The following is a 115343-nucleotide window of genomic DNA, read 5'->3' as shown; positions in this document are numbered from 1 at the left end:
ACGGAATAATGAATTTTTTTAATGATCACTAGAGGAATCGCTGAAATGATTTAATGGATATTGAACCACTGATAATGTGCATTAAATTTGCTGAAGCGATTTTCTTGTATCCTGAGAAAAAGGTGAGGGATAGAATTATGCAAATAACGATTCGTGGGCACCATTTAACCATTACACCAGCCATTGAAGAAAATATAAAAGAAAAGTTTAGTCAAATGACCAAACATCTAGATCAGGTCAATAGTATGCAAATCAAGTTGGCTAAAGATCATCAAATTGACAAACGTTCACACAAAGGTAGTGCAAATCATATCGCTGAAGCGATTATACGTTTGCCAGGGGTAGAACTGTTTGCACAGGCGACAGCCGATGATATGTATACTTCAATTCGAAAACTGACAGACAAATTAAAACGCCAGCTAGCAAAACATCGAAAAATTCAATGTTCGTACCAACATGAACTGGCACTTTTGAGTTAATTTTTTATTTTGTATAAGAGGCTTTTTGTGAAGCCTCTTTTTTTATTGATAAAAAAAGAAACTGCTTACTGAATTATGTGAAAAAGTTATAGTAAAATAACTGGTTTTACACCAATGGTTGTATAAGAGGCCTTGTAATGAATAGTGAGCAGCTCACGCAAATTTTAAAAGAAGCTTTCCCTGAAGCAGAAGTAGCAGTGAGCGGTCAAGCTGGGAAATTTGACCTCCGTATTGTTGATGATCAGTTTGAAGGTAAGCGTACCGTTGCTCGTCAACAAGCCGTTTATGCACCTCTAAATTCTTATATTGCGAGTGGTGCAGTTCACGCTGTTACGATTCGCGCAATGACAAAAGACGAATGGCGCAAAGCAAGCCTTTTCGGAGCTTAAATATTAATGGATAAATTTTTAATTACGGGCGGTGTTAAGCTCGAAGGTGAAGTACGCATTTCTGGTGCTAAAAATGCAGCTTTACCTTTACTTGCAGCAATGATCCTTGCTGACTCTCCGATTAAGCTAACCAATGTACCTAATCTAAAAGATGTAAACACATTGGTTAAGTTGATTGCCGGTCTTGGTGTGACCATGAGCTATGAAGGTGAAACGGTTTGTGCTGATGCTTCAACATTAGATAACCAGTTTGCACCATATGAACTTGTACGAACCATGCGTGCATCTATTTTGGTGCTTGGTCCTTTGTTAGCGCGTTATGGTAATGCAAAAGTATCATTACCAGGCGGCTGTGCGATTGGCTCACGTCCAGTCGATCAACACTTAAAAGCTTTAGAAGCTTTAGGTGCGCAGATTGAAGTTGAAAATGGCTATGTGCATGCTTCAGTTGATGGTCGTCTGAAAGGCGGTGAAGTTGTCTTTGATATGGTGACCGTTGGTGGTACCGAGAATATCTTGATGGCTGCTGCACTCGCTGAAGGTGTGACCACGATTCGTAATGCTGCTCGTGAACCAGAAATCACCGATCTTGCGCAAATGTTGATTAAGATGGGTGCTAAAATTGAAGGTTTAGATACAGATACTTTAGTCGTTACTGGTGTTGAAAGTTTGCATGGTTGTGAATATGCCGTTGTTGCAGACCGTATTGAAACAGGTTCATATTTAGCTGCTGCTGCCATTACTGGTGGACGAGTAAAGACTACTCATACTGATCCTTCATTATTAGAAGCTGTGTTGGATAAGTTTGAAGAAATGGGTGCCGAAGTCACGCGTGGTGATGATTGGATTGAGTTGGATATGCAGGGCAAACGTCCTAAAGCTGTGAGCTTTAGAACTCTGCCGCATCCAGAATTTCCAACAGACATGCAAGCGCAAATTATGGCAGTCAATGTGATTGGTCGTGGTTTTGCAACGATTTCTGAAACCATTTTCGAAAACCGTTTTATGCATGTACCAGAACTTTCACGTATGGGTGCTAACATCCAAGTGGAAGGACATGATGCGGTCGTAACAGGTGTAGAAACACTTCAGGCTGCACCTGTAATGGCAACTGATTTACGTGCTTCATTCTCACTTGTTTTAGCTGCTTTGGTTGCTGAAGGTGAAACACTGGTTGATCGTATCTACCATATCGATCGTGGCTACGAACATGTGGAAGAAAAATTGCAAAGTTTAGGTGCTCAGATTAAGCGAGTAAAAGGATGAATGACTTAAGAAACGATGATCCAAATTTTGACGTAATGGGCAATTTTGATCATGGTTTAACTTTAGCACTCAGTAAAGGTCGTATCTTAAAGGAAACATTACCGTTGCTTGAAAAGGCGGGTATTAATTTACTTGAAGATCCAGATAAATCACGCAAATTGATTTTTCCAACCACGCACAAAAAAGTTCGTATTTTGATTTTACGTGCGTCTGATGTTCCGACTTATGTTGAGAATGGTGCAGCAGACTTTGGCGTAGCAGGTAAAGATGTATTGATGGAACATGGTGCACAACATGTTTATGAGTTGCTTGACCTAAAAATTGCCAATTGTAAGTTGATGACGGCGGGTAAAGTCGGCATGGAACGACCAAAAGGCCGTTTAAAGATCGCAACCAAATACGTCAACTTGACCCGTCAATATTATGCAAGCCTCGGTGAGCAGGTTGATGTCATTAAGCTATACGGATCAATGGAACTTGCACCTTTGGTTGGATTGGGCGATTACATTGTCGACGTGGTTGATACAGGTAATACTTTACGTGCCAATGGCTTAGAGCCATTAGAAGAAATTTGCAAAGTTTCTTCACGCTTAATCGTCAATAAGGCGAGCTTTAAGCGTAAGCAAGCGGTGTTAAATCCGATTTTGACGCAACTTGAACAAGCCATTAAAGCACGTCAAAACTAAGTTTTAGATTGAATTGAATAAAAAGGTCAGCTTCGGTTGGCCTTTTTATTTGAGTTTATCTGGATTACGTAAAGAATAAATGCTTTGCAGTTGTTGCTGATCATTGAAAGCAAAAGTAAGTACCATGACACAACAATGGTCTGAGTCATAGAGTTTAAAACCGACACTGCCATTGATATGGCACATTTCCCAAGAGAGCTCTGCCCACGCTTGAAAAAGCAAGCGTTCAAAGAAACGTAATATAGGTGGTTGGCCAATGAAAGGCTGTCGAATAGCTGAGACTTTACCACCGCCATCCGCTGCAAATTGGATATCGTCACTAAGTAACTGTGTGAGTTGATTCAGGTCATGTGAATGAATGGCGACCTTGAAGGCATTGAGTAAGTTGATTTGCTGCTGAGTCGGATGATTCGAGAGAACGTTCGGTTCATCCGCAATACGTTTTCTGCTGCGGGCTACCAATTGTCGACAATTACTTTGTTGTTCCCGAAGGATTTCTGAAATTTCAACATAATCAAGATTAAAGATGTCATGTAGTAAATATGCTGCACGTTCTTTAACTGAAAGTTTTTCAAGAATCAAAAGGAAAGCGGTGGAGAGGGTATAGTCGGATTCGACTGAGAATGTTTCTGTATGATGATAGGGTTCAGGTAACCATGTTCCCGTATATTCAGTTCTAGATCTGTGGTGAGCGCGAAGCAGGTCAATACAATGGCGTGTGCATACAGAGGTCAGCCAAGCTTGAGGATTGAGAATATCTTGCTTAGGTTGCTGCTGCCATTTTATAAAAATATCTTGTAAGACATCTTCAGCATCACTTGTTGTTCCGAGCAGTCGATAAGCAAGACCGAACAGAAATGTTCGGCTTGTCTCAAAAATTGTTAAATCGTGTTGGCTAATCATGCCTGATGCTTTCATAGATGTTAATGCTGTGAAATTGCAATTCGATTCCACAAATTAATCATGCCAATCAGTAAAGTTAAAGCTGAAATTTGTGGCTCACTGAAATATTTTAATAGGGTTATACGTAACGGCTCATAATCAGTGAGCGGATTTAAAGTCGTGAGTGCTTCAACCCAAGCAAAGGCGGCTTTTTCCTGATCCGTATAATCATTGCAATGTCGCCATACCACCAAACGGTCCAAACGTGATTGTATTTCACCATCTGCCAAAGCTTCAGCAATATGCATCTTCACACAAAAAGCACAGCCATTGATTTGTGAGGCGCGTAATAGAACAAGATGATAAAGTGAGCGATCTATCAGAGCTGAATCAAGAATGTTTTGATGAACTTGATAGAGGTGGTGAATTGACTCTGGTAAGTGTTTTTTCGGATGAATATTGAGGGTCGTCATTATAGTGTTCCTGATTAAAATCAAACTAGGTATTCATTTGACGACTCAGCCTTTTGTTTTGTGACAAATGGAATAAAAAAATTTAACTTTTGTTTTTGATAGCTAAATGTTTTGATTAAAAAGATAAAAGTAGAAATTATGGATTGATCGAAGAACCCTCTCTTTCTGATTGATTTTTTTAGCCTATATTGTGCCCACAAGCACACTGAAAAAGAGTAAACTTAGCGCTCTCTTATTCGCCTTGTGGGTAAATTGATGCGACGTTTATCGACTCAGGATCAAAATTTTAAACAGACATTTGCTGAACTTTTAGCATTTGAAACGGTTAATGATCCTCAATTAATTCAAACTGTAGATCAAATTATTGCTGATGTACGTCAGCATGGTGATGATCATGTGCTTAAATTAACGCAACAGTTCGATCGACATCCAGCGCATCAATTCTCTGACTTAGAACTGACTCAAGCACAGCTCAAAACCGCATTTGATGGTTTAAGTGTTGAAATCCGTGAAGCATTAGAACTTGCTGCAAAACGCATTCGTTCTTTTCATCAGGCACAAAAGCAGGAAGGTTGGAGCTATATCGATGAGCTGGGTAATACTCTAGGCCAGAAAGTCACACCGCTGGATCGTGTTGGAATTTATGTACCAGGTGGATTAGCCTCTTATCCATCATCGGTACTCATGAATGCTTTGCCAGCTCATGTCGCAGGTGTCCCTGAAATTATTATGGTGGTTCCTGCGCCAAATGGTGAGTTGAATCCATTGGTATTGGCAGCTGCTTATCTGGCAGGCGTAAGCCGAGTGTTTACTATTGGTGGTGCACAAGCCGTTGCAGCATTGGCTTATGGAACACAAACCATCCCTGCGGTAGATAAAATTACAGGGCCGGGCAATCGATTTGTCGCAGCCGCAAAACGTGCTGTCTTTGGTCAAGTTGGTATCGACATGATTGCAGGACCTTCGGAAATTTTGGTTTATGCCGAAGGGGAAAATAATGCTGAATGGCTAGCCATGGATGTATTGTCTCAAGCAGAGCATGACACCGTTGCACAAGCGATTTTCATTACCTCTGACGAAGCGTTGTTAAATGCAGTTGAAGTCGCGATTGAAAAGCACTTAACTGAATTACCAAAAGCCGAAATTGCCAAAACGTCGATTCAAAATCGTGGTGCATTGGTGTTGGTAAAAGATCGTGCAGAAGCAATTGAACTGATTAATCAGGTGGCGCCAGAGCATTTAGAACTCTGTCTTGATGATGCTGAATTGATGAGTCAGGAGATTCGTCATGCAGGTGCAATCTTTATGGGACGTTATACCCCAGAAGCCATTGGAGATTATTGTGCTGGTCCAAACCATGTCTTACCGACATCGGGTACTGCACGTTTTTCTTCACCGCTCGGTGTTTATGATTTTCAGAAACGCTCTAGCTTAATTATGTGCTCTGAAGAGGGTGTGAAGAGCTTGGCAAAAGCAGCCGATGTTCTGGCAGTGCAAGAAAATCTTGATGCCCATGCGCGCTCAGCCCGTTATCGTTACCAATAACCGATTCAAAGATTGATAGGGGCTGGTTAGCCCCTTTTTTAGGATACATGAGAGTAGAACAATGACGTTTACAGCAGAACAAATGCGTTTTTGGAGCCCCGAGGTTCGTGAGTTAGAACCTTATGTACCCGGTGAGCAGCCTAAAATTCAGAACTTACTCAAACTCAATACCAATGAAAACCCATATCCGCCATCACCAAAAGTGGTAGAAGCAGTGCAAGCTGTTTTAGCAGATCATGCTGATGCGTTACGTCTATACCCTGACCCAGACGCGACAGCGTTAAAGCAGGCGATTGCCAAACAGCAGCATGTTGATGTGGCTCAAGTCTTTGTCGGTAATGGGTCGGATGAAGTATTGGCACATATCTTCAAAGCTTTTTTTATCCAAAAACAACCGATTCTTTACCCAGATATTACCTATAGTTTTTATCCTGTTTATAGCCAGTTTTTTGCAACGCAGACCAAGCAGATTCCTTTGAATGAAAAATTCGAAATAGATGTATCGGATTATGAACAGGAAAATGGCGGTATTATCATTACCAATCCAAATGCGCCAACCAGTATCGCGCTCGGTTTAGATGAGATTGAGCAGGTACTCAAGGCAAATCCAGATCGCGTGGTTGTGATTGATGAAGCCTATGTTGATTTTGGTGCTGAGTCAGCAGTGCAACTGGTTAATCGCTATGAAAATTTAGTGGTTTGCCAAACGACATCTAAGTCTCGTTCACTGGCGGGCTTACGCGTTGGTTTTGCCATTGCACAAGCACATTTGATTGCGGCACTTGAAGCAGTCAAAAATAGTTTTAACTCCTATCCAATTGATCGTTTTGCAATAGCCGCCGCCGTAGCTTCATTCGAAGATCAAGCTTATTTTGAAGCGCAATGTGCCAAAGTAATTGAGAGCCGAGAAAAATTAGTGACTGATCTCACTATCTTGGGCTTTGAGGTATTACCTTCGAAAGCCAATTTTATCTTTGCTACACATCCGCAACATGATGCTGCTCAACTGGCTCAACAATTGCGTGAACAGGGGATTATTGTGCGTTATTTCAATAAGCCGCGCATTAATCAATTCTTGCGTATCACGATTGGTACAGATGAACAAAACCAGCGTTTAGTCGATACGCTTAAAACACAAATTTTATAAATTTGTATTGACGCTTATTGTTCAGAAGTCTGCCATGTATTGAGTAAATCAAGCATGGCAGAAATTTTATCAAAGCATTCCTTATATTCTGCTTCTGCATCTGAAGCAATAGTGATGCCGCCACCCGCCCACATGGATAATTGATCCTGATATTTTTGAATACTGCGAATCAAGATATTCCAACTACCTGTACCATCGAAATTAAAATAACCTAAGCTGCCACAATAGGCACCTCGTGGTGCACCTTCTAATTCTTCAATGATTTGCATGGCACGAATCTTCGGTGCGCCTGTGATTGAACCGCCTGGTAGTGCAGACAATAACATTTGCATTGGATTGATTTCTGCTTTTAAGGTCGCCGTAATCTCGCTGACCATATGATGGACTTGATTAAAGCTTTCAATTTCAAATAGTTTGGTTGTTTCAACAGAGCCCGTTTCAGCATAGACACTCAAGTCATTGCGGAGCAAATCTACAATCATGACGTTTTCAGCCTGATCCTTCTCTGATTGAATCAGTTTCTGTTTGGAAATTTGATCTTGTTGTGGATCATCAAAGCGTGGCATCGTGCCTTTAATTGGGCGTGTTTTTATTTTTTGATCAGCTTGAAATTCGATGAATAGTTCAGGCGAACAGCTTAATAGTTCAAAATTATCTAATTTTAGATAACCCGCATAAGGCGCATGAGTCAGTTTCCATAATTCATCGGCGCGGCTCAAAAGTGAACCTTGTGCTTGTGCTGTAAATTCTTGGGTTAAGTTAATTTGATAACAATCACCTGCTTTGATGTATTCCTGTACTTGCTGAAAAGCATTTAAATATTCAGATTTATACCAACGAGGACGGCATTTTCCCTCTAAAGAAAGTGCTGGAATTTGTGTGGGATTATCGAGCCGATTCAAAATTTCTTGATAAATATACTCAGCTTGATCTTCGTCGCTATAAAAGTACCAAGCATCTTCTTGAAATTTTAAAAAACTTGAGTATTGACCTAAGAAAAAATTCGGCTGTGGATGCGCGTCAATTTCAATAAATTGATCGGCACTATAGTCATAGCTAAAAAAGCCAATATATCCTCCAGTAAAGCCCTTAATATTATTGCTCTTAGAGGATTGGTTGAATTTGCAGAATTCTAGAAGTGAAGATGGTTCTGATTTTATTTGATATTGATTGAAGTGTATTTGTTGAAAGTGCAGCAGCGTAGACTTTTGAGAAACTAAAAGTTCTTGAGGTAAAAAGGCGAGTGTTGGCGTATTTTGGTCATATAAATAGACCAATCCTGTTAAATCATAAAGGCGAGAAAGAAGATCAAATGCAGAAGTGAGTGGCGTGTTAAGTTTTTGCTCAAAATAGGACATATAAACGGAAAGACTTGTATCTACATTTGGAGAAAGGAATTGTACTACATCCAAAAAGTTCGGGCTGTTTTTTATCGAACCTTGGGTTGAAAGAGGGCAAACTTTAGACTGGATTGCTTAGATGAAATAAATGATGTATTTATCAAAATAGAAATAGAAAAGCGTTTTTGTTAACACTTCTTATCAGGATTTTGACAATGATGAATGGTAAATAAAAGCCATTCTTGATTTAGTGGCTTATGGTATTTAATGAAAATAATTAATGATTACATGTTGTTATGCATGTTGTTTTTGAGGAATTAAGGTTGAGTGTTTTATATGCCGTTTGTCGGTTTGTAGCTAAAAAGCAGTTAACAGGAGTTGAACATAAAATAACAAACAGGTAATTTAGTAATTGCTAAGCGAACTACTCAAGGATTGGAAGTTCAAGTTGTCATTTAAGAATAAAACGACCGTGGACAGTTTAGAGTAGTGTAAGTCAAAAAATAAATGCTCTTGGGAGAGTGCTCAATGAAAATGTTTGCTAAACTAGCTTTAGTTTCTTCAATGGCGATTAGCGCAAATGCAATGGCTATGCAGTCAATGGATGATGCTGCACTAAGCGCTGCAACAGGTCAAGATGGTATCAATATTGGTCTTGGTGTTACATCTGTTACGATCGATAAATTATTAATTCATGATAATGATGGTTATGCTGACAATGGTGGTGCGGCAGGTACAATTGGTTCAGGTGGTACAGGCGTTGCAGGTGCAATTGTTGTAAATAACGTTGCAATTACACCAAATCTAGCAGCACTATTACCTTCTCATAACTTGGCTGATTTAACGATTGATACTGATGCAGGTGATGCATCAAATGGTGGTGCATTTCTTAATGTAGCAGCAAAAGTATCTGGTTTAAATATTAGTATTGGTAAAATTGAAGTCGCTGCTTCAGGTACGGCAGGTACGACGAGTATCCAACGTGGTACTACTGGTACATCTAATGAAATCTTATCTGGTTTAACTTTAAAAACAGGTACGATGGATGCGAATATTCAATTAGGTGCTGCTCCTCAAGGTGCAATGATCATGTTGAATACTACTATGACAGGTGGTCTTGAAATTACAAACCTAGGCATTAAAGATAAATCAACAATTGGTCAAACAACTTTAACTGGTGCTGCAAGTACACTGGCTGGTGAAATCCGTCTTGATAGCATCAAAGTTGCTGATAGTGGTGGTACTGATTTGACTGTGAAGGCAAAAGTAAGTGTTGTAGGTGAAAGTGCAGCAGCAGCGAATAATGGCTACTTAAAAATTGTTAGCGAATCTCCAGTAAATGGTACTGACATCTATATTAAAGGTGTACATTTAGGTAGTGCTACTGCAGGTTCAATTGGTGATGTAGAGATTCAAGGTTTGAAAACTACATATGCTGGTGGTAACGGTGCAGCGATTACGATTTCTGGTCACTAATCAGTTATCAAACAAAAGAAGCGCATTTTGCGCTTTTTTTGTTTTTAAAACACGAGGAGTACTCTAACTCTAGCCAATGAAAAATAAAGATAATAGTTAATTGGTTGATATAACTGATTCGGCTATCGTGTTGTTATTTTATGCCTATTTGTTATGGGTTTTAAAGCAACTTATTGAGTTCTATTTCTACAAATAAAAAGTTAAAGATATAAATTATTGTTATAAAAATGTTTGCTTAAATGCAATATTTGTCAAATTGTAGGTGTATTAATAAAAAAAATAACATTCTGTCAAAAAAAACCAAAAAAAAGATGTATTTTCTTATAAAAAAAGGTATCTTCATCTTGCAGGGATGTAGTGTCATTGACACTAAAAATAAAATGAATAAGGCAAGTGCTGCCATTGTTAGAAAAAGAGACTTATGTTAGAGATCGCTTTAGGCTCGGCATTGATGTATTACTTTACAACGCAAGCCTTTGAAATAGAAAAAAAACCTGAGGGATCTGTTTATTATACAGAGACCTTGGATTCTCGTTATCCTTCCTTTACTCGTAATCATCGCGAAGCAGTTGTGATTAAGCCAGCTGTAGAAGAGCAATTTCGGGGCATTGTTCGCCAAGCTTATGATTACAGTTGCGGTTCTGCTGCCTTAACGACCTTACTTAATGGTTATGGTGGTTTACGCCTTACAGAACAGCAAACCATGAGCGGCTTGCTTCAGTATGGTGAGTATCAACGTATTATCGAGCGACGAAGTTTTTCTTTGCTAGATATGAAACGATTTGTCTCCGCTTTGGGGATTAATAGCGGTGGTTACCGTGGGGAGTTTTCCGATCTAATTTCGTTAAAACAACCTGCAATTGTTCCTATTACTTATGCTGGTTTTAAACATTTTGTCGTATATAAAGCATATAAAGATGGGAGAGTTTATGTTGCTGATCCTGCGTTAGGAAACATTAGCTTTGACGAAACTCGCTTTAAAGACATATGGGATAACAATACACTATTCATTGTTGATATTCCTCAGCAGTATCAGAAGAGTTTATTAGCTCTACAAGATGCAGATATGCGTCATGTTGAGGATGCAACAGTTAATCGGTATGCCTTAGCAGAAATTCAGTTCCCAACGCAGAAATTAGAACGCCTTGCAGATAAAGCGTCAACAATGCGTCGAGTGTTGGATGCAGATACCAACTCAGCGACTTATAACCAACCAATAACGACCTATATGCGCTTATATTACAAGCGGAAGTAAGTTTAGAAAAACAGTAAAATTAATGTAATAGGATGCAAAGTAAAATGAATCGTACATGGATGAATATGAGTGTGTTGGCATTGAGTTTAAGTGCTATCACATCGACACTTTACGCAGCAGAACCACAACCATCTGTCGAAGTAGCAACTTCGGAAGCAGATAAGGCCGCAGTTGAAACTCAGGGGAATACGGTAACTGAAAGTCCAGCAATACCAAGCGCAGAGGTCAATACTGCTACAGGAAGTAATCAAGCAGATCAAGCAGCAACGGCTTTGCAAAAAAAAGAAACGGATGCTACGCAAGAAACAAATTTACAAGAAGTATTTACTTCAAATGAACGCCAGTATTCATTAATTAAGAAAGGTGTTTTTTCGTCTTATTATGATTTGGATTACACCTATTACAGAGATAGTCGCCTTGATTTAGCGATGAGTGACAGTAACAGCTCTTTATCAAGATTACGTGTTGAAGAAGATGCAAACCATACTTTAACCAATACATTTACAGTTCAGTATGGTCTATTGGACAATGTGACATTATCTGCTTCATTGCCTTTTGTAGCGAAAAAGGAACTATTAAAAGATCAAACGACAGCTGGTTTAGGTGATATCAACTTTGGTGCACGCTGGGAACCATTCCCATTAAAACAGGGGCGTTTACCTTTAGTTCTATTTGGTAGTTTATCGACTAAAACAGGAGATAGCCCTTATGAGGTTGGGGTGGATGAGCTTTCGACTGGTAAAGGTTATTATTCAGTAGGCGCTGGAGCAAGTACACGTAAATATATTGACCCTGTCGTCTTATTTGCGTCTGTTTCAACCAGTTATGGTTTAAAAGAGTCTGGGCTTAATCAATTGCGAGGAAGCCGTATTTTAGAAAGCTTTGATCCAGGTCTAAGCGGTGGATTCTCTTTTGGTTTTGCTTATTCCTTTAACTATGATGTGTCTTTGACCATGTCATATCAACAAAGTTTTAATACGGGCGCAAAATTCTATTTTGAGAATGATGAAAGCTATAAATCTGCTGATCAGAGTAGTGCCATGTTGTCATTTGCTTTAGGTGTACGCGTATCTCCTGAAACAATTGTAAATGGTACTGTTGGAATCGGTTTAACGGAAGATGCGCCAGATGTCTCACTGGGCTTGTCTTTCCCCCTTGATATCATAGGTTTTGGTAAAAAAGTTCGTTAAGGAGATGTAATAATGGTGAAAAACCTTAAATTATGTCCATTAACGATAGCAATTTTTTTTGCTGGGCTATCGAGTGCTACTCATGCACAACTCGGACAAGACTTATCGGTAGATTTACGTTCTTTAGCATTAGGGAATGCGGTTACAGCTGACCCCCCTGGTATTAGTGCGGTTCATTTTAACCCAGCAGCATTGGCCAAACTAGATGGCCTTCAAACAGATGTACAAGGGATTTTAGCTAATTTTGCGATTAAAAGAGATTACTCAGCGCCAGCTGGTTATAACGTTTTTGGCTATTCAGATGATCCTTTAGTCTGTAATGATGGTCCAGAAATTGATGCGAATATCTGTACTGATTTTAAAGGGACTGTGAGTGGTGATGTAGAGTACGCTAGTATTTACGTTCCATTTTTAAAGAAAATCGTAGATTTAGGACCTAACTCACCATTGGTTGCACCAACGGCAGGTATCTCTTACAAACCACCAGGCTCGAAGGTAACTTATGCAACAGCGATTTATGCACCACTGGTCGCTGGATTTGGGGCGGAAGATGGTAACCCAAGTAACTATATGGGGCAGCAGGTTGCGTTAGAACGTATTACATATTTATCGCCGTCATTGGGTTTCCAAGTCAATGATCACTTATATCTTGGTGCATCATTTGGGATGTCTTATCAAGCCATTGCGATGAAAACCGATTTACGTTTCCCTAATGAGCTCATTGGGGTATTGCGTATGGTTGATGAAGTGGTTTGTGGGCCATTTAAACAAAATGGCGACATTATTACAGACCTTTTACTTTTTGGTATTTGTAATGCTCAACAAGGAATGGACCCATTTAGTAAAGTTGGTTCTTTGGACGTTTCACTTGAGCAATCACTGAGTCCTAGTTATAACTTAGGCTTACTTTGGGAACCAACTGATGATTTTAGTTTCGGGATGGTATACCAGAGTGAAGCTAAAATGCGTCTACATGGTAAATATTTAATTAATGTTGCTGAAGCGCCACAACAATTAATTGCTGGTTTGAACTCATCAGCAACCGGTCAAGTTCTTGCTGCAATTCTGGGGCTTCCAAGTTATGCGCCAGCTGTAGACTCTGGTTTGTTGGCAATGGATTTTAAGTATCCACAGCATTTTAAAGCAGGGATCAAGTATAAAATACTACCTGATCTACAAATGAACTTTGACGTAGGCTGGACTGATTTCTCGGCATGGGATAAGTTTAAATTTGAATTCGATCGACAAATTTCTCTGCTAAAAGTTGCTAAGATTTTATCAAATGATGTCACAGATCGATCACTTGCCTTACCGCTGAAGTTTCAGTCTTCTTGGCGTTGGGGAATTGGTTTTGAATATTCTGCAACAGATCGTTTGAAATTGCGTATGGGCTATGAGCCTCGTACCAGCTCAATTCCAGATGACAAACGGAATACGATGGTGCCGATTAACAATGCGCAGTTGTTTGGCCTAGGGATAGGGTATCGTTTTGATCAAGATACGGATTTAGATTTATCGCTTGGTTTTTTACGTAGCCGTGATGATATCCCTGCAAATACTAGTAGCTTATCCAATAAAACAGGAGTGGATAATCTATTATTAAACCCTTATGCGGGTTTGAACGTGAAAACAAATACCAAAGTAACTTTACTCGGGATTAACTACAGAACAAGATGGTAATGCAAAAGAAAAAGACTCAACAATCGACACTTGCTATTTCATTATTATTTTTAATGGTATCAAGTGTTTCTGTTGTTTACGCAGATGGATTTTATACGATTATTGGACCAGATGGTCGTCCAATGGTTGTGCCTATGAAAGTTGTAAAAAAAGAGCCGGAGCTCAATAAACAGAAACAACAAATAAATACTGAAAAAGTATCACAGCAAGTGATTAAGCATGCAGATACAACAGAGAGTATTACAACGCCTTTAGAGCAGCAAAAAGTAGATCATCTTCAGCCATTAGTGCCTAAACCTAATCCAGAAAATACAGTAAAGAAAACTCAAATTATTGAATCCGTAATACCACAGCATAAAATAGAATCGGAGGTTGTTGGATCATTAATTGTACCGTCTAAAGCTGTAAAAGTAGTCAATAACGACTTAAAAAACACACCTCGTATTGATCTTGAAAAAACAAATGTACCCCTAGTATCTTCATCCCCTGTAGACATAGGGAAACCAACTACCGAAAAAAAATCAACAGTTACAGAAACTCAAAAAGCTTCAAATGATGTTGTTCACTCAACAGGATTTAGTCAAGTTGACGGAATTGATTATGTCAATAATGAATATTTGGAAAATCAAGAGTTTAACTTAGATGGGAAAAAGCGTTTTTATAGTATGCCTGATGGTACAGGACGCATGGAAACGATTGAACGTAAAAAGGGAGTGAGTCGATCAGTTCTTGATAAACTTCTAAATCGTTCACAGCAGACAACGGCACCTATCGTTTTATCGAGTAGTTATGTGCGTTTATCAAGCGAAGATTTAAAGGCAGCATTCGAAAATGATCGTTGTTTCTTAGATGGTTATAAAAAAACGATAAAAACTTTATCTCTTAAAAAGGATATTGGACTGTGGCCTAGAAAACCACTTAAGGAAAAATTTGAATATGATTTAGTCAAATTAGACCCTTCAATTCAATATATGCAAATTGATTCATATGCTTCAAGTAATGAAAAACCTGTCTACTATTGGCCTCTTGTTGTATTCTTAGATGAAAAAGGATGTATAGAAGAAGGTGTCAGTGGATTCAAAAATACTAAAACCGTTGGAACTGTGTTGCAACATTCTGCACTTCAAGGTGTGATAAAAATACCTAAAGATGTTCGTTATATAATGATGACGCCATTAGCATCGGCAGTCGATGTTTCTGAACAAGAACTCTCGAATCAAGGACAGATAAAAATTTCTGTTTTACAGTAAGCATGGATAGGATTAACCAATGATGAACAAAAAAATATTATTGCCATTTGCTCTTTCAACATTGGCTATTTTTTTACATGGTTGTGGTGGTGAAAGTAGTAAAATAAATGAAGACCCGACCAAAGGTGTAACAGGAGTTACCTCAAGTACAAGTTGTGATATTACAGCAACGGATTGTGTCCTGTTTGCTTTGGATTATCCTATAGCAGGTTTAAATTTTGATTGTAGCACGGATAAAGTCAATCACTTTGCCACAAAGGATGATGGGAATGCGGTTACAGGCGCATGTAAATTAGGTGACACAGTAACTTTTTACATTCAAGGTAAAGAATCTCGTAGAATCAATCTAGGGGCAGTGAAACTAGATGAGATCTATAAAGTCAAAGATAATAGGTTTCCAGTACCTAAAATACGTGTTATTGATTTAGCAAGAGGATTAACAGGCCAAGCTTTACCTCAAACTGTTGATCCTAATAATGATACTATTCGTACTGCATTAGCATTGATTAAAATATTCCATAGCCTAGGTTTAGAGCAGAATGATAATGTTAAGGGTGATATTCAACCTATTGAATTAACAGAAGAAAAGAAAGATTTATTGTCTCTCATAACTCAAGATATTGGCGTTACTGAATTTAAAGATGGTTCTTATGTCAATATTCTAAAACCTTGGGTGGATGTAAGCCAAATTTCAGATAATGATGCAGTAGTTATACTGAATCAATTACTTAATCTAGTTAATTCAGGTGTTTGGCAGGTAGAACGGCCAGTATTTAAAACGGGGAGCAGTGTTTCAAGTAATTTACCTGACGGTTTTTTTGGTTGTAACCAAGAAGACTATGCAAAATGTATGGATGGTAAGTTAGGGGAAGGTCTTATCCATTCAATGGGAAGTATGTTTTTGCTAACTGATCGTCAAGGATATGTGGTCGGATCTGGTAGTCAGTGGAAAGGTCCTGCTACGATCGTAAATGGTACGGTCTCACCACCATATGCTACGTTATCAACAAAGGTTAAACCTGAAAGACTTCAAGTGAATGCTCAAAATTCATGGTTTAACCCAATTACACAGCAAATTAATTCCGATTTTCCTCTACATGTAAGTGTATCTGAAAATGTGGCTGATGATTTGGAAGTCTTTAGAGGGAAACTTTTTAATGGCCATACAATTCCTGGTATTGGAACTATTTATAGAAAATTACTGAATTTAAAAGATACAGATCCAGTTGATACCAATAGTTTAGGTGCGTGGAAACAAAGTGTAGGTGGCCGAAGCTATTCGGGAAGTCTAGAGTTCTATAAAGTAAATCCAGTATCTTATCTATCAAAAGATATTTTTAGAGTGAAAGATAATGTTAAGGTTGGAGAAAAGTATTTTTTCCCGCTGTATGCAACTTTAACTTTCAAGTTCCAGGATACTAATCTCCCATCAATCGATTTAGGTATTGTGATCGATGAGCAGGGCGATATTCGTTCTGATATTAAACCTAATTCAACTGCTACTGATATGAGTGGTGTATGCGGAACGGTTAAATCATTAAACCCTAATGGAACGATTTTGGATAGTAATGATCAAGTACAATATCGTCTTGGAACAGCTACAGCAACCTCATTTACCGCTGGCGATAAATCATTTCCAGTCCGCATGATATTTGCAAATTCTAAATTTGGTATTATTAATGGTGCTGCTGTGGGTCTGAATTTATCTGAGGATTCTAGTGCCAAAATCAATGTCAATAATTTGATATCAGGACAGTCTGCAAATATTAATTTAACTCGTTTCTTTGGTGGAGCGGCTGCTTGGGATAATGGTTATGCTCGTTCGGTACGTACTTATGTACAATTATATGATGCGCTAGAAAGCAAAAATAATTATGTACCACCTACTATAGAAGAGCGTGAATTAGCTAAGGCCTATGCAGGATCAATAACTTTACAAATTGCAGACCAAAAGATCCCTGCGTGTAATGCAATTAAAGTAAAGTCTTAATACATATAAATAAAAAAGACCGCAGAAGCGGTCTTTTTTATTTAGCCAGTATGATCTAGTCGTGTTCCTAAGGTTTCTAAATGTGTTGGAAACTCACCACTTTTACGATCAGCAAAATAATGTCTAAGTGTTTGTTCTACACTCGGAAAAGCCAGTTCGGTCCAAGGAACTTCATGTTCTTCAAACAAACGACATTCGATACTCTCTTCGCCAGCACCAAATAAGCCTTGTTTTAATTGTGCTTTGAATAAAACATAAATTTGCCCAATACGTGGAATATTGTACATACAATATAGTTGTTCAATCTCAACTTCTGCTTCGGCTTCTTCACGGGTTTCTCTTGCAGCGCCTTGCTCCATGGTTTCAAAGAGTTCCATGTAACCTGCGGGTAAAGTCCATAGACCATAACGTGGTTCAATTGCTCGACGGCATAGTAGAACTTTATCATCCCAAAGTGCCAAAGCACCACAAATTACTTTAGGATTTTCATAGTGTATGTTGCCACAGTGAGTGCAGACAAGACGTGATTTATGATCACCTACTGGAATTTTTGCTTCAGTTTGATGTCCACACGCAACGCAAAAGCTCATAATTATCATCGGCCGTAGAGATAGCTCAGCATAACTGAATTTTGATGACTTCGCATCATGATCTATGATTGCACTGAAAAATTCGGCTATGATGTTGATTAAGGAAAAAAGAGAAAAAGAGATGAGTCATATGGAAGAACCATCGTTAATACAGCTTTTACAACAACGGTTGCGTTTTTCCAAACGAATCCAGCAGGCAGATGCTGCGGTTTTGATTGCAATTACCCAAGAAATTCAACCGAAAGTCTTACTGACCCGCCGTTCTATGCAGTTGTCTCAACATGCGGGAGAGGTGTCTTTTCCCGGTGGAAAACGTGATCCAAGTGATACCAGTAATATTGTGGTTGCTTTGCGTGAGGCTCAGGAAGAAACTGCGCTGAATCCATTTGATGTCAAACTTTTGGGTGATTTACCCATACAGCGCGCGCGAAGTGGTTTGTCTGTCAAACCCATTGTGGGCTTAATACCTGCTCAAGTCGATTTAATTGCTCAACCTACAGAAATTGATCGAATTTTCTTTGCACCTTTACAAGAGTTAATGGATGCGCCTCCTTTGCCCTATGAAGTTCGCTTGGCACGACAGTCGCTGTATTTCCCAAGTATGCAGGTAGAAAGTGAAATTGTGTGGGGACTTACGGCTCGTATGCTAATTTCTTTATTTCAATATGGATTGGGCTATCAAAAAAATTGGCCATTCTTGGTGAATCCACCACATTTTGGTTTATCTAAATTCTAATTTTTTAAGAGTTATTGATCATGATGTATACCTATCAGGGATTGAGTCCAAAAGCGTTACATGAACCTTGGGATGGCTGGGTTGCTCCAACAGCAACAGTAATTGGTCAAGCAGAATTGGGTCGTCAAGTGAGTATTTGGTTTGGCGCTGTGGTTCGTGCCGATAATTGTGTGATAAGAATTGGCAACTTTTCCAATATTCAGGAAAATGCGGTGCTGCATACCGATGCGGGTATTGAATTGAATATTGGCGAATATGTCACGATTGGACATAAGGTGATGCTGCATGGTTGTACGATTGGAGATAACTCTTTAATTGGAATGAATGCAGTGATTTTGAATAATGCTGTGATTGGCAAGAACTGTATTATTGGCGCCAATGCTTTGATTCCTGAAGGGAAAGTGATTCCTGACAATTCAGTCGTGATGGGATCACCGGGGAAAGTAGTGAAAACGCTGGATGAGCAGGGGGCTGCCCGATTACGTTTAAGTGCATTGCATTATGCAGAGCATTATAAAAATTTCTTAGATTTAGAGCCGTTCCAGTTTTAATCATTTCACTTTAATTAGCCAAGTTTATGCTTGGCTTTTTTATGGCGATAAAAAGACAATAACTCGCCTATCGCGTTTGAGTGGAGTATGATACTCGACGTTTTTTATCTCTTTTTCGCTAAGGTTTTTGCATGAAGTTGCTTGCATTGGAAACTGCAAATGAGCAGTGTTCGGTTTCATTAATTGATGATACTCAAGAGCTGTATTTCCAGTTGGATGAGCGGACTAAAGCACAAACCCAAACGATTCTGCCTTTAACCGAACAAGCTTTACTACAAACGGAAACTCAATTGGCGGATTTAACGGCAATTGCATTTAGTCGTGGACCGGGTTCGTTTAGTGGTGTTCGTATCAATGCGGCTGTGGCGCAGGCACTCGCGTGGTCGCAGGACTTACCCGTGATTCCTGTATCGAGTCTACAGGCTTTGGCACAGGCGGCCTATCGTCTTAACGGCTTAAAACAGGTAACTGCTGTTCTCGATGCACGTATGCAAGAAGTCTATATTGCCAATTTCAGTTTGGATGAGCAGGGCATGATGCAGGCGATTGATGATGAAAAGTTATTAGGTTATGAGCAAGCAGCAGCTTATTGTAAATTTACCGTAATTGGTTCTGGTTCAGAATTAATTAAGCCAACTGAAATAGACTCAGAAGCGGCTTCCAATGCGCACACGTTAAATGTAGACATCAAGGCAACAGCACAGGATATTGCAGCGATTGCACGCGTTTACGCTGCACAACAAAAATGGGTAGATGCAGAACATGCACTGCCTGTGTACTTGCGTGATGATGCTTGGAAAAAAATTCCAGAACAAGGTAAGGCGAATTAAGGTTAATTATGGATCTTTTATTGCTATTTAAAGCAGCGATCATGGGTTTGGTGGAAGGGATTACAGAGTTTCTACCGATTTCAAGTACAGGACATTTGATTTTAACAGGCCAATTACTAGATTTTTGGACTGTTGAAAAAAGAGATATGTTTGCCGTGGCTGTTCAGATTGGTGCGATTGCAGCAGTCATTTATGAATATTGGGGTAAATTGTGGGGCGCACTGATTGGTGCACTCACGGGACAAGAGCAAGGCCGCCGTTTAAGCCTGAACCTGATTATTGCCTCAATTCCAATTGTGATTATTGGTTTGACCTTCGGTGATGTGGTCAAAGCTTATTTATTTAATGCGATTACTGTTGCGATCGCCTTGATTATCGGTGGCTTTATTATCTTGTGGGCAGAGCGTCGCCCACATCAGATTGTCACTCAAGAAGTGGATGATCTCAGCTTTAAACAAGCAACCTTAATCGGTTTGATCCAATGTCTGGCTTTAATTCCTGGAACCTCTCGTTCAGGTTCGACCATTATTGGTTCATTATTCTTAGGCGTATCGCGCAAAGCGGCAGCTGAGTTTTCCTTCTTTTTAGGGATTCCAGTGCTGATGGGTGCAGGCTTACTGGATATGTACAAGATGCGTCATGAGTTGCACAGTAATGATATGGCAGTGTTAGCTGTCGGTATCATTGTTGCCTTTGTTTCAGCTTTGGTGGTGATTCGCGCTTTGATTCGTTATGTTTCTAAGCATGACTTCACCGCATTTGCATACTACCGCATTGTGTTTGGCCTATTTATCTTGGCAACATGGTGGACAGGTTGGGTGCATTGGTAATGCAAATGCGATGTTGGTATCCAGCGGAATGTGAGCAGCAATTTCTGCAATTGCAAACACGTTTGGCTGAGCTGAATGTACAGCTCAATGGGCAAGTTGTAGAAAAGATTAATTCACGTTTTTTACGTTTGAATCCTGACATGGCATTGGTTTTGGATGAGGATGGGCTTAGTCTCGCTGCCAATGGCATGAAAATGCAACCAGATTGGCGTGCTGAAATTCCTCGTCTGAAAAGAGCCAGTTTAAAATCTGAAATGATTGCTAGAGCCTGCCAACTGGGTGAAAAGCCAACATTAATTGATGCCACTGCTGGTTTAGGTCATGATAGTTTACTCATGGCCTATCTTGGCGCGGATGTACGTTTGGTTGAACGTCATCCAATTCTGTTTGTGTTACTGGAATATAGTAAAGCTCAAGCTGAGCAAGATCCTTTCCTGCAAACATCTATGCAGCGAATTGAGCTGATTTTTGCAGATTCAAATGCTTATTTACAGCAGTTGGGTCAGCAAGGCGAGCAAGTGGATGTGGTGTATTTAGATCCAATGTTCCCGCAGCGTGATCAGAATCAACAGGCAGTAAAAAAACAGGCACAAGTCAAAAAGCAGATGCAATTATTGCATATGTTATTGCCTGAAGATGGCGAGATGGATTTAGGTGATCAGCTACTGCATTTGGCTCAACAGATTGCCAAGCGCGTGATTGTGAAACGCCCAAGACATGCTGTTTATCTGGCAGATCAAACGCCTGATCATCAATGGCTTGGTGATGCATGTCGTTTTGATGCATATTTTCCAAAAGGTAAAATTTAACTCAGAATGAGATGATTGTTTGGCTTGCGTCAATGCTCAGTAAAGATTTGTGATATAGTGCAAAAGCATGATTGCTAAAAAATTCTTGTCGAGCTTACACTACAGTCGCGCATCGCGTTTTTTAGGAAAAGTACTGTCCATTCAATTATTAGAATGGCATATTTTCAGTTTAGGCTTGAAAAGAGAAACTCCCGAAGAATTTTATGATAGACCTTAAACCCTCCATCAATATCTGGCATGATTTTAAAAGTAACCAAATTGCTGGAATGTGGTTGTTCCTGGGGTCTCGTCGTTCCTTACAGATTGTGCACCCTTCAATTACCCAACTGATTATTTGGGGTATTCTCGGAGGCTGTACCAACTCTTTATATAGCTGGTTAGTGGCAGGTCAAGTTGGAGAGTTTAACTCGCAAGGTTTGATTGGTTACGCGCTTTGGCCCTTTATTGCCCTCATTGTGGGTATTTTCCTTTCACAACGTATGAACCAACCGCGTTTGATGTTGGTGCCTGCATTGTTGTGGTTAGTACTCGATACCAATATTTTGCTTTTACAATGCATCATTCAATATCTTGGCTCAAACGGTTATCTCAACTTTATTCCTGATAGTATTTATAACGGTTTCTTACCGCCATTATTTGTTGGGTTGTTTGTTTGGCAAAGTCTGGCTGTCATTTGGGTTTTTTCACGTGCCTTAAACTGGCCGTGGTGGGAACGTGCTCTAGTTTTTGTGGCAACCATTGCGACCATGGTGGTTTGGCAACTTTCAGTAAAAGATCAGCCGATTTGGAAAGTCGAAGAAACACCGCCTAGTTTTGCAGAAGATGCTTTCTATGCACAAAGTCATTTACTGGATAAAGCACTTGATCAAATTCAATATGGTGATATCGCCAAAAGCCATTGGTATTTTATGGGGGTGGCGGGTGATAGCTATGTGGATGTGTTTAAATCTGAAATTGAGCGCATAAGAGAACAGTTTGATACGCGTTTTGGAACATTTGGTCGTTCTATTATGCTGATTAATAATCCTGCGACGCGTTTAGAGGTACCAATTGCATCTAAAACCAGTATGGAGTTGGCTTTACGCCGTATTGGTCAGCAAATGAATCGTGATAGTGATGTGTTGTTTCTGTATATGACTTCACATGGCGAACGCAATCATTTTGAAATTGAAAATGCGCCCTTGGATTTAGGTCAAGTTGATCCAAAATGGTTAAGAGAAACACTAGATAAATCTGGAATTCGTTGGCGTGTGATCGTGATTTCAGCTTGTTATTCAGGTAGCTTTATTCCAGCATTACAATCACCAGATACTTTAATTATTACGGCTTCTGCTGCGGATAAAACCTCGTTTGGCTGTAATAATGAAGCAGACTATACTTATTTTGGTCGAGCATTCTTTGATTTGGCAATGCGTGAACAATATTCAATGAAAAAAGCGTTTGAGCAAGCCAAACAAACGGTGACTAAGTGGGAGGTGGCACAAGGTGTAGAGCCTTCTGAACCACAATGGTCAATGGGACGTAATATGGAACTCATGCTACCGCAGCTGGAGCCGTATTTGTTCCCATCACAGAATATAGCAACCACAGATATTACAAAAACACAGGATGATGAACATGCAGCTACTGCAAAAAAATCGTTGTTTTGAAGGCGAGCAACGGATTTATCAGCTTGAATCTCAACATCTGAAAGGGACGAGCAAGGTTGGGGTATATTTGCCACCTGCTGCCTTAGAAGGAAAAGCATGTTCAGCCTTGTTTTATCTTGCGGGTTTAACCTGTACTGAAGATACCTTCGCCATCAAAGCACATGCCCAACGGATGGCTGCTCGATTAAGTTTGATTTTGATTACGCCTGATACTTCTCCACGCGGTGAGGGTGTTGCACAAGGGGATCATTGGGATATTGGACAGGGAGCAGGTTTTTATATCAATGCGACGCAACAGCCTTGGGCAGAGCATTACCAAATGGAATCTTATTTGGTAGATGAACTGTATGCCCATGTACTACAAGCGTTTCCAATCATCGAAAGTCAAATTGGTATCTTTGGACATTCGATGGGGGGGCATGGTGCTTTGACCTTGGCATTTAAATATCCTGACCAATTTAAATCAGTTTCTGCTTTTGCGCCGATTTGTGCACCAAGTATTTGTCCTTGGGGTGAAAAGGCATTTAGCCAATATCTAGGAGCAGATCAACAACAATGGTTAGCGCATGATGCGACGGCATTGGTTCAACAAAATGGCCGAATTTTCGATGAGATTTTGATTGATCAAGGTATAGATGATCAGTTTTATGATCAATTAAACCCTGAAAAGTTTAAACAGGCCTGTTTGGATGTTGGGCAACATCTGACTTTACGTTTACATAAGGGGTATGACCACGGTTATTACTTTATTCAAAGTTTTATTGATGACCACTTACAGTTCCATGCCATACAACTGGAAAAAGTTGCAGGTTAAAAAAAAGAAGCTCATATGAGCTTCTTTTTTAATGATGCTGCCATTCCACAATAAACTCTTGTTGTGCCATACGATTTAAATGATCAATAACCACCTGTTCTAGACGAACAACATCTTCTTGCTGATTTTCAATCAGCACATCTAAGTGCTGTTCATGTGGCGTAAGCGTCACGGTTGCTGTCGGCATGAAAATTTTTGAATGCAGCTCAGTTTCTGATACTTCAAATTTATGCTTCCAGTGATTCACTAAACGTTTACTGATCCGTTTTCCTTCATTTGTGGTGATTTTAGTGCTGCTATTGGTCATTCAAAGTCGTCCTCTTGTTCTAACGATTAACATAGCAAAGCTTGCAAGAGATAAAAATAGTCTAGATGCAACGTGGTGTTGCAAGTTTGCAATGCCGTAATAATGACTTTGTAACAGACTTAGGCGGTCTAAGTTTGTTATAATCAAGGCATTATTTTCTCAGAGTTTGCCAGGTCGTCCATGTCCAAGCCTTATTTAATTGCGCCTTCGATTTTATCTGCTGATTTTGCACGTTTAGGTGAAGATGTAGAAAAAGTTCTAGCTGCAGGTGCAGACGTTGTACATTTTGATGTGATGGACAACCACTATGTACCTAACCTGACTTTTGGTGCAGGGGTATGTAAGGCACTGAAAAACTATGGCATCAAAGCGCCGATTGATGTGCATCTAATGGTTTCACCTGTTGATCGTATGATCGGTGATTTCTTAGAAGCCGGTGCAGATATTATTACCTTCCACCCAGAAGCAACGGATCATATTGATCGCTCGTTACAGTTGATTAAGGCCGGTGGCGCCAAAGCAGGTTTGGTGTTCAATCCTGCAACGCCGTTGCACTATCTTGATTATGTATTGGATAAAGTAGACCAAATTCTATTGATGAGTGTAAACCCAGGCTTTGGTGGGCAGAAATTCATTCCAATGACTTTGGAAAAGCTTCGTCAAGCACGCAAAATTATTGATGCGAGTGGTCGTGATATTCGTTTAGAGGTTGATGGTGGCGTAGGTCCAGCAAATATCCGTGAAATTGCCGAAGCAGGTGCCGATATGTTCGTTGCAGGTTCAGCGATTTTTGGTCAACCCGATTATAAAACTGTGATTGATCAAATGCGTGCAGAGTTGGCACAAGTTGGTGCAAAAGAAGTTTAGTATTTTCATTCTATTTTTCACATACTCTTGTGGATAACTTTGTTTATAACTCGGTGGATAACCGTGTTGATAACCAGGTGGATAAGATGTTGTTAAAATAAACAAAATGATTTCAGTTGTTTATATTCACAACAAAATGATGAAAAAAGGACAAGTTTTTGTCCTTTTTTTGTGCATTAACTTCTTCATTTTGCTTTATTTTTGCCCACTGATGTCGAAGTGGCGATTTGTTTGATAAAACAGCAGTTTGTGGCAGCTTGGCGATGAATTTATCGAAATTCAAACACACAGATCATTGTGTATAACCACAAAAGAAATTATGCTAAGCAGACTAAATTAATTTTTAATGATTGAAACAAGGAACATTAAGTGCAACTGCGCAAGCAATACAAACATCTGTGGTTTGTATTCCTGATGATATTTTTCATCGGGGGAAGCAGTGTGGCTGTTGCAGCAGTTCAAACCCTTCAATCTGATCAAACGACATCTACAACACTTCAAACCATGTCTTGTCATGACCAGCAAATGATGGATCAACATCATCAAATGCCATATGCCCATTCGGGTAATTCTGTGAAATGTCATGAGGGAATGGTGCAAGATAGTGTGCATTGTCAGGACTGCAATAGTTCCTCACATTGCCAAACGGTTAATCTTGCTGTGGATCAACATACACCAAGTCTGTCCTCTTCACCCTTTCTAGAGCTCAGTACGCATATTAATACGGCCTATCAGGCTCGACATCTTGCTGGCTATTGGCAAGAGATTTTACGCCCTCCTAGAACCTGATCTGTCTTTACAGGCTGTTTCTCTATATCCCAGAGAAATGAGCAATTTGAAAAGTTAACAGATTAGGAAAAATATCATGTCCTCAAAAATATATGCTGGTGTCATTGCTAGCTTAAGCCTATTGTTTGCACCTTATAGTTTGGCTGCAATTAAAGAATATCACCTGAATATCAATCAAGGCACGGTGAATGTGACTGGCAAGCCCGTCAAACGCATCACTGTAAACGGTAAATTTATTGCACCGCTTTTAGAGTTTGAAGAAGGTGATGAAGCGGTCATTCATGTGCATAACCAGTTGAAAGATCAAGACACTTCACTGCATTGGCACGGATTGTTGTTACCAGGTTTGATGGATGGTGTGCCCGGTTTTAACGGTTTCAAAGGCATTAAACCGAATGGTAGTTTTGAATATCGTTTCAAAGTTCGCCAAAACGGAACTTATTGGTATCACGCGCATAGTAAAGGACAAGAGCAGGATGGCCTGTATGGTGCTTTGGTCATTTATCCGAAAGGCAAGCAACCTGTTGCTGCACATGAAAAAGCACAGCGTGATTATGTGGTGATGTTGTCGGATTTCCATGAAACGGAAAGTGACAAGATCATGGCCAATCTGAAAAAGTCTGCTGAACATTATCAGGACCAACGTGAAACAGTGGGCGATGTGTGGAGACAGGTGAAGCAGCAAGGCCTAAAAGCAACTTGGCAAGACCGCTCGATGTGGAATCAGATGCGAATGCTGAAAACAGACTTGTCTGATGTCACGGGCTATACCTATTTAGTCAATGGTCAGACACCACAGCAGAATTGGACGGGCGCTTTTAATGCAGGTGAAAAGGTTCGTTTGCGTTTTATCAATGCTTCAGCAATGTCTTTTTTTGATGTACGTATTCCAAACTTAAAAATGACTGTGGTCAGTGCCGATGGTCAGCCTGTGAAGCCTGTTCCAGTGGATGAGTTCCGAATTGGTACAGCGGAAACCTATGATGTGTTGGTAGAACCTACACAGGCTCATTACCAAATTGAAGCTGAGTCAATTGACCGTTCTGGATTTGCAATTGCTTCATTGCACAATAGCATGACTCCGAATACGCAAAAGGTTCAGATCCCTAAAGCACGTCCACGTGCACTATTGACGATGGAAGATATGGGCATGGATCATGTTTCGCATGGTCAGATGGATATGAGCAAAATGGATCATGGCTCAGATCAGCAAATGAAGATGACCAATATGGACCATAGTCAGCATCAGATGCCACAAGACAAAGCTCAGCTTGCACCGATGCAACAAGTAGCGATGGACCATAGTTCACATGGAAAAATGGACATGTCGAAAATGGATCATAGCTCGCATGAGCAAATGAACATGGCAGATATGGACCACAGTGCACATGCTCAGATGGACGTGTCTGCTCCAGTAAGCTCAGATCATAGCCAACACCAGATGGCGGCTTCTCCTGAAAAAGGAAATTCAGATACCGTGCAAGGCTGGGCCAATGCGGCAACGCCAGCAGGTCAGAAAGCCTTAACGTATGCCGACCTGCAATCATTGCAACCCCAACCAGAAAAGTATAGTCGTCCAGCAGAGCGTGAACTGGTGATTCGTCTGGGGGGAACGATGGAGCGTTATATCTGGACCATTGATGGCAAGAAATTTAGCGATCCTGACTTTAAGCCGTTAACCGTCCGTTATGGTGAGCGAATTCGTCTCAAGTTTGTCAATGACAGCATGATGGCTCATCCAATGCATTTACACGGCATGTTTATGCAGTTGGAAAATGGTCAGGCTCCACAAGATATGCCAAATAAGCATACCGTTATTGTACCGCCAGGCAAGACCGTTACAGCTCTATTGACTGCGGATGAACTAGGCGAATGGGCAATTCATTGTCATCTGCTGTATCACATGAGTGCAGGAATGATGAGTAAGTTGATTGTTGCCAATGTTGATGAAAATAAAGCAGTACCAGCAGCACCTGTTCAATCTTCACAAGGAGTGAGCCATGCAAATCACTAAGCTATCTTCGAAAATGAAGCGTTATACGCAATTACTGGCGATGGGTGGTGTGGTTAGTTCTTTGAGTGCATTTGCGTATGCACATGAAGGACATGATCAGATGATGCAAATGGATATGCCAGCCCAATCTAGTATACCAATGAATACTTCTATGGATCATTCGCAACATCAGAATTCAACTGTTTCTATGCAGACACAAAATAAAGATGAACATGCTGACCATTATAAGGAGCATGGTGGGCAAATCTATCAAGCGACGCAGCTCGATACACAATGGTTGCTTGATGAAGACGGGCAGGGCACGCTCAAGTCCAAATTAAAAACTTGGGTGGGAACCGATGAAAATAAATTATTCATCACTGCGGACTATGCCAAGGCTGAATCAGAAAAATCGGAGCAAAGTCTTGCTGCACTCTATAGTCGTAATGTTGCTGACTTCTGGGATGTACAGGCAGGTGTGAATTACCGTTATAACGCTGAGCGTGAGTTGGACAAAGAACAATTCGAAGGTGTTGTCGGTTTACATGGTATGGCACCTTATTTCTTTGAAACAGATGCGCATGTTTATTTCGGACAGGATCAGCAATGGCGCTTTGTATTGGAAACTGAGCGTGATTTATTATTGACTCAAAAGTTGATTATGCAGCCTTATCTGGAAATGGAATGGGTACTGCGGGATGAATCCAAGTATGCTGCTAAAACAGGTCTTGCTGATGCTGAAGTGGGGATTAAAACCCGTTATGAAATCGTCAAGAACCGAGTCATGCCTTTTATTGATGTTGGTTATGGCTATAGTAAAGGACGTAAAGAGACTAATTGGCAAACCGCTAGTGACTCTAAAACGGGTTGGGTCTATGGTGCTGGCCTTTCGCTAAAGTTCTGATATTTTGTTTAAAAGGTCATTTTTTCGAGATACTGTTGGTTTATACTAACAGTATCTTTTTTGAGTCATTCATGGTGCATAAATGGCTTTAGAACAACAACACAATGCAATAACAGATAAAACAAACTCGCATGCCCATCTGAAAGAAAAAACGGAGAGATCGTCTTTATCTCAACTTGAGCTGATTCCTGCTGATGGCAGTATGAATGTGAGTTTTTATTATATTCCGCATATGAGCAGCCCTGTAGAAGCACAGCGGGTGAGGAAAGCATTAATCCCTTTTTCAGAGCTATTGATTGAGCACTGTATTGATTTAGAAGCACGACATTTAGCACTTTATCATCAAGACCCTGTTTCAGAGGTTACGGCAGCATTGCAGCGTTTGAATCTTGGTGCGGAACTACAACAAACCATGCCGCATTATGAACCTTTGGAATTGGCTACCTCAAAACAACATGTCGCTCAGAATAAATATCAGCAGCAAGATGAAAATCTCTTAAGCCTGATTCAGCAGTTCTTTTCAACTGCTTTAGCGCGATTTAAGCAATGGATAAGAGCCTTGCAAAATAAACAGGATAAGTAACATGCCAAGATGGATGTATGGCTTGCTGGTGATTGCATTTGGTTGGATGCTGTGGACAAAATGGATTAAGCCTACACCTGATATCAGTCAGATTACGACTCAGCAAGGTGTGCAAGTTGTGGCATTAGAAAATTATGAAGGTTCATTCCGTGTGCTTTCCAGAGAAGACTATAACTTGGGGCGTGAAGCTGAGTTTTCTCCTATGGATATTGCCGTAGGTTGGGGTGAAATGGCCAATCCTCAGGTCTACAAACAGATTGATATTTCTCAAAGTAACCGTTGGTATCGTTGGTCTATCGATCATGAACCTCCCATTCCACTGCGTCAGATTGCAACACACAGTGCCAATATGCATCTCGTACCCGCCAATGCCGCAATTGCAGCACAAATGAAAAAAATTAAACAAGATGACTTGGTGTATTTAAAAGGCTCACTGATTGATATTCAGGCCAAAGATGGTTGGCGTTGGAAAAGCTCTTTATCTCGAGAAGATACGGGCAATGGCGCGTGTGAGTTGATGCGGGTCGATCAAATTGTCTGGCAGTAGTCGAATTAAATAAAGAACTTCATTTTTTCAAAAGCTTAGTCAATATAGATACAGAACAAATCACATATTTTTAAAATTCCACAGTACACTACCGCACCTAGGAGGACGACCTCCCTCGAAAGAATTACGTTGGGACGACCCAACACTCGATAAAGTTGAGCGTAATAAAATGGCATGGGCAATTTTAATTTTGGCAGGTATTTTTGAAGTTATTTGGGCATATTCCATGAAAATGTCTGAAGGATTTACCAAGTTAACGCCAAGTATCGTGACCATTGTTTTCATGATTTTAAGTGTGGTATTACTTTCGATGTCGATGCGGACACTTCCACTTGGAACGGCCTATACCATCTGGACGGGAATTGGTGCGATTGGGTCATTTGTTGTCGGCATTTTGATCTTGAATGAACCGATGACGGCTATGCGCATGATCGCAGCAGTCTTAATTGTTTCGGGTCTAGTATTGATGAAGTTATCATCAAATTAATGGTTGAGGAGAGCGTGATGCAACTGATGTATATGTACATGGATTCTCCTGTGGGTGCATTAAAGCTGGTTGCTCACGATAAGGCACTTGTCGCCGTGATGTGGGACAATGAAGACCATAAACGTGTGCGGCTTTCTGAATTGATTGAAGATCGTCATCATCTAATGCTGCATCGTGTCAAACAACAATTAGAACAATATTTTGCAGGGCAACGTCAGCAGTTTGATTTACCACTTGATTTTCAAGGCACTGCATTTCAGCAGCAGGTTTGGCAGGCTTTATTGAGCATTCCTTATGGGGAAACACGCAGTTATAAAGACATTGCCATTCAGTTGGGTAATGTAAAAGCCGTACGTGCGGTTGGGGCAGCCAATGGTAAGAATCCGATTTCGATTATTGCGCCGTGCCATCGGGTGATTGGTTCGAGTGGGGCTTTGGTGGGTTTTGCAGGTGGTTTGGATAAGAAGCAGATTTTATTAAATATTGAACAGAAGAAGTTTAAATAATTTAAAAGTTTGGCACAGCCTTATAAGCTAGGAATGAACCATAATGCTTTGTGTATAGGCATTCTTTACTTTTCAGGGATGAAAAGTAACAAAAATCCTTTGTTGGACAGAGGGTACATCCATGTAACCCCTGTCCAACGAGCGGCATCCATGCCGCATATCACGATAGTCAATGTTGAGTATAATTCTAAAAAAACTAACTTTATTTTATAAATTATCCATGTCGTTAATACTCGATTTTAATTGCCTTTTGGAATAAGCTTAAGCCTTTCATAACAAGTTGAATGGATATTTAAAAATGGCTGTTGGTGACGTAACAATGCCACTTATGCATGTGGTGCAGGGTGTAAAAATTGGCTCAACTGAGGCGTATGTACGTTATCCAAATCGACGAGATCTAGTCATTTTTGAATTTGCTGAAGGCTCAAACGTTGCTGGGGTGTTTACTCAAAGTGCCTTTGCTGCTGCACCTGTTCAATTGAGTAAAAAGCATTTGGCAGAAAACACACCACGTTACCTAATCATCAACACGGGTAATGCTAATGCTGCAACAGGTACGGTAGGCTATAAAAATGCAGAAGTGACTTGTGCCAAGTTAGCTGAATTAACTGGTGTTCAAGTTAATCAGATTTTACCGTTTTCAACTGGGGTGATTGGTGAGCAACTCCCAATTGAACGTTTAGTACAAGGGATTCAACCTGCGTTAAATGATTTAAATGCAGATCGTTGGGCAGATGCGGCATCTGGTATTATGACCACAGACACCACACCAAAAGGTGCATCTGAACAGTTCGAACTGGATGGTGTGACCTATACCATGACAGGAATTAGTAAAGGTGCAGGCATGATTCGTCCGAATATGGCGACCATGCTCAGCTTTGTTGCAACCGATGCTCCGATTAGTTCTGAATTGGTACAACGTTTACTGCAAACCACGGTTGAGCACTCTTTTAACCGTATTACCATTGATGGTGATACCTCGACCAATGACTCTTGTATCTTTGTAGCAACTGGTTTGGCAGGTGGTACAGAAATCCAGAATCAAGAGGATGCGCGTTATCAGCAAGTATTAGAAGTGCTTGCTCGTATCATGGATCGCCTGGCGCAATTGATCGTACGTGATGGTGAGGGTGCAACCAAGTTCATCACTGTTCAGGTAGAAGGCGGAGCCAATACTCAAGAATGTTGTGATGTTGCCTATAGTGTTGCCGAGTCACCGCTCATTAAGACGGCTTTATTTGCCTCAGATCCAAACTGGGGACGTATTGTGATGGCGATCGGTAAGGCAGGTGTGCCAAAGCTAGACAGTAGCAAGGTTCAGGTCTGGATCGGCGATGTACAAATTTGCTTAGATGGTGGTGCAAACCCAGACTATACCGAAGAAGCAGGTGCAGCAGTGATGGCAGAGAAGGAAATTACTATTCGTATTGATCTAGGGCGTGGTACAGCAAAAGACACGGTTTATACCTGTGATTTTTCTTATGACTATGTCAAAATTAATGCCGATTATCGCTCATAAATTTGCGTTATAATAAAGCCTCCACAGTGGGGCTTTTTTTATAAGCTGGTTTGTGGACGAGGTGATTTATCCCAAATGATCGCCCATTACCCACGTTAAAAGTTTGCAGTGATGCAAGCACGCAGGATAGAGAAGACGTTTTATGAATAATGCGAATTTAATTGCGAATGAAGCCAAAAATATTGTGCAGACGCATTTAGATCGTTTGGGTGAGCCTAAGGACAACAGTCTTAGCCCAGAAGTGAAACAAGAAAAGTTTGCCCAAATTGCAGCAGAGCTTAAAAAACGCAATGCTGTACTTGTGGCACATTATTACTGTGATCCTGACGTGCAAGAGCTTGCAGAGCTGACCGGTGGTTGTGTTTCTGATTCATTAGAAATGGCGCGTTTTGGTCGTGATCATCCTGCAACGACATTGGTGGTTGCTGGGGTTAAATTTATGGGGGAAACCTCAAAAATCTTATCACCTGAAAAAACAGTATTGATGCCAACATTGGAAGCCACCTGTTCACTGGATTTGGGCTGTCCTGTAGATGAATTTAGTGCATTCTGTGATCAACATCCAGATCATACCGTTGTGGTCTATGCCAATACTTCTGCAGCAGTCAAAGCACGCGCCGATTGGGTGGTGACTTCTAGCTGTGCGGTAGAGATCATAGAGCACTTAGATAGCTTGGGTGAAAAAATTATTTGGGCACCTGACCAGCATTTAGGTCGCTATATTCAAAAGAAAACAGGCGCGGAAATGTTGTTGTGGGATGGCGCATGTATCGTACATGAAGAGTTCCGTGCGCGTGGTATTGCACAGATGAAAGCGTTATATCCAGATGCAGCTGTATTGGTCCATCCTGAGTCACCTGAATCGGTAGTGGATATTGCAGATGCTGTTGGTAGTACCTCGCAACTGATTAAAGCAGCGCAGACCTTACCGCATAAGCAAATGATCGTGGCAACGGATCGAGGCATTTTTTATAAAATGCAGCAAGCGGCACCAGATAAAGAATTATTTGAAGCACCAACCGCAGGTGAGGGGGCAACTTGTCGTTCATGCGCACATTGTCCGTGGATGGCGATGAATGAACTTGATGGCATCTTGCATGTATTACAACACGCCGATCAAGAAATACACGTTGATCCAGCCTTGGCAGAACGTGCGAAACTACCTTTAGATCGAATGTTGAACTTTAGTGCTTCGCTAAAGCGTTAATATGCTTGTTAAATATACATTTGATAAGGAAAAATCACTTTTTTTAAAACTAGGTGTTGACGTGATGCAACGTCAAGCCTAGAATGCACACCGTACCGCACGATGTGCGATACAATAAAAGCTGAAAAGAAATCGGAGCATAGCACAGCCTGGTAGTGCACCTGGTTTGGGACCAGGGGGTCGTAGGTTCGAATCCTACTGCTCCGACCATTTAAAATATGTTGAAAAACATAGTTTTAAATATCGGCGAAGTATCGTGATAGTATTATCATCGTTATGCGCCTGTAGCTCAGTTGGATAGAGCATCCGCCTTCTAAGCGGATGGTCACAGGTTCGAATCCTGTCAGGCGCGCCATTTGGCAGCTTGGTATATAGAATCAAAGTTTTGATGGTGGATGTAGCTCAGTTGGTAGAGCCCCGGATTGTGATTCCGGTTGTCGCGGGTTCGAATCCCGTCATTCACCCCAATTTCGGAGCATAGCACAGCCTGGTAGTGCACCTGGTTTGGGACCAGGGGGTCGTAGGTTCGAATCCTACTGCTCCGACCATCATCTTAAAGATGAGATAAGAAGCCGCTTAGTTAGCGGTTTTTTTACGTCTGGATTTTTTCATATTTAATAAACATGATATTTATAACGCATTAGATGTATTACTTAAAATTTAAAAAATTATAAATGATTTGAAAATGCTTCTTCCTAGGTCTATTTATCACGCTGATATTTATGGTTTTCATCTATTTGAAATTATTTTCTTGGTAAAAAAGCTGATGAATAACATATCAAATATCTAAAACTAAAAGTTAGAAGAAAAAGAAGGATGTTGAGTTTCAAAAAATTGATGATTTATCGCAATTGGCTTGCTTGATTTGGCTATTGCGCTTTGATGATGATCCAGTTAAGTTGCTTATATTAATATGAATTGGTTAGACAACTACAACAGTATTTAAATGCCGTGTTCGGCATAATGCTTCCACTTTTTAAAAAGAAAAAACAGAGTATAGCGATGACAGAAACAGCTTTTGATTTTGTAATTATAGGTGGTGGTTCAGCAGGATCGGTACTGGCTGGGCGATTATCAGAAAATCCAAATATTTCGGTATGTTTATTAGAAGCTGGTGGTGATGGGAATAGCTGGTTGGTGAATACACCTTCAGCAGCGGTCATCAGTATCCCGACTAAAATTAATAACTGGGCTTTAGAAACCATTCCACAAAAAGGTCTGAATGGTCGAAAAGGCTATCAACCGCGTGGTAAGTGCTTAGGCGGTAGTTCTGCCATCAATGCGATGGTATACGTTCGTGGACATCACAGTGATTATGATCATTGGGCTGCTTTGGGTAATACAGGCTGGTCGTATCAAGATGTATTGCCATATTTTATAAAATCAGAACATAACGAGCGCATTCGCAACGAATATCATGGACAGCATGGTCCCCTCAATGTTAGTGAATTACGTTCAGACAATCCTTATCAAAAGACCTTTATTGAAGCGGCGAAACAGGTGGATTATCCACTGAATGATGACTTCAATGGCGCTGAACAAGAAGGGCTTGGGGTTTATCAGGTTACGCAAAAAAATGGCGAACGCTGGAGCGCTGCCCGAGGTTATCTGTTCCCATATTTGGGCACGCGTCCGAATCTACAGGTGATTACACAGGCCAGTGTTTCTCGCATTGTGATTGAAAATGGTCATGCTGTCGGGGTTGAATATAAACATAAAGGCCAAACCACGATTGTTCAAGCCAATAAAGAAGTGCTTTTATCAGCGGGTGCATTCCAATCGCCACAAGTGTTGATGCTGTCTGGTATTGGTCCACGTCAAGAGCTTGAAAAGCACGGCATTCCCGTTGTTAAAGATTTAGCAGGTGTGGGTGAAAACCTGCATGACCATCCTGACTTTATTTTTGCTTATAAGACCAAGCAAATGGATGGAACTTTTGGGGTGTCAGTGGGTGGAAGCCTCGATCTAGTCAAGCAGATTGGACGTTATCGTAAAGAGCGTCGTGGTTTGATTACCACTAACTATGCGGAATGTGGTGGTTTCTTAAAAAGCCGTCCTGAACTAGATAAGCCTAACTTACAACTGCATTTTGTCATTGCTGTGGTAGATAACCATGCTCGAACCATGCATATGGGGCATGGGATTTCATGCCATGTGTGTTTGTTGAATCCGCGTGCACGTGGTTCGGTCAAACTCAGTGGTAAAAATGTGGATGATCCATTGTTGATTGATTTTAAATTCCTTGAGGATGAACAAGATCTTCAGGATATGGTCGATGGCTACAAGGTCACACAAAAGTTAATGAACGCGCCTGCTTTAAGTGAAAAAATTAAAGAAGATATGTTTACAGCCAATGTACAGTCTGATGATGAAATCCGTGAGATTTTACGTCAACGTGTCGATACGGTGTATCACCCAGTCGGTAGTTGTAAAATGGGTGTGGATGAGATGGCAGTGGTCGACCCTGAACTGAAAGTATATGGCATAGAGGGGCTGCGAGTTATTGATGCGTCGATTATGCCAACGGTGGTGAATGGCAATACCAATGCACCGACGATTATGATTGCTGAAAAAGCGGTGGATTTGATTCGCCAAACTTGGAAGTAAGCTATACGTTATCGGAGCTAAGGTAGAAATATCTTAGCTCTTTTGATTTTCAGTGGAGTTGCGTGGCGTTTCCAGCATATGTGGAAAGGTAAAATTATAATTTTCCAGTGCATAGCGAAACAATTGAGCGGGGCATTTACGATTGTTATTCGATAATAAAAAAATCATTTGAGTCTAATTATTATAAATAAATGTGCAGTGCTGACTTTATTGCTGCGATATATTGATGTTTAGGTCATGGTTTTTGACAATTATCCTTGTCAGGATTGAGACATGTATTGTTTACTTGGCATTGCAGCAGGTCAAAGTGCTAAAAGTGAACAATGGGAATAAAACAAAAAAGGAAAGCATCCTATGAAATCTCTGATTTGTCATAACGCTGAGTTAAAACTAGAAGACAGTCTTCAATTGGTTCCTGCAAAAGGGCAAGTCTTACTTGAAGTCGTACGTTGCGGTATCTGTGGCTCGGATTTACACATGCAACATCACTGCGATCACATGCATGATTTGGCAGCACGAGTCGGGTTCAATGGAGTTGCAAAGTCCTCTGATAAATTGGTTTTCGGTCATGAGTTCTGCGGTAAAGTTTTGGATTATGGTCCAAAAACACGCCGTAAATTGAAAGCAGATACTTTAGTTTGTGCCATGCCATTGTTAAATGTTGATCCGCAAGGTTATGTGCCTACAGGGCTGTCGCCAAGTGCTTCTGGCGGTTATGCAGAACAGGTCTTGGTACAATCGAGTTTAATGTTTGAAGTGCCTAATGGCCTAGATGCGGATCGTGCTGCACTGACTGAGCCAATGGCAGTTGCCTTACATGCGGTACGTCGTAGTCGAATCAAGAAAAACGAGCCTGCCATCGTGATTGGCTGTGGCCCTGTCGGTTTGGGTGTAATTATTATGCTTAAAGCAGCAGGCGTTAAAACCGTGATTGCCAGTGATTTTTCACCGAACCGTCGTCGTTTGGCCGAGCAATGTGGTGCGGATGTCTTGATTGATCCTAAACAACAGTCTCCATTTGGTAGTTGGAAAGAGCTTGGCTTATTGGGCAATGTCTCTGAAGCAGTGAATATGGGCATGGGAATTTTTGATAAGGTTCAGACTTACTCATTACCGTGGGTGAACGCCATGCGCGTTGGTGACAAACTCGGGATATTACCGAAACGACCTGTAATTTTTGAGTGCGTGGGTGTAGCAGGAATCATGCAGCAGATCTTAGAGGGTGCACCGCTATTCTCACGTATTGTTGGGGTGGGGGTTTGTATGCAAAGTGACAAGATCGAACCTGCGTTGGCGATCAATAAAGAATTAGAAATCCAGTATGTGCTGGGTTATACCCCACTTGAGTTCCGTGACACCCTGCATATGATTGCGGAAGGAAAAGTTGATTGTTCACCATTGATCACGGGTGTGGTCGGTTTGGAAGGCGTTGGCAATGCTTTTGAGGCGCTACGCGATCCAGAGCAACATGCCAAGATTCTGATTGATCCAAAACGTGCAGGCGCAACGATTGAACTGATCAAGCCTTAATATCCAAGATTTTAAAAAGCCGCTTTGAGTGAAGCGGCTTTTTTATGTCAGAAAGCTTGATCCAGCTTGGATTAGAAACTTTTGGTTAATGACAGGGTCACGGTTGAATCAATCGGATTGGAGACTTTGGCGTTGGGATTGCCATTGCTGTATTGCTGATAAAAACCGTCTTTATCCCATGCTTTGCTATAGGTCAAACTGCTTGAAAGGTTATATGGCAGTTCTTTGTTGACGGCAAAACTGGCATCTTGAAAGCTTGCAGCAGAAAAGTTTTTAATGCGTTGATTACCATAATGGGCATCGACAGACCAACCTTGCGTAATCGGTTGATGCCAATTGACATCCAAATAGCCCGAACCACGTGAATGCTTATTGTTGCCGACGCCCAAAGTATCCGAGTTATTGCCGAAATAATCTTGGGTATAGGTAATCGCATATTTAACGCTAAGCGGCCCATAGCTGATCTCAGGGATAATTTCCCCATAATCAAAACGGGTATTGCCTGTATCCGCAGTGGTTTTTGCACCTGGATAATAGTAATAGGCGACTTTGGTGCCAATAGTTAAATCACCAAAACTGCGGCTATAGCCAGTATACACATCCCACTCGACCGAGGCATCACGAATAAAGTGATCACTTACCGTCGATGCCCAAGTGCCTGCATAAAAGCCGCTGGCATGGTTGTAATCCAGTCCACCTTGTAAGGCAGGTTTGCCCCAAGTTTGTTGAAAACCGCGAGAAACGTATTGGCTAGCCGCAGTGATATTGGCTGAGTAGGGTGAGATGGTTTCAGTGGCGTGGATGCTTTGAAAATAAAAAGCGAAAGGTACAATTAAAAATAAGGTTTTTTTCATCATTTCTCCCTGAATGAAGTAAAACCCGAAGCTTTGCTTCGGGTATCCCCTAAAGGAATTTCTTGCTTATTGTATTGGACGTAACGGTGCTTGACGTACAGGTGCTGTACCCGCTTTGTAATAAGCCGCTTCAGAACGAGGGAGTTTTTGACCACGGATTTTGTCGGCAATTTTTTCTGCGATCATAATCGTGGTGGCATTCAAGTTACCTGTAATGATCAACGGCATGATTGAGGCATCGACCACACGCAAGCCTTGTACACCATGGACGCGACCTTGGCCATCGACTACAGCCATCTCATCTTCACCCATCTTACAGCTGCATGATGGGTGAAATGCTGTTTCCGCATGCGTACGGACGAATTCATCCAGCTCTGCATCGGTCTGGATATGTTTACCTGGACTGATTTCCTCACCACGATACGGATCAAGCGCAGGTTGCGCCATGATTTCACGGGTGATACGAATCGCATCACGGAATTCACGCCAGTCTTGTTCAGTTGACATGTAGTTGAACAGAATACTTGGATGCTCAAACGGATCTTTTGATTTCAGCTTGATGCGGCCACGGGAAGGCGAGCGCATTGAACCGACATGCGCTTGGAAGCCATGCTCTTTTACTGCATTGCTACCGTTGTAGTTAATCGCAACAGGTAAGAAGTGATATTGGATATTCGGCCAGTCAAACTCTTCCGAGCTACGGATAAAGCCACCCGCTTCGAACTGGTTGCTCGCGCCAACGCCAGTGCCATTGAATAACCATTCAGCACCGATTGCAGGCTGGTTATACCATTGCAGTGCAGGGTAGAGTGATACCGGTTGCTTGCATTGATATTGCAGATACATTTCCAAGTGATCTTGCAGGTTCTCACCCACACCCGGCAAATCATGCACGACATCAATATCCATCGATTTCAGGAAGTTGCTTTCACCCACACCTGAGCGTTGCAAGATTTGTGGCGATGCAATTGCACCTGCACAGAGCAAGACTTCACGTTTCGCTTGTGCCTGTTTCATATTGGCTTTGTCTGCACCAATAATATATTCCACACCCACCGCCTGTTTTTGATTAAACAAGATTTTATTGGTGGTGGCATGGGTGACGATGGTCAAATTCGGACGACCTTTGGCTAGATCCAGATAACCACGGGCAGTACTTGAGCGACGACCTTTTGGGGTCACAGTACGGTCCATTGGACCAAAGCCTTCTTGTTGATAACCATTTAAGTCATCGGTACGTGGATAACCCGCTTGTACGCCTGCTTCAACCATGGCATGGAACAAGACATTGTTGCCATTTTTAGGGGTTGCCACTGACACAGGGCCTTTGTCACCGTGGTAGTCATTACCACCGATATCACGAGTTTCGGCTTTTTTGTAATACGGTAAGCAGTCTGCATAGGTCCAGTCTTCCAGACCTTTCATGGTTGCCCACTGATCCAAGTCCATGGCATTACCACGGATATAGCACATGCCGTTAATCAGAGAAGAACCACCTAAGCCCTTACCACGACCACATTCCATACGGCGATTGTTCATGTGTGGTTCAGGATCGGTTTCATAGGCCCAGTTATAGCGACGACCTTGTAAAGGAAAAGCCAAAGCGGCTGGCATTTGAGTACGGAAATCTAAACGGTAGTCTGGACCACCTGCTTCCAATAATAAAACAGTCACGTCTTTATCTTCAGTCAGACGTGTTGCGAGCACATTTCCGGCAGATCCTGCGCCAATGATAATGTAGTCATATGCTTGAGTATTCATCGTTATCCCTTTTTTCTATTCTTGAGGATGCCGATGCAATCATGGGATTGCTCGGCATTGAGGATTAATTTTGAGGGTGAAAGCTGAGGGCATTAGAAAATGCTGTGATACTCACCCAACTCAACTTGAACGGATTTGATACGGGTGTAATGACCCAAAGTGGTTAAGCCATTTTCACGACCAACACCAGATTGCTTGTAGCCACCGACTGGCATTTCCGCAGGCGATTCACCCCAGGTATTGATCCAGCAGATACCTGCTTCAAGTTGATGAATCATGCGATGTGCTTTGGTGATGTCTTGGGTTACGACACCTGCGGCTAAGCCAAAGGTAGTGTCATTGGCACGACGAATCACTTCTTCCTCAGTTTCATAGCTGAGAATGCTCATCACTGGACCAAAGATTTCTTCTTGTACAATTGCCATATCATCTTGGCAGTTGCTGAATACAGTCGGGAGTACATAAGCACCTTTGGCTAAGTCACCTTCAGTGGCACGGCCACCACCGATTAATAGTTTTGCACCTTGCTGTTTGCCTGACTCAATGAAAGACAATACTTTTTCCATATGCGGGAAACTGGTGAGAGGTCCGAAATTGGTTTGCTCAGCCATCGGATCGCCAATACGGATACGTTTTACTCTTTCTGCAACGGCTGCTTCAAAATCAGCAAGCAAGGCTTTAGGTACGAAAACACGGGTACCATTGGTACAGACTTGGCCTGAACTAAAGAAGTTCGCCATCACTGCGATATCCGCAGCACGGTCGAGGTTGGCATCATCACAAATAATCAGGGGTGATTTACCACCCAGCTCCATCGTGACTTCTTTCAAAGTCGAACCCGCAGCACTGGCCATGACTTTTTTACCAGTCTCAACACCACCAGTGAATGAAATTTTTTCAATCACAGGATGTTCGGTCAACCATTGACCAATGTCACGACCTGCACCTTGGACCACGTTAAATACGCCATCTGGTACGCCCGCCTCAGTATAGATTTCAGCAAGTTTAAATGCAGTCAGTGGCGTGGTTTCGCTTGGTTTGAAAATCATGGCATTTCCTGCTGCTAGGGCAGGCGCAGATTTCCACATTGCGATTTGAATTGGATAGTTCCAAGCACCGATACCAGCAACCACACCGAGGGGTTCGCGGCGGGTATAAAAGAAGCTTGATTCACGCAGTGGCACTTGCTCGCCTTGAATCGCGGTTGCAAGACCAGCGTAATATTCGAGTACATCTGCGCCTGTTACGATATCCACGGTTGAGGTTTCGCTATAGGCTTTACCGGTATCGAGTGTTTCGAGCTGGGCAAGTTCATCATTACGTTCACGTAAGATATCAACTGCACGACGTAAGATGCGTGAACGCTCCATCGCCGTCATCGCTGCCCAGATTTTTTGGCCTTGTTGTGCGCTTTGAACAGCCGCTTCAATGTCTTGTTGTGAGGCTTGTTGAAGTGTTGCGATCACTTCACCGTTGGCAGGGTTAATGCTGTTAAATGTTTTGCCACTGGTCGCTGCGACATAATGTCCGTGGATATATAACTGGTGAACTTGTGCATCACTCATTCTGTTTCTCCTGCAAAGGCTTGTTCGCAAATTGAATTTGCGTTTTTACATAATCGTAAGCAATGGAACGGGCCAGTTGGCTGTCAAACTCATCGTGACTACTTAAACTGCCGCGTAACCATAATCCGTCAATCAAAGCTGCTAATCCGCGAGCAGCGATGCTTGCCTGTTGTTTATCATCGACCAACATAAGAAAATAATGTTTCAAGTTGGAATACAGGCGTTGATCATTAATTCGTTGTAAACGTCCAAGTTCGGGAAGGTGCATACTGGCAGACCAGAAGTCTAACCAGACCCGCATGGCTTGTTTGTTGACCTGACTGATATCGAAGTTGGAATCAATAATGGCTTTGATCTGGCTTTCTGGATGCGAATCTGCTTCGGCTTTGTATTGGTCAGTCTTTTGACGCAAAACGTTGAGCATTTCTTGCATACAGGTATTGATCAATCCCTGTTTGTCACCGAAATAGTGACTCACAATACCAGTCGATAGTTCAGCCTTTTTTGCAATCTGTGCAATGGTGGTATTGGATAACCCCACTTCAGAAATTACATAAAATGCGGCGCTAATAATCTCTTCACGTCGCACATGCTCTGGTTTTACTCTACGCTTTGTCATGCTTATCCATTTAAAGCCCTGCCAAGGTGCTTTTTATTCAACATTTCTCGATGTAGAGCATCATAACATTTTTTTATCATACTTTTTATTGATTGAACGTTCAATCAATAAAAAGTATAATCTGTAAAAATCAATGAATTTTTGATTGGAAAGAATAGAAGTAGCGTAATAAATCAAAGATTCTTATGGATAAGGCGATAAGCAGAATTGAACACTTATCACATTATTTTTTAAGAAAAAACACCAATTGCAAGGAGCAAGAACATGGTGTCAGAAAGTAATGACGGGTCCCCATCTGAACCTATACGTTTAAATTTGTTTGTTTTTTGGAGCTCCGCAATCAGTATCGGCATTTTTGGCCTATTGTTTGTTTTGTTTCCACAGCGCAGTCAGTTCTGGTTAACCTATATACAAGGGCAGGCCAATCAATTGTTTGGTTGGTATTACATGCTGGTAATCGTGGTTTGTTTAGGTTTTGTTGCTTGGCTGGCTTTTTCACGGGTTGGGCAGATTCCTTTAGGTAAAGATGACGATAAACCTGAGTTTGGCTATCTGGCTTGGGTCTCGATGCTGTTTTCAGCAGGGATCGGGATTGCACTGTTGTATTACGGTGTAGCTGAACCCGTTGACCATTTTATTCGACCACCAGAAGGTCAGGGCGGCACCATACAAGCTGCACGTGATGCCATGATGTATAGCTTTTTACATTGGGGCATTCATGGTTGGGTATTGTATGCCTTATTGGGTGTGACACTCGGTTATTTTGCATTTCGTCAGAACATGCCATTGGCGTTGCGCTCTGCGCTGTATCCAATCTTTGGTGAACGTATTCATGGTTTGATTGGCGATTTTGTTGATGGTTTTGGGATTTTAGCCACGGTCATTTCTTTGGTAACCAACCTCGGTATTGGTGCTTTGGTACTGGTTTCGGGTGTACATTATCTCTTGCCCGAGATTCCAAATAACCAAACCACTCTAATTACGGTGGTGTTGCTGATGATGTCAGTCGCGACCATTACCACCGTGGTTGGGATTGAAAAGGGCTTGGCTTGGTTATCTCGTATCAATTTGCGTTTGCTCTATGCGCTCTTGCTGTTCGTATTCCTCACAGGACCAACCAACCATTTGCTCAATGGATTAGTACAGAACGTGGGTGATTATCTAGATCATTTTCTAGCGAAGAGCTTTGATATGTACCTTTACAATGCCAAAGCAGGTGAGTGGTTAGGTTCATGGACAGTGTTCTATTGGGCATGGTGGATTGCATGGGCACCATTCGTAGGTATGTTTATTGCGCGTATTTCTAAAGGTCGTACTATTCGTGAAGTTGTGCTCGGTGTCTGTCTGATTCCATTGGGTTTTACGCTGGCTTGGATCTCGATTTTTGGTAACACCGCAATTTATTTTATTCTGGAACAAAAGCAAAAAATCTTAGGTGATTTGGTGTTAACCGATCCTGCTTTGTCCTTATTTAAGCTTCTCGAATTTCTACCATTCAATCCTTATGTTGCTGGGATTGTTGTTATGATTTGTTTCGTATTGTTTTTGACCCCTGTGGGTTCGGGTACACTCATGATCGCAAATCTGTCCTCGAAAGGGGGTAGCAATGAAAGTGACTCACCGATTTGGTTGCGAATTTTCTGGTCTGTGGTGATTACCATTGTCAGTATCGGGCTGCTGTTGGCAGGGAGTTTTCACTCTATGCAAAGCGCTGTGGTACTGTGTGGTTTGCCATTCTCCGTTATTATTTTGCTGTATATGTTTGGCTTGGCCAAAGCACTGAAACAGGATCAATTTAGTCCTACGCCACCGCAAGTGATAACGCAGGTAACTCAGTCATCACATCACACTACTGAAAAATCAGAAATATTGTAATTCGGGTAAATAACTTTTGTTTTTCATTTTCTATTCAGATATGTCTTTTCATTGATCGAGTGATGAAAAGACGTGGATGAATATTTTCTTTTTCTTCTCTAACTCCCTGAGGATTGTATGGCGACAGATAATCCAAGAGCGGTTGATGATGCTACATTAGCGAATAAAGACCATTTAAATCGTGTGGTCTTCTATGTTTCAGCTCTACTTATTTTAACATTTGCACTTGTTACGATTTTATTTAACGATTTTGCCAACCATTTGCTCAACGTGGTGCTGGCTTGGGTCAGTGATAAATTCAGCTGGTATTACCTATTAGCTGCAACATTGTATTTAATCTTTGTGGTTTTTATTGCTTGCTCGCGTTATGGCGATATCAAACTTGGTCCTAAGCATTCCAAACCTGAGTTTAGCTTACTCAGTTGGTCAGCGATGTTGTTTGCGGCGGGGATTGGAACAGATTTAATGTTCTTCTCTGTTGCAGAACCTTTATCTCATTATATGAATCCGCCTGTGGGTGAAGGTCAAACCTATGAAGCTGCGCGTCAGGGTATGGTTTGGACGCTGTTCCACTATGGTTTAACGGGTTGGGGTATGTATGCCTTGGTCGGGATGGCCTTGGGTTACTTTAGCTATCGTTATAACTTGCCACTGACCATTCGTTCCGCGCTCTACCCAATTTTTGGTAAAAAAATTGATGGTCCAATTGGGCATAGTGTAGATATTGCAGCGGTTATCGGGACGATCTTTGGTATTGCCACCACCTGTGGTATTGCCGTCGTTCAGATCAATTATGGTTTGCATGTCTTATTTGGTTGGCCTGAAAACCTGTTGATTCAGTCAGCACTGATTTTGGTTGCCGTCATTGTCACCATTATTTCGGTAACAGCTGGGGTCAATAAGGGCATTAAGGTTTTATCTGAAATCAATATTTTTGCCGCAATTGGCTTAATGTTGTTTGTATTGTTCTTGGGCAATACTGGATTCTTACTCAATGCATTGGTACAAAACTTTGGTGACTACATCAGTCGATTCCCAAGTTTGGCCTTAGAAAGTTTTGCCTTTGATCAGCCTAAAGAATGGATGAATAGCTGGACCTTGTTCTTCTGGGCATGGTGGGTGGCTTGGTCACCTTTTGTTGGTCTGTTCTTGGCGCGCATTTCCCGTGGCCGTACCATTCGTGAATTTGTTTGCGGTACCTTAATTATTCCATTGTTGTTTACCATCACGTGGTTATCTATTTTTGGAAACAGTGCTTTATATAACGTCATTTTTGAAGGTAATACAGCACTGGCTCAAACGGTTCTAACTGATCCTGCGCATGGTTTTTATGACCTATTGGCGCAATATCCGTGGTTTGCATTTATTGCAGGCGTGGCAACGATTACAGGTCTGTTGTTCTATGTAACCTCTGCCGATTCTGGTGCGTTGGTTTTAGGGAACTTCACCACTAAATTTTCCAATGTTGATAATGATGCGCCACGCTGGTTAAGAGTGTTTTGGGCAACGGCAATTGGTTTGCTCACCTTGGCAATGCTGATGGCAAACGGGATTACCGCGCTGCAAAGTGCTACTGTGATCATGGGCTTACCCTTTAGCTTTGTTATGTTGTTGGTCATGGCGGGTCTGTACAAGTCTTTGCGTCTGGAAGATTATCGGAAGGCAAGTCGTAGTATGAATGCTGCGCCTGTGGTCGGAAACGTGGATATCCTGAACTGGAAAAAGCGTTTAGCCCGTGTGATGCATCATCCAGGTACCAGTGAAACCCAGCGGATGCTTGATAGTGTCTGTGAGCCAGCAGTACGCACAGTTGCCGATGAACTGGTTAAACGTGGCATGCATGTCGATGTCACCCAAACAGCATTGGAAGACAATGATGCACTCTATCATTTAGATTTAACCATCTACTTGGAAGAAGAGCATAACTTCGTTTATCAAATCTGGCCTGTACGTTATATCGCGCCTAACTTCAGTGAACGTGGTAAACGCGGTAAGCAGTTCTACTACCGTCTGGAAACTTTCTTGTATGAGGGTTCACAGGACAATGATCTGGTTGGATACACCAAAGAACAGGTGATTAACGACATTCTTGATAAGTACGAACGTCATATGACCTTCTTGCATATCAATCGTATTAGTCCCGGGAATCGTCCTTTGTATCCTGATTCGCAAGATTAATAGTTCAAATAAAAAAACCTCACGGCATGTGAGGTTTTTTTATGGCCTAACTTATAAGGCCCCATATTTTTGCCATGTTTCACCCGTTTCATAGGTTTCATAATGGCTTTTGAGTTCATGTAGAGATTGGGTTTGGTAGACCGCAAAGATGATCATAATCAAGAATAAACTGATCAATTTAATGGCACGCTTATTCTTATATTCATCTGAATAGAGGTAGAAAATACAATAAAAGGCAATCATCAAATACGTGCAAAACAGCGAGTTCAACACCAGATAAATCAGCAAGGCAGCCGTGATCACAAAAGCAATTCGATTTTTTAAAATCGTTGGGCGCAAGCTCAGGATATTCAATACCAAAAGGCCAAATGAGGTCCAGAATAAATAGGCAGGTCCACCGATAATGACAATATAGGTCGATTGCAGCCACAGCAAGACCAGCCATACAAAAACGGAAAAAATAATAAATTTAGAGAGGCCTGAAGACGCGGGCAAAGTATGTTTCATATTACATTGAATTTTAAAATAACTATTTGTTTAGTAGGGGAATTAAAAACGAAAATTAAATAAGTCTTTGGTCTTGAGCTTAGTTAAAACAACGCAAAGCAAAGACAGTGAACCACCCATCAACATCGCAGGAATCACGCTGAAAAAGCGCGTCATCACACTCGACTGTAACGCACCAAGCTCATTACTCGAGGTGACAAAGATGCCATTAATGGCAGCTACACGTCCAAGCATGTCCTTGGGTGGAATTAGTTGCAGAATCGTTTGACGAATGACTATGTTGATACTGTCACATGCTCCCATAATAATGAGAACTGCGACAGAAAAATACAGTTGTCTGGTAACAGTAAATAATAAAGTACAGAGGCCAAAGCCTGTCACTGCTATGAGCATCATCTGCCATGGTCTAGATTTTTGTGGATAGCGAATTAAAATGATCATCATCACCAATGCGCCAAAAGCAGGTGCAGCGCGTAATAGACCAAAACCATCAGCACCGATATGTAAAACATCTTGGGCAAAAATTGGCAATAGCGCGATGATACCACCAAAAAAAACTGAGCTCAGATCGAGAAACATGGCCCAAAAAATAATTTTAGTTTTAAAAATAAAATGCAGCGCTTCTTTTAGACTCTGAGTTACTGACTCTGTTTGGATTTGCGGGAAATCTCGTTTTTGCAAACACCAGAGGGCAATACTGCCACTGAAAAAAAGTGCCACGATGACACTAAAAGTAATGTCTAAATCCAGATGAGCCAGCAGGAAGCCACCAATGACGGGTGCAAGAATACCACTGGCTTGCCAGCACATGCTGGTCCATGTTGCTGCATTGGTATACAAATGTTCGGGTACGACAAAAGGACGTAAAGAATTAAAGCAGGGACTGTATATACCGCGAATACAGCCAAATAGAAATAAAATACTCAAGGATGAGATTAATAATAAATTTGCACTGATGGTTTGGGTGTGGAAAAGATCAAAACTTATCCACAAAGCAATCGATAAGGGAATGGCAAAGCTAAAGCTGATCTGCAAAATACGCTGACGATTAAAACGGTCAGCAATATAACCACCCCATAAAGAGAGGACGAGAAAGGGTAAAAAATCCATGATCCCGACCAAGCCGAGGATAAGCGGATTCTTGGTAATTTGATACAGATAATACGCGATTAGGACTTCTTGAATCAGCACCGCAAAAGTCAGGCAGCATTGATTGACGGTCAATAACGTGAAGTCACGACTGGCAAATGCAGCAAAAGCAGAATGAGGTACAGCAGAGGACATAAGGCGTAGATTTAAAACATACAAATAAAGAAAAAGGGAAGAGCTGAAACTCCTCCCTTTTTGATGTGCTTAGCGTTACTTATTGAGCAACAGCTTCAGCTTTAACAACTTTCTTAGCAGGAACTAAGTTTGCTGGAGTCGTATAGTTCAAGCCCAAAGTTGAACTTGAGTACTGACGGATTTGATCTAACAACGCTGGATCTGTTGAAAGGTCTTTACCATAAGAACGTACGATCTCATGCAATTTGTCATTCCATACACCTTTAGTTTGCTCAGGGAATGCTTTTTCAAGCAAGTTAAGCATGATGTAAGGTGATGTAGACGCACCCGGAGAAGCACCTAGCAATGCAGTTACAGACTTATCTTTAGATGCAAAGATTTCTGTACCGAATTGCAATTTAGCAGGTTTGCCTGGCTCTTTCTTGATGATCTGAACGCGTTGACCACCTTGTTGTAAATGCCAGTCTTTTGGATCAGCTTCAGGGTAGTATTTTTTCAACTCATTGAAACGATCTGCATCAGACATTAACACTTGGCTTACGAGGTACTGAACAAGATCAGCATTTTGTAGACCAATTGCAGCCATAGGCAACACGTTGTTTTTGTTGGTTGATGCAAGCAAATCAAGCTGTGAACCATTTTTCAGGAACTTGTTTGAATAAGTTGCGAATGGGCCAAACAACACATATTTTTTACCGTCGATATAACGGGTATCGATATGTGGAACAGACATTGGAGGCGCACCAAGATCAGCACGACCATACACTTTAGCTGTGTGCTTTGCCGTTACTGCTGGGTTGTCAGTTACAAGGAACTCACCGCCTACAGGGAAGCCAGCATATTGTTGCGCTTCTGGTAAGCCAGTCATTTGCAATAATTTAATTGCAGCACCGCCTGCACCAATAAACACAAAACGTGTTTTCACATGATCAACTTTGCCAGATTTCAAATCTTTGAAAGCCACAGACCAAGTGTTGTCATCGTTTTTGCTGATACCCGTCACTTCAGTTGAAGTGCTGAGTTTGAAGTTTGGACTCTTTTCAAGGTTGCCAATCAACTGCTTGGTGATTGCACCGTAGTTCACGTCAGAACCAACGTCCATACGAGTTGCAGCCACTTTTTGTTGAGGATCACGACCGTCCATCACCAATGGTGCCCATTGTTGAATTTCAGCTTTGTCTTCACTCAATTTCATGCCAGCGAATAACGGGTTTTGAACCATGGCAGCATAACGCTTTTCCATGAAATTCACGTTATCGCCCCATACGAAAGCAATGTGTGGTACTGGGTTAATGAAGGTATTTGGTGTTTCGAGTACACCTTGCTTCACTTGGTATGCCCAGAACTGTTTGGCAATTTCAAACTGACCTGCCACGTTTACAGCTTTAGAAATGTCCATTTTACCGTCTTTTTCTTCGGTATAGTTCATTTCCATAAAGCCTGAGTGGCCTGTACCCGCGTTGTTAAAACCGTTTGAACTTTCTTGTGCAACAGCATCAAGACGTTCATACATGCGGATATTCCAGTCGGGTTGTAATTCGTTGAGGTAAGTACCTAAAGTGGCACTCATGATCCCGCCGCCGATGAGTACAACATCGACAGTTGGTTCGTTACTGGTGGTTTTAATTGCCTTAGACGCAACTGGTCTAAAAAGAAAGGCAATTGCAATAATAATTAATACTACGAGTAGTACTAATAAATATTTCCAAAATTTTTTCATTCAATTTACCTTAAAAATTAAATGACGCTCTATATGACAAGCGATATAGAGAGAAAGAATTTAAATGATGATACAGGCGCAATAAAGGCACATCAGTACGGCAAGGGATCGCCTTAACACTGATGTTGAAGAAGTTAGTTCATGAATTTTACTTTAATTTAGACGGTATTTTGGTTGAACTAATGTTTCAAAATGTACAAATCAAGCCGACTTTGATGATTTATTGTGTGAAAGTTGTAGAAAGTTCTAGTAAATCTTAGACTTATGGTTTAGAGAGATCAGTCACATTTTGACCAAATGAGCGGATTGAATTATCAAAAAATTGGTCTAGATGAAAAGTTTAAATTGGCACTCGGCTTTATAAAAGACAAAACTATGATGTTTAGACACCATCCTAATATGGAGGCACTGGCATGAAGCTCAGAGCGCTTGAGCAGCAAGATTATCAAAACTGGTTGTTGTTATGGCAAGGCTATCAGGCTTTCTATAAGGTCGAGATTGATCATAAGATGACGGAAAAAACATTTTCTCGATTACTTGATCCAAATGAAGATATGTACTGTCTTGTAGTGGGAGATCAAGATACTTTGATTGGCTTTGTGCATTTTATTTTTCATCGAAGTACGTGGACTACAGGTGATTACTGTTATTTACAGGATTTATTTGTTGATCAACATTCACGGATAAAAGGTTTAGGTCGTAAGTTGATAGAAGCAGTTTACCAAAAGGCGGCTGAAAGAGAATGTTCACGTGTTTATTGGCTCACTCATGAAACCAATTACCAAGCACGAATGCTTTACGATAGCATGGCCGTGAATGCAGGATTTATCCAATATCGAAAAAACCTGAATTAGTTTTCAAATAGATTGTGCATTCGTAGGCCGGATTGAAAAATGAGAAACCACCATCAATGGTGGTTTCTCATTTATTTGAACATTTATACTTACCATTTATGGCTATAAGACACTTTAAGCGTTACGCCATTTGCCAATAAATGACTGGTATTGTTGCTATTTCTCATCAGTTGGCTATAGAGCGGGTAATACTGCTTGTTAAACATATTTTCGATACCGATGGTCATGGTATCTTTCTTATTCAGCGCAAAGCTACTGAGTAAATCAGCCGTTGTATATGATTTAACATCATAACGTCCAAAGCCATTTACACCATTGAGACGGTAGTCTTCTGCACCAAAATAAGTGGCTTGAATGCGGTTGGTCCATGTATCGGTTGGACTATAAGAAATGTAGCCTGTGACTTTTAGCGGTGGGATACGATAACCCGTCATATCTTGTTCAGTATTGGTATTTTGAGGTGTTTCGCGTCCTTTCATCCACGTTACACTTCCACCAGCACCCCAGATTTTATCATCTTCAAGATAATCAAGTGTTGCTTCAACACCTGTCACTTTTTCTTTGGTTCGGGTCAGAATTAGTCCATTACCAAAGGATTGCACGCCGCCCAGATCAGAAGTGGAGTGGAACACTGCTAAACTAGAACTGAAATTATTAAAATGACCATTCCAGCCGAGTTCATAATTATCCACTTTTACCGGTTCTAAGAATGAAGAGCCTAAGTCGAAATTTACCCCAGCATTGCGGATGATTACACCCACATCGGGGAGTTGGAAACCTTGATTAAATGAGGCATAAATCGAGTGTTCATCGTTTGGTGCAAAGGTGACATTGGCATTGTAAAGCCATGCATCTGCTTTGACTTTGCCACCTTGGACTGTATAAGGATTGGCTTTGCCGAGTTGAGACAATGGAATAAAGCTATCAATTTTGGCATAACTGTCTTCATAACGTGTCCCCACTTCTGCTGACCATTGGTCATTGAAACGGTGCTTCAATTGCACAAATCCACCAAGACTTTGAGTGGTGAGTTCAGGTAAATAAATCAGTTTTCCGTTTTTGACAAATTCCAGACCACCAGATTGATCATAAATTTTAGGGTCAAAAGTATCTAACGGCATTTCACTTTTTTCACGGCTGAAATCACCTCCCCAAACCAGCGAAGTGTCGCCTAAAAATTCAAGCGGTGTATTGACGGTTAAGCGGCTGCCCAGCACATTATTTTCTTGATAAACCTGATCGATTTGCCCACCACGATTTGGAACTTTACGTGCATCGAATGGCGCAAAGCGAGTAAAAAAGTCACGGTAATAGATTTGAGCATCGACTTTATTGCCGAGGAAGTCTTTATGGCTATAGGTCAAATTGTAGATTTGATTTTCATTTTTATTTTGGTCTTTTAATTTGAGTCCCTTGATTGCTTTAGCAGGGACAGTCCCCGCAGGCAATTGAGCCACACTTGGATCAGAGGCATAGTCCGAGTCTTGTTCTGCATTATAATAATTTGCTGCAAATTGAAGATATTGGTTGTCATCCAGATGATAGCCAAGTTTAGTACCGAGGCTATAGGCATCTGCATCAAATAGGTCACCTTGGCTTGGTTCGGGTGCAACCCGTCTGCCACGTGCATCGTATGGACTGCCAATGCGCTGATAACCAAAGTCTAATGCATAATCGAAGTTATTCAGGCTGCCAGAAAAATATTGATGGATGTCGCCACTTAAGGCATCGGAACGAAAATTGGTCAAACCACTTTGCAATCCAATCACTGTTTTCGCACTAGGTTCACCGCCAGCAGCTTTTGTACTAATTGAAATGGTTCCACCAGCCGCACCGCTGCCATAAATGGCATTACTGCCACGAATGACTTCGATACTGCTAATACTTTCAGGATCAATGGCAGAAAGCCCTCGGGATGTGTCTCGGGTTAAATTCATCGGTACGCCATCGACCAAGATCAGTGCATTACGTCCACGTAAAGTTTGTCCATAATCTGTGATGGTACGGCTCGAGTCAGATAAACCAGGAACTATTTTGGCGAGCACCGTAGCAATATTTCCAGAAGAAGCATTTTTTAAAAGCTCAATCTGATTTTCATCGAGTTGAGTGACTTGTTTCGCTGAAGAAGACAATTCATCTGCACGGGAAGCGGTAATGCTAATGGTCGGGAGCACTTCCGAGGATTTATCTGGATTGGCTACTTCTGTTGGCGTTACTGCAAAAGATGAATTTGAAAACAAGATAAATCCACCAAGAGATAACAGGGGTATGAGAGGTCTGGCTTCTTTTTTTCGATTAAATACACGATCTTTTTTCATCTTATGTCTCTTGATCTCACCCTGAGATTGCTTTTAAATTGGCCTGAATTATAGTTGAGAATGATAGTTATTCACAGCATGGTCGGCAAATAAGCATCGTGCTTGCAATAGAAATATTAGCCTGTGACTTTATCTTTACATCGATTTTATGAATTTCTAGGTTCTTATAATTTTTGATCAATGGCTCAACGTTTTTCTATGCTGTAATCCATTCGTTATTCAACCAAATTAGTAAACATGAATTTCATTCATTTTGAGGTTAGATTAAATCATTTTTATTCAGCTAATGATTGCGGTATAAATCACTCTATAAAGAAATTTAGATTTATCTCGGAAATTAGGGTGGCAGATTAAAATGAGTAAAGAGTTTGCATTTACGATTAAGCGTATTGATTTTGATGAGAACTACACGCCATCAGAAAATACACGTATCACAACCAACTTTGCGAATTTGGCAAGAGGCGAGAGTCGCCAACAGAATCTGCACAACACCTTAAAGATGATCGACAATCGCTTTAATGCTTTGGCGCATTGGGATAATCCTTTAGCTGATCGTTATAAAGTCGAGTTGGAAATCATTTCGGTTGAAATGACGGTGGATGCGGCAAGCAATGCCAATGCACTTCCTTTAATTGAAATCTTGAAAACCAATATTGTTGATCAAAAAACCAATGAACGTATTGAAGGTATTGTGGGCAACAATTTCTCTTCTTATGTACGTGACTATGATTTCAGTGTGCTATTGCTTGACCATAATAAAAATCAGTCTGGATTTAGCACACCAGAGAACTTCGGCGACTTACATGGCAACTTGTTTAAGAGCTTTATTGAGTCAGAGACTTACAAGGCAAACTTTAAAAAGCCACCTGTGATTTGCCTCAGTGTTTCGAGCAGCAAGGTGTATCAACGTACTGAAAATCAGCATCCTGTGTTGGGTGTCGAGTACCTGCAAGATGAATATTCATTAACAGATGAATATTTCCAAAAAATGGGTTTAAAGGTTCGTTATTTCATGCCGCCAAATAGCGTTGCGCCATTGGCTTTCTATTTCTCTGGAGATTTGTTGGCGGACTACACCAATCTTGAATTGATTAGCACCATCAGCACCATGGAAACGTTCCAAAAGATTTACCGACCTGAAATTTACAATGCGAACTCTTCAGCAGGAAAGTCTTATCAACCAAGTTTGAAGAACCAAGATTATTCACTGACTCGCATCGTATATGACCGAGAAGAGCGCAGCCGTTTGGCGATTGAACAAGGGAAATTTGTTGAAGAACAATTCATCAAACCATACCGCGAGACGCTTGAACAGTGGTCTGCCAGTTATGCAGCACAAAACAACTCGCAAAAAAGTTACGCGCACTAATTTATTGAAAATATAAGGTTATTGATGATGAAAAGATTATTACCAACGTCGACTGCGGGTAGCTTACCGAAACCGTCTTGGTTGGCAGAGCCTGAAAAGCTTTGGTCACCATGGAAATTGCAAGAGCAGGGTCTGATTGAAGGTAAACAGGATGCTTTACGTTTGTCTTTGCATGAACAGCAAGTGGCAGGCATTGATATTGTTAGTGATGGCGAACAAACCCGTCAGCACTTTGTGACCACATTTATTGAGCATCTTACGGGTGTTGATTTTGAGAAACGCGAGACGGTGCGAATTCGTAATCGTTATGATGCCAGTGTTCCGACTGTGGTGGGTGCGGTATCTCGTCAAAAGCCAGTTTTTGTTGAAGATGCTAAGTTCTTACGTCAGCAAACCAATCAACCAATCAAATGGGCGTTGCCTGGTCCAATGACCATGATTGATACGCTGTATGATGCACATTATAAAAGCCGTGAAAAATTGGCATGGGAATTTGCCAAAATCCTGAATGAAGAAGCCAAAGAGTTAGAAGCGGCGGGTGTGGATATTATTCAGTTCGATGAACCTGCTTTTAATGTGTTCTTTGATGAAGTAAATGACTGGGGTGTTGCGACTTTAGAGCGTGCGCTTGAAGGTTTGAAGTGTGAAACTGCAGTGCACATTTGCTATGGTTACGGCATTAAAGCCAATACCGACTGGAAAAAGACCCTCGGTTCTGAATGGCGCCAATATGAAGAAGCTTTTCCAAAGCTGCAACAATCAAAACTTGATATCATTTCGCTCGAATGTCACAACTCGCGTGTGCCGATGGATCTGATTGAATTGATTCGCGGTAAAAAGGTGATGGTGGGTGCGATTGACGTGGCGAGCAACACGGTTGAAACGCCAGAAGAAGTTGCCGATACCTTACGTAAAGCACTTCAGTTTGTCGATGCAGATAAGCTCTATCCATCAACCAACTGTGGTATGGCACCTTTGGCACGTGATGTTGCACGTGGCAAGCTAAATGCATTAAGTGCAGGTGCAGAAATTGTTCGTAAAGAACTCGCTTAATTTACCGATTTTTTGATGGCTTAAGGGCTGCACATTGTAGCCCTGAGCACATTTAAAATAGATCGGGTTTAATTTAGGAATAAAGTGATGGTTGAAGCAACAGATTTTAGAGATGCAATGTCTTTACTCACCAGTGCAGTCAGTGTGATTACCACCACAGGCATGTCTGGTCGTTATGGCTTTACTGCATCTGCTGTATGTAGCGTCACTGATACACCTCCGACTTTATTGGTGTGTATGAATCGGGCATCGAGTTCGCATGTGCATTTCGTCGACAATAAAATCTTAAGCGTGAATGTGTTAAGCGCAGATCATCAACATATTTCTAAAGCCTTTTCGTCTAAATTGAGTCCCGAAGAACGTTTTAAACACGGTGCTTGGTCAGAATTGGAAACTGGTGCGCCTGTTTTGGATGATGCCTTGGTGAATTTCGATTGTGAGATTGATCAAATTCAGGAAGTGGGAACGCATACGATTTTTATTTGTCGTATTGTGGCAGTTCAACAAAGTGGACATGATCAAAGCTTGGTTTATTTTAATCGTGCTTATCACCAAGTGGGGCAGACTGAACTTGCTTAAAGCGTTGTGCTTTAAGCGATCCGCTTATTGTGAAAATATTCTTATAAAATAGTTTAAAAATAATAAAAATATAAGATGTTGAAAAATAATAATAAAACTTATTTGGCCCGAAGTGTAAATTGACACTCATCACTACCCCGATTATTCTTTAAGCGCTGGCCTACATCGCCAGTCGGTTTTGACAGACCGTTTAGTAAGACTACATCAGAACTATTCCGTCTGAGGAATAGTTTTGTGTGTATACTTCTCGTCCCCCTTCCGTAGTGGTAGGACGGGAGAGGGACACCTTTAGGTGTGCTGGAGTCTTACCCGGTCTGTCAACCCTTTCTCGTCCTGCCTCCATAAAGCTTTATGTCTTGGCAGCGTTCCGAATTATTCAGGAGTTGGCCATGCACTGTATTTTCATACTTCCTTATTAGTCTCTGACATGGTTTGAATGCATTTCGCTATTCAGCATTGCTTCGTCACGACTAAACACATAGATCAACAATAAAACTTGAGATGCACTAAAGCCGTCTTTAGAGGCTTTTGCATGCCTTTTTTGCTCATGGAAAGATTGAAGGCTGTTTATCTCTTTAGGCACAACAAAAATTATTGAATTATGGTGAATATATGCCATCTTTTTCTCAGTCATCTCGTGCTGTATGCGCGTTTGAGACAGCGATCTGTCTTTTTAACCAGTATGGATTCAATAATATTGGTGTTGATCGCATTATTGAGACCTCTCAAATTGCCAAAGCGAGTTTTTATAAATACTTTCAGTCTAAAGAACAATTGATTGAAATTTGTTTGAGTGAACAAAGGAAAGCACTCAAAAAGGAAGTGCGCTGGGTCATTAACACACATAAAAATTTGTCAGTGCATGAAAAGTTAACGCGAATTTTTGATCTGCATGTCAATCTGGATGGATCGTATCATTTATTATTTAAGGCAATTTTCGAGATTGAAAAACGTTATCCAGATGCTTATCAGATTGTGGTTGAGTATCGCAGTTGGTTGATTGAAGAAGTTTATAAATTGCTTTTAGTTGGTCATGTGAATGCTTCGAAAGTTGATGCGCAGATGTTCTTGTTTGTGGTGGATGGGGCGATGGTGCAATTGTTGAGTGGTCATAAAGTGGATAAAGGGAAGTTGTTGGAAGGGTGGTTGGTGGGGGTGGATGATCCAGAGCGGTTGATTGAGGGGTTTTTTGTGGGTGGTATTACTTCTAAATTTACTAAAATTATCTAGGTTATCTCTTTTGGATTATGAGATAACCTAGATAAAAATTATGACTTTGTTGTAAATGTTATTTTGGTTTTACCAAATAATTTTCTTGAGTGGACTCTAACATTATAAATATATGAAGCTGCTTTCAGACTATTAATAAATTTTTCATGAAGTCCACTATATTCTAAAGAATGATTTCCCTGAATGCTTATTGACTGGTAAGGAGTGTCTAACATACCAATTAATTGAGTTATTTGTTGCTGATTAAGTGTTGTGACTACAGAAATAAGAATATTAATTTTGATGTCTGTTGCATATGAATTTGCGAAGAAAACTTCAATATATTCAATTGGAAGGTTGGTTCCAGATTTTGTAAAGACATCATTAATAATTAATTTAATAGATGATTCCTCGTAAAAACTAATACCGAGTTTCTTTATAATTATAAGCTTTTGTTTGTTGCTTAAATTTGGAGATGAAATGAGGGATTCATATTCTTCTTTTTCCAAAGTTAATCCATCAGACAATTCAGAGCATTTATCATCTAAATTTTTTATTATTAAATCTCTAACTAAATCAAGATGAGTTTTTCGTAAAATATCAATATTTTCAATGGTTAATGTTAGAACATTTTTTTCTATTAAGAAGGATATTCGTTCTCTACTAAGGTGATGAACGTCCAGTGAGTCATAATTATTAATTTTTACAGTTATAATAGTACTATATGCAAAATCATTAAGGGATTCTGATAATAGTAGATCTATTTCAAATTCTTCTACAAGTTCTGGGTTATGAGTCAAAATAGACGAGTTTGAAAATTTTTGTAATTTTAGTAATTGATAGTTTTCAGCAATATTTATATAGTTGATGATTACTTGGTCTAGATTTTTATTATTTTTATTGTAATATGAAATCAAAGAATCCCAATTAGGTTCTAATCTGTTATTTATAATAATTTTATCCCAGAATTGTGAGTCTTGAATAGAAATGATGAGTTCAATTTTAACTTCATTGTTTTCAATTAACCACTCTTTATGAGTATTATTTAGTTTTTCATTGTTAATTAATTTGATGAAATTGTTCGAATTTTCCTTTAAGTTTTTGGCTGATGAAATATACACTTCTTCGAAGAAACGACTGATTGATTGGTCTACCTGAGTTATCAAGTAGTCTGGCGCAAAGTCTTGTAAAACACCATAAGGCTTTGAAGCAAAATTATTTTGGATTTCATCAATTTTTTGATCTTCATTATTTATACGTATAATTTGTAATATCATTTTTTCATTAAATTCAAAATATTCATTTCTACATATTTCATTAAATGTACTTACATCATTTTGATTATTACAATCCAAATACTCGAATATTGGTTTAATAAGCTGTAGAAATTTAAGAGTTTCTTGCTCAGTACTATAGGCATCTTTGATGTATTCGATAAAATTACTTTTAGAAGACAGGTATTTTTTTAGAATGTCATCTTTGTTAAGTAAAGGAATATTCTCGTTTTCTAAATTTTTCAATATCAGCAGAAGACAGCTTTCAATTTTTTCATCAGCCATTGTCGCATGAATATGTTCAAAAAAAGTCTGCCAGCTTTTAACTATTTGATTAATGAATAGGGATGAGTTTTCTTCTCTATCTATATATTCGAAAACAAGCCGAATTGAACGTTCATCCTGATTTGATAATAATTTGAATAAATTGTTGTAATGATCATTAAATTTATCATGGTTTTCAAGAATAAAATCTACTAAACTAAAATTGAGAATACTGGTATGTAAAAACTGTCTAGGTGTTAAGTATTTTTCTAGTATTTTTTTTACATTAGTTAAAGTTATATCAAAATCTGAGTTGATATGATTGATAACACTTTGAGCATAATCTCTTTCAGTAATATTTATTACACTGTCAATAAAGAATGAAATATAGTCAGGATAGTGCTCATCTATGTATCCCTCTCTAATTAAAAATTGAAGAAGAGGAGGGTGATTTTCAGAATTAAAGAATGCTTCGTTGATCTCTTTACTTAGTAATTCTTTTAATGGACTCTGCTTAAGACTATTTTCATTATTAACTAAGCCTTTTTTTTGCTCCAATAATTTTGCACGGTTCGTTGTTTCGCGATTTTGAATTCTAGTTTCTCTATCTGTGTATGAGAGTGTGGCGTTTACTATATTTTCAATATTTTTAAAAGTAAATTTAATATCTTGAATATTTTGAATTTCAATATTTGTATGTCTATTATTACCTGTAATTTCTACAAACCACGCTATATTTTCTGAATTTTGAATAATGTTGAAGTTTGCATCAGTTGTGAGATTGTTGTGATCGAGATATGAGTCTCCAATTTTAAGTTTTACTAGATAGGTTGTGCTATTAATATAATTATAGTGATTACTTGCACCTGTAATATTGGGATATCTTTTAAGAATTTCATAAACATATAATTTTCTTAATTCTGTGATGGTTTGAATTTTTTCTAATTGGGATGCTTGAATTTTCTCATCCAAAGTGAAAATTTCTTGTTTAATTTTTTCTAATTGACTGGTAATAATATTTTTCTTTTTAATTGTAAAGATTTCATATATTTCACCTTTATTGGAGTGTAGGTTTGCAAATTCAGCAGGGTAGTAGTTTTTATAAATTATTAAAGCTAATAATTTGTTTTTATTGAGATTTGGGTTGTTAAGTTTTTTTACATAAAGTTTAAATTCATTAAAGATATTTGTTACAAGTCTCATATCATCAAAATAAAGTGAGACCTGATGTAGAAAAACATCTTCAATTTCATCGTGTAGTTGACTATCACTCTCTTTGTTAATATAGTTTTTTCGAATTAAATCATAAGCATTTGTAGGGTTTATGACAGGAATAATTGGGATGATAAAATCGAAAAACTTAGATCGATCTTTATCTTTGAACATGTTATCTCTAATAGCATATAAAAACACTATAGGACGGTTTACTTGCTTTGAATTGTTTATAAGGGTATTGAGCTCTCTTAGTCGAATAAAAATTTCTGAATTCTCAAAACGATCTAGATCTTCGATTATGATGATGTCGAATTTTGTTCTTTCAAAAAAATATAAAATCTCATCTAGATGTTTATTTAGTATTGATTCTGATTTTTCATTATTTAATGTTATTTCAGTATCTTGGAATTTTAATTTAAGCTCTTTAAGCTTTTCAATATATTTTATTCCAGTGAATAACCCAACTATGCAGCATAGTAAGAATAATATAGAAAATATTTCCTTTATAAATATTTCTTGAATGAATGGAATACCTAATTTATCTAGATAAATATTTTTTGGGAAAAATACAATAAGCGTTAGTAATATCCAGCTTAAAATAAAAAATGTATTGAGTAATATCTTTCTATTTTTAACAGTCACAATCCGCTTAAGCCTTGAGCGAGGCAGGGTTTTTTGATCTACAGAATAAAAGAGTTGTTGTAATATACTTTTTTCTATGGCTTCAGTTTCAATTTCTTTGTTGTTTACCCCTTCAATTTCTAGTTGATCTTTAAACGTTGCTAGAGATATATTTAAGTATTTCCATTGTAGATTCTGTTTTTGAAAAGTTTGTAACACACTACTCTTACCTGAACCATATGGTCCAGTTACAGCAATATTGTTAGTTTTGTTCTGTGATAATGCAAATTTGAGCATATCAGAATAAGCGTTATCTTCATCTGCGTTAGTAATTGGTATTAAAGACAAATATTGATCTGTAGAGGTTATTTGAGGTGCTGAGTGAATTTCTTTAATTTTTGCATAAGTTATTTTTATTTCATTCCAGATTTTTTGGCGTTTATCTTTTGACATTTAAGTAGTCTCGTCCCTAATACTTATTTAATTTTGTAAGTATTTTAGCCTTTTTATTGCTTTAATATCTATGTGTAATATAAAAAAATAATTAAAAACTAGAGCGTATTTCTTTAAAAAAACCGCCAGTATTGGCGGTTTTTTTTCAATGACAACTTATGTGTCGTTCAATGATATTTTATGAGTCGCAAATGACAACTTATGTGTCGTTCAATGATATTTTATGAGTCGCAAATGACAACTTATGTGTCGCGTGACGGTTAATCAAACTTACCAGCTTAACGCACCACCAGTTTGGTAATCCGTTACACGCGTTTCAAAGAAGTTCTTCTCTTTACGTAAGTCCATCATCTCAGACATCCACGCAAACGGGTTGGTTACACCAGCAAACTGCTCAGGTAAACCAAGTTGCGCTAAACGACGGTTACAGATGAACTTCAAGTATTCTTCCATCATGCTTGCATTCATACCCAATACACCACGTGGCATGGTGTCACGCGCATATTCGATCTCAAGCATGGTGCCTTCAAGAATCATTTGAATCACTTCTTCTTGGAACTCAGCCGTCCACAAATGCGGGTTCTCGATCTTGATCTGGTTGATCATGTCGATACCGAAGTTCAAGTGCATAGATTCATCACGCAAGATGTACTGGAACTGCTCAGCAACACCGTTCATCTTGTTACGACGACCCATACTCAAGATTTGAGTAAAGCCACAGTAGAAGAAGATCCCTTCAAGAACACAGTAGAACGCGATCAAGTTACGCAATAAACGTTGGTCGTTTTCAGGCGTACCTGTGTTGAAAGTCGGATCACTTAAAGATTGAGTGTATTTCAAGCCCCACGATGCTTTACGTGCAACACTTGGAATCTCGCGGTACATGTTGAAGACTTCGCCTTCGTCCATACCCAAAGATTCGATACAGTATTGATAAGCATGCGTGTGAATCGCTTCTTCAAACGCTTGACGCAAGATGTACTGACGGCATTCAGGGTTGGTAATGTGACGGTAGATCGCCAACACCAAGTTGTTTGCAACCAATGAGTCCGCAGTTGAGAAGAAACCCAAAGAACGCATGATGATGGTACGCTCATCTTCAGTTAAGCCATTTTCAGACTTCCAAAGCGCGATATCGTGGTTCATGTTGACTTCTTGCGGCATCCAGTGGTTTGCACATCCGTCAAGATACTTCTGCCAAGCCCACTCGTATTTAAACGGAACAAGCTGGTTTAAGTCTGCGCGACAGTTGATCATTGCTTTATCATCAACCTGTACACGCTGTGCACCCATCTCAAGCTCTTCCAAGCCAGGTGCCGCATCTAAGTGCTCTAAGGCAGCAGATGCTCGTGCCAACGAATCGGTGGGATTTGTTGATCGCACGGTATTGGTTCCAGCGGGTTGTGCAGCTGCCACGCGCGGCGATGATTGCTCTGAATCAGATACCACTTGCGTATTAGCCGTTTTTTGCGTGTCGATGGGCGCAGACTTGTGTTCAGGTGCAGTCGGTTTTTGCGAATCATCTTCAAAATCGTCCCAACTAAGGATAGACATATTAATTCTCTCTTCGTTGCTTTATATCTTTTATTTAGACATCTCAAGCAAGGAGATGTCCTACTATACGCTCAATTTGTGTAAGCAAAATTAAGTTTTATTGACTGAAATTTTAAAAAGTGACCAGTGGACACCGATAATCCCTAAAACTTATTTTGCTTACGCTGTTGTTTACGTATTTTAAAAAATGCGTAAACCATTGGAATATAAAACACTAGAAAGGCACAGATCAGGACTATCACACCAAATTGATAATTATGACTGAGATGGAACATGATCTATGCCTCAATAGAAACCTCTCTTGCGGAGCTTTAATCGCTCCTCACCCCTCCAAAGGAGAGGGAATTTATGGAGAGAGGTGTGAAATTACTGACAAGCTTCGCAGTCTGGGTTGTCAATTGAACACGCCAATGGCACTGGCGCTGCTGTTGAGAAACCATCATCTTCAGTTTGAACTTCAGCTTTTTCTGCTACAACCGCTGCTGCCGCAACCACAGGCGCTTCAACCGATGCTGGTTTAACTGCATTCAGTGCCCCAGTATTAATGGTTGATTTCTCTGCAGAAGTCGCACCTAAAGCTCGGAGGTAATATGTGGTTTTAAGACCACGTAACCATGCCATCTTATAAGTGATGTCAAGTTTCTTACCATTCGCGCCAGCGATGTAAAGGTTCAATGACTGTGCTTGGTCGATCCATTTTTGACGACGTGACGCAGCATCTACGATCCAGCGAGTATCCACTTCAAATGCAGTCGCGAAGATTGCTTTTAATTCTTCAGGAATACGTGCAATCTTTTGAACTGAACCTTCGAAGTGTTTTAGATCATTGACCATTACGGTATCCCAAAGACCACGTTCTTTTAATGCACGAACAAGGTAAGGGTTGATCACGGTGAACTCACCAGAAAGGTTAGATTTCACATACAAGTTCTGGAAAGTTGGCTCAATTGATTGAGACACGCCACAAATGTTAGAGATGGTTGCAGTCGGTGCAATCGCCATCACATTTGAGTTACGCATACCGTCTTTTTGAACTTTGGCACGTAAAGTGTCCCAGTCTAAACGTTGAGTACGATCCACTTCGAACATACGCTCTGGACGTGATTTCGCAACGATTTCTAAAGAGTCGATTGGCAAGATACCTTGATCCCACAATGAACCTTTAAATGTTGAGTAAGCACCACGTTCAAGCGCAAGGTTACTTGATGTTTCGATTGCGTAGTAGCTGATCACTTCCATCGATTCATCAGCGAAATCAACGGCTGCATCTGAACCATAAGCAAGATTCATTTCATACAATGCATCTTGGAAGCCCATGATACCCATACCCACAGGGCGGTGTTTCAAGTTCGACGTTTTCGCTTGTGGTACAGCATAGTAGTTAATGTCGATTACGTTATCGAGCATACGCACGGCAGTTTTCACTGTACGAGCAAGCTTTTCACGATCTAATACGCCACCTTGAACATGTTGTACAAGGTTGATCGAACCTAAGTTACATACCGCGATTTCATCTTGGTTTGTGTTTAAAGTGATTTCTGTACACAAGTTAGATGAGTGAACCACGCCCACGTGTTGTTGTGGTGAACGTAAGTTACATACGTCTTTGAATGTGATCCATGGGTGACCAGTTTCGAACAACATCGAAAGCATTTTGCGCCATAAATCTTTAGCACGTACTTTCTTGTGTAGCATGTTTTGTTCTTTTGCTACAGCTTCGTAGTGTGCATAACGCTCAGCGAATTCTGCGCCAGTTAAATCATGCAGGTCTGGTGTTTCAGACGGTGTGAACAATGTCCATTCAGCATCTTCAAACACACGTTGCATGAACAAGTCAGGAACCCAGTTCGCTGTGTTCATGTCGTGGGTACGACGACGGTCATCACCTGTGTTTTTACGTAGCTCTAGGAATTCTTCAACATCCAAGTGCCAAGTTTCGAGGTATGCACAAACTGCACCTTTACGCTTACCACCTTGGTTCACTGCAACGGCTGTATCGTTCGCAACTTTAAGGAACGGTACAACACCTTGAGATTTACCGTTGGTGCCTTTGATATAAGAGTTCAATGCACGTACAGGTGTCCAGTCATTACCTAAACCACCCGCCCATTTTGACAGCATCGCGTTGTCACGCATTGCACCATAAATGTCATACAGGTCATCACCAATCGTGGTTAAGTAACAGCTAGATAATTGCGGACGCAATGTACCTGAGTTAAATAGCGTTGGTGTAGAAGCCATGTAGTCGAAGCTAGACAATAAGTCATAGAACTCGATTGCACGGTCTTCTCTATTTTCTTCATTGAGCGAAAGACCCATTGATACACGCATAAAGAATAATTGTGGTAATTCAAAACGCACGCCATTTGAATGGATGAAGTAACGGTCAAATAAAGTTTGTAGACCTAAATAGGTGAATTGATTTGAGCGTTCTGGTTTGATCGCAGCAGCCAATTTTGCAAGGTCAAAATCAAGCAAGTCCTTAGAAAGAAGATCAAGCTCAATACCTTTCTTCAAGAAGGTTTCTAAAGCATCACCTTCTAAGGTGTCTGTCGGTAGACCGAGGAACTCTAAACCTGTGCTAACGAGTTCGCTACTAAGTAAACGTGCAGTCACATAAGTATAGTTTGGCTCTTGTTCGATACGGGTACGCGTTGCCATCATCATGGTGGTCGCGATATCGCTTTCTTTTACGCCGTTATATAAGTTCTTCACCGTTTCATCAAGAATGGCTTGAACATCAATTCCTTCTAGACCTTCGCTTGCAGTTTGAATGGTGGCTGTAAGCGCATCCAAATCCAATGGTTGGAGCTGACCATTGGCATCTGTAATTTGAAGGGTAGGGTGATGGTTCGCACCAGTTTGCTGACGAGCACTTGCGCGTTGGTCACGATAAATGACGTAGGCACGTGCAACTTTTTGCTCGCCTGTACGCATCAATGCCAATTCAACTTGGTCTTGAATTTCTTCGATATGAATCGTACCGCCAGAAGGCAAACGACGATTAAATGTGTTCATTACCATTTCAGTCAGTTGAGTGATACGGTCATGGATACGACTTGAGTCAGTACCTTGTTGACCTTCAACAGCTAAAAATGCTTTCCCAATCGCAACAGAAATTTTCTCGGCATTAAATGTCGCAATCTCACCGGTGCGCTTAATGACCTGAAGTTGGCCAGGAGTAGAAGTGATGATGCTCATGTCAGCATAGCTCCATTATCATCTATTTTTATGTTCATGGACCGTTTGAATCGAGCAAAAAGTATGCCACGATGTTTGAGGGATAAACACAATACTTAGTGGTTAAAGTTTATTTTCAACACAAGATACGGGATTTTTTGGAGTAGATCAATCCTTGACATTTTACTAATTTTTTTTTCATGTCTTAACTGCTGAAATCACAGTCACATAGCATATCAAAGCCATTGAAAAAGGCTTATAGATAACTCTGTGGATAACTCAAAAAACAAACACTTAAATTATTTTGGGCTAAGAAAGAAACAAATTGTTTAACATTGGCACAAAATTTATACTAAATATTCATCCTATCGGAAAATGCATATATTTCTGAAAAATATATTAAAATTCATAATTTTAATAAAAAGATAACAAAACTGGGTAAGCGTGTATCAGTTTGGTGAACGCCTACTTGTTTACAATGTAAACGTGTGTATATTGCAAAACATAAACCAATGTATCTGTCAGATTTCATAGACAGATTCACTCAGATTTTAGGGGCAAACAAATGAGCCAAGAAGAAAAGTTACCGAAGATTTTGATCGTAGAAGATGACGAACGCTTAGCACGTTTAACACAAGAGTATTTGATTCGTAACGGTTTAGAAGTTGGAGTCGAAACTGATGGTAATCGTGCAATCCGTCGCATTATCAGCGAGCAACCAGATTTAGTGGTTCTCGATGTGATGTTACCTGGCGCAGACGGTTTAACCGTTTGTCGTGAAGTACGTCCACATTACCACCAACCAATTCTGATGCTTACTGCACGTACAGAAGATATGGATCAGGTACTTGGCTTAGAAATGGGTGCGGACGATTACGTTGCGAAACCTGTTCAACCACGTGTATTACTGGCTCGTATCCGTGCTTTATTACGTCGTACTGATAAGACAGTTGAAGATGAAGTTGCTCAACGTATTGAGTTTGATGACCTTGTCATTGATAACGGTGGCCGTTCAGTAACCTTAAATGGTGAGTTGGTTGATTTCACCAGCGCTGAATATGACTTGTTATGGTTGTTGGCTTCAAACGCTGGTCGTATCTTGTCTCGTGAAGATATCTTTGAGCGCCTTCGTGGTATTGAATACGATGGCCAAGATCGTTCAATCGATGTACGTATTTCACGTATCCGTCCAAAAATTGGTGATGATCCAGAAAACCCGAAACGCATTAAAACTGTGCGTAGTAAAGGTTACTTGTTTGTTAAAGAAACCAACGGGATCTAAATCCCTCGAATCCTCCTTGAAAAAGGGGGATTCTTTCCTTTCTGCAAAGGACTTGTGTAGCGTAGCTGCATAAGTGGGATTTTAATAGCTTGGAATTATTTACCTTATGGTGAGTCGAGTACTGAAAAACAGCATATTCTTGCGTATTTATGCTGGGTTGGTGGTTTTAGTTGTTGTGGTTGCCGCATTTTGTTATTTGCTGGTCCAAATTATTAACTATCAACGGGCGCAAGAATATCGCGAGTCTCTCACAGATGGCATTTCCTATGTCATTAGTGAAGGGGTATCTCGTCAGCCAGAAAAACAACAGAAGTTAGATTGGATTTCCGATGCATCTGACTTGCTGGAACTCCCTATCTACTATGTCGATGCTGAACGGGTAGAATTATCCCGTACAGAGAAGAAAAGAGTCGCTGAACAAAAGTCAGTGGTTCGTTATGATGCAAATAATGGGATCGGCTATATTATTATTGGCCTGAAAGATGATCCTAAGCATTTTCTTTATATCAAAGTCGATAAAATTGGCGAACGCCAAATGAAAGCGCTTCCGATTTTTGTACTGGATTATTTGATTTTCTATCCAGGGCAGGAGCGTGAGTACTTAGACAAAATTAAAAAGCATTTCTATTATTCAATTGAAATAAAAGATATTAAAGATATCAATCTGGATTCAGAGCAGATTGGTCGCTTACGCCAAGATCAAAGTGTGTTGCTGTATAAAGACAGTGCAACCATGCGTGGCACTACGATTTCCATTGTTTCTCCAATGCCAAACCATCCTGCACAAGTCCTGATTCTTGGGCCTGTGCCAATGTTCAATTGGATGCCGTTCCAGCTTTCAGCAGGGATTACCTTATTTAGTTTGTTCTTGTTGAGCTTGGGTGTTTATGGCCTGATTTTACCGCTTGAGCGTAAAATCCGTCAGGTACGTTATGCTTTGAACAAGATGAAGTCGGGTGATTTGTCATTACGTGTACCAATTGAAGGTACTGATGAAATGGCAAACTTGGCATCAAGTTATAACAATATGTCAGATCATATTCAGCGTTTGATTGAAGCACAGCGTGAATTAATGCGTGCGGTGTCGCATGAGTTAAGAACACCTGTGGCTCGGATTCGTTTTGGTATGGAGATGCTGGCTGAAGAAGATGATTATAATTACCGAATTCAGCAAGTGGACATGATTGACAAGGATATTGAAGCACTCAATACCTTGATTGATGAGATCATGACCTATGCCAAATTGGAGCAGGGCACGCCATCTTTAGACTTCGAAGATATTGTACTGGTTGAGGTGCTTGACCAAGTGGCAATGGAAACGGAAGCGTTGAAGACGCAAAAAGAGATTGAGTTGATTGCGCCACCATTGGCCTTGAAAGTCGATGCAGAGCGTCGTTATCTACATCGTGTCGTACAAAACTTGGTGGGTAATGCAGTCCGTTATTGCGATAACAAGGTACGTATCAGCGGTGGTATCCGTGCTGATGGTAATGCCTATGTTTGTGTGGAAGATGACGGTCCCGGGATTCCAGAGCAAGAGCGCGCACGAATCTTTGAAGCTTTTGCCCGCCTAGATGATAGTCGTACCCGCGCTTCGGGTGGCTATGGTCTTGGTTTGTCGATTGTCAGCCGTATTGCTTATTGGTTTGGTGGAACGATTCAGGTGGATCAGAGTCCAAACTTAGGCGGTGCTCGTTTTATTATGACGTGGCCTGCAAAGCGATATAAGCAAGTAATTAAAAAATAACGAAAGAGTAAAAAGGAATGACGCAGATCATTCCTTTTTTTATTTGTTTATTCTGAAACAGAGCACTCTAAAACAGTAAGGTTTAGTGGGGGATTAGCAATTTAAGCCCATGTTTTTGACCAGTAGATTTGATGTTCTTTACTATTCCAGTGACCTTTGACCTGTGCAGCTTGAAAAGAGTCTAATTTTTGGACGCGCTGCATATAATTGATCGTTGCAGAAAACTGTTGACTGTCTGGGATTAAGTCCAGCAGAGCTTCCACTAAAAAGACCATCATGATATCCGCAGCAGAGACGTTTTCTCCTGCAAACCATACATGTGCAGTCAGATGCTGTTCTATTAATGCCATTTGGCTATAAAGGGTGGGGTTGAGAAATTGTTGGTCAAAAGCTCGCTTAATGATTTTGATTAAAGGTCGCGCAAAAAAAGGCGACCGATCTACCATGCGAGAGAAAATCTGCTTGAGTGCTAAATTCGGCATCAGCGTTGCATCTGCAAAATTTTTCCAATAAAAGTAGTGCTGTTTATTTACTGGATTTGTTGGCTGAAGCTGATGAAGCGACTCCTTCGTGAGCAGATTGTCTAATATTGCTGACGTCTCTGCTAAAACTTGAGCCGGAGTAGATGTGTCATCTACCAGTATGGGCACCTTACCTAAAGGGTGAATGTTTTTCAGCCACTCAGGTGCCTCGCCGTTGTGAGTGCGCTCACAAAAAATAAGCTCATAGTCGAGTTGTAACACTTCAAGTAGCCACACAATACGCTGCGAGCGAGAGTTGCTTAGATGGTAGAGTTTTAACATAGATTTTAATCGGCTCTAGTTAATAGTGTCCGCCTGTTGGGGAGTGTGGTCCTGGTGTCCAGTTACGTGTTGCTGCACGTATACCCAGGTTGGCAATGACTTGTGATGCCAATTGAGCTTTGATGCTCTGTGGTGCTTGGGCATTCAGTCCAGTCATGATTGAATTCATTGCATTATCTACCAGCGTATTGATCGCTGTGGGGTTTTGCAAGCTTTGTAGAATGACCGTGCTGCTCTTACTTGCGAGAATAAAGTCAGTGACAGCTTGGCTATTGGCATATAAGAACTCAGCTTTACTGCGATCAAAGGATTGATCGGAACCGTTTATATACACGGTTGCCCCGTATAAAATCGATTGACCTACACTGACATTATTTTGCTCGACTTGCCCATAATTTAATGGCGCATTCCAATAGTAAAAAGAGCCACCCCAACCTCCCGGTGTTTGCTGAAAACGGCCCAAGCGGTAATTGCCAATTGCTGCGCTAATATCGTTGCTAATCATGGCGGGGAAAACAGGTATTCCTTTGCTACTTAAAATGTCATTCATAACATTTTGCCCAATCAAGTTTGAGGTTTTTTGTAGTTGTTGATTGATTTGAAATTGTGGCATGTTGGATTGAATAGCGCCGCGATATTGCAGACCGTATTGAGTCGCACCACGGATATAGTTACTAGCGGGTACACTGGTGTTTGCAGCGTTGATCGCAGCCGCCTGACTAAACCAGAATTTAGTATTTTGATCGACCCGACTAGAGTCTTTTATGATCTGATAAACATATTGGTATAAAGGTGAAAATAGTCCAGCAGGCTGATTATCGCCGTAGGTAGAAATGACATCTACCAGTTGATTATTCTGATCCAGTAAATTCTGTTGCTTCAATAATTGGGTGAGTTGCTGCATTTGCTCTGCGGTAAATGCTTGTTCCAAGGTTTTTGCTGAGGCGATCGTCGATAAGCCCAATAACAAAATGATCGTGATACTTTGATTTAGTTGTTTGATTTGCATCATCACTCCTGAAGACTATATTGTCATTTCTTGGATTGTCTTTTGCCATTTTTGGAATTATTGGCAAGAAAAAAGCAGCATCTTTGCTGCTTTTTATAAATATAGTGAAGAATGACAATAATCTAAAGTGCTGACCGTTTATTGGCACGAAATGAATAAGTTTTACTCATGTAGTGTCGCATCTGGAGTGATTAATGTTTTGCCATTACGTAAGCTGGTCAGCGCCTCAGCATTAAAATCAATGAGCAAGGCATTATTTTTAATATCGATTTTATAACCTTGGATGAGTGCTTGATCTCCATTTAAGGTTTCGACTTTATAGGTGTCAGCAATATTCAGAATACTTTCTAAATTGGTTGTTGTTGCCGCAAAATCTTCTCTAAATACTTCGTATATGTCTCTTAAATCAAAAATCGCATTATCAGCATCTGGATGTTTTCGAACATAACTTTCTATATGACGCATGAGTAGTTGTGAAAAAAAGAAATAATCCGAAGCGTGAGTGTATTCTAGATGCATATTTTTCTCCTTTTGTGCTCATTCTAGAATACTCATCTATTGAGTCGGCTGTGTATAAAGATAATTAAAGTATTTAGCTGAATTGCAACATATTATGTCGAAATGATAACTTGGTTTCGGCCTTGTCTTTTAGCTTGATAAAGGGCGTCATCTGCCTGTTTAAATAATTGCTCGATACTGTGTTGATTTTCAGGTGCGCAGACACAAATTCCAATGCTGATTTGAATGAAGAAACTTTGCTGTTGTTCTTGTTCAATTGGCGTTTGGCTGATCTGTAGACGAATTTTTTCAGCGCAAAGATAGGCCGCATCGGCATCGGTATTGGTCATAAAGATCGCGAATTCTTCACCGCCTAAACGTCCGAGTAAATCTTGTGGTCTGAGCAGGCTTTGAATGGTTTGTACGCAGCTTTGTAAGGCGCGATCTCCCATTTGATGACCATAGTTATCGTTGACCTGTTTAAAATGATCAATGTCGAGCATCAGGAAAGCGGTAGTGTGACCTGAGTGTGTTGCCTGTTGCTGTAGCAATTGTACCGATTGTAGAAATTGACGTCGGGTGAGGCTTGAGGTGAGTTCATCGTGCGCAATGGTATGCTGCAATTCTTGGATTAACTTGGATCTCACCATATTAATACTGGAAACGGTGAGGGGAGCAATGGTCATCATAATCAGCCCAAGGCGGATCGAGATGGCATTATTTAAAAATTGCTCTGGGTAAAGCAATAGATAGTTTTGCGAGACATGATAGATCACAAAAGCACAGCTGATCGAGGTAATGATCGCCACAGAAAAATGGCGATAACTCAAGGCGCACCAGATCAGTGCCGCAATTGGGTAAAGCAAGGAACCAGGGCCTGCATCATAGTAGCCAATTGCAATGGAGAAAATAACTGCAAATAGCGGCAAGCTTTGTTGAACGGTCTGAGTTTTAAACTCTTTCAGTTGTTGTTTAAATTCACTCCAATATGGTGAGCTAATGATGGCAGGTAACAGCAGCAGTGCATTTTGAATTTCTGCAGTAAACCAATAACCAAAGTCGATCCAGAACGAACCTAAAGCAAATTTAGTATTGAATAGAGGGAGGGTGATTGCCGCAAAAGAAGAACTGGCCAATCCACCAATACAGCAGAAACTAAATAGAAATAAATAAAAATAGCCATGATGCATTGAACGGATGAATGCATTAAATTTGATATATAGGGCCAATGTCGTGATGACATACAGCAAGTTTGCAGAGGTAAGGCAAATATTGAGTAAAAAAGGTGTATCTTGGGAAGTATCAGCGAGTAGATAACCCACAATTGCCCCAATAAAACTGATTGGATGGCGTGTTTGTGGAAAGCGGATCAGTAAACCAAGCAGAACAGAGTTGGCTGGCCAAAAAGAAGCGAGAAAAGTTAAGTGTCTGGTCGCAATACCGAGTAGGCAGCACAGTAAAATCACCCCGCTAAAGAGTAGAAATAATTGTAACAGTGAGCGTGGTTTTAATGCTGTAAGAGCTATAGGCATTCTGACGCGTTTCTATGGGGAGGCAAGGTCGCGCTATTATATAAATTCTGTTTAAATTTTCATCATAAATTTGTATCAATGCAATGATTTAGTTCGTGCTGCAATATATTGGGGCAGGGCACTCAAAATTTAGATTTTTTCACGATGTAGAAAAAGAAAAAAATGATCAATATTGTTTTCTTGATTAGATAATTCGATTTTTAGGGGTGAATTAACCATGATCTTGGATATATCTGTAAATTTAAGGACAAAATCATCCGAAAGACTAAAGCGCATCAACTAGCATGAGAAATTAGAAATCAGGTACAATTGGCGGGATTAATTTTGTGTTTGGTGTATTTGAAGGCCAATACATACATTCTTTGTTAAAAATAGGCCTGCCAGGAGTTATCCCCGCATGAGTGCCATTACTCCATACGAATGGGCAATAATTGCCTTCGTGATCGGCGTTACATTTCTTTGCGTTTTTATGCTCACTGTTCCCTTACTCCTAGGGGGTAAAGCATGGGGACGTGCAAAGCAAGAGCAGTTTGAATCAGGTGTAGTTGGTGCGGGCGGTGCTCGTATCCGCTTGTCAGCCAAGTTCTATTTAGTTGCAATCTTCTTTGTGGTTTTCGATTTAGAAGCCCTCTATCTTTACGCTTGGGCAACTTCAGTTCGTGAAGTTGGTTGGGTTGGCTTTGCGACGGCTGCAGTCTTTATTTTAGTTTTATTGATCGGTTTAATTTACGAACTTTCAACAGGCGCACTCAACTGGGCACCTTCAGATCGTCGTAAAGCGGCTGGAATTAAAACCAAAATTGGTTCGCCAAATATGAACATTGCTGACATTACGCGATTCAATAACATTGAAGAATTAGTAATCGATCCTACTGGTCATATTCCAGCACAGTCTTCTGGTCGTGTTAAATCAAAAACACCGACTACATCATCATTTGAACAGGAGTAAGTCGGGATGAAATATACTTTAACCCGTGCGAATCCAGATGCAGATCAATATCCATTACAAGATCGTCAAATCGTTACAGATCCACTTGAAGAAGAAGTGAATAAAAGCGTAATGATGACGCGTCTTGAAGATGTGTTGCATACAGCGGTGAACTGGGGGCGTAAAAACTCTTTGTGGCCATTTAACTTTGGTACTTCATGCTGCTACGTTGAATATGCAACGACTTTAACGGGTGTACATGACTTATCACGTTTTGGTGCTGAGGTTATTCGTGCTTCACCACGTCAAGCAGACTTGATGATTGTTGCAGGGACCTGCTTTGTCAAAATGGCACCTGTAATTCAACGTTTGTATGAACAAATGCTTGAGCCTAAATGGGTCATCTCAATGGGTGCTTGTGCGAACTCTGGCGGTATGTATGACATCTACTCTGTGGTTCAAGGTGTCGATAAAATTATTCCTGTTGATGTGTACATCCCAGGTTGCCCGCCTCGTCCAGAAGCATTGATTCAAGCATTGATGTTACTTCAAGACCAAATTCAACTAGAGCGCCGTCCACTTTCAGCGGTTATTGGTGATGATCTTCAGCCTGTGTATAAGCCAAAGATGATGCCAGAACGTGACCGTAAAAATGCTGAACGTATTGCGGTGAAAAACTTACGCTCTATGGATGATATTAAATAATTTTGACGATGAGTTTTTGACATGTCCGTGATGGGTATGGTCATCGGAAAAATTGCCAGAATTTGTATTAAATAGGAAGCCAAGCCAATGGCTGAAACTGACATTGCTATGCCAGAATCAACACCAGTTGATTCCCGCCCTGCATTTGCAATTGTAGAAGAGCTCAAAACCAAATTTGGTGAGAACTTCTACGTGCAGACGACTTTTGAAGAGTTTCCAACAGTCTGGGTTGAGCGCGCACGCGTGCAAGAAGTCCTTATGTTCCTCCGTAAAGTGGAACGTCCTTATGTGATGTTGTTTGACTTATCAGCGGTAGATGAGCGTTTACGTGTTCACCGCGATGGTTTACCAGCATCTGACTTCACTGTGTTCTATCATTTGTTATCGCTTGAGCGTAATAGTGATATTCGTATTAAAGTTGCGTTGAATGAAAATGATTTAAGCATTCCAACGGCAACCAACATTTGGCCAAATGCCAACTGGTACGAGCGTGAAGCTTACGATATGTTTGGTATCGATTTCGCAGGGCATCCAATGCTCCGTCGTATCTTGTTACCAACCTATTGGGAAGGTCACCCATTACGTAAAGAATATTCAGCGCGTGCGACAGAATATACGCCGTATATGCAAGACCAAGCAAAGCAAGATTTCGAACAAGAACACTTACGCTTTGTACCAGAAGACTGGGGTCTAAAACGCGGTAATGACGACGAAGACTTCATGTTCCTGAACTTGGGTCCTAACCATCCATCTGCGCACGGTGCTTTCCGTGTGGTGTTACAGTTGGACGGTGAAGAAGTGAAAGACTGTGTGCCTGATATCGGTTATCACCACCGTGGTGTGGAAAAGATGGCTGAACGTCAAACATGGCATTCATTCATTCCTTATACCGATCGTGTTGACTACTTGGGTGGTTGTGCGCAAAACATGCCATACGTGATGGCTGTTGAGCAGCTTGCTGGTATTAAAGTACCTGAGCGTGCACAAGTCATTCGTGTGATGTTGAACGAATTATTCCGTATCAATAACCACTTGTTGTTCTGTGGTACAGCGATTCAGGATGCGGGTGGTATGACCCCTGTATTCTATATGTTCGCAGACCGTCAAAAAGTCTATGACATCGTCGAAGCGATTACGGGTTACCGTATGCACCCAGCATGGTTCCGTATTGGTGGTACAGCACACGACCTTCCAAATAACTGGCAAAAACTTGTTAAAGAGTTGCTAGAGTGGATGCCGAAACGTTTGAATGAGTACTACACAGCAGCGCTTAAAAACTCAGTATTTATTGGTCGTACGCGTAACGTTGCGCAATACGATGCTAAATCTGCATTGGCTTGGGGTGTAACGGGTACTGGTTTACGTGCGACGGGTATTGATTTTGACGTTCGTAAATATCGTCCATACAGTGGTTATGAAAACTTCGACTTTGATATTCCAGTGGAATATGAAGGCGATGCATATGCACGTGTGTTGGTTCACTTCCGTGAAATTACTGAGTCGTTGAAAATTATTCAACAGTGCTTGGATAACATGCCATCTGGTCCTTATAAAGCGGATCATCCATTGGCTGTTCCACCACCGAAAGATAAGACATTACAAGATATTGAAACCTTGATTACGCACTTCTTAAGCGTATCTTGGGGTCCAGTAATGCCTGCGGGTGAGTCATCATTTATGACGGAAGTCGTGAAAGGCGCGAGTACTTATTATTTGACTTCAGACAAGTCAACAATGAGTTACCGTACCCGTATTCGTACACCGACATTCACTCACTTACAGCAAATGCCTTCAGTGATTAACGGCAGTTTGGTTTCTGACTTGATCATTTATTTGGCGACCATTGACGTGGTTATGGCTGACGTGGATCGCTAGGGGTAAACGATTATGATGATTTTGACTGATAAAAAACCACGTGTGAATGTTGAAGGGATTTTGACTGCTGACGAAATTCATGACATTGAACATCACATTGGTCATTACCCGTACCCACGTGCAGCCTCTTTGGATGCTTTGAAGTGTGTACAGCGCCGTAATGGTTGGGTAGATGATGCACAAATGAATGCGATTGCACAGTTGTTGACGATGAGTGTGGCGGATCTTGAAGGTGTTGCAACTTTCTATAACCGTATCTACCGTCAACCGGTTGGTCGCCATGTGATTTTATTGTGTGACTCAATTGCATGCTTCTTGATGGGTGCAGAAACTTTGGCAGAAGCATTCCAGCGCGAGTTGGGTATCCAGTACGGACAAACCACAGCAGATGGTCGTTTTACCTTGCTCCCAATTTGCTGTTTAGGCAACTGCGATAAAGGTCCAACTTTAATGATTGATGAAGATACGCACGGTCTCGTGGACGTGTCATCAGTTAAACAGTTATTGGAGAAGTATGTATGAATACTGAACCAAAACCAATTTATGGCGACGGTAACCCAGAAACGCATCCATTGACTTGGCGTTTGAGCAAACAAGAGTTTGTTCGTGCTGCCGATGAGTACGAAGCACTTGAGGGTTATGCTGGCTTTAAGAAAGCCTTGAGCATGCTGCCAAAAGACGTGCTTGAAGTCATTAAAGCTGCGACGGTTAAAGGTCGTGGTGGTGCAGGTTTCCCAGCGGGAATTAAATGGTCATTGATGGCGCCAAATGATGGTGGTCCACGCTATTTGATCTGTAATGCCGATGAAATGGAACCAGGTACCTTTAAAGACCGTTTGTTGATGGAAAAACTTCCTCATCAATTGATCGAAGGCATGCTGATTGCAGGTTATACCTTAGAAGCAACTCAAGGTTATATCTTCATCCGTGGTGAATATGTCGAAGCAGCTCAATACTTAAATGAAGCATTAGAGCAAATCCGTGCCAAAGGTTACTTGGGTGACAATATCCTTGGAACAGGCTGGAACTTTGATATGCATGTTCACACCGGCGCAGGTCGTTATATCTGTGGTGAAGAAACGGCATTGATCAACTCGCTTGAAGGTCGTCGTGCCAATCCGCGTACTAAGCCACCATTCCCGCAAGTTGCAGGGGCATGGGGCCGTCCAACGATTGTCAACAACGTTGAGACCTATAACAACTTGCCAGCGATTATGCTTCGTGGTCCTGAGTGGTACATCAATCTTTCTGCTGGTAAGTCGAAAGATCCGGGTACCAAGATCTATGGTGCATCAGGCAAAGTTAAATTCCCGGGTCTTTGGGAACTTCCATTCGGTACAACAGCGCGTGAAGTGATTGAAGAACATGCGGGTGGTATGCGTGATGGTCTTACTTTGAAAGCATGGTTACCAGGTGGTGCTTCGACTGACTTTTTAGCAGCTGAGCATATTGATTTGCCAATGGATTCTGAAACGATCATGAAAGCGGGTTCACGTTTAGGTACGTGTCTGTTGATGGTTGTGGATGAAACTCAATGTATGGTTTCTGCAACACGTAATTTAGAAGAATTCTTTGCGCGTGAATCATGTGGTTTCTGTACACCATGCCGTGATGGTTTACCTTGGGCAGTTAAAGCGCTTAAAGCACTCGAAGCAGGCGAAGGTAAGAAAGAAGATATCGATCACTTACAAGAACTTACTCGTAAATTGTGGATTGGTAAAACTTTCTGTGCTCACGCACCAGGTGCGATGGAGCCGCTTATGGGCGCACTTAAATATTTCCGTGGCGAGTTTGAAGCAAAGGTTAAAACCCATGCTCCTGCTCTAGACGTAGAACAAGCTTAAGGAATTCGACTATGGCTACAATTCATGTCGATGGAAAATCGTATGAAGTCAACGGCACAGAAAACTTGCTACAAGCATGTTTAAGCCTTGGCATCGACATCCCGTATTTTTGTTGGCACCCATCCTTAGGTTCTGTTGGTTCTTGTCGTCAATGTGCGGTGACTCAGTACGCAAATCCTGAGGACACACGTGGACGCTTGGTGATGTCATGTATGACACCTGCTGCCGACAATACCTATATTTCGATTGAAGACAAAGAAGCAACGGATTTCCGTGCGTCGATTGTTGAATTCTTGATGACCAACCACCCGCACGACTGTCCAGTCTGTGAAGAAGGTGGTCACTGTCATTTACAAGATATGACCGTCATGACGCAACATGACCGTCGTCGCTATCGCTTTACCAAACGTACGCATCACAACCAAGAGTTGGGTTCGTTTATTGCGCATGAGATGAACCGTTGTATCGCATGTTATCGTTGTGTGCGTTACTACAAAGATTATGCGGGTGGTACGGACTTTGGTGTATATGCCAATGCTTCACGTGTTTACTTTGGTCGTCCAGAATCAGGCACTTTAGAGTCTGAATTCTCTGGTAACTTGACTGAAGTTTGTCCAACGGGTGTATTCACGGATAAGACCCATTCAGCACGCTATAACCGTAAGTGGGACATGCAGTATGCGCCAAGCGTATGTCATGGCTGTTCTTCAGGTTGTAACATTTCTCCGGGTGAACGCTATGGCGAAATCCGTCGTGTTGAAAACCGTTTCAATGGTTCAGTGAATCAATACTTCCTTTGTGATAAAGGTCGTTTCGGTACGGGTTATGTGAATCGTGAAGATCGTCCACGTCAACCGCAGTTCCGTAATGGTGAAAATGTTGCGACTGTGAGTGTTGATCAGGCACTTGATCAAGTGATTACTCAACTTCAAGGCAAGAAAGTGTTAGGTATTGGTTCACCACGCGCAAGCTTGGAATCAAACTACGCATTGCGTGAATTGGTCGGACAAGACAATTACTCAACAGGTATGTCTCAAAAAGATCAAAACTTGGTTGAGTTAGCTGCATCAATCATGCAAACACAGGGTATCTATAACCCGAACATGCGTGAAATTGAAAGCTATGATGCGGTGTTGATCTTGGGTGAAGACTTAACTCAAACTGCGCCACGTATGGCATTGTCAGTTCGCCAAGCTGCGAAAAACAAAGCCAAAGAAATGGCTGCTGCGACACGTACACCAGACTGGTTAGCAGAACCTGTACAACGTATCGGTCAAGATGCAAAATCACCAATCTATATCCTTGCTGCAACTCAAACGCGTTTAGCCGATGTTGCAACAGGTGAAGTGGTTGCATCACCAAATGATATCGCACGTTTAGGTTTCGCGGTTGCTGCTGCTGTTAAAGGTGAAGCACTTTCTGGTTTAGCGGATGATGCCAAAGCATTTGCGCAAACCATTGCAGATACTTTGAAAGCTGCGAAAAAGCCATTGATTATCTCTGGTACCAGCTTGCAAGATCCTGCAATCATGGAAGCTGCAGCTCAAGTTGCACAAAACTTAGGTGAACATGCAGGCTTGTCATTGACTGTTCCTGAAGTGAACTCAATGGGCTTGGCTCTGTTTGGTGGCTTAAGCTTAGAACAAGCATTTGCACAAGATTATGATGCAGTGGTTGTGATTGAAAATGACTTAACTCGTCGTTTACCAGTGGCGCAAGTGAAAGCTGCATTTGACAAGGCTGAAACTGTGATCGTACTCGATCATAGCGAAACTGAAACCTTGAAACTTGCAGATATCGTACTTTCAGCAGCAAGCTTTGCTGAAGGTGACGGTACTGTCGTTAGCCAAGAAGGCCGTGCACAACGTTTCTATCAAGTGTATGACCCAAGCTACTACAAACCTGAATACGCGATCAAAGAATCATGGCGCTGGTTACATGCCATTGAGACAGGTCTCAAAGGCAAAGCAGTCGATTGGACATTGCTTGATGATGTGATTGATGACATCGTGAAGAATGTTCCTGTGCTTGCTGCAATTGAAGACGTTGCGCCAGATGCTGGCTATCGTATCCACGGTTTGAAAATTGCACGTGAACCACGTCGTTACTCAGGTCGTACCGCAATGCGTGCGCCGTTATCGATTCACGAACCTAAGCAACCGACAGATATCGATTCTGCTTTAACGTTCTCTATGGAAGGTTATGTAGGGAATCAGACTGCATCTTCATTGGTACCTTTCGCATGGTCTGCGGGTTGGAACTCACCACAAGCTTGGAATAAATACCAAGATGAAGTGGGTGGTCACTTAAAAGGTGGTGATTCGGGTGTACGTTTATTCGATCGTTTAGCAAAACGTCCTGCGCGTAGCTATGTAGCACCTTCAGCTGTTGTTGTGAATCCTGAAAGCTTCCGCCTTGTGCCAATGCACCATATTTTTGGTTCTGGCGAATTCACCATTAAAACACCTGCGATGGAATCTCGTATTCCTGAAGCAATGTTTGCTGTGGGTGAGCAAGATGCGACACGCTTAAATGTTCAAGATGGTCAACGTATTACAGTGAAAGCGGGTGAAACGAGTATTAGCTTACCAGTACAAGTGATCGAATATTTACCAACAGGTTATATCGGTTATCCAATTGGTTTAGCACCAACTGTTTCATTGGCAGAGCCTGTTTCTGTGGCGGTAGGAGTGTAATTCATGAATCAAGAAATTATACGTCAAACGCCACTTTGGGCTGAGAACTGGCCAATCGCTTATTCAGTGATTCAGGCGATTGTGATCTTGCTGGTGGTGGTTTTGGTTGCTGCTTTGATGTCATTTATTGAGCGTCGTCTCTTGGCATTATGGCAAGACCGTTATGGTCCAAACCGTGTCGGTCCGGGTGGTATGTTCCAGATCGTTGCCGACATGCTCAAGATCATGTTCAAAGAAGACTGGACACCAAAGTTTGCTGATAAGCTGACTTTCCGTTTAGCACCAGCAGTTGCGATGGCAACTGCGGTACTTTCATTCATGGTGATTCCAGTAAGTCCTACACTGGGCGTTGCGGATATGAGTATCGGCCTATTGTTCTTTATGGCAATGGCGGGTATTGCAGTTTATGCAGTGTTATTTGGTGGTTGGGCGTCTAACAACAAATACTCATTACTCGGTGGTCTTCGTTCTGCTGCTCAAACCATTTCTTATGAAGTGTTCTTGGGTATCTCGTTGATGGGTGTGGTTGCGATTGCAGGTTCATTTAACCTTCGTGAAATTGTTGAAGCACAACGTGATATGTGGTTCATCATTCCTCAGTTCTTAGGTTTCTTGATCTTTGTGGTTGCGGGTGTTGCGGTCACGCACCGTCACCCATTTGACCAACCAGAAGCTGAACAAGAATTGGCTGAAGGTTACCATGTTGAATATGGTGGTATGAAGTGGGGGATGTTCTTCGTTGCGGAATACGTCAACGTTGTTTTGATCTCGGCTTTGATCGTGACTTTATTCTTCGGCGGATGGCTTGCACCATTTAACTTAGAAATTCCATTTGTTCCACCATTATTCTGGTTCGTGATTAAAACAGCATTCTTTGTAATGATGTTTGTCTTGGCGCGTGGCTCGTTAATGCGTCCACGTTATGACCAAGTGATGAACTTTGGTTGGAAAGTTTGTTTGCCATTGGCGTTGGTCAACTTGTTAGTGACTGGTGCTGTGATTCTGATGAATCAGGCCTAGGACAGCAGGGAGTACAAAATGTATAAAATTCTAGCTGGCTTTGGATCGATTGTACGTTCGTTATGGATGGTGTTCAGCCATGTAACACGTAAACGTGACACGATCTTATATCCAGAAGTACCAGGTGAACAAATTGCGCCTCCACGCTATCGCGGTCGTATCGTATTAACGCGTGATCCAGATGGTGAAGAGCGTTGTGTGGCATGTAACCTTTGTGCGGTTGCATGTCCAGTGGGCTGTATTTCATTGCAAAAAGCGGAAAAAGAAGATGGACGTTGGTATCCAGAATTTTTCCGTATTAATTTCTCACGCTGCATTTTCTGCGGTATGTGTGAAGAAGCATGTCCAACCACAGCGATTCAGATGACACCAGATTTCGAACTTGGTGAATATGTACGTCAAGACTTGGTGTATGAGAAAGAAAACTTACTCATTTCTGGACCTGGTAAATATCCTGACTACAACTTCTATCGTGTAACTGGTATGGCTGTGAGCGGTAAAGAAAAAGGTCAAGCACAAAAAGAAAGTGCACCAGTAGATGTACGGAGCTTATTACCATGATGTGGCCATTTTATTTGATGGCACTTGTGGCCATTGTTTCGACAGTACGTGTTGTGACCAACACCAATCCTGTGCATGCATTACTTAGCTTGATCGTTTCTCTTCTTGCGGTTGCTGGCATTTTCATGATCGTGGGTGCGCCGTTTGCGGCTGCCCTTGAGATCATCGTTTATGCAGGTGCGATCATGGTCTTGTTCGTCTTCGTTGTCATGATGTTGAACCTTGGACAAGATACCATTGAACAAGAAAGCAAATGGTTGACTTCAGATGCTTGGGCTTTTCCTGCACTGATGAGCTTTTTATTGGGCTTAATCTTGGTGTGGATGCTCGGTGGTGAATACACCACGATTTCTGCGCCAATGGGTACAGAAGTTGTTGGGCCTAAAGCAGTCGGTCAAGCACTATTTACTCACTATCTATTATTGGTAGAAGTTGCCGCGATGTTATTGCTTGCAGCACTTGTTGCAGCATTCCACTTAGGCAAACGTGAACCAGGTGCAGAAGAGGATAAAGAATAATGGGACACATCCCTTTAGAACATGGTTTGATCGTTGCAACCATCCTTTTTGCACTGGGTTTTTACGGTGTAATGGTGCGACGCAACCTTTTATTTATGCTAATGAGCCTTGAGGTGATGATGAATGCTGCTGCGTTGGCATTCGTCTTGGCAGGTAGTGTTTGGGCTCAGCCAGATGGACAGATCATGTTCATTTTGATCCTGACGCTTGCTGCAGCAGAGGCATGTATTGGTCTTGCGATCGTCCTTCAGTTTTATCATCGCTTCCATCACTTGGATGTGGATGCTGCTAGTGAGATGCGCGGATGAGTACATTATATTTAACCGTTTTATTTCCGCTCATTGGTTTTATCCTTTTAGCGGCAGGGCGTGACAAACTTTCTGAAAATGTAGCTGCCATTATTGGCGTCGGTTCAGTTGGTTTATCTGCGTTATTTGCTTTAATTGCCGGTCTTGCATTTACCAGCAGTGGTCAAACCGTTTTTGTTCAACACTTATGGACTTGGTTCAGTGTTGGCGGTTTTGAGCCAGGCATCAGCTTACATTTAGACGGCTTGTCATTATTGATGACAGGTATGGTCACAGGTGTTGGCTTCCTGATTCATATCTTCGCATCATGGTATATGCGTGGTGAAGAAGGTTATGCGCGTTTCTTCTCTTATTTCAACCTATTCGTTGCCAGCATGTTGCTGTTGGTATTGGGCGATAACTTGGCGTTATTGTTCTTAGGTTGGGAAGGCGTAGGTCTGTGCTCTTACTTATTGATTGGTTTCTACTACTCAAACCCTGCAAATGGTTGGGCGGCAATCAAGGCATTCACAGTAACACGTGTAGGTGACGTATTCTTACTCATCGCATTGTTCTTGCTCTATCAACAATTTGGTACTTTGAATATTCAATACATTGTTGAAAATGCAGCGACGGTCATGACGCAAAGCTCATCATTGTCGATCTGGACAGCATTGATGTTGTTCTTGGGTGCGGCGGGTAAATCAGCGCAAATTCCATTACAAACTTGGTTAGCTGATGCGATGGCTGGTCCTACACCAGTATCTGCATTGATCCATGCTGCAACAATGGTTACAGCAGGTGTGTACTTATGCTGCCGTATGTTCTCTGTGATTGAAATGGCACCAGAAGTAATGCAGTTCATCTCGATTACAGGTGCTGTGACTTTGCTGGTGGCTGGCTTTGCCGCATTGGTGCAAACCGATATCAAACGTATCTTGGCTTACTCAACCATGAGTCAGTTGGGTTATATGTTTATGGCAGTGGGTGCTGAAGCATACCAAGCTGGTTTATTCCACATGTTGGCTCACGCATTCTTCAAAGCGTTATTGTTCCTTTCTTCAGGTGCCGTAATTCTTGCATGTCATCATGAACAAAACATTTTCAAAATGGGTGGATTACGTCACAAGATTCCATTCGTATTCTGGTGTTTCGTGATCGGTGGTGGCGCATTGGCAGCACTTCCAATCGTGACTGTTGGCTTCTTCTCTAAAGATGCGATCTTGGGTGCAGTCTATGCACAGTCTACAATTGCAAATCTTCCACTTTACAATACTTTGTACTGGGTTGGTGTTGCGGGTGCATTCTTAACGTCTATCTATACTTTCCGTTTAATCTGGGTGGTATTCTTCGGCGAAGAGAAAACCCATGCACATGCGATTCATGGCGTCACTTACTGGGGTCCGCTTGCAATTCTTGCCGCGTTATCAACAGGTATCGGCTACTTCCTACAAGCGCCAGTTGCAAAATTACTGACTGCTGCAAGTATTCCAAGTTTTGTTGTTCCTGAGAGCTTAGAAGCTGCTGTTTCTCATGCTGAACACTTAGCAAGTGGTGTTGCCCTCGCTGGTTTAGCTGTGGGTATCTTCTTGTTTGCTTTTGCATATGGTGCAGTAAAAGCTTTTGCTCAAACATCTTTGGGTTCAGGTTTAGCGCACATTTGCCGTACAGCATTTGGTTTCGATGCTTTGTATGACATCGTATTTGTAAAACCTTATTTATTGATTGCGAAAATTTTAGGTCGTGATCCAGTTGACGGTTTATGGTTAGTACTCCCTGCAATTGTGAAGGGTGGTAATAGCTTTACAAGTTCGCGTCAAACAGGTTCATTACGTGAATACGCTTCAAGCATGTCACTCGGTGTAGTGGTGTTATTGATGATCTTGATCGTGATTCAGGTTGTGGGGAAATAAAATGGAAAACAATTTAATTTTACCCGCACTGATTTTAGTTCCTTTCATTGCTGGTTTTATTTGTTGGTTAGTCGATAAATACGACCAACATTTGCCGCGCTGGATTGCCTTGATTGGTATGTTGATTACCTTCGGTTTGGGCATTGCACTGTGGCAAAGTGGTACATTTAGCTACGAGTTGGGCGGTAAAGTCCCGACTTGGGCGGCTGAATTCCATCTTCCATGGATTCAGACTTTAGGCATTAGCATTCACTTAGCGGTGGATGGTTTATCTCTACTTATGGTGTTGTTGACTGCATTACTGGGTGTACTTGCAGTTGGCTGTTCATGGGGTGAGATTCAAAAGAACGTTGGTTTCTTCCATTTAAACTTACTTTGGAGTCTGGGTGGGGTCATCGGTGTATTCTTGGCGATTGACTTATTCTTGTTCTTCTTCTTCTGGGAGATGATGCTCGTACCAATCTACTTCTTGATTGCGTTATGGGGACACTCTGGGTCGAATGGTCGTTCGCGTGTTTATGCTGCAACTAAATTCTTCTTATATACTCAAATCGCTGGTTTGATCATGTTGATCGGTATCTTAGGCCTTGTAGTCTATGGATACATGATGACAGGTATGATCGGTTTCGATTACAACTATCTATTGGCTGTTGCGAACCACTTACCACCTGAAGTTGCTTATGCATTCATGCTGTGTTTCTTCATCGGTTTTGCGGTGAAATTACCAGTATTCCCATTACACGGTTGGTTGCCTGATGCGCATGCGCAAGCACCAACAGCGGGTTCTGTGGATTTAGCGGGTATCTTGATTAAAACAGCTGCGTACGGTTTGCTTCGTTTCGTAATTCCATTCTTCCCAGCAGCATCAGCACAATTTGCTGATATCGCCATTATTCTGGGCTTGATTGGTATTTTCTACGGTGCATTCTTAGCGTATCAACAAACAGATATGAAACGCTTACTTGCGTACACGTCTATTTCGCACATGGGTTTCATCTTACTTGCAATTTATGCAGGTAATATCCTGACTTTCCAAGGCCTCATGATCATGATGTTGGCACATGGTTTGTCATCTGCTGCATTGTTCATTATGTCGGGTCAAGTGTATGAGCGTTTACATACACGTGATTTACGCTTGATGGGTGGTCTTCGTGGCCAACTGCAATACTTGCCATTCTTCTTGATGTTCTTTGTTGCAGCATTGGTTGGTGTACCAGGTCTAGGTAACTTTATTGGTGAATTCCTGATCTTGATGGGTTCATTCAAAGCTTATCCAGCGTTCACGATCATTGCAGCAGTAAGCTTGGTATTTGCTGGTCTATATGGTCTGATTCTGATTCACAAAGCATTATTTGGTGAACCAAACCCAGAGCAAAAACAGCACTATACTAGTCCGCTTAAAGATCTATCTGCACGTGAAGTCACTATTTTGATGATCTGTGCGATCGGTTTAGTTTGGTTAGGTATTTACCCGCAAACATTCTTGGATATGTCTCATTCAAGCATGCAATGGTTAGTAAATAGTTATATGCCAGTACAAGAAGTTGTCGAAACTGTTCAACAGGCTGCAACTCAACTTGAACATGTGGAGATGCAATAAATCATGAACTTCACAATTTCTTTTTCTGAGCTAATGCCACTTGCTCCCGTGATGATTGTGGCTTTGACCGCAATCGTCGTGATGTTATTAACTGCGATTAAGCGTAATCACAATCTGATTGCAACAACTTCGGTTGTGGGTTTAAACCTAGCTGCAATTTATATTGGATACACCATGTTTAGTGGGCACTTTGCACCAGTAAACGTGATGGGCATGTTTATGGTTGATCCATTTACCATGCTCTATCAATTCCTGATTTTGATTGCTGCTTTAGCGTGCTGTACTTTATCTCATGCCTATATTGAGACCTATAAGGACAACCGCGAAGAATTGTATATCTTGTTACTGTGTTCAGTGACAGGCGCAATGTTGTTGGTTTCAAGCTCACACTATGCTGCTTTCTTCATCAGCTTAGAATTGATGTCGATTCCTGTATACGGCATGTTGGCATATACCTATCAACGTAGTCAGTCTTTGGAAGCAGGGATTAAATACCTTGTACTTTCTGCGACTGCTTCTGCAATGTTGCTCATGGGTATGGCTTATATCTATGCATACACGGGTTCATTGTCATTCTATGACTCTGTTCAGGCATTGTTTGCTGCGATCAAACAACCAATGGTGTTATTGGGCTTAGGTTTAATTACCTTTGCTGTTGCATTCAAACTTTCACTTGCGCCATTCCATAAATGGACGCCAGATGTGTATGCAGGTGCACCAGCGCCTATGGCAACCTTCTTGGCAACGGCTGCGAAAGTTGCAACGATTGGTCTATTTGTACGTTACTTACTGACTTCTGGTGCAATCTTGGTTGAATCATTAGTGACAGTCATTACCATCATTGCGGTATTGTCGATCGTAGTGGGTAACTTACTTGCAGTTCGTCAAGTCAACTTGAAACGTATCTTGGGTTATTCATCGATTGCACACTTCGGTTATTTGTTGATTGCTTTAATCAGCATGACTTATGCAAGTCTTGGTAGTGTGACTGTTTATGTAATTACCTATGTATTGACTACAATCGGTGCATTTGGTGCGGTTGCATTAATGTCGAGCCCGTATAACAACGTCGATGAAGCACAAAGTCTTGCAGACTACCGTGGTTTGTTCTGGCGCCGTCCGATCTTGACTGCAACATTAACTGTAATGATGTTGTCTTTAGCCGGTATTCCATTAACAGCAGGCTTCATTGGTAAGTTCTTGGTGGTGATGGCTGCGGTGACAACGCAACACTGGTTCTTGGCTGCAATGATCGTGGTGGGTAGTGGTATCGGTTTGTATTACTATTTACGTGTGATGGTAGTGATGTATATGACTCCACCAGATGTACCACGTATTGATGCGGATGCCCATTGGGGAAGTAAAGTCGGTGGTCTTATGGTCCTTGCTGCTGCGTTATTAGTATTGGTGATGGGTGTTTATCCAGACCCAATGATTAACTTGGCATTGAAGGCAGAGATCCTTTCTCCATTGCACTTTATGTTGTCTCAACAACAGTAATCGTCGGATTTGTACAAAAAAGCCTCCAAAGTTGGAGGCTTTTTTATTGATGAGTAAAAAAACACTTTATAATGGAGTGAGATTAATATTACCTAGGTACTCATTCGTGTCGATTCAAGAAATCCGTCATCCGCTTATTCGCCATAAACTTGGTTTATTACGTCGTTCAGATATTAGTACCAAGAACTTCCGTGAATTAGCGCAAGAAGTCACGATGTTACTGACTTATGAAGCAACAAAGGATCTTCCTGTTGTTGATCATGAAATTGATGGGTGGGCAGGGAAAGTCTCAACTCAGCGTATCGCAGGGAAGAAAATCACCATTGTTCCTATCTTGCGTGCTGGTATTGGTATGCTTGAGGGCGTTCTTAGCCTGATTCCAAGCGCGAAAGTGAGTGTCTTAGGTTTAGAGCGTGATGAAGCAACTTTAGAAGTGCGCACGTACTATAAAAAGTTGGTGCCTGATGTTGCCAATCGCTTAGCCATGATTATTGATCCAATGCTTGCAACAGGTAATTCTTTAATTGCTGCAATTGATGTATTGAAAGCAAGTGGCTGTAAAGATATTCGTGTCATGGTCTTGGTTGCTGCGCCAGAAGGTGTTGCGAAAGTAGAAGCTGCACATCCTGATGTGTTGATCTATACCGCATCGATTGACCAAGGTCTGAATGAAGAAGGCTATATTGTTCCTGGTCTGGGTGATGCTGGCGACAAGATTTTTGGTAGTGTTCAAAAAGACTGATTTTTGAAACATTCATAAAAAGAGACTTGATCTCATCCTGAAGCAGTTTTGGGGATAGATTGAAAGTCTCTTTTTTATTTTTATATACTGTGATGATCAGATTTGCAAAGTAGGATAAATGTCATGAAGCAAGAGTTCTATCAGGGAAAAATTAAACAATATAATCCAGACAAAGGCTTTGGTTTTATTGGGACCTCTGAAGGGGATGTGTTTTTTCATATTTCCGAGTATCCAGCTGGTGGCGAACCGAAAAGAAATGAAAAAGTGAAATTTGTGGTCGTTGAAAATGACGGGAAGTACAAAGCCACAAAAATTGAGCTTGTTGATCCAAATCCAGCGAAAACCAGAAAAACTAAAATAGCGACGCACAATAATTCGATCACAACCGAACTGTTATCGAACTTCCGTCGTTAATTGGGTTTTGCTCGCTCTTCACTGTGCTTGAATTATGATGAGAAAAGAGGCTTTTAGCCTCTTTTTCTTTCTATAGGATCTAAATACGATCGCCTTTTAATTGCTCTATTGTGGCTAATCAGCTGTTGAACTAAGTCCGAGAGGCAAAAAGCATTTCATAGGTTATTGAGTTAAAATAAATTATATGAATTCTCATCATGAGATTTTTATATTTATTAAATAAATGGGTATTATTTTATTAATGATTTTTATTATCATTTGTTAATTTATCTTATATACTGTGGTCAAATTTTTATCGGGGTTTGATCACTTGAAAAAGAATATATTATTTTTATCTCTCATTGCTTTGCCGATGTTTGCTGTTGCTGAAGACAATACCGTTTTACCAACCATTACCGTAAAAGCTGATCAACAAGAGAGTTATGCTGCTGGTAAGCTCAAGAAAAATTCAAATTTGGGTAGCTTAGGCAATAAATCTATTATTGATACCCCGTTTTCTGTCATGACTTATTCGGATAAGTTGATTCAAGATCAGCAAGCTGCCACTGTTTCAGAAGTATTAAGAAATGATCCAAGTATTCGTGAAACAACCAATGCTGGGCATTTAAATGAAAATGTTCAGATTCGTGGTTTTAGTGTTGGATTTGAAGACTATAACCTAAACGGCTTGTTTGGAATGGCACCGACTGGACGTATTCCTACAGATATTCTTGAGTCAGTGACTCTATTAAAAGGTCCAAATGCTTTAGTTGCTGGAATGGCACCAGCAGGTAGTGTTGGTGGCGTTGTAATGGTTCAGACTAAACGTGCCAATCGAGAGCTGACTCAAGTTTCAGCGAGTTATGAAGATGGGGGATACTATAAATCAGGTTTTGATGTATCTCGTCGCTTAGGCACAAATAATGAATTTGGTATCAGAGCTAGTGGCTCATATGGTACAGGGGAACATCTTATAGATGGAATGGATGATACCAATGCAACTGGCGTACTTGCACTTGACTATACGACAGATAAATTAAAGTTAAATTTTGATGCATATGCGATGCGAGATGATCGTGAAGGTGGTTCACCGGCAATGGTCTCAATGGGAACAATCAAGCAAGTGATTGCAGCTCCTGATGGTAATAATAACTATTTTCCAAAAATTGAAGGAAAGCAGAATAGCCAATATGCTGGATTGTCAGGTGAATACAAGTTCAACCCTGATCTAAAAGTATTTGCAGGAGTTGGATATACTGAAAAAGAATATTCAGGCCATCTTTTTGGTACGCGAATGATTGTACAAAATGCTGAAACAGGTGCTGCAACATCTCAATATTATCGAGTAGGGACTCAGGAACATAATGTTGCTGCAAACACTGGTGTCGAAGCAAAGTTTGAAACAGGAAGTATCAAACATACTGTTGGTGTTCGAGCAGATTATTTAACGCGTAAATATTGGCAGCACGGTGCAGCAACAGTGTCGGCCTTTAATACTAATTTATATGATCCATTAAACACTGGGGCAATGCCAACCAGCTATCCTAAAATAGTACCTTATGGGGACAATAAGTATGTGAGCTATACTTTGACTGACCAAGTTTCAATGTTGGATGATAAGTTACAGTTGATTTTAGGTGCGCGCTATCAAGATATTGATACCAAAAACTTATTCAGAAAAACTGATTACTCAGCAGATAAGGTTTCACCAAGTATAGGTATTGTTATTAAGCCTTTTGCTGAAAATCTTGCTTTTTATGCGAGCTATGTTGAAGGTTTATCTGAAGGCGTAACCATTTCTGACATTACTTATCCAACTGCGAAAAATAAAGGTGAAACTTTAGCACCCTACCAGACTAAGCAATACGAAATTGGTGCGAAGCATCAAATGGGTTCTTGGTTAAATACTTTAGCGCTATATCAAATTGAAAAACCAGAAGCTTATTTAGATAGTGCTACATCAATCGTTAAAGATGATGCTGAAACTCGTTCACGTGGGATCGAGTGGTCATTCTCAGGTAATATTACTGAAGATTTAAGCTTGCTTGGAAATCTAGCTTATATCGATGCTGAATATATTAAGTCTGGAACACCTGCTCTTGAAGGAAAAACAATTTATGGCATACCTGATCTTACTGCTGGTTTGGCCTTAGATTATAAGATTCCACAAATTGATGGCTTGAGTGTAAATACACGTGCGACCTATGTGAGTAAACAGTATTTAAATAACACAAATACTTTGGAATTACCTGATTACACTATTTTTGATTTAGGTGCTAAGTACAAAGCAAAAATTGGTGGTGTGGATACAACATTTAAAGCAAATATTGATAATGTTGCTGACAAAAAGCATTGGGCAGGTGTATTTAACAATGACTATGCCATTATTGGTACAGGTCGTACCTATAAGTTGGGTGTGAGTTTCGACTTCTAAATGAAAATAAAAAACGCTTCCAATCGGAAGCGTTTTTTATTCTTAAATAAATTAAACCTGATCTTCGCAGAATTGCAAAAAGGCTTTTAATCCTGGTCCTTGATACTTCTGACGATGCACGAGCATGTAGAGGGGGCGAGTTAATTCCCAGAAAGGTGTATCGATAATCACCAACTGACCTTTTTCTTGTAAAGGCTCAATTGCCAGTCTAGAAACACAAGACATACCTAAACCGCCCGCGACAATTTTTAAAATCGCTTCATTATGACCCAACGTTAAACGGATATTGGCATCAGGAAGGTCTTGTAAAATAGCATTGTCAAACACTTCACGTGTACCTGAACCTTCCTCACGTAAAATCCATTCAACATCATTAAAATCAGCTGGACTGATTGGGCGGTTCAACTGTGCTAAGGGATGATCAGGTGCACAACAAACTGCTAACTCGTCATCACGCCAATGGATGCATTGCAATTGGGGTAAATGGCAAGAGCCTTCAATTAAAGCTAAATCCAGTTGAAATTGATTGACGGCTTCAATCATTTGACGGGTATTGCCGACTTGTAATTGTAAATGGGCTTTTGGATGACGTTGTAAGAAGTCAGCCATCAAATCAGGCATTAAATAATCACTGATGGTAAGCGTTGCGCCTAAACGCAGATCAATGCTTTGCAATTCACCCTTAGCCGCCTGTTCAAAAGAATCACAGCGACCTAAAATTTCTAAAGCTTGTGGGAGTAAAAAACGTCCCAAATCATTGAGTTGTAATCGTTTACCCAAACGATCAAAGAGTGGTGCACCGAGACCATCTTCTAAATCTGCTAAAGCCATACTTGCCGCACTTTGTGTAAGTCGGACAGCATCGCTCGCTTTGGTAACAGTTCCTTCTTGAGCGACCGCCACGAAAACAGCCAACTGGCGTAATGTCATGCGCATGTTAAATAGCCTTAATGTTTTTGAGTATCCATCAATTATTCGATCATGCTAACATGAGCCTACTGTTTCGTGCCACGTTCAAATCATGTCAATTGAAAAATTTAGCTTAGAAAAGGTTTTGTCTGTACACCGTTGGACTCATAATTTGTTTAGTTTCACGATGACCCGACCAGCTCATTTTAAATTTACCGCAGGTCAGTTCGCGCGTATTGGTTTAATGGTTGAAGGGGAATTGGTTGTTCGTGCTTATTCAGTTGTATCTTCACCCTTCGATGAAACTTTAGAATTCTTTTCAATTGTTGTTCCAGATGGGGCATTTACCTCGAATCTACAACATCTAAAAGTGGGTGATGAGCTTTATCTTGAAAAAATCTCTTATGGGTATTTAACGCTGGCACGTTATCAGCAGCCTTTGCCGCAGGATTTGTGGTTATTGGGTACAGGCACAGGGTTAGCACCGTTTTTATCGATGTTACAAGACTTTGAAACATGGAATAAATATCAGCATATCAATCTGGTTTACAGTGTACGCACGGCATCTGAACTGGCTTATGTCGAACGTATCCAAGAGATTGTGGCATTGTTTGGTGAGGGGCATACGGGCTTTAAGTTCATTCCAATCATTACCCGTAATCCGAATGCAGCCCTGCATGATCGTTTGCCTGTTTTAATTGGCAATGGTGAATTAGAAAAAGCAGCGGGCCTACCTTTTAACAAAGACAGTAGTCATGTGATGTTATGTGGTAATCCACAAATGGTGGAAGATACCAAAGAAGCGCTGAAGCAACGAGGTTTAATCATGAATCGTCGTGGCGAAGGCAATATTGCGGTAGAAAATTATTGGTAATAAGTCATGCGTGGAAGAGGATATGTTTTAATGAACAAACATATCCATAAATTCACGAATTTCTTGAATCGCGGTATCCACATCTGTGGTTAACCAGGTTGGTTCAAACAGCCCGATATAATGTTCCAAGCGATCTTGTGGGACGACCAGACGAACTGGACAATCTTCTTCAAGTAAACGCCAAGGCAGGATTGGAACTTCATTGTCTAAAAATGGCTGTACATTGCGAATATCGACAATCATTGCATTGATACAATCAGGCAATGGCATCACTGAAAATTCTTCAGTACGACGACGGAAGTACTCTAAATCGCCCCATTTCAGGATATAGCTTGGTTTATTAAACTCAATAATTCCAATCAAATGTTCATCGCGTGTGTGATGTAAAAAACATTGATGTGTGACATCAGTGTCTAAATCAAGAGAAACACTTTGCTGGCTATAGGACATAAAGCAGAACGGCTGAGAAAGAAGGCGCGTATTATAGCTTATTTTAACGTATTCTAAAACCGACTATATTTTAAACAAAAAATAAAATAATAAAAGTAGAGTTCTGCAACTGCTGCAACGATAGTCCGAAGCTTCTTCACACAATGCTACATAGGGTATTGTTAATATAAAACTTGAAAAGTAACAAGGATGAGGGCTGCTATCATGCATGATTTTAGTAAGCCACAACCTCATGTGGCGAGCAAAGAAGAAATTACCAAAAAGAGAAGATTACCAGTTTATATTCTGATTTTAGTGGGAATCTTCCTGATTGCATTACTTGTATATATGGTTGCTGATCATTCAGCCAATCCAACTGCTCAAGTGATCATGTCACATATGCAGTCGGCTATTCTGAATGCTTAAGCAGGCATATCTTTAGACCAAACTAATTCATAAACAAAGCTCATTGGTGTGAATCAATGAGCTTTTTTGCAAAATTATGAGACCTTTTTGTTGTATTAGTGCTGCCATTGATTGATTGGAAAATAGACAAAAACTATGGTGGAAGTATCCATAAATCATGTTCTTAATGCTAGAGCGTTTATCAATGGATTTTTAGCAAGATTTAAAAACACACTATAAGGATAACAACATGAATGATTTTTTTAGTGACCCCTCCAATCGCGGAGGATTTGATGCAATGTACTACTGGGATCAATTTCATCCTATCTTTGCTGCTGTTGTCATCCTACTTGTTGGTTGGATTGTTGCTTTAGTTATTGCAGCAGGCGTAAAGAAATTATTGCAAAAACTTGATACCAATCACAAGTTGTCAACAGCAACGGGTCGTACTCCAAATATTGAGAATCTCGTGTCCAAACTGGTGTTTTGGTTTGTGATGATCCTTGCAGTAGTCGGTGCTTTAAATGTTTTAAATATTAGTGGTGTGAGCGATCCATTTAGCAATATGGTGGGTCGCGTCCTCGCTTATATACCGAACTTGCTGGCTGCTGTTGCTGTGGGTTTCATTGGCTGGATTGTTGCACGTTTGGTTCGTGCAGGTCTAACAAATGTACTTTCCAGAACTGAGTTAGATGAGAAATTAAGTGGCGAAGTTGGTGTGAGTTCACTCAGTACCAATATCGGCGAGATTTTTTACTGGTTGGTTCTATTACTGTTCTTACCAATTGTTTTATCGATTTTAGGTCTAACTGGTCTGCTGATCCCTGTACAGAATATGGTGAATGAAGCAATTGCTTATCTACCGAATCTGTTTATTACAGGCGTAATCATTTTTGTGGGCTATATACTTGCGAAAATTGTGCGTGGCATAGTTGAAGGCTTGAGTAATAGTCTGGGTTTGCAAGCACAAGCGGAGAAGGTGGGGCTGTTTAAAAACTCCAATGTGTCTAAATTCTTAGGCTCATTTGTGTTTGCCATCATCATTATTACCACTTTAATTGTGGCCTTTGAAGCTCTTGGTATTCAAGCGATTTCTCAACCTGCAACAGCCATGCTCAATCAAATCATGTATGCAATTCCACAAATCATTGCAGCTGGTTTGATTCTAATTGTGGCTTATATCGTCTCTCGTTTTGTGGGGCGTTTAGTGGCTGAGCTGATCTCTGGCGCAGGCGTTGATGAAATTCCAATGAAGCTGGATTTACAACGCTTCCTTGGACAAACCCGTGTTTCTGACGTGATCGGTTGTTTAATTGTTTTCTTTACCATGCTGTTTGCAGTTTCAGAAGCAGCCAATCGACTTGGATTAGAGCAAGTTAGCGTATTGATTGCGATGTTTATCCAGTTTGGTGCAAGCATCCTGCTTGGTGCTGTGATTCTAGTGATCGGCTTTTGGTTGGCCAATATTGTTGCGAATATCGTACAACGTGGTGAATACAACAGTTCACGCTGGTTAGGCAATCTGGTTCGTATTCTCATTATGGGCTTAGTGATTGCAATGGGTTTAAAAGCCATGGGTATCGCTGATTCCATTGTGAATTTGGCATTTGGTTTAACACTTGGTTCAGTTGCAGTCGCATTTGCATTGGCCTTTGGTCTAGGAGGACGTCAACCTGCTGAACGTTTGCTGACGGATCTTTTAGATAAAGCAAAAACTGAAGGTAATAAACCAAATCCGTTGCATAAGGATGAGGTTAAGCCAGTAGTTCCTGTGAGCCCAACAGCACCAACGACTCCTGTAAGTCCGACGCCAACGTCATCAGATACTCCGGCGAATCCAACACCACCAACTCCGCCATATTCGGATGAATAGTAAAAATAATCTTTGATTTTTTTAATCAATTCGACCACTCTAAGCAGGGTGGTCGTTTTGTTTGTATAAGCGCTATTGAGCTTTATTTTGAGATTGTAATCGGCATTTTGAGCAGGCTTAAACGCCTCAAATCAAAAAATTGACCTAAAAAGCAATTCATTTATAGATAAAGTATCTCTAGTCTCTAAATAAAAAGTCTATAGGAGAATGAAATGAAGAGGCCAAATCGAGTATTCGCACCGATTATTATTGCAGGTATTACTGTCGGATTTTTAGCGAGTGCTTATAAGTTTGTGATTACTAAATCAAACTCTTCTTCTAAAGAGAAACCGCTTGAAAGTAGCCAGCAAATTTCAACATCAGAAGCAGCCAACTCTTCTGATGAACATAACTAGAGCAGACCTCATCGTAAGAAGTCTGAAAGCTGTTATTTATGAGATTGCATTAAACAAATTGAGCTGCGGCTTGCGCAGAAGACCATGCCCATTGGAAGTTATAGCCGCCTAAATGTCCTGTGACATCGAGTACTTCCCCGATAAAATATAAACCTTTCTGTTTTTTGCTTTCCATGGTTTTAGAGGAAACTTCGCTGGTATCGACACCGCCAAGTGTCACTTCTGCTGTACGATAACCCTCAGTACCCGATGGTTTTACTGTAAAGCCATGTAGCTGTGTTGCAATATGCTCAAGCTGCAGGTCACTCAGATTTCCAATTGCTATTTCGCTCTGTTCAGCCCAAATTAATTGTTGCAGTTCCAGTACGATACTTTTCGCTGTAAATTCGCTCAGTAATGTACGAAGCAGTACTTTAGGCTGTGATTTTTTCTTGTCTTTAAAGAACTGATCCAGCTCCTGACTTGGGAAAAAATCAATCTTGAAGCTTTCCCCAACGTGCCAGTAGTTGGAAAGTTGTAATGAACTTGGACCACTCAAACCACGATGGGTGAACAGTAGAGCTTCCGTAAATTGATGACGATCATTCACCAATGTTGCATCTAAGGCATTGCCACTTAAACGTGTAGTAACTGCTTTAAATTGATCGGAGAAAGTGAAAGGAACTAGACCTGCACGTGTCGGGTAGACATGATGTCCGAACTGTTGTGCAAGTTCATAACCAAAGCCTGATCCGCCGAGGGTAGGAATAGATAAGCCACCTGTTGCAACGACTAGCGATTCACATTGATAGGTCCCTTGACTGGTTTCAATGATAAAACTTGAATCTGCTTGGGCTTTGACTTGCTCTACTTCACAATGGGTTTGAATTTCAACCCGTTTGACCTTGCTACATTCAGATAGCAAAAGTTCAAGAATTTCTTTAGCACCTTTTAAGGTAAACAATTGCCCATGTTTACGCTCTTCATATTCGATGCCGTATTCACACACTAAGCCAATAAAGTCCCAGTTGGTATAACGGGTTAAGGCTGAGATAACGAAATGTGGATTTTCAGAAAGGTAATTAGATGGTTCAACATCCAGATTGGTAAAGTTACATTTACCACCACCTGACATCAGAATTTTCTTACCCACTTTATTGGCTTTTTCCAATACCACAACCGAGCGCCCACGTTTGCCTGCTTCTGCAGCCAACATCAAGCCCGATGCACCAGCACCTAAAACAACAACATCAACTTGATGAACCATGGGGGAAATACTCGAAAGAGGAAAAGCGGGCAATTATAAAAGATTTATGCGGCTTTTAGTATGCTTTCAACTTTCCTTGTAACCCACCCGTATGAATCACCAAAATACGTGTATTTGCAGGAAAGTGATTTTGTTGAATTAAATCGAATAGCCCCATCATCATTTTGGCGGTATAGACTTGTTCTAAAGGAATTGCGTAGCGTTGTTCAAATTGCTGCATAAATTGCAGCAGTTCAGAATTGGTTTTAGCGTAGCCGCCACAACAGTAGGCATCGGTTAAAGACCAGTTCTGCTTATTGGTCCACTGTTGAATATCCTGCTTTAAAAAGTCGCTTTTCAATGCAGAAAAGCCTAAAACCTGTTGTTGTGTTGAGCTGCTTTCAATCAGCCCTGCAATGGTTCCACCAGTTCCAACTGCACAGCAAATCACATCATAATTTTCCCGATCATTTTCGCTCAAAATTTCCTGAGTCCCTTGCAAAGCAAGTGCATTGCTGCCGCCTTCTGGAATGATAAAGGCTTGCGGATATCGCTGTTGTAATTGTTGTAAATATTCCACTTCATGACGCAGTCGATACTCAGCTCGGCTGATAAAATGCAATTGCATACCAAAATCGTGTGCAGTTTGAAGGGTTGGATTTAAGGCCTGTGAGCTAAGTTCCTCACCACGGATCAAACCGATACTTTGAAAACCAAAGTGTTGCGCGGCATACGCCGTTGCTGCGATATGATTGGAGAAAGCACCACCAAAAGTCAGTACTTGAGAAAAGCCCTGTTGCTGAGCAGCGAGCAGGTTGTATTTCAGCTTAAAAAACTTATTGCCTGAAATATGGGGATGAATCAGATCAAGACGTTTGACTGTTACTTGAACCGAATAGGGCAGTTGTAATGTTTGATAGGGTGTTGGGAAAGCAATGTGATCAAACATTTTCGAACAAGGGAAATGGATTTGATCACATTGTAAATGTATTTGATTGAGAATGTCAGTCTTGCGTTAGGAGTCGGTATCCACAGAAGTAATTACCGACATGCCTGGGCGCAAATTTTCGATGCCTTTTTGATTTGGATCTATCGCAATACGCACGGAAATACGTTGTACTACTTTGGTGAAGTTACCTGTCGCATTATCAGGTTTCAGCACACTAAATTCAGAGCCTGCCGCTGGGGAAATCTGTTCAACATGACCCGTAAATTTTTGGTGATCCATGGCATCAACCGTGAAGTAGGCTTTTTGTCCAATTTTCATATTGGCAATTTGAGTTTCTTTAAAGTTGGCGATCACCCATGTTTGGTTTGGAATCAGATAAAGCAATTGTGTTCCTGCCGCAACGTATTGCCCGACCCGTGGATTGACTTCACCCAACTGGCCATCCAAAGGGGCAACAATGGTACTGTAATCCTTGGTGGTATTGGCTTGATCAAGTTGAGCTTGTGCGCTATTTACTTGCGCTTTTAAACCCGATTGTGCCACTTGAGCTGTTTTCAAAGCCTCTTGCGCGACTAAAATATTGGCTTCAGCCTGTTTCAGTAAAGCATGATTGTTTTGTGCATCGGCTGCTGCTTTATCTTGTTCAGATTTTGAAGCCGCACCACTATCACCAAGTTGCTGATAGCGTTTTAATTGCGCCACAGATAAATCGTATTGTGCTTTGACCTGATCAAGTTTGGCTTGAGCTGCAGTGACATCGGCCTGACGTTGTGCGATGGCTTGAGTCTGATTGGCAAGACTATTTTCTGCCTGCTCCACACCAGAAACTGCTTGCGTCACTTTTTGATCATAGGTGGTTGCATCGATATGCATCAATACCTGACCTTGCTTGACCTGATCAAAGTCTTTGACTAAGACATCTTTGATGTAGCCATTGATCTGTGATGACAGAATCGTGGTTTTACCTTTTACATAACTATTGTCCGTTTGTTCAACGGCTGTATGAAAGGGGCCAATGCGCCATGCCCATAAAATAATGGTGATTCCAACCAACAGCACCAATAACATCCACCAAAGTGTTGAGCTTTTGGTCTTAATCAACTTACTGGTCGGTGGTGGAGGCGGTGGTGGCATCTGCACGACAGTCTCAGGTGATTTTACAGTTTCGGGTGTTTCTTTTTGCTCGTTATCTGGAGCTGGATTCTGTTCGGGTTTATCTTGTTCAGACATAATGTTTTCTCAATCAAATACAATAAGGGCTAACTGGCTGCTTGCAGGCTTCTTCGGGTTTTGTACTTGTTGCGTACATATTTGAATAATCCCCAAACTAAGAGCACCACAGCAAAAATACCGTTCAACACGATGACATCGTTATAGGCACGTACCTGAGCTTCGCGGGTCACCACTTTATTCAGGTTTTGCAAAGCTTGATTATTTTGTAAAACAGGATCATTGGTACTGATCATGGAACTATGTTGGTAAGCTTGTAGACGCTGCGCGACCAATGGATCGGTGGGATCAAGATTGCTGTTGATCTCGACTTTATAGTCGTAGGTATGACGTTGTTGGTAGGTATTAAAAAATGATGAACCTACTAGACCGCCAAAATTCTGAGTCGCAGAAAACAGTACGATAAAGGTCACTACATATTGAGGTCCACGTTGCAAGGTTCGCATAAAGCCCATCAGTAGCAATGGGCCAATAAAGACACCACCTGCAAAACTCACTAAGAATTGACTGCGATAAAAATTGGCTGGGCGCACATCACTGGTCAGGTGATAATCCAGCGCACAGGCAATTAAAATCAGGATTTCAGCAAGGAATAAATTTAAAATCAGCCGTTCACGATGGAAGGTCAATGCACTAAATACTGAACCTGCAATTGTTCCACAGAAAATCACCACATACAGCGGTACAAATTGATCTGGTCCCATGCCCATGGTTTTAAGAAAATTTACAGCAGCGTAGCTTTGCTCTGACATCAGTAAGCGTAAGGCAAAGGCACTGACTACAAAACTGAGTAAATCACCCGCAGCCAACCAACGGGTCATAATCAAAGGATTACTCCGATAGTGTTCATAGGTGAGTCCCAACACAATCAGACAAAAGCCAACAATCAAGGTGTAGGCCAGCCATGGGCTATTGAACCACCAAAGAATTGGCCCTTGCGTCAATACGATACATAGACAGGCAAAGCCGGGCGCGAGTAAGGCAAAGGTAAAAAAGTCCTGCTTTTCGAATACTTCCATACGTAAGCTGCGGGGGAGTTTTAATGACACCACCATGGCTAAACAACAAATTGCCAGACCTAATTCGAAGGTGTAAATCACATCCCATTGATTTGCGCTGAGCAGAAAAGGCGAAATGATCCATGCCAAAGGCAATCCCAGCTGTTGAAATCCGAAAGCCAGATAAATCCCTTTAGCCATGTCTGCTTTACCAAAAGCCTGCATGGTGTAATACATTCCCAGTGAACTGAGAGGGGCAGCTGCCAGACCTGCGATAAAGCGTACGAATAAGGCCATTTCATAGGTTTTGACAAAGATATGCAGGATCAGTACGCCAATAAATACCAGCAAGCCTATTTCTGAAAACAGGCGTAAACCATACTGTTGACGTGCTTTGAATAAGATTAGGTTTGAGCTGACATTCGCCATTACATAAGCTGCAGGGAGCCATGCTGCCTGTGATGGGGTTAGACCATATTCACCTTGGAAAATTGGTAAATTGGCAACGATAAAGCCATTACTTAAACTGGCAGCAATACAAATAAACAGACCAATAAAAAAGTAGGCAAAGCGTTTTGGTCTGGCATGTGCAATTGCAGCAGGCGAACCGGGCAGGGTTGGGCGCTCATCAGCAGACCAATCTGGAGGAGTCTCAAGATAGCGAGGGCTTTTATCCATGTTATTCCTCGAACTAAACTTTGATGCCGTTTAATAATAATTCTATTGCACGTTGGGCCAACCGAACTTGATCTGAAGCCTGATGCCCTTGAAATGAAGAACCCAAGATCGCGGTAATCATGCCGAAATCTTGTGGCGTTAAATCTGGACGACATAATTTGTGTTGTATGGCTTGATCAATTAGTGGTTGCAATGCTTTATCGCGTCTTTCATAAATGTTTAGCATGATTGGGTCTTGCCGATCAATAATCCGCCAGTAATCAATGAGTACAACTAGATGTGGAAGTTGCTCAATATGACCTTCTATCAAACGAATAAAGCCATCATCGAAGCTTTGCAGTGCAAGAGCACGTTGTTCCAGACGGCTAATTGCCCGTTCTAACAGGGCAGCAATCAGTGCTTTGCGATCCGAAAAATTACGATAGAAGGTGGCACGGCCAACACCCGCATGATCAATAATCGCTTGCAAAGGGACATGAACGCCTTGCTTACGGAAGATTTCTTCTGCGGCATTGAGAAGTTCATCCCGATTATGGGCAGCTAATTGTTGGCGTTTGATCATGGGTAAAATTTCGAAGAAGTTCTAAAGTGAATTAAACGGACATTTTTGTCCGAAGTAAATATCCTCTGAATCTTTATTTTGTTTAATTTAAGTAAAATAGCAGTAATAAGAGCTATGACAAAGGCAATACAATGCTAAAAATAAGCGTAAATTAGTCATGAATACAAATATAAATAGGTGAACAATGCAGGGATTTTTACAGCGTTTTGCGAGAGGGATAAGACACCGTCCATATTTATCTGCAACTTTTGCCTTAGGTCTCGTGATTTATGGGATCTTGCATATATTTACCCAATGGCAATGGGCGACTTGCTTGCAACTGGGCTGGAATATTGCCATTTGGCTGTATTTATTTCTAACCTTGAAAATGATGTGGCATTTGGATGCAACCCATATTTTACAACGTGCCAAACAACAGGATGAAGGGAAGTGGATGATCCTGACTGTGGTGCTGATTGCGATTGTGATCTGTTTTATCTCCATTGTGGTGCAATTGGGACATGTTCCTAAAGATCAGCCTATTTTAAAAACGGTGCTCATTCTCCTGACCATTGGTACGATTTTTTCAACATGGCTGTTATTGCATACCTTATTTGCCATTCATTATGCGCATGACTTTTATCTGGCCAAAAGTCGGCACGAAGAAGCAGGCTTAGAGTTTCCAAAAACAGATCAACCTGACTATCTCGATTTTATTTATTTCAGCTATATCATTGGTACCTCTGCACAAACCGCAGACGTATCGATTACCAGCTCTTCGCTCAGGCATTTGAATATCTTTCATTGTGTATTGGCATTTATTTTTAATACTATGATTCTAGCGGTTGCAATTAATGTTGCTGCCAGTCTGATAGGGTTAAATTGATAACTTATTTTTATTAGTTTAATTAAAAATGATCATTTTTATTTTTGGTTATGCTTGGCTATTTTAAAGAGAGACAGGTACAGCAAGGATAAGAATATGACCACCCAGCACCAAGTTAATCAACAGCAATACCAAGATAAATCTCAAGCCTATTTACATAGCAGTGTCCATGCTCAGGGGATAGAGTTTGGAAAAATGCAGCAATTGATCCAATCCTATCAATTGAAAAAAGTTTTGGATTTAGGCTGCGGTGGTGGACATGTCAGCTACCAAGTTGCACCTTTTGTAGATCGTGTAACAGCCTATGACTTAACGCCGTCTATGGTGGAACTTGTTGCTGAACAAGCTAAATACAAAGGTTTGGACAATGTGATTGCCCAGCAAGGTGCAGCGGAGTCTTTAGCTTTCCCAGATCAAAGTTTTGACTGTGTAATTACCCGATATTCAGCGCATCATTGGCAGAACGTGGCACAGGCGATGAGTGAAATCTATCGTGTTGTGTCTCAACAGGGGAAAGTCATTATTGTTGATATCTTGGGAAATTCAAATCCAGTGATGGATACATTTTTTCAGACCATTGAAACGATTCGTGATCCGAGTCATGTACGTAATTACAGTTTACAAGAATGGACACGTTTTGCTGAATATGCGGGATTTACTGTCGATATTGTTGAAAAGCAGAGTTTGGATTTAGAGTTTAAAAGTTGGACAGAGCGGATGCAGACGCCTGAATATGCAGTCCAGACCATTCGTGATTTACAGCACAAGGCATCTGATCAAGTTCAACAATATTATCAAATCCAAGCAGATGGTTCATTTAGAAGTGAAGTTGTTTATTTGGTGTTATCTCGACCCTAAATTCCTGTTCAAAGAGAATTTGCAAAACGATGCTATGCACTAGAGATACAAAAAATGCTGTGGCAACTCAAAATTTATGTATCTCCCTGATCCCTTTTTTAAGTAAAATTAATATTTGAAAATTATTCTAATCTAGAGGTCTATCTTGGAATCGTTATTGATTTTAGGCTCAATTGCTTTGGCACTAATGTTGGGTGCAATTAGCCCTGGTCCTACATTTATTTATGTTGCTAAAAACTCAATTGCGATTTCACGTAAACATGGCTTATTTACCGCTTTGGGAACAGGTACGGGCGCAGCTTTATTTGGTTTGCTTGCTGTTATGGGGTTACAGGCAATTTTATTGGCAGTGCCATCTGCTTATATCGCGCTAAAAATATTTGGTGGTCTGTACTTACTTTGGCTGGCGTATAAAATTATCAAGCATGCCAAAGAACCAATGGAAGCAGTCAATGGTACTGTGAATCAGATGAGCTATGCTCAAGCCTTTCGTTTAGGGTTGATTACCCAGCTCAGCAACCCGAAGATTGCGATTATCCTTGCCAGTATTTTCACGGCCTTATTACCGAAAGAAATTCCAAGTTATTACTATGTGGTGTTACCAATGTTGTGTTTCTTTATTGACGCAGGTTGGTATTCGCTAGTTGCGGTGGCATTGTCAGCAGAAGGGCCACGCAAAGTTTATCTAAAATCCAAATCAGTGTTTGATCGTATCGCAGGTGGCGTGATGACGCTGTTGGGATTAAAGCTGATTTTTGGTATGAAATAATAGAGCAGAAAAAGCGACCACGAAGGTCGCTTTTTTATTGCCTAGAATCAGCGCACGCAGTTTAATCTTTAAAATGCACAGGAATCCATTGATAGCTTTTACCATCAGCAGAATAAATATGTCCAATCCCCGGGAAAGGTAAATGTGGTGCGGCAATGGTTTGTCCATTCTTGGCGAAATCAGCAAACTGTTTTAAGCGGGTAGCTACGGCTTTTTTCGGGTCAATATCGTATTCAATCGCAGTTTCGGGCTTATCAAATTGCACGGTATGTGAATGAACGATATCCCCAATAAACACCACGCTTTCGCCTTTGGTTTTTAATTCATAGCTAAAGTGACCTGGGGTATGTCCTGCGGTGTTAATGACTTTAAAACCCTGAATTTCATCACCGAGTTTATAGGTTTTAAAGCGTTGTTTGGCTTGGTACGGGGCAATGGCCTGTTTAATGTGTTTCACCGTTGCTTCATAACCCGCTTGTTTATCTTTTGGAAGCTTGGCTGCTTGTTTGGGATCTAACCAATAATTGGCTTCGTCACTGGAAACGTACACGGTTGCATTGGGGAAGTTAGCAACGCCATCTTTGCTGATACCGCAAACATGGTCTGGATGTAAATGGGTGAGTAAAATGGTATCGACTTGTTCAGGTTTATAGCCTGAAGCTTCGAGGTTTTCTAGAATCGAGCCTAAATGTGCACCAAAACAACTGGCAGCACCGCTATCGACTAAAACCAGTGATTTTCCTGTATTGACGAGAAAAGCATTGATGGAGGTCTGTACGCCTTTATCTTGATCAGCATAGTACTTCTTTAAGATGTGTTGGACTTCTTGCGGTGAAATATCTTTAAACAAGCTTGGTGACATAAAGTTAGTGCCATCGAGCAGGGCGGTAATTTGTACATCACTGACTTGGTATTGATAGAAGCCTGCTACCTGTTTTTGTTGTTCAATGACTGGCAGGATTTTGCTTGTTTCTGCATGGCTCAGTAAAGGGATGCTGCTCAAGAATGAGACGGAAAGGAGTAGGGCAGTTTTTTTCATTTATAAATATTCTCAAGTTTAGTTGAATTGTCTACTTTTTAGCATGGGTAGATTTAAAGGAAAAGTAAAATTACACAAATTAATGGAACTCGAATTTTAAAAGAATTTACTTTATTTATTGAATCAAAGAATTATTTTTATGATGATGTTTTTAATAAGAAAGGCCATAAATTTTTTTTAAAATACTTCTTTAAGGTATGGGGTATTTTAATACATTCTTATTTAGTATTTTTAACATTTGGTGCCTATTTGTATTTTATATTTATTTTTTGTTTCAATCCTGTTAAAAGTAATTACTATTTATAAAAGGTGTGAGCATGGAATTTTTTTTAAATAATTTCGAACATATTTATAATAAACTGAACAGAAGTCAAAAAATTTTTGTTTTAGGTTTTATTTTTGCTATTTGTACTTTTTTTTGGTACCTAACACCATTTACGTCAATATATTTTACTTGTTTTTCTATACTATTTTTCGTTCTATGTTTAGGTGTTATATCTGATTTCCTATTTATCTATAATAAGATTTGGATGACAACCATTGGTAAGTCACTGTTGATATTGCTGTATGTGTTATTAACTACTCTTACATATGCGATTGCTGATCAAATTGTTAACTCAATAGTTGCTTTTGATAGTTCAGGTCTCAGTAGTAGTACAAATACTTTTGTATCAATACTATTAGTTCCATTGGTGATTTTAGTAGTGACTAGTATTTTATTTTTGATACTTTTCATAATTGGCCAATTTTATTTGTTGTTTATTACAGTTTTTTCAAATTTAAAAGATGATAAAGTTTTATCAAAATTTATACCTAATATTACTGAAGAGTATGCTGGCTGGAGTTGTGCTGCTCGTTTTATTATTTACTCTTGTGTATGTGGTTTTTTGTTAAGCTTAGGGCAAATTTTTGGAATTAAGTATCAAGATTTTTTGGTTGAGCAGACCCAGGCCTTTATCTATAAATTTGAAGCAAAGGAATTTTCAAGATGCATAACGCCACATGGAAGTAAAGTTATTACTGTTTCTGATAATGAGATAATATTGGTTACTAATATTAATAATGAGTATAAATTTACCCCATCTTTATGCGAACCTATTTTGAAAGATGCTAAATCTTAATAAATATAAAAAAGCCTCTACATTAGTAGAGGCTTTGCATCATCTTAAATTCAAAGACTTAAGACACTTTATCGCCTGGTTTAGCGCCAGATTCAGGTGAAATCACCCAAACACCTTCGCCATTACCTGCGGCAAGGACCATACCATTTGAAATACCAAAACGCATTTTACGAGGTGCAAGGTTAGCCACCATCACCACCAACTTGTCTTTTAGATCTTCTGGCTGATAAAACTCACGAATACCGCTAAACACATTACGCGGTTCAGCTTCGCCAACATCTAAAGTCAATTGCAGCAATTTATCAGAACCTTCAACCGTCGTGGCTTCCAATACTTTTGCTACACGAAGATCAATTTTCATGAAATCTTCAATACCAATGATGTCAGCTTCACCTACCTTCGGTTCAGGCTTCTTCTCGGTTTTCTTTTCTTTTTTCTTCTCTGCTTTTGGCGCTTCTGCCGCAGCAGCTAAAGAATCTTTAGATGCATCCACCATTGCCGCAACCGCTTTGGCATCAACACGTTGCATCAATGGCTGGAATTGAGCAATTTCATGCCCAACCAAGATGTGCTGACGCGATGCAAAGTCAAAGCTTTCGAGTTGTAGGAAGGCTTGAACCTGTGCAGTAAGCGTTGGTAAGACTGGGGCCAAGTAAATCGCAAGTTGACGGAATAAATTAATACCCACAGAACACACATCATGAACTTGTTGTTCCTGACCTTCTTGCTTGGCAAGTGCCCATGGTTTTTTCTCATCAATATACTGATTCGCGCGGTCAGCCAACGCCATGATCTCTCGGATTGCGGCTGAGAATTCACGTGCTTCATAGGCTTGTGCGATTGAATCACCTGCATCAATAAAGCTTTGTACCAGTTCAGATTCTACACATGTCTCTGACAAAGTATTATTGAAGTTGGTGTTAATGAATTTTGCACAACGGCTGGCAATATTCACCACTTTACCGACAAGGTCAGAATTCACTTTCTGAACGAAGTCATCCAAGTTCAAATCTGAATCTTCAACTTTGTCTGAAAGCTTAGACGCAAAGTAATAACGTAAATATTCAGGATTTAAATGTTCTAAATAGGTTTCAGCTTTGATGAATGTACCACGAGATTTCGACATCTTCTGACCATTCACGGTTAAGAAACCATTTACGAATAAACCTGATGGGGTACGATAGTTTGCACCTTCAAGCATTGCCGGCCAGAACAGCGCATGGAAGTAAACAATGTCTTTACCAATGAAGTGATAGACTTCTTTGTCACTGTCTTTTTTCCAGAAATCATCAAAGCTCAAATCTGGACGTTTGGTTTTGATGTAGTTTTCAAAACTCGACATATAACCAATTGGCGCATCCACCCAAACATAGAAATATTTGTTTGGCGCATCTGGAATTTCAAAACCGAAATAAGGTGCATCACGTGAAATATCCCAATCCGATAAACCTGCTTCAAACCATTCATCTAGTTTGTTGGCAATCGAAACAGGCAGACGACCTTGGTCACGGGTCCATTTTTGTAAGTATTCTGAGAAATTCGGCAATTTAAAGAAGTAGTGATCTGATGATTTCTCAACAGGGGTGGCACCACTTAAAGTTGAGCGTGGATTTTCTAATTCGGTTGCATTATAGGTTGTACCACACACTTCACAGGCATCGCCGTATTGATCTTCCGCTTTACATTTCGGGCATGTGCCTTTAATGAAACGGTCAGACAGGAACATGCCTTTTTCAGGATCGAATAACTGAGTTACAGGACGGATTGCAATATTGCCTGCTTCACGGTTTTTAATATAGATTTCTTCAGAACGTGCTTTGTTCTCATCGCTATTGGTTGAATCATAGTGATCGAAATGTACGCCAAAACCATCAAAGTCACGGATATGTTCTTTCTGAACTTTGGCAATTTGTTGTTCTGGGCTAATCCCGTTGGCTTCAGCGCGTAGCATGATTGCTGTACCGTGAGCATCATCCGCGCATACATAAGTCACATCATGGCCCATTGCACGCATCGCACGAACCCAAATATCTGCTTGGATATAACCGAGTAAGTGACCCATATGGATAGGACCATTGGCATAAGGTAGGGCATTGGTGACTAAAATTTTACGCACGGATATTGTTCTCTCATTCGTATTTGCAAGGCAGATGATTTTACATGACTTGGCCTCGACTTGCACAAGGGATTCAGTGAAATCTTTTCAAGCCTCGTTTTTAGCTCTTCTTGAACTTCATTAAAGCTTCACTTGTACTTCAATCAAAACACATTTCCTTTATCGATAATGGCTGCATGGTCAATAAAGAAAGGAAATAACAATGAGGTCTTGGCATTTGCTCTGTGCATCTATGTGTGCAAGTGTGGCATCGGTTTTTAGTTTTGTGATTCCGTATTGTTTGTTCTTAAACTTTCAACAAAACCATTTATTGCACGTGGTCAGCAACGCGATGCAAGTGATGCTATATCTCACACCATTTCTGATTGTTCTTGCTTTTATCTTTTACATCATTGTTTTATCAATATTGAAATTACCCAGCAAAATTTTTGATTTGGTGCAGTTTTTAAAAGTCAGTTTGGTCTTTTTTACGGGATGGATGTGCTTAGTGCTGATGATTTTGTTTGAAGATCAGGTTAATGGCTTCGATTTTGAAACCTTGGCCATGAGTCTTTTAATTTTTCTTGCTGTTTTGCCTGTGCTTGCACTGGGCTGTGTCAGTGCCAATAGTTGTTATGTGTTGATGTGCAAAAAGAAGTATGGCGATTTAAATCAATTTGAGAGGATCTAGAGGAGGAGAGTATGCATCCCGAAGGATTACATACTCTGCATTTGCTTCACAGTGATGCTGTGCTTTGAGTTTTTTCTTAAAGAGATAATCTTTCCTTTAGATAGGAAATGAATGTGGTAGCTCTTTAAGCCGTCCGTTTTCGGATCAAGGGTAATTTCAGCAAACATTGGCGTCTGCCAAAGTTCATCACTGCCCAAAGTTCCTAACCATGCTTGTGCTTTTAGTGCCACAGTAAATTCATCTTTGGATTCAAGTTCAGTAATACTGAGTTCACTGCACCAATGTTCGGTTTTAGGAAATTCAGCTTTAGAAAATTTCCAGCAAATGGTCAGTGCCAAACTACTTTCAACAGGTGCTTTATCGTCACTTTGCTGATCAATAACTGGAATTAACTGTTCAGCAAGATCCTTTTCAAAAGAAAGAATCATGTTCTGGATTCTTCTTTTACTTGAAAGAATATACTTCAAACGTTTTTCTTGGGCTTGAAGTTCCTGCTGAATTTCTAAAAGTTCATTTTCATTCATATTAGGTAATTCTGACAACGAGGTCTATGATTGAGATATTGCGGAAGTATATCCGAACTATCTCCTTATATTGTTAATAGTTTTTAATACAAATTTATTGGTTGTAAAAATGATCGAAACAGCTCGACTGCGTTTAAGACAATGGCAAGCAGAGGACTATGCATCCTTTGCCGCGATGAGTACCAATCCACAGGTCATGGAATATTTCCCTAAACTCCTGACTCGAACGGAAAGCGATGCCATGATCGATAAAATGAAATCGATTATTGAAACACAAGGCTGGGGCTTATGGGCGGTTGAATTAAAGAACAATCAACAGTTTATTGGTTTTGTTGGTTTGCATGATCAACCGACACAATTTTCATTTTCACCTTGTGTGGAAATCGGATGGCGACTCGATCAAGCCCATTGGGGGCAGGGCTATGCGCCAGAAGCTGCTCAAGCTGTTCTTGCATTTGCTTTTGATCAACTAAAGCTAGAGAAAGTTGTTGCATTTACCACATTAGAAAATGCCAAGTCACAAGCGGTGATGCGAAAATTAAACATGAAAAAAGTGTCTAACTTTCAACATCCCGCTTTAGCGACAGAGCATCCTTTAAGTTGGCATGTACTTTATGAAATTTTAAAAGCTGACGCTAAAATCTAGATGGGAGCCAGCGATTCATTTATCTAAAATTTAATGCTACCCGAGACAACGACTGTTCTAGGATCTCCTAAAATAGATTCATTGGCCCAGTAATGTTTATTGAATAGGTTGTTAACGTTTAATCGAAGTGTCAGAGGATTATCTTTTAAATTAAATTGATAGCGAGAGCCTATATTGAAAAGCGTATAAGCAGGAAGCTTATCTGTATTTTCAGCATTTGCATAACTTTTGGCTGTGTGGTTAAAACCTGCAGAAACACTCAGAGATTCAAAGTTCGGAATCGTATATTCTGAGTAAAGTTTAAACATCTGCTGTGCCACTAAAGGTGGGCGTTTGCCTTCAAGAAGTGGGTTTTGTTTTTGTTTCTTGATTTCTGGATCTAACCAAGTAAATCCCCCCAGAATAGTAAGATGGTCGGTTGCTTTTCCGATTGCTGTAAATTCAACCCCTTTATGCTCTTGTCTGCCATCCTGAACGAATTTGGGTGCTGTTGGCATACTGACATCATAGTATTGTAGGCCTTTATCAATTTTAAATAAGGCGGTCGTGAACAGGAGATCGCCCAGACTGAGTTTCGCACCTAATTCAATCTGTTGGCTTTTCAAAGGTCCAAAGATATCACCAGCGTTCGTGACTGTTACACCACGATACTCATCAGCTGCGATACCGCCTGCTTCCAGAGATTCGATATAAGTCAGATAGGTGGTTAAAGCAGGTACGGGACGATACAAGATAGATAAATTGGGTGATATTTTTGATTCATCATAACCTGATCCCATTTTATTAATAATGTTGACATATGCCGCACCTAAAAGTATTGACCATTGGTCATCGAGAGTGATGTCATCACCAATAAGCCAACTTTTACTTTGACTATGAGAACGTGTTTGAATTTCACCTCGATCAACTTGTTGTCCAATTGGCTTTGGCATAGCAGTCGGAGAACTTAGATCTAAATTCTTAAAGACAACTTCTTTAGCTTCTCTTGGATAACGCTTTTGTCGAGTATCACTCATCTGCAAACCCGTCGTAAGTTTGTGTTTAAGTGGTCCTGTATCAAAGTTAAAATCGAGATAAGTGGCCCAACGTTTATCCAGTTGTTCACTGGTCATTCGATCTTGACCAGCGGCATATATTCTTGAAACAGCTTGGTCGTAGGTATTTTCTGAGGTCACTGTATTGGTGGTGAGTTGTGTACCTCTTCGACTATAACTATCTAAATATGAACTTCTTATTGTAATATTCTGAGTCGGGTTCCACTTTAAATGAGCACCATAACGCTCAGAATGATAATAATTGTTGCTCCAAGGGACGCTCCAAGAAATATTATTTTGCAGTTGATGTGCTGGCAGCCGTTCAATCCCCTTAGCGAAGTTCCAATTCGCAGCTCCACCATTGATCTCATAATCTCTTTGCATCGCATCAATTTGAATCAGTAAGTTGTCTAAGGCTTGCCAATCCAGCGCAAGGCTTGCAAATTCTTTTTTCACTTCTTGTTGTTTGATGGCCGTATCACCACCTTGTTTTGCCAGATTGAGTCGGTAGCCAAATTTTCCTGCTTCATCAAATTTCCCACCAAAATCTCCATGTGTGTACCAGCTTTTTCCCCCTAAGCTTGCCAAACTGACTTCATTCAATCTACTCTCTGTTGAACGTTTTGTGACATAGTTAATCAGGCCTCCAACATTTCCTGGGCCATATAAAAAACCAGATAATCCATTCAGTACTTCTATTTTCTGCGCGTCCTCAGTAGTGGTACCGTGCCCATATTGATCAGCTTCCATGCCATCTCGATAGGCATTTGATACGCGGAAACCTCGAGTATAGGTAACGGGTTGATCATTCTCATACTGAGAGCGGCTTAATTGGCTGGTGGGGTTGAGCCGGTAAATTTCATCTGGACTAGATGTTGCCTGTACATTTTTAATTAACTCTTCGGAAAACACTTGTATTGAATATGGAAGTTGTTGCAAAGACCGACCTTGCCAAAGTCCTAATTGAGATACCGTATCCTCTTTATATCCTTGCTCGGCACTACCTTGGCTATGCTCTGATGCCGTAACTTTGATTGGTGAAAGCCGATTTACAGAGCCGACTTCTTCAGCAAAAAGAGAAGTGCTCACAAGTGTAGATGAGGCAAGCAGGCTGCTATGCATGAATAACGATAACTGAGTACTCAAGATACTTTTTTTAAGAGTTAATAATTTATTTGTTCTTAACAACTTGATCACCATGAGTATTGTTTAAATGAGTGATAGAAAAATATTTACTTGTTTAGGGGAGCAAATACGCTTTTAATTTTATTATAAATGATTATTATTATCATTTGTGTGATTGCAATTCCATTTGCCTGAAAAGATAAAATATTTGAATCTTCCTGTATCCCATTTGTTTCAATTTGCAGCGATGCACAAAAAAAGCCCTCAAACACGGTATAAATAAGACTGCTCCAAGCAATATGTTTTTTACCTATAGTGAGGAAATACCATGACAAACGAAAAACTTGATGAATTAAAAGACCAAGCAGCAGAATTGGGTAATGACTTAAAATACAAAGCAAAAGAAGCTCAGCTACAAGGTGAAAAAGCAGTTGATGACTTAAAACACTCCGCTGAGGAGCTTAAGTTAAAAGGCGAAAAAGCCCTTGATGATTTAAAGAAAGATGTCTCTGAGCAAAATGCTGAAGGCAAAGAAGCAGTTTCGAATAAAGTAGATGACCTCAAAGCCAAACTCGAAGATACCCAACACGCGGTTCAAGATAAATTTGACCACTTCAAAGAAGAGGCTAGTCATAAGTTAGATGATGCCAAAGCAAAAGCATCTGAACTAAAAGATGAAGCTGCTGCAAAGTTTGATGATTTGAAAGCTCAAGCAAGTCATAAGTTGGATGATTTAAAGAAAGCAGCAACAGATACCATCAATAAATTCAAAGGCTAAGCTTTGTATCAATGCTAAATAATGGATGCTCATATCTAGAGAAGAAAAGTTGCTATAAAAAATGAGCAATTATCTGCTTTGATATGAGCGTCAATTCTTCAATACTGCTAAACTAGCCAAACTCAGTGATTGTTGAACTGTTTTTGGAGTAAACAAAATGTCGTGGCTTTCTTCCTTAAAATCTGTTTTTTCACCAGCGCAAGAAGTGAAGGAAGACGAGATTCAAACAGTTCTACAAAATTATATATTGCCGCATTCTGAAAACAGTCTGAAAGATCGTATTAGTCAAGTGAATGTACAAGGCCGTATTTTACAACTCACTGTAAATACCTTTCCTCAAGAAAAGGACCATTTACAGCAGATTCATGATGAGTTGGCAGAAGCTTTAGAAAAATGCGGTATCCAAGAATTAAACTTACATATTATCCAACAAAAACATGCAGCGCATGGTGAAGCGGGACATAGCTGTTCATCAAAGCCAAAAGCAGAAAATAGGAATTTACCTCCTGTGATGGATGCTTCACCTAAAGCGGAAGTTGATCCGAATAATCCTCCGATTCAAAAAGCTGCACCACAACAACGCGATGTGGCTGCGCATCCACGTATTCAAAATGTGATTTTAGTTTCTTCGGGTAAAGGTGGGGTGGGTAAATCAACGACCACGGTCAACCTTGCACTCGCGCTACAGCAATTGGGCTTAAAAGTCGGGGTGTTGGATGCCGATATCTACGGACCAAGTATCCCAACCATGTTGGGCAATGCGGGCAGAACCCCACAGATTGAAAATGAACACTTTGTACCTTTAGATGCTTATGGCATGGCAGTGCTGTCAATCGGGCATTTAATTGGTGCACACAATACACCTGTGGCATGGCGTGGGCCAAAGGCAACCGGTGCGCTGATGCAACTGTTCAATCAAACCTTGTGGCCTGATTTGGATATCTTGGTAATTGATATGCCTCCAGGGACAGGCGATATCCAACTGACTCTGGCACAGCGTATTCCTGTGACAGGTGCAGTGATTGTGACGACACCGCAAAATGTTGCGTTGATGGATGCGACCAAAGGGATTGAGCTATTTAATAAGGTAAATATCCCTGTACTTGGTGTCATTGAAAATATGTCGACGCATATCTGTTCCAATTGCGGTCATGAGGAGCAGATTTTTGGTACAGGCGGTGGTGATCAGCTATCAGAGCAATATCATATTCCTTTGCTTGGTCATTTACCTTTAGATGCCAAAATTCGTGAACATGCAGATCAAGGCACACCAAGTGTGATTGCAAAAGATGCAGCCGCAGACAGTTATCTCAATATTGCACAAGCAGTGTTGCAACAAATGGAGAAGTTACCAAAACGTCAGAAAGACGATAAG

Annotated in this window: 100 protein-coding genes, 4 tRNA genes and 1 pseudogene (1 of these 105 only partly in view); 72 read left to right on the top strand and 33 right to left on the bottom strand. The window is 40.8% G+C overall.

The features are described from left to right. The first annotated feature begins 137 nt into the window (after nt 1-137). From hpf to hisG, 4 genes are all read left to right on the top strand, one after another. On the top strand, nt 138-479 hold the full coding sequence (hpf, locus tag GBI66_RS10835; protein ID WP_004655596.1) for a ribosome hibernation-promoting factor, HPF/YfiA family: 342 nt from the start codon (nt 138-140) through the stop codon (nt 477-479). Nucleotides 480-616: 137 nt separating this feature from the next. Continuing rightward, on the top strand, nt 617-868 hold the full coding sequence (ibaG, locus tag GBI66_RS10830; protein WP_005151378.1) for a BolA family iron metabolism protein IbaG: 252 nt from the start codon (nt 617-619) through the stop codon (nt 866-868). Nucleotides 869-874: 6 nt separating this feature from the next. Continuing rightward, nucleotides 875-2134 (top strand): UDP-N-acetylglucosamine 1-carboxyvinyltransferase, encoded by a 1260-nt coding sequence (gene murA / locus GBI66_RS10825; protein WP_004804524.1) that lies wholly within the window; start codon nt 875-877, stop codon nt 2132-2134. Further along, nucleotides 2131-2820 (top strand): ATP phosphoribosyltransferase, encoded by a 690-nt coding sequence (hisG, locus tag GBI66_RS10820; RefSeq protein WP_005151374.1) that lies wholly within the window; start codon nt 2131-2133, stop codon nt 2818-2820. Before murA ends, hisG begins: the two co-directional genes overlap by 4 nt. 45 nt (nt 2821-2865) lie before the next feature. Here hisG and GBI66_RS10815 read toward each other — a convergent pair whose 3' ends face one another. Both GBI66_RS10815 and GBI66_RS10810 read right to left on the bottom strand, forming a co-directional pair. After that, nucleotides 2866-3738, bottom strand: a complete 873-nt coding sequence (locus tag GBI66_RS10815; protein WP_151716084.1) for a sigma-70 family RNA polymerase sigma factor — start codon at nt 3736-3738, stop codon at nt 2866-2868. 5 nt (nt 3739-3743) lie between these two features. Next, nucleotides 3744-4175 carry a carboxymuconolactone decarboxylase family protein gene (locus GBI66_RS10810; RefSeq protein WP_151716083.1) on the bottom strand — a complete coding sequence of 144 codons (432 nt, stop codon included), beginning with the start codon at nt 4173-4175 and terminating at the stop codon, nt 3744-3746. Nucleotides 4176-4430: 255 nt separating this feature from the next. Between GBI66_RS10810 and hisD the strand changes: the two genes are divergently transcribed. Both hisD and hisC read left to right on the top strand, forming a co-directional pair. Beyond that, nucleotides 4431-5720, top strand: coding sequence for a histidinol dehydrogenase (gene hisD, locus GBI66_RS10805; RefSeq protein ID WP_151716082.1), 1290 nt, complete (start codon nt 4431-4433; stop codon nt 5718-5720). Between the two features lie 61 nt (nt 5721-5781). Continuing rightward, nucleotides 5782-6867 (top strand): histidinol-phosphate transaminase, encoded by a 1086-nt coding sequence (gene hisC / locus GBI66_RS10800; RefSeq protein WP_151716081.1) that lies wholly within the window; start codon nt 5782-5784, stop codon nt 6865-6867. Nucleotides 6868-6881: 14 nt separating this feature from the next. On the opposite strand, the gene GBI66_RS10795 is transcribed toward hisC, so the two are convergent. Beyond that, nucleotides 6882-8225, bottom strand: a complete 1344-nt coding sequence (locus GBI66_RS10795) for an anthranilate synthase component I family protein (protein WP_151716080.1) — start codon at nt 8223-8225, stop codon at nt 6882-6884. 510 nt (nt 8226-8735) lie between these two features. On the opposite strand from GBI66_RS10795, the gene GBI66_RS10790 reads away from it, so the two are divergent. The 6 genes from GBI66_RS10790 to GBI66_RS10765 all read left to right on the top strand — a co-directional run bounded on the left by GBI66_RS10790 (nt 8736) and on the right by GBI66_RS10765 (nt 17048). Then, the gene (locus GBI66_RS10790; protein ID WP_151716079.1) at nt 8736-9683 is read left to right on the top strand and encodes a DUF6160 family protein; all 948 of its coding nucleotides are present in this window, start codon (nt 8736-8738) and stop codon (nt 9681-9683) included. Between the two features lie 421 nt (nt 9684-10104). Further along, a complete protein-coding gene (locus GBI66_RS10785; RefSeq protein ID WP_151716078.1) occupies nt 10105-10938 on the top strand; it encodes a C39 family peptidase in 834 nt (277 codons plus the stop codon). Between the two features lie 44 nt (nt 10939-10982). Continuing rightward, nucleotides 10983-12128 carry a hypothetical protein gene (locus GBI66_RS10780; protein ID WP_151716077.1) on the top strand — a complete coding sequence of 382 codons (1146 nt, stop codon included), beginning with the start codon at nt 10983-10985 and terminating at the stop codon, nt 12126-12128. Nucleotides 12129-12143: 15 nt separating this feature from the next. Continuing rightward, complete coding sequence (locus GBI66_RS10775) at nt 12144-13808, top strand: OmpP1/FadL family transporter (RefSeq protein WP_171494300.1); 1665 nt, start codon at nt 12144-12146, stop codon at nt 13806-13808. After that, nucleotides 13808-15058: a putative pilus assembly protein FilE gene (filE, locus tag GBI66_RS10770; protein WP_151716075.1), complete on the top strand. Its 1251-nt coding sequence runs from the start codon at nt 13808-13810 to the stop codon at nt 15056-15058. Before GBI66_RS10775 ends, filE begins: the two co-directional genes overlap by 1 nt. 19 nt (nt 15059-15077) lie before the next feature. Further along, a complete protein-coding gene (locus GBI66_RS10765; RefSeq protein WP_151716074.1) occupies nt 15078-17048 on the top strand; it encodes a hypothetical protein in 1971 nt (656 codons plus the stop codon). A 41-nt stretch (nt 17049-17089) separates the two neighbouring features. Here GBI66_RS10765 and GBI66_RS10760 read toward each other — a convergent pair whose 3' ends face one another. Next, nucleotides 17090-17638: an NUDIX hydrolase gene (locus GBI66_RS10760; protein WP_151716073.1), complete on the bottom strand. Its 549-nt coding sequence runs from the start codon at nt 17636-17638 to the stop codon at nt 17090-17092. A gap of 121 nt (nt 17639-17759) precedes the next feature. On the opposite strand from GBI66_RS10760, the gene GBI66_RS10755 reads away from it, so the two are divergent. The 7 genes from GBI66_RS10755 to fghA all read left to right on the top strand — a co-directional run bounded on the left by GBI66_RS10755 (nt 17760) and on the right by fghA (nt 23857). Continuing rightward, nucleotides 17760-18374 (top strand): CoA pyrophosphatase, encoded by a 615-nt coding sequence (locus GBI66_RS10755; RefSeq protein ID WP_162180579.1) that lies wholly within the window; start codon nt 17760-17762, stop codon nt 18372-18374. Between the two features lie 23 nt (nt 18375-18397). Continuing rightward, nucleotides 18398-18925, top strand: a complete 528-nt coding sequence (locus GBI66_RS10750) for a gamma carbonic anhydrase family protein (RefSeq protein ID WP_167248366.1) — start codon at nt 18398-18400, stop codon at nt 18923-18925. Nucleotides 18926-19056: 131 nt separating this feature from the next. Continuing rightward, the gene (gene tsaB / locus GBI66_RS10745; protein ID WP_151716071.1) at nt 19057-19755 is read left to right on the top strand and encodes a tRNA (adenosine(37)-N6)-threonylcarbamoyltransferase complex dimerization subunit type 1 TsaB; all 699 of its coding nucleotides are present in this window, start codon (nt 19057-19059) and stop codon (nt 19753-19755) included. A gap of 8 nt (nt 19756-19763) precedes the next feature. Next, nucleotides 19764-20585: an undecaprenyl-diphosphate phosphatase gene (locus GBI66_RS10740; RefSeq protein WP_005191372.1), complete on the top strand. Its 822-nt coding sequence runs from the start codon at nt 19764-19766 to the stop codon at nt 20583-20585. After that, entirely contained in the window at nt 20585-21394 is an 810-nt protein-coding gene (locus tag GBI66_RS10735) for a class I SAM-dependent methyltransferase (RefSeq protein ID WP_151716070.1), read from the top strand. Before GBI66_RS10740 ends, GBI66_RS10735 begins: the two co-directional genes overlap by 1 nt. 203 nt (nt 21395-21597) lie before the next feature. Then, nucleotides 21598-23043 (top strand): C13 family peptidase, encoded by a 1446-nt coding sequence (locus GBI66_RS10730; RefSeq protein ID WP_151716069.1) that lies wholly within the window; start codon nt 21598-21600, stop codon nt 23041-23043. Further along, nucleotides 23012-23857 carry an S-formylglutathione hydrolase gene (fghA, locus tag GBI66_RS10725; protein WP_151716068.1) on the top strand — a complete coding sequence of 282 codons (846 nt, stop codon included), beginning with the start codon at nt 23012-23014 and terminating at the stop codon, nt 23855-23857. The genes GBI66_RS10730 and fghA overlap by 32 nt, the downstream gene beginning before the upstream one ends. 28 nt (nt 23858-23885) lie before the next feature. Here fghA and GBI66_RS10720 read toward each other — a convergent pair whose 3' ends face one another. Beyond that, nucleotides 23886-24164: a DUF2218 domain-containing protein gene (locus GBI66_RS10720; RefSeq protein WP_151716067.1), complete on the bottom strand. Its 279-nt coding sequence runs from the start codon at nt 24162-24164 to the stop codon at nt 23886-23888. A gap of 180 nt (nt 24165-24344) precedes the next feature. On the opposite strand from GBI66_RS10720, the gene rpe reads away from it, so the two are divergent. The 15 genes from rpe (at nt 24345) to GBI66_RS10645 (ending at nt 36173) form a co-directional block, all read left to right on the top strand. Next, nucleotides 24345-25031 (top strand): ribulose-phosphate 3-epimerase, encoded by a 687-nt coding sequence (gene rpe / locus GBI66_RS10715; protein WP_004804570.1) that lies wholly within the window; start codon nt 24345-24347, stop codon nt 25029-25031. A gap of 369 nt (nt 25032-25400) precedes the next feature. After that, a complete protein-coding gene (locus tag GBI66_RS10710) occupies nt 25401-25820 on the top strand; it encodes a hypothetical protein (protein ID WP_151716066.1) in 420 nt (139 codons plus the stop codon). A 76-nt stretch (nt 25821-25896) separates the two neighbouring features. After that, complete coding sequence (locus GBI66_RS10705; protein WP_151716065.1) at nt 25897-27834, top strand: copper resistance system multicopper oxidase; 1938 nt, start codon at nt 25897-25899, stop codon at nt 27832-27834. Further along, complete coding sequence (locus tag GBI66_RS10700; RefSeq protein WP_151716064.1) at nt 27821-28717, top strand: copper resistance protein B; 897 nt, start codon at nt 27821-27823, stop codon at nt 28715-28717. The genes GBI66_RS10705 and GBI66_RS10700 overlap by 14 nt, the downstream gene beginning before the upstream one ends. An 82-nt stretch (nt 28718-28799) precedes the next feature. After that, nucleotides 28800-29300, top strand: coding sequence for a cobalt transporter (locus tag GBI66_RS10695; RefSeq protein ID WP_151716063.1), 501 nt, complete (start codon nt 28800-28802; stop codon nt 29298-29300). A 1-nt stretch (nt 29301) separates the two neighbouring features. Next, on the top strand, nt 29302-29847 hold the full coding sequence (locus GBI66_RS10690; protein WP_151716062.1) for a hypothetical protein: 546 nt from the start codon (nt 29302-29304) through the stop codon (nt 29845-29847). 169 nt (nt 29848-30016) lie between these two features. Next, complete coding sequence (locus GBI66_RS10685; protein WP_004655532.1) at nt 30017-30334, top strand: multidrug efflux SMR transporter; 318 nt, start codon at nt 30017-30019, stop codon at nt 30332-30334. A gap of 17 nt (nt 30335-30351) precedes the next feature. Then, the gene (locus GBI66_RS10680; RefSeq protein ID WP_151716061.1) at nt 30352-30840 is read left to right on the top strand and encodes a methylated-DNA--[protein]-cysteine S-methyltransferase; all 489 of its coding nucleotides are present in this window, start codon (nt 30352-30354) and stop codon (nt 30838-30840) included. A 298-nt stretch (nt 30841-31138) separates the two neighbouring features. Beyond that, entirely contained in the window at nt 31139-32359 is a 1221-nt protein-coding gene (gene argJ, locus GBI66_RS10675) for a bifunctional glutamate N-acetyltransferase/amino-acid acetyltransferase ArgJ (RefSeq protein ID WP_151716060.1), read from the top strand. Nucleotides 32360-32501: 142 nt separating this feature from the next. Then, the gene (gene nadA / locus GBI66_RS10670) at nt 32502-33566 is read left to right on the top strand and encodes a quinolinate synthase NadA (protein WP_005151304.1); all 1065 of its coding nucleotides are present in this window, start codon (nt 32502-32504) and stop codon (nt 33564-33566) included. Nucleotides 33567-33699: 133 nt separating this feature from the next. Continuing rightward, a tRNA-Pro gene (locus GBI66_RS10665) sits at nt 33700-33776 on the top strand. 68 nt (nt 33777-33844) lie between these two features. Continuing rightward, nucleotides 33845-33921: transfer RNA gene (locus GBI66_RS10660), tRNA-Arg, on the top strand. Nucleotides 33922-33957: 36 nt separating this feature from the next. Further along, a tRNA-His gene (locus GBI66_RS10655) sits at nt 33958-34033 on the top strand. 4 nt (nt 34034-34037) lie between these two features. Next, nucleotides 34038-34114 (top strand) — tRNA-Pro (locus tag GBI66_RS10650). A 454-nt stretch (nt 34115-34568) separates the two neighbouring features. Beyond that, nucleotides 34569-36173: a GMC family oxidoreductase gene (locus tag GBI66_RS10645; RefSeq protein WP_151716059.1), complete on the top strand. Its 1605-nt coding sequence runs from the start codon at nt 34569-34571 to the stop codon at nt 36171-36173. Between the two features lie 33 nt (nt 36174-36206). Here the strand turns inward: GBI66_RS10645 and GBI66_RS10640 are convergent. After that, nucleotides 36207-36311: pseudogene (locus tag GBI66_RS10640) on the bottom strand (NUDIX hydrolase); the annotation flags it as partial. A 216-nt stretch (nt 36312-36527) separates the two neighbouring features. On the opposite strand from GBI66_RS10640, the gene GBI66_RS10635 reads away from it, so the two are divergent. Beyond that, nucleotides 36528-37703 carry a zinc-binding dehydrogenase gene (locus GBI66_RS10635; RefSeq protein WP_151716058.1) on the top strand — a complete coding sequence of 392 codons (1176 nt, stop codon included), beginning with the start codon at nt 36528-36530 and terminating at the stop codon, nt 37701-37703. 71 nt (nt 37704-37774) lie between these two features. Here GBI66_RS10635 and GBI66_RS10630 read toward each other — a convergent pair whose 3' ends face one another. From GBI66_RS10630 to betI, 4 genes are all read right to left on the bottom strand, one after another. Further along, nucleotides 37775-38557 carry a TorF family putative porin gene (locus GBI66_RS10630; RefSeq protein ID WP_005191336.1) on the bottom strand — a complete coding sequence of 261 codons (783 nt, stop codon included), beginning with the start codon at nt 38555-38557 and terminating at the stop codon, nt 37775-37777. A 66-nt stretch (nt 38558-38623) separates the two neighbouring features. Continuing rightward, complete coding sequence (betA, locus tag GBI66_RS10625; RefSeq protein WP_151716057.1) at nt 38624-40318, bottom strand: choline dehydrogenase; 1695 nt, start codon at nt 40316-40318, stop codon at nt 38624-38626. A gap of 92 nt (nt 40319-40410) precedes the next feature. Next, nucleotides 40411-41883, bottom strand: a complete 1473-nt coding sequence (gene betB, locus GBI66_RS10620; protein WP_151716056.1) for a betaine-aldehyde dehydrogenase — start codon at nt 41881-41883, stop codon at nt 40411-40413. Further along, nucleotides 41876-42502: a transcriptional regulator BetI gene (gene betI, locus GBI66_RS10615; RefSeq protein WP_151716055.1), complete on the bottom strand. Its 627-nt coding sequence runs from the start codon at nt 42500-42502 to the stop codon at nt 41876-41878. The genes betB and betI overlap by 8 nt, the downstream gene beginning before the upstream one ends. 264 nt (nt 42503-42766) lie before the next feature. On the opposite strand from betI, the gene GBI66_RS10610 reads away from it, so the two are divergent. Then, nucleotides 42767-44377 carry a BCCT family transporter gene (locus GBI66_RS10610; RefSeq protein ID WP_151716054.1) on the top strand — a complete coding sequence of 537 codons (1611 nt, stop codon included), beginning with the start codon at nt 42767-42769 and terminating at the stop codon, nt 44375-44377. Nucleotides 44378-44494: 117 nt separating this feature from the next. Continuing rightward, nucleotides 44495-46555 (top strand): choline transporter, encoded by a 2061-nt coding sequence (locus GBI66_RS10605; RefSeq protein WP_005210696.1) that lies wholly within the window; start codon nt 44495-44497, stop codon nt 46553-46555. Between the two features lie 51 nt (nt 46556-46606). On the opposite strand, the gene GBI66_RS10600 is transcribed toward GBI66_RS10605, so the two are convergent. The 3 genes from GBI66_RS10600 to mqo form a co-directional block, all read right to left on the bottom strand. Continuing rightward, nucleotides 46607-47062, bottom strand: a complete 456-nt coding sequence (locus tag GBI66_RS10600; protein WP_005191326.1) for a hypothetical protein — start codon at nt 47060-47062, stop codon at nt 46607-46609. A gap of 42 nt (nt 47063-47104) precedes the next feature. Continuing rightward, nucleotides 47105-48346 carry an MFS transporter gene (locus tag GBI66_RS10595; RefSeq protein WP_151716053.1) on the bottom strand — a complete coding sequence of 414 codons (1242 nt, stop codon included), beginning with the start codon at nt 48344-48346 and terminating at the stop codon, nt 47105-47107. 79 nt (nt 48347-48425) lie between these two features. Further along, nucleotides 48426-50066: a malate dehydrogenase (quinone) gene (gene mqo, locus GBI66_RS10590; protein ID WP_005191321.1), complete on the bottom strand. Its 1641-nt coding sequence runs from the start codon at nt 50064-50066 to the stop codon at nt 48426-48428. Between the two features lie 413 nt (nt 50067-50479). Here mqo and GBI66_RS10585 point away from each other — a divergent pair, with 413 nt between their 5' ends. Continuing rightward, the gene (locus GBI66_RS10585) at nt 50480-50920 is read left to right on the top strand and encodes a GNAT family N-acetyltransferase (RefSeq protein ID WP_151716052.1); all 441 of its coding nucleotides are present in this window, start codon (nt 50480-50482) and stop codon (nt 50918-50920) included. A gap of 89 nt (nt 50921-51009) precedes the next feature. Here GBI66_RS10585 and GBI66_RS10580 read toward each other — a convergent pair whose 3' ends face one another. Continuing rightward, a complete protein-coding gene (locus GBI66_RS10580) occupies nt 51010-53238 on the bottom strand; it encodes a TonB-dependent receptor (protein WP_151716051.1) in 2229 nt (742 codons plus the stop codon). Nucleotides 53239-53593: 355 nt separating this feature from the next. Here GBI66_RS10580 and GBI66_RS10575 point away from each other — a divergent pair, with 355 nt between their 5' ends. The 4 genes from GBI66_RS10575 to GBI66_RS10555 all read left to right on the top strand — a co-directional run bounded on the left by GBI66_RS10575 (nt 53594) and on the right by GBI66_RS10555 (nt 57469). Beyond that, nucleotides 53594-54607 (top strand): DUF1852 domain-containing protein, encoded by a 1014-nt coding sequence (locus GBI66_RS10575; RefSeq protein WP_151716050.1) that lies wholly within the window; start codon nt 53594-53596, stop codon nt 54605-54607. Between the two features lie 27 nt (nt 54608-54634). After that, the gene (locus GBI66_RS10570) at nt 54635-55660 is read left to right on the top strand and encodes a methionine synthase (protein ID WP_032864471.1); all 1026 of its coding nucleotides are present in this window, start codon (nt 54635-54637) and stop codon (nt 55658-55660) included. An 87-nt stretch (nt 55661-55747) separates the two neighbouring features. Beyond that, nucleotides 55748-56239: a flavin reductase gene (locus GBI66_RS10565; RefSeq protein WP_005191312.1), complete on the top strand. Its 492-nt coding sequence runs from the start codon at nt 55748-55750 to the stop codon at nt 56237-56239. A 612-nt stretch (nt 56240-56851) separates the two neighbouring features. Continuing rightward, nucleotides 56852-57469, top strand: coding sequence for a TetR/AcrR family transcriptional regulator (locus GBI66_RS10555; protein WP_151716049.1), 618 nt, complete (start codon nt 56852-56854; stop codon nt 57467-57469). A gap of 38 nt (nt 57470-57507) precedes the next feature. On the opposite strand, the gene GBI66_RS10550 is transcribed toward GBI66_RS10555, so the two are convergent. From GBI66_RS10550 to GBI66_RS10535, 4 genes are all read right to left on the bottom strand, one after another. After that, the gene (locus GBI66_RS10550) at nt 57508-61275 is read right to left on the bottom strand and encodes a hypothetical protein (RefSeq protein ID WP_151716048.1); all 3768 of its coding nucleotides are present in this window, start codon (nt 61273-61275) and stop codon (nt 57508-57510) included. 270 nt (nt 61276-61545) lie between these two features. After that, complete coding sequence (locus tag GBI66_RS10545; RefSeq protein ID WP_151716047.1) at nt 61546-62829, bottom strand: ribonucleotide-diphosphate reductase subunit beta; 1284 nt, start codon at nt 62827-62829, stop codon at nt 61546-61548. Nucleotides 62830-62972: 143 nt separating this feature from the next. Next, a complete protein-coding gene (locus tag GBI66_RS10540) occupies nt 62973-63104 on the bottom strand; it encodes a hypothetical protein (protein WP_004804753.1) in 132 nt (43 codons plus the stop codon). Nucleotides 63105-63195: 91 nt separating this feature from the next. Continuing rightward, nucleotides 63196-66030 carry a ribonucleoside-diphosphate reductase subunit alpha gene (locus tag GBI66_RS10535; protein ID WP_005191300.1) on the bottom strand — a complete coding sequence of 945 codons (2835 nt, stop codon included), beginning with the start codon at nt 66028-66030 and terminating at the stop codon, nt 63196-63198. Nucleotides 66031-66574: 544 nt separating this feature from the next. On the opposite strand from GBI66_RS10535, the gene bfmR reads away from it, so the two are divergent. Together bfmR and bfmS are read left to right on the top strand one after the other, a co-directional pair. Next, on the top strand, nt 66575-67291 hold the full coding sequence (bfmR, locus tag GBI66_RS10530; RefSeq protein WP_004655457.1) for a response regulator transcription factor BfmR: 717 nt from the start codon (nt 66575-66577) through the stop codon (nt 67289-67291). Nucleotides 67292-67397: 106 nt separating this feature from the next. Further along, nucleotides 67398-69038, top strand: a complete 1641-nt coding sequence (gene bfmS / locus GBI66_RS10525; protein ID WP_005151261.1) for a sensor histidine kinase BfmS — start codon at nt 67398-67400, stop codon at nt 69036-69038. Between the two features lie 101 nt (nt 69039-69139). Here the strand turns inward: bfmS and GBI66_RS10520 are convergent, their stop codons facing one another. The 4 genes from GBI66_RS10520 to GBI66_RS10505 all read right to left on the bottom strand — a co-directional run bounded on the left by GBI66_RS10520 (nt 69140) and on the right by GBI66_RS10505 (nt 72880). Further along, a complete protein-coding gene (locus GBI66_RS10520; RefSeq protein WP_151716046.1) occupies nt 69140-69841 on the bottom strand; it encodes a glutathione S-transferase family protein in 702 nt (233 codons plus the stop codon). A gap of 19 nt (nt 69842-69860) precedes the next feature. Next, a complete protein-coding gene (locus GBI66_RS10515) occupies nt 69861-70850 on the bottom strand; it encodes a hypothetical protein (protein ID WP_151716045.1) in 990 nt (329 codons plus the stop codon). 162 nt (nt 70851-71012) lie between these two features. Beyond that, complete coding sequence (locus tag GBI66_RS10510) at nt 71013-71369, bottom strand: hypothetical protein (RefSeq protein ID WP_005191290.1); 357 nt, start codon at nt 71367-71369, stop codon at nt 71013-71015. 92 nt (nt 71370-71461) lie between these two features. Further along, nucleotides 71462-72880, bottom strand: coding sequence for a GGDEF domain-containing protein (locus GBI66_RS10505; RefSeq protein ID WP_151716044.1), 1419 nt, complete (start codon nt 72878-72880; stop codon nt 71462-71464). A 397-nt stretch (nt 72881-73277) separates the two neighbouring features. Here GBI66_RS10505 and ndhC point away from each other — a divergent pair, with 397 nt between their 5' ends. From ndhC to GBI66_RS10425, 16 genes are all read left to right on the top strand, one after another. Beyond that, on the top strand, nt 73278-73829 hold the full coding sequence (ndhC, locus tag GBI66_RS10500) for an NADH-quinone oxidoreductase subunit A (RefSeq protein ID WP_005151251.1): 552 nt from the start codon (nt 73278-73280) through the stop codon (nt 73827-73829). A 6-nt stretch (nt 73830-73835) separates the two neighbouring features. Beyond that, complete coding sequence (locus GBI66_RS10495; protein ID WP_004655450.1) at nt 73836-74513, top strand: NADH-quinone oxidoreductase subunit B family protein; 678 nt, start codon at nt 73836-73838, stop codon at nt 74511-74513. Nucleotides 74514-74600: 87 nt separating this feature from the next. Beyond that, nucleotides 74601-76388: an NADH-quinone oxidoreductase subunit C/D gene (nuoC, locus tag GBI66_RS10490; protein WP_004804769.1), complete on the top strand. Its 1788-nt coding sequence runs from the start codon at nt 74601-74603 to the stop codon at nt 76386-76388. A gap of 12 nt (nt 76389-76400) precedes the next feature. Next, on the top strand, nt 76401-76910 hold the full coding sequence (gene nuoE / locus GBI66_RS10485; protein WP_004804770.1) for an NADH-quinone oxidoreductase subunit NuoE: 510 nt from the start codon (nt 76401-76403) through the stop codon (nt 76908-76910). Beyond that, a complete protein-coding gene (gene nuoF / locus GBI66_RS10480; protein ID WP_151716043.1) occupies nt 76907-78232 on the top strand; it encodes an NADH-quinone oxidoreductase subunit NuoF in 1326 nt (441 codons plus the stop codon). Before nuoE ends, nuoF begins: the two co-directional genes overlap by 4 nt. Nucleotides 78233-78243: 11 nt before the next feature. Further along, nucleotides 78244-80928, top strand: a complete 2685-nt coding sequence (nuoG, locus tag GBI66_RS10475; protein WP_151716042.1) for an NADH-quinone oxidoreductase subunit NuoG — start codon at nt 78244-78246, stop codon at nt 80926-80928. 3 nt (nt 80929-80931) lie between these two features. Further along, nucleotides 80932-81948 (top strand): NADH-quinone oxidoreductase subunit NuoH, encoded by a 1017-nt coding sequence (nuoH, locus tag GBI66_RS10470; RefSeq protein WP_004804775.1) that lies wholly within the window; start codon nt 80932-80934, stop codon nt 81946-81948. 18 nt (nt 81949-81966) lie between these two features. Beyond that, nucleotides 81967-82509, top strand: a complete 543-nt coding sequence (nuoI, locus tag GBI66_RS10465) for an NADH-quinone oxidoreductase subunit NuoI (protein ID WP_004655439.1) — start codon at nt 81967-81969, stop codon at nt 82507-82509. Continuing rightward, nucleotides 82509-83027, top strand: a complete 519-nt coding sequence (gene nuoJ / locus GBI66_RS10460; protein ID WP_171061079.1) for an NADH-quinone oxidoreductase subunit J — start codon at nt 82509-82511, stop codon at nt 83025-83027. The genes nuoI and nuoJ overlap by 1 nt, the downstream gene beginning before the upstream one ends. Further along, nucleotides 83027-83335 (top strand): NADH-quinone oxidoreductase subunit NuoK, encoded by a 309-nt coding sequence (nuoK, locus tag GBI66_RS10455; protein WP_004655436.1) that lies wholly within the window; start codon nt 83027-83029, stop codon nt 83333-83335. The genes nuoJ and nuoK overlap by 1 nt, the downstream gene beginning before the upstream one ends. Further along, nucleotides 83332-85227: an NADH-quinone oxidoreductase subunit L gene (gene nuoL, locus GBI66_RS10450; RefSeq protein WP_151716041.1), complete on the top strand. Its 1896-nt coding sequence runs from the start codon at nt 83332-83334 to the stop codon at nt 85225-85227. The genes nuoK and nuoL overlap by 4 nt, the downstream gene beginning before the upstream one ends. A 1-nt stretch (nt 85228) precedes the next feature. Continuing rightward, nucleotides 85229-86827 (top strand): NADH-quinone oxidoreductase subunit M, encoded by a 1599-nt coding sequence (nuoM, locus tag GBI66_RS10445; protein ID WP_005191270.1) that lies wholly within the window; start codon nt 85229-85231, stop codon nt 86825-86827. Nucleotides 86828-86830: 3 nt separating this feature from the next. After that, nucleotides 86831-88327 (top strand): NADH-quinone oxidoreductase subunit NuoN, encoded by a 1497-nt coding sequence (gene nuoN, locus GBI66_RS10440; RefSeq protein WP_005191265.1) that lies wholly within the window; start codon nt 86831-86833, stop codon nt 88325-88327. A 106-nt stretch (nt 88328-88433) separates the two neighbouring features. Continuing rightward, entirely contained in the window at nt 88434-89069 is a 636-nt protein-coding gene (gene upp, locus GBI66_RS10435) for a uracil phosphoribosyltransferase (RefSeq protein ID WP_017402053.1), read from the top strand. Between the two features lie 123 nt (nt 89070-89192). Further along, entirely contained in the window at nt 89193-89483 is a 291-nt protein-coding gene (locus tag GBI66_RS10430) for a cold shock domain-containing protein (protein ID WP_005191262.1), read from the top strand. Nucleotides 89484-89835: 352 nt separating this feature from the next. Further along, entirely contained in the window at nt 89836-91896 is a 2061-nt protein-coding gene (locus GBI66_RS10425) for a TonB-dependent siderophore receptor (protein WP_151716085.1), read from the top strand. Between the two features lie 51 nt (nt 91897-91947). Here GBI66_RS10425 and gigC read toward each other — a convergent pair whose 3' ends face one another. Then, nucleotides 91948-92832, bottom strand: a complete 885-nt coding sequence (gene gigC / locus GBI66_RS10420; RefSeq protein WP_151716040.1) for a LysR family transcriptional regulator GigC — start codon at nt 92830-92832, stop codon at nt 91948-91950. An 85-nt stretch (nt 92833-92917) separates the two neighbouring features. On the opposite strand from gigC, the gene GBI66_RS10415 reads away from it, so the two are divergent. Beyond that, nucleotides 92918-93679, top strand: coding sequence for a ferredoxin--NADP reductase (locus tag GBI66_RS10415; protein WP_151716039.1), 762 nt, complete (start codon nt 92918-92920; stop codon nt 93677-93679). 27 nt (nt 93680-93706) lie between these two features. Here the strand turns inward: GBI66_RS10415 and GBI66_RS10410 are convergent, their stop codons facing one another. After that, entirely contained in the window at nt 93707-94129 is a 423-nt protein-coding gene (locus GBI66_RS10410) for a hypothetical protein (protein ID WP_005191251.1), read from the bottom strand. A gap of 204 nt (nt 94130-94333) precedes the next feature. On the opposite strand from GBI66_RS10410, the gene GBI66_RS10405 reads away from it, so the two are divergent. The 3 genes from GBI66_RS10405 to GBI66_RS10395 all read left to right on the top strand — a co-directional run bounded on the left by GBI66_RS10405 (nt 94334) and on the right by GBI66_RS10395 (nt 96781). Further along, a complete protein-coding gene (locus tag GBI66_RS10405) occupies nt 94334-94534 on the top strand; it encodes a hypothetical protein (protein WP_005191248.1) in 201 nt (66 codons plus the stop codon). 229 nt (nt 94535-94763) lie between these two features. Further along, the gene (locus GBI66_RS10400) at nt 94764-96386 is read left to right on the top strand and encodes a mechanosensitive ion channel (protein WP_151716038.1); all 1623 of its coding nucleotides are present in this window, start codon (nt 94764-94766) and stop codon (nt 96384-96386) included. 212 nt (nt 96387-96598) lie between these two features. Beyond that, nucleotides 96599-96781: a hypothetical protein gene (locus GBI66_RS10395; protein WP_005210765.1), complete on the top strand. Its 183-nt coding sequence runs from the start codon at nt 96599-96601 to the stop codon at nt 96779-96781. A gap of 49 nt (nt 96782-96830) precedes the next feature. On the opposite strand, the gene GBI66_RS10390 is transcribed toward GBI66_RS10395, so the two are convergent. The 5 genes from GBI66_RS10390 to GBI66_RS10370 form a co-directional block, all read right to left on the bottom strand. Further along, nucleotides 96831-98027, bottom strand: coding sequence for an NAD(P)/FAD-dependent oxidoreductase (locus GBI66_RS10390; protein WP_151716037.1), 1197 nt, complete (start codon nt 98025-98027; stop codon nt 96831-96833). Nucleotides 98028-98082: 55 nt separating this feature from the next. Next, nucleotides 98083-98955 carry a 1-aminocyclopropane-1-carboxylate deaminase/D-cysteine desulfhydrase gene (locus tag GBI66_RS10385; protein WP_151716036.1) on the bottom strand — a complete coding sequence of 291 codons (873 nt, stop codon included), beginning with the start codon at nt 98953-98955 and terminating at the stop codon, nt 98083-98085. Between the two features lie 66 nt (nt 98956-99021). Further along, a complete protein-coding gene (locus GBI66_RS10380) occupies nt 99022-100089 on the bottom strand; it encodes an HlyD family secretion protein (protein ID WP_228267294.1) in 1068 nt (355 codons plus the stop codon). A gap of 125 nt (nt 100090-100214) precedes the next feature. Next, nucleotides 100215-101861 carry an MFS transporter gene (locus GBI66_RS10375; protein ID WP_151716034.1) on the bottom strand — a complete coding sequence of 549 codons (1647 nt, stop codon included), beginning with the start codon at nt 101859-101861 and terminating at the stop codon, nt 100215-100217. A gap of 13 nt (nt 101862-101874) precedes the next feature. Beyond that, nucleotides 101875-102423 carry a TetR/AcrR family transcriptional regulator gene (locus GBI66_RS10370; RefSeq protein ID WP_151716033.1) on the bottom strand — a complete coding sequence of 183 codons (549 nt, stop codon included), beginning with the start codon at nt 102421-102423 and terminating at the stop codon, nt 101875-101877. 184 nt (nt 102424-102607) lie between these two features. Between GBI66_RS10370 and GBI66_RS10365 the strand changes: the two genes are divergently transcribed. The 3 genes from GBI66_RS10365 (at nt 102608) to GBI66_RS10355 (ending at nt 104915) form a co-directional block, all read left to right on the top strand. Further along, the gene (locus GBI66_RS10365; protein ID WP_151716032.1) at nt 102608-103288 is read left to right on the top strand and encodes a DUF1345 domain-containing protein; all 681 of its coding nucleotides are present in this window, start codon (nt 102608-102610) and stop codon (nt 103286-103288) included. Between the two features lie 96 nt (nt 103289-103384). Then, on the top strand, nt 103385-104146 hold the full coding sequence (locus GBI66_RS10360) for a class I SAM-dependent methyltransferase (RefSeq protein WP_151716031.1): 762 nt from the start codon (nt 103385-103387) through the stop codon (nt 104144-104146). A 142-nt stretch (nt 104147-104288) separates the two neighbouring features. Next, nucleotides 104289-104915 (top strand): LysE family translocator, encoded by a 627-nt coding sequence (locus tag GBI66_RS10355; RefSeq protein ID WP_215901026.1) that lies wholly within the window; start codon nt 104289-104291, stop codon nt 104913-104915. A gap of 61 nt (nt 104916-104976) precedes the next feature. Here the strand turns inward: GBI66_RS10355 and GBI66_RS10350 are convergent, their stop codons facing one another. Continuing rightward, nucleotides 104977-105954 (bottom strand): MBL fold metallo-hydrolase, encoded by a 978-nt coding sequence (locus GBI66_RS10350; RefSeq protein WP_151716029.1) that lies wholly within the window; start codon nt 105952-105954, stop codon nt 104977-104979. Between the two features lie 530 nt (nt 105955-106484). On the opposite strand from GBI66_RS10350, the gene GBI66_RS10345 reads away from it, so the two are divergent. Further along, entirely contained in the window at nt 106485-107075 is a 591-nt protein-coding gene (locus tag GBI66_RS10345) for a hypothetical protein (protein WP_151716028.1), read from the top strand. A 58-nt stretch (nt 107076-107133) separates the two neighbouring features. On the opposite strand, the gene metG is transcribed toward GBI66_RS10345, so the two are convergent. Beyond that, on the bottom strand, nt 107134-109191 hold the full coding sequence (metG, locus tag GBI66_RS10340; protein WP_151716027.1) for a methionine--tRNA ligase: 2058 nt from the start codon (nt 109189-109191) through the stop codon (nt 107134-107136). 202 nt (nt 109192-109393) lie between these two features. On the opposite strand from metG, the gene GBI66_RS10335 reads away from it, so the two are divergent. Next, nucleotides 109394-109861: a hypothetical protein gene (locus GBI66_RS10335; protein ID WP_151716026.1), complete on the top strand. Its 468-nt coding sequence runs from the start codon at nt 109394-109396 to the stop codon at nt 109859-109861. 26 nt (nt 109862-109887) lie between these two features. On the opposite strand, the gene GBI66_RS10330 is transcribed toward GBI66_RS10335, so the two are convergent. After that, the gene (locus GBI66_RS10330; RefSeq protein WP_151716025.1) at nt 109888-110385 is read right to left on the bottom strand and encodes a hypothetical protein; all 498 of its coding nucleotides are present in this window, start codon (nt 110383-110385) and stop codon (nt 109888-109890) included. Between the two features lie 109 nt (nt 110386-110494). Between GBI66_RS10330 and GBI66_RS10325 the strand changes: the two genes are divergently transcribed. Continuing rightward, nucleotides 110495-111031: a GNAT family N-acetyltransferase gene (locus tag GBI66_RS10325; RefSeq protein ID WP_151716024.1), complete on the top strand. Its 537-nt coding sequence runs from the start codon at nt 110495-110497 to the stop codon at nt 111029-111031. A 23-nt stretch (nt 111032-111054) separates the two neighbouring features. Here GBI66_RS10325 and GBI66_RS10320 read toward each other — a convergent pair whose 3' ends face one another. After that, nucleotides 111055-113154 carry a TonB-dependent siderophore receptor gene (locus GBI66_RS10320; protein WP_228267293.1) on the bottom strand — a complete coding sequence of 700 codons (2100 nt, stop codon included), beginning with the start codon at nt 113152-113154 and terminating at the stop codon, nt 111055-111057. A 364-nt stretch (nt 113155-113518) separates the two neighbouring features. Between GBI66_RS10320 and GBI66_RS10315 the strand changes: the two genes are divergently transcribed. Further along, the gene (locus GBI66_RS10315) at nt 113519-113968 is read left to right on the top strand and encodes a hypothetical protein (protein ID WP_005191206.1); all 450 of its coding nucleotides are present in this window, start codon (nt 113519-113521) and stop codon (nt 113966-113968) included. 157 nt (nt 113969-114125) lie between these two features. After that, nucleotides 114126-115343 carry the 5' portion of an iron-sulfur cluster carrier protein ApbC gene (apbC, locus tag GBI66_RS10310; RefSeq protein WP_151716022.1) on the top strand. 12 nt of this gene lie beyond the right edge of the window, so the window shows 1218 of its 1230 coding nt (coding positions 1-1218); it begins with the start codon at nt 114126-114128; its stop codon lies off the right edge, out of view.

This window comes from Acinetobacter sp. TUM15071 (assembly GCF_008980925.1).
Classification (GTDB): domain Bacteria; phylum Pseudomonadota; class Gammaproteobacteria; order Pseudomonadales; family Moraxellaceae; genus Acinetobacter; species Acinetobacter dispersus.
This window is presented reverse-complemented; position numbering and strand designations above follow the sequence as displayed.

Bases quoted from the DNA above. Each gene is read 5' to 3' on its own strand.
- GBI66_RS10740 (WP_005191372.1), top strand. From the start codon at position 19,764: ATGGATCTTTTATTGCTATTTAAAGCAGCGATCATGGGTTTGGTGGAA.
- GBI66_RS10550 (WP_151716048.1), bottom strand. From the start codon at position 61,275: ATGTCAAAAGATAAACGCCAAAAAATCTGGAATGAAATAAAAATAACT.
- GBI66_RS10370 (WP_151716033.1), bottom strand. From the start codon at position 102,423: ATGATCAAACGCCAACAATTAGCTGCCCATAATCGGGATGAACTTCTC.
- betB (WP_151716056.1), bottom strand. From the start codon at position 41,883: ATGAGTGATGCACAAGTTCACCAGTTATATATCCACGGACATTATGTC.
- mqo (WP_005191321.1), bottom strand. From the start codon at position 50,066: ATGAAAAAATTTTGGAAATATTTATTAGTACTACTCGTAGTATTAATT.
- GBI66_RS10535 (WP_005191300.1), bottom strand. From the start codon at position 66,030: ATGAGCATCATCACTTCTACTCCTGGCCAACTTCAGGTCATTAAGCGC.
- tsaB (WP_151716071.1), top strand. From the start codon at position 19,057: ATGAAGTTGCTTGCATTGGAAACTGCAAATGAGCAGTGTTCGGTTTCA.
- hisC (WP_151716081.1), top strand. From the start codon at position 5,782: ATGACGTTTACAGCAGAACAAATGCGTTTTTGGAGCCCCGAGGTTCGT.
- GBI66_RS10630 (WP_005191336.1), bottom strand. From the start codon at position 38,557: ATGAAAAAAACCTTATTTTTAATTGTACCTTTCGCTTTTTATTTTCAA.
- GBI66_RS10375 (WP_151716034.1), bottom strand. From the start codon at position 101,861: ATGGATAAAAGCCCTCGCTATCTTGAGACTCCTCCAGATTGGTCTGCT.
- GBI66_RS10495 (WP_004655450.1), top strand. From the start codon at position 73,836: ATGAAATATACTTTAACCCGTGCGAATCCAGATGCAGATCAATATCCA.
- hpf (WP_004655596.1), top strand. From the start codon at position 138: ATGCAAATAACGATTCGTGGGCACCATTTAACCATTACACCAGCCATT.
- GBI66_RS10760 (WP_151716073.1), bottom strand. From the start codon at position 17,638: ATGAGCTTTTGCGTTGCGTGTGGACATCAAACTGAAGCAAAAATTCCA.
- GBI66_RS10425 (WP_151716085.1), top strand. From the start codon at position 89,836: ATGTTTGCTGTTGCTGAAGACAATACCGTTTTACCAACCATTACCGTA.
- rpe (WP_004804570.1), top strand. From the start codon at position 24,345: ATGTCCAAGCCTTATTTAATTGCGCCTTCGATTTTATCTGCTGATTTT.
- GBI66_RS10565 (WP_005191312.1), top strand. From the start codon at position 55,748: ATGGTTGAAGCAACAGATTTTAGAGATGCAATGTCTTTACTCACCAGT.
- GBI66_RS10790 (WP_151716079.1), top strand. From the start codon at position 8,736: ATGAAAATGTTTGCTAAACTAGCTTTAGTTTCTTCAATGGCGATTAGC.
- GBI66_RS10505 (WP_151716044.1), bottom strand. From the start codon at position 72,880: ATGCCTATAGCTCTTACAGCATTAAAACCACGCTCACTGTTACAATTA.
- GBI66_RS10395 (WP_005210765.1), top strand. From the start codon at position 96,599: ATGAAGAGGCCAAATCGAGTATTCGCACCGATTATTATTGCAGGTATT.
- GBI66_RS10520 (WP_151716046.1), bottom strand. From the start codon at position 69,841: ATGTTAAAACTCTACCATCTAAGCAACTCTCGCTCGCAGCGTATTGTG.
- GBI66_RS10785 (WP_151716078.1), top strand. From the start codon at position 10,105: ATGTTAGAGATCGCTTTAGGCTCGGCATTGATGTATTACTTTACAACG.
- GBI66_RS10810 (WP_151716083.1), bottom strand. From the start codon at position 4,175: ATGACGACCCTCAATATTCATCCGAAAAAACACTTACCAGAGTCAATT.
- nuoH (WP_004804775.1), top strand. From the start codon at position 80,932: ATGAATCAAGAAATTATACGTCAAACGCCACTTTGGGCTGAGAACTGG.
- GBI66_RS10315 (WP_005191206.1), top strand. From the start codon at position 113,519: ATGACAAACGAAAAACTTGATGAATTAAAAGACCAAGCAGCAGAATTG.
- GBI66_RS10580 (WP_151716051.1), bottom strand. From the start codon at position 53,238: ATGAAAAAAGATCGTGTATTTAATCGAAAAAAAGAAGCCAGACCTCTC.
- GBI66_RS10330 (WP_151716025.1), bottom strand. From the start codon at position 110,385: ATGAATGAAAATGAACTTTTAGAAATTCAGCAGGAACTTCAAGCCCAA.
- nuoE (WP_004804770.1), top strand. From the start codon at position 76,401: ATGATGATTTTGACTGATAAAAAACCACGTGTGAATGTTGAAGGGATT.
- nuoN (WP_005191265.1), top strand. From the start codon at position 86,831: ATGAACTTCACAATTTCTTTTTCTGAGCTAATGCCACTTGCTCCCGTG.
- nuoI (WP_004655439.1), top strand. From the start codon at position 81,967: ATGTATAAAATTCTAGCTGGCTTTGGATCGATTGTACGTTCGTTATGG.
- GBI66_RS10765 (WP_151716074.1), top strand. From the start codon at position 15,078: ATGATGAACAAAAAAATATTATTGCCATTTGCTCTTTCAACATTGGCT.
- GBI66_RS10385 (WP_151716036.1), bottom strand. From the start codon at position 98,955: ATGTTTGATCACATTGCTTTCCCAACACCCTATCAAACATTACAACTG.
- GBI66_RS10780 (WP_151716077.1), top strand. From the start codon at position 10,983: ATGAATCGTACATGGATGAATATGAGTGTGTTGGCATTGAGTTTAAGT.
- GBI66_RS10680 (WP_151716061.1), top strand. From the start codon at position 30,352: ATGCAACTGATGTATATGTACATGGATTCTCCTGTGGGTGCATTAAAG.
- nuoL (WP_151716041.1), top strand. From the start codon at position 83,332: ATGAGTACATTATATTTAACCGTTTTATTTCCGCTCATTGGTTTTATC.
- GBI66_RS10345 (WP_151716028.1), top strand. From the start codon at position 106,485: ATGACAACCATTGGTAAGTCACTGTTGATATTGCTGTATGTGTTATTA.
- GBI66_RS10335 (WP_151716026.1), top strand. From the start codon at position 109,394: ATGAGGTCTTGGCATTTGCTCTGTGCATCTATGTGTGCAAGTGTGGCA.
- GBI66_RS10635 (WP_151716058.1), top strand. From the start codon at position 36,528: ATGAAATCTCTGATTTGTCATAACGCTGAGTTAAAACTAGAAGACAGT.
- GBI66_RS10350 (WP_151716029.1), bottom strand. From the start codon at position 105,954: ATGAAAAAAACTGCCCTACTCCTTTCCGTCTCATTCTTGAGCAGCATC.
- murA (WP_004804524.1), top strand. From the start codon at position 875: ATGGATAAATTTTTAATTACGGGCGGTGTTAAGCTCGAAGGTGAAGTA.
- GBI66_RS10410 (WP_005191251.1), bottom strand. From the start codon at position 94,129: ATGTCCTATAGCCAGCAAAGTGTTTCTCTTGATTTAGACACTGATGTC.
- gigC (WP_151716040.1), bottom strand. From the start codon at position 92,832: ATGCGCATGACATTACGCCAGTTGGCTGTTTTCGTGGCGGTCGCTCAA.
- hisG (WP_005151374.1), top strand. From the start codon at position 2,131: ATGAATGACTTAAGAAACGATGATCCAAATTTTGACGTAATGGGCAAT.
- GBI66_RS10700 (WP_151716064.1), top strand. From the start codon at position 27,821: ATGCAAATCACTAAGCTATCTTCGAAAATGAAGCGTTATACGCAATTA.
- GBI66_RS10360 (WP_151716031.1), top strand. From the start codon at position 103,385: ATGACCACCCAGCACCAAGTTAATCAACAGCAATACCAAGATAAATCT.
- GBI66_RS10585 (WP_151716052.1), top strand. From the start codon at position 50,480: ATGAAGCTCAGAGCGCTTGAGCAGCAAGATTATCAAAACTGGTTGTTG.
- GBI66_RS10690 (WP_151716062.1), top strand. From the start codon at position 29,302: ATGCCAAGATGGATGTATGGCTTGCTGGTGATTGCATTTGGTTGGATG.
- nuoF (WP_151716043.1), top strand. From the start codon at position 76,907: ATGAATACTGAACCAAAACCAATTTATGGCGACGGTAACCCAGAAACG.
- GBI66_RS10795 (WP_151716080.1), bottom strand. From the start codon at position 8,225: ATGTCCTATTTTGAGCAAAAACTTAACACGCCACTCACTTCTGCATTT.
- GBI66_RS10750 (WP_167248366.1), top strand. From the start codon at position 18,398: ATGTATACCTATCAGGGATTGAGTCCAAAAGCGTTACATGAACCTTGG.
- GBI66_RS10390 (WP_151716037.1), bottom strand. From the start codon at position 98,027: ATGGTTCATCAAGTTGATGTTGTTGTTTTAGGTGCTGGTGCATCGGGC.
- nadA (WP_005151304.1), top strand. From the start codon at position 32,502: ATGAATAATGCGAATTTAATTGCGAATGAAGCCAAAAATATTGTGCAG.
- GBI66_RS10645 (WP_151716059.1), top strand. From the start codon at position 34,569: ATGACAGAAACAGCTTTTGATTTTGTAATTATAGGTGGTGGTTCAGCA.
- nuoK (WP_004655436.1), top strand. From the start codon at position 83,027: ATGGGACACATCCCTTTAGAACATGGTTTGATCGTTGCAACCATCCTT.
- GBI66_RS10730 (WP_151716069.1), top strand. From the start codon at position 21,598: ATGATAGACCTTAAACCCTCCATCAATATCTGGCATGATTTTAAAAGT.
- nuoG (WP_151716042.1), top strand. From the start codon at position 78,244: ATGGCTACAATTCATGTCGATGGAAAATCGTATGAAGTCAACGGCACA.
- ibaG (WP_005151378.1), top strand. From the start codon at position 617: ATGAATAGTGAGCAGCTCACGCAAATTTTAAAAGAAGCTTTCCCTGAA.
- hisD (WP_151716082.1), top strand. From the start codon at position 4,431: ATGCGACGTTTATCGACTCAGGATCAAAATTTTAAACAGACATTTGCT.
- GBI66_RS10430 (WP_005191262.1), top strand. From the start codon at position 89,193: ATGAAGCAAGAGTTCTATCAGGGAAAAATTAAACAATATAATCCAGAC.
- ndhC (WP_005151251.1), top strand. From the start codon at position 73,278: ATGAGTGCCATTACTCCATACGAATGGGCAATAATTGCCTTCGTGATC.
- GBI66_RS10510 (WP_005191290.1), bottom strand. From the start codon at position 71,369: ATGCATCTAGAATACACTCACGCTTCGGATTATTTCTTTTTTTCACAA.
- GBI66_RS10555 (WP_151716049.1), top strand. From the start codon at position 56,852: ATGCCATCTTTTTCTCAGTCATCTCGTGCTGTATGCGCGTTTGAGACA.
- bfmS (WP_005151261.1), top strand. From the start codon at position 67,398: ATGGTGAGTCGAGTACTGAAAAACAGCATATTCTTGCGTATTTATGCT.
- GBI66_RS10695 (WP_151716063.1), top strand. From the start codon at position 28,800: ATGGCTTTAGAACAACAACACAATGCAATAACAGATAAAACAAACTCG.
- GBI66_RS10600 (WP_005191326.1), bottom strand. From the start codon at position 47,062: ATGAAACATACTTTGCCCGCGTCTTCAGGCCTCTCTAAATTTATTATT.
- bfmR (WP_004655457.1), top strand. From the start codon at position 66,575: ATGAGCCAAGAAGAAAAGTTACCGAAGATTTTGATCGTAGAAGATGAC.
- argJ (WP_151716060.1), top strand. From the start codon at position 31,139: ATGGCTGTTGGTGACGTAACAATGCCACTTATGCATGTGGTGCAGGGT.
- GBI66_RS10610 (WP_151716054.1), top strand. From the start codon at position 42,767: ATGGTGTCAGAAAGTAATGACGGGTCCCCATCTGAACCTATACGTTTA.
- GBI66_RS10365 (WP_151716032.1), top strand. From the start codon at position 102,608: ATGCAGGGATTTTTACAGCGTTTTGCGAGAGGGATAAGACACCGTCCA.
- GBI66_RS10325 (WP_151716024.1), top strand. From the start codon at position 110,495: ATGATCGAAACAGCTCGACTGCGTTTAAGACAATGGCAAGCAGAGGAC.
- GBI66_RS10755 (WP_162180579.1), top strand. From the start codon at position 17,760: ATGAGTCATATGGAAGAACCATCGTTAATACAGCTTTTACAACAACGG.
- nuoJ (WP_171061079.1), top strand. From the start codon at position 82,509: ATGTGGCCATTTTATTTGATGGCACTTGTGGCCATTGTTTCGACAGTA.
- GBI66_RS10405 (WP_005191248.1), top strand. From the start codon at position 94,334: ATGCATGATTTTAGTAAGCCACAACCTCATGTGGCGAGCAAAGAAGAA.
- GBI66_RS10415 (WP_151716039.1), top strand. From the start codon at position 92,918: ATGTCAATTGAAAAATTTAGCTTAGAAAAGGTTTTGTCTGTACACCGT.
- filE (WP_151716075.1), top strand. From the start codon at position 13,808: ATGCAAAAGAAAAAGACTCAACAATCGACACTTGCTATTTCATTATTA.
- GBI66_RS10815 (WP_151716084.1), bottom strand. From the start codon at position 3,738: ATGAAAGCATCAGGCATGATTAGCCAACACGATTTAACAATTTTTGAG.
- GBI66_RS10605 (WP_005210696.1), top strand. From the start codon at position 44,495: ATGGCGACAGATAATCCAAGAGCGGTTGATGATGCTACATTAGCGAAT.
- nuoM (WP_005191270.1), top strand. From the start codon at position 85,229: ATGGAAAACAATTTAATTTTACCCGCACTGATTTTAGTTCCTTTCATT.
- GBI66_RS10540 (WP_004804753.1), bottom strand. From the start codon at position 63,104: ATGTTCCATCTCAGTCATAATTATCAATTTGGTGTGATAGTCCTGATC.
- GBI66_RS10570 (WP_032864471.1), top strand. From the start codon at position 54,635: ATGAAAAGATTATTACCAACGTCGACTGCGGGTAGCTTACCGAAACCG.
- betA (WP_151716057.1), bottom strand. From the start codon at position 40,318: ATGAATACTCAAGCATATGACTACATTATCATTGGCGCAGGATCTGCC.
- GBI66_RS10720 (WP_151716067.1), bottom strand. From the start codon at position 24,164: ATGACCAATAGCAGCACTAAAATCACCACAAATGAAGGAAAACGGATC.
- fghA (WP_151716068.1), top strand. From the start codon at position 23,012: ATGCAGCTACTGCAAAAAAATCGTTGTTTTGAAGGCGAGCAACGGATT.
- GBI66_RS10380 (WP_228267294.1), bottom strand. From the start codon at position 100,089: ATGCCACCACCGCCTCCACCACCGACCAGTAAGTTGATTAAGACCAAA.
- GBI66_RS10575 (WP_151716050.1), top strand. From the start codon at position 53,594: ATGAGTAAAGAGTTTGCATTTACGATTAAGCGTATTGATTTTGATGAG.
- GBI66_RS10705 (WP_151716065.1), top strand. From the start codon at position 25,897: ATGTCCTCAAAAATATATGCTGGTGTCATTGCTAGCTTAAGCCTATTG.
- GBI66_RS10545 (WP_151716047.1), bottom strand. From the start codon at position 62,829: ATGTCTATCCTTAGTTGGGACGATTTTGAAGATGATTCGCAAAAACCG.
- GBI66_RS10595 (WP_151716053.1), bottom strand. From the start codon at position 48,346: ATGTCCTCTGCTGTACCTCATTCTGCTTTTGCTGCATTTGCCAGTCGT.
- GBI66_RS10400 (WP_151716038.1), top strand. From the start codon at position 94,764: ATGAATGATTTTTTTAGTGACCCCTCCAATCGCGGAGGATTTGATGCA.
- nuoC (WP_004804769.1), top strand. From the start codon at position 74,601: ATGGCTGAAACTGACATTGCTATGCCAGAATCAACACCAGTTGATTCC.
- GBI66_RS10685 (WP_004655532.1), top strand. From the start codon at position 30,017: ATGGCATGGGCAATTTTAATTTTGGCAGGTATTTTTGAAGTTATTTGG.
- GBI66_RS10735 (WP_151716070.1), top strand. From the start codon at position 20,585: ATGCAAATGCGATGTTGGTATCCAGCGGAATGTGAGCAGCAATTTCTG.
- betI (WP_151716055.1), bottom strand. From the start codon at position 42,502: ATGACAAAGCGTAGAGTAAAACCAGAGCATGTGCGACGTGAAGAGATT.
- GBI66_RS10515 (WP_151716045.1), bottom strand. From the start codon at position 70,850: ATGCAAATCAAACAACTAAATCAAAGTATCACGATCATTTTGTTATTG.